Here is a 110,396-nt window from a genome sequence, read left to right on the forward strand (position 1 = left end):
TCGGCCTCGACGTTGAGTTCGCGTGCCAGGCCGAACAATTCGACCAGCGTCTTACCGGCCGACGCCAGCGCGTCGCGCGGGGTGATCGAGCTCTTGGTCTCGACGTCCAGGATCAGCTTGTCGAAGTCGGTGCGCTGCTCGACACGGGTCGCGTCCACCTTGTAGGTGACCTTGAGCACCGGCGAGTAGATGGAATCGACCGGTATGCGGCCGATTTCGGCGCCGGAGGCCCGGTTCTGCACCGCCGGGACGTAGCCGCGGCCGCGCTCGACGACGAGCTCGACCTCGAGCTTGCCCTTGTCGTTCAGCGTCGCGATGTGCATGTCGGGGTTGTGCACGGTCACGCCGGCGGGCGGCACGATGTCACCCGCGGTGACCTCGCCCGGGCCCTGCTTGCGCAGGTACATGGTGACGGGCTCGTCCTCCTCCGAGGACACGACCAGGCCCTTGAGGTTCAGGATGATGTCGGTGACGTCTTCCTTCACGCCGGGCACGGTGGTGAACTCGTGCAGCACGCCGTCGATGCGAATGCTGGTGACGGCCGCGCCGGGGATCGACGACAGCAGCGTGCGCCGCAGCGAATTGCCCAGGGTGTAACCGAATCCCGGCTCCAACGGCTCGATGACGAACTGGGACCGGGTGTCGGTGAGGACATCCTCCGACAGTGTGGGTCGCTGTGAGATCAGCATGGTGTTTCTTCTTCTCCTTCTCGGCACCCGCTATTTGATGCCGCTGTGTTGTCCCGCGGCGACCCGCTGCGCCCGGCTTCGCCGCGCTTGCGATCCCCGCAGACCTGCGCTGGGTCCAGCGCAGGGGGTCTTTACTTCGAGTAGTACTCGACGATCAGCTGCTCGGTGAGCGGCACGTCGATCTGCGTGCGCTCGGGCAGTTGGTGGATGAGGATGCGCTGGCGCTCCCCCACGACCTGCAGCCAGCTCGGGATCGGGCGGTCGCCCGCGGTCTCCCGCGCGATCTGGAACGGCACCGTGTTCAGCGAGCCGTCCCGCACGTCGATGATGTCGTACTGCGACACCCGGTAGCTGGGGACGTCCACCTTCACGCCGTTGACGCTGAAGTGGCCGTGGCTCACCAGCTGGCGGGCCATCCGCCGGGTACGCGCCAGGCCGGCGCGGTAGACGACGTTGTCCAGCCGGCTCTCAAGGATGCGCAGCAGTTCCTCACCGGTCTTGCCGGGCTGGCGCACGGCCTCTTCGTAGTAGCGGCGGAACTGCTTTTCCATCACGCCGTAGGTGAAGCGGGCCTTCTGCTTCTCCTGCAGCTGCAGCAGGTACTCGCTCTCCTTGATCCGCGCGCGGCCGTGCTGGCCGGGCGGGTAGGGGCGCTTCTCGAACGCCTGGTCGCCGCCGACGAGGTCGGTGCGCAGCCGGCGCGATTTGCGGGTGATGGGTCCGGTGTAACGAGCCATGATCTTTCTCCCTAGACCCTTCTGCGCTTCGGCGGACGGCATCCGTTGTGCGGCTGCGGGGTGACGTCGGAGATCGCGCCGACCTCCAGGCCCGCCGCCTGCAGCGACCGGATCGCGGTCTCGCGGCCCGAGCCCGGGCCCTTCACGAACACGTCGACCTTGCGCACGCCGTGCTCCTGGGCCTTGCGCGCGGCGTTCTCCGCGGCCAGCTGGGCGGCGAACGGGGTCGACTTGCGCGAGCCCTTGAAGCCGACGTGGCCCGACGACGCCCAGGCGATGACGTTGCCCTGCGGGTCGGTGATCGTCACGATCGTGTTGTTGAACGTGCTCTTGATGTGCGCGGCGCCGTGCGGAATATTCTTCTTTTCCCGCTTCCGGGTCTTGTGCTGCCCCTTCTTAGCGGAGCTTGCCTGCGCTTTCTTTGCTGGTGGCATCCGGTTTTACCTGGCCTTCTTCTTGCCCGCGATGGTGCGCTTCGGGCCCTTGCGGGTGCGCGCATTGGTCTTGGTCCGCTGGCCGCGCACCGGCAGGCCGCGGCGGTGCCGCAGGCCCTGGTAGCAGCCGATCTCGATCTTGCGGCGGATGTCGGCCTGCACCTCCCGGCGCAGGTCACCCTCCACCTTGAGGTTCGCCTCGATGTAGTCACGCAGGTGGGTCACCTGGTCATCGGTGAGGTCCCGGGTGCGCAGGTCCTTGTCGATGCCGGTGGCGGCCAGGATTTCGTTGGCGCGGGTTCGCCCGACGCCGAAGATGTACGTCAACGCGATCTCCATCCGCTTGTCGCGCGGGAGATCGACGCCTACTAGTCGAGCCATAGGTGGCGTTTCCTCTTTTTCTAGGCGGAGGTCTTATCCCAGTCCGTTCCCGCCCCAGGTTTGAGGTGGGGCCCGGCCTCCGTCCGGGCGTGGATGAACGGCGTATCCGTTCAGTGGTGCTGGGAGGTCAGCATTCAGTTGTGTTGGGGCGGCGCCTTGCTCACTACACCGCGGCGACCCGCTTCGCCCGGCTACGCCGCGCTTGCGATCGCCGCTAGCCCTGCCGCTGCTTGTGGCGCGGATCGGAGCAGATCACCATGACCCGCCCATGCCGACGGATCACCCTGCACTTGTCACAGATTGGCTTGACGCTGGGGTTCACCTTCACGGCTGGTCGATCCTGTTCTGTCTTCTCGTCGGTGGTGGTTCGGGCTTGTCACTTGTACCGGTACACGATGCGGCCCCGGGACAGGTCGTAGGGAGACAACTCCACCACCACCCGGTCCTCGGGAAGGATGCGGATGTAGTGCTGCCGCATCTTGCCGCTGATGTGGGCGAGCACCTTGTGACCGTTCTCCAGCTCAATGCGGAACATCGCATTGGGCAGGGGCTCGACCACGCGGCCCTCGACCTCGATGGCACCGTCCTTCTTGGCCATACTTGTCAGCAATCCTCGTCATTCGTTTCGTTCGCGTAAGCGCCCGGATCGGCGCGACGTATGCACCGACTTCGAACGTGAGCCGGTGACAGGAAATTCCTAGGGACTGGGCACGCAAAAAGTCGGCGCGAAACCGCACCGTTCCCTAACGATACCTGGTCATCGGCCCCGGCCAAAATCGCTGCGAGAGGAATCCGGCCGGCCTTCTCGACCCACCGCACGGCGCCTGACAAGCGCATACTTAACGCCGATGACAAATCCTCGAGACCCTGCGCAGCCGTCGGCCGCCACCGGGCAACCGCGCAAGCCCGTCCTGCTGACCGTCGACGACGATCCCTCGGTCTCGCGCGCGGTGGCCCGGGACCTGCGCCGCCAGTACGGCGACCGGCACCGCATCGTGCGCGCCGAGTCGGGCTCCGACGCCCTGGAGACGCTCAAGGAGCTCAAACTGCGGGGCGAGACCGTCGCGGTGCTCATCGCCGACTACCGAATGCCGCAGATGAGCGGGATCGAGTTCCTCGAGCAGGCGATGGACCTCTACCCGGCGGCGCGGCGCGTCCTGCTGACCGCCTACGCCGACACCCATGCGGCCATCGACGCGATCAACGTCGTCGACCTCGACCACTACCTGCTCAAGCCGTGGGACCCGCCGCAGGAAAAGTTCTACCCCGTCGTCGACGGGCTGCTGGACGCCTGGCGGGCGGCGCCGGAGCATCCCATCCCGCACACCAAGGTGATCGGGCACCGCTGGTCGGAGCGGTCCTGGCAGGTGCGCGACTTCCTGGCCCGCAACGGCCTGCACTACTCGTGGTTCATGGCCGACGACCCCGACGGCGAGCGGTTGCTGAAGGCCGCCGGCGCGGATTGCCTGCGGCTGCCCGTCGTCGTCACCGAACGCGGCGACACCCTCGTCGAACCCACCGACGCGCAGCTGGCCGACACGCTGGGCCTCACCACCACGCCGTCGCAGGCGTTCTATGACCTGATCGTCATCGGCGGCGGGCCCGCGGGCCTGGCCGCCGCCGTCTACGGTGCGTCGGAGGGGCTGCGCACGGTCCTGATCGAGCGCACCGCGACGGGCGGTCAGGCCGGCCAGAGCTCGCGGATCGAGAACTACCTCGGCTTTCCCGACGGGGTGTCGGGCGGCCAGCTGGCCGAACGCGCGCGCAGGCAGGCCGAGAAGTTCGGCGCGGAGCTGATCACCGCCCGCGCCGCCACCGCGCTGGAGGTCAACGGTTCCAAGCGCACGGTGCGGTTCGCCGACGGTGGCTCGATCGATGCGCACTCCGTCATCCTGGCCACCGGCGTCGCGTACCGGCAGCTGTCGGCCCAGGGATGCACCGAGCTGACCGGCCGGGGCGTCTACTACGGGGCGGCCGTTTCCATCGCGACGGAGTGCGCCGGCGAGGAGGTGTACGTGATCGGCGGGGCCAACTCCGCCGGGCAGGCCGCGATGTATCTGTCCCGCGAGGCGAAATCCGTGACGATCGCCGTGCGCGCCGCGTCCCTGGAGTCGTCGATGTCCTACTACCTGATCGAGCAGATCAGGCAGCGGCCCAACATCACCGTGCGCACCTGCACCGAGGTGCAGCGCGCCGTCGGCAACGACCATCTGGAAAGGCTGACCCTGGTCGACAACCGGACCGGCGACACCGAGGACGTCACCTGCGCCCGGATGTTCATCTTCATCGGCGCCGCCCCGCGCACCGAGTGGCTGGACGGGGTGGTCGCCCGCGACGACCGCGGCTTCATCCTCACCGGACCGGACCTGCGCAACGTGTGCGGCTGGACGTTGGACCGCCCGCCGCACCACCTGGAGACCAGCGTGCCGGGCGTGTTCGCCACCGGCGACGTGCGCGCCGAGTCCGCCAAACGCGTCGCGGCAGCCGTCGGCGAGGGGTCGATGGCCGTGATGCTGGTGCACCGCTACCTCGCCGAAGCATGACCGCCAAGACGCCCTGCCGGCCCGACGAACTGCGCAGCCTGTTCCTGTTCGAGGCCCTGACCGACGAACAGCTGGCGACGCTGTGCGCCGACGGGCAAATCCAGGAGTACGAACCCGGCCCGATCTGCGTCGAGGGCGAACCCGCGACGTGCTTCTACGTCCTCATCGAGGGCGAGCTGGTGATGTCGAAGCTCTCCGGCGGGCAGGACATCGAGACCAACCGCACGTCGCAGCGCGGGGTGTACTGCGGCGCCTGGCAGGCGTTCACCGGCGAGCAGCAGCAGGCCTACAGCACCTCGGTGCGGGTGACCAAGCCGTCGCGGTTCTTCGTGCTGGACGCGCCCGCGTTCGCCCGCTTCATGCAGGACCAGTTCCCGATGGCGGTCCACCTGCTCGACGGGATCGCCGTGGGCACCGAGCGGACCCGGCGGATCATCGACAACCGGGAGAAGCTGCTGGCCCTGGGCCAGTTGTCGGCCGGGTTGACCCACCAACTGAACAACCCCGCCGCGGCCACCGTCCGGGCCGCCGCCGAGCTGCGCGAGCGGGTCGCCGGAATGCGCCAGAAACTGGCGATGCTCGCCGACGGGACCGTCACGCCCGAGGCGCTGCGCGCCCTGGTGCGGCTGCAGGAGGAGGTGGCGGCCCAGGTCGCCAAGTCGGCGTCGGCGAACCTGTCGGCGATCGAGACCGCCGACCTCGAGGACGCCGTCGGCGAATGGCTCGACGAGCACGGCGTCGAGGGCGGTTGGGACATCGCCCCGACCTTCGTCGAGGGCGGCATCGACACCGCGTGGCTGGAGAGGATCGCCGCGACGACCGACGAACTCGACGCGTCGACCTCGCTGGAAAAGGCGATCCGCTGGCTCACCTACACCGTCGAGGGCGAGCTGCTGCTGAACCAGCTCCTGGAGGCGAGCAAGCGAATCTCGGCGCTGGTCGCCGACGCCAAGCAGTACTCGCAGATGGACCGGGCGCCGTTCCAGGTGGCCGACGTCCACGAACTGCTGCGCAGCACGCTGACGATGTTCGCCGACCGGCTGGGCAAGGACGCCACGAAGGACGCGCCCGCGATCACGGTGGTCAAGGACTTCGACAAGTCCCTTCCCGAACTCCCTTGCTACCCAGGCGATCTCAACCAGGTGTGGACCAACATCATCGACAACGCCCTCGCCGCGATGCGCGACGGGGGCGGCACGCTGACCATCCGCACCTGCCGGGAAGGCGAGAAGATGGCGCGGGTCGAGATCCGCGACACCGGACCGGGGATCCCCGACGACGTGCGCGAGCGGATATTCGAGCCGTTCTTCACCACCAAGCCGGTCGGCGAGGGGACGGGGCTGGGGCTGGACCTGGCGTGGAACATCGTCGTCAAGAAGCATCGCGGGGACCTGCGGGTCGAATCCGTACCCGGCGACACCCGGTTCATCGTCCTGCTGCCGCTCGAGCTCCCGCCCGCCGTCGACGTGAGTTTTCCGGAATAGCCGCCCCGCGCGGCCGGTTGGGAACAACCATGACCGCCTCTGACGCAAGCAAACCCAACCTCGGCCGGTTCGGATCGTTCGGACGCGGCGTGACGCCCCAGCAAGCCAAAGAGATCGAATCCGTGGGTTACGGGGCCGTCTGGGTGGGCGGTTCCCCGCCCGCCGAGCTGGCCTGGGTGGAGCCCCTGCTCGAGGCCACCACCACGTTGCAGGTGGCCACCGGCATCGTGAACATCTGGACCGCGGCCGCCGGGCCGGTGGCCGAGTCGTTCCACCGCATCGACAAGGCCTACCCCGGCCGCTTCCTGTTGGGCATCGGCGTCGGCCATCCGGAGGCGCACACCGAGTACCGCAAGCCCTACGACGCGCTCGTGGGATATCTGAACCAGCTCGACGAGTACGGCGTGCCGGCGAACCGGCGCGTCGTGGCGGCCCTGGGCCCCCGGGTGCTGAAGCTGTCGGCCGAACGCGCCGCCGGCGCGCACCCCTACCTGACCACTCCCGAGCACACCGCGCAGGCCCGCGAGCTGATCGGCCCGTCGGCGTTCCTGGCGCCCGAACACAAGGTGGTGCTGACCACCGACGCGGAACAGGCCCGGGCGGTGGGCCGCAAGGCGCTCGACATCTACTTCAACCTGGCCAATTACCGCAACAACTGGAAGCGGCTGGGCTACTCCGAGGAGGAGGTCGTGCGCCCGGGCAGCGACCGCCTGGTCGACTCGGTGGTGGCCTACGGCACGCCCGAGCAGATCGCCGCGCGGCTCAACGAGCACCTCGACGCGGGCGCCGACCACGTGCCCGTGCAGGTCCTCACCAAGGATGAAAACCTGGTGTCGGCGCTGGCCGAATTGGCGGGGCCGCTCGGACTGAACTGACCGACTTCGAGGGGGACACCAATGACCGAGGCAGTGGCATTGAAACCCGACCTGGGACGATTCGGGGTCTGGCTGCCCAGCCGCTCCATCACGCCCGACTTGGCCGCCCAGATCGAGGCGCTCGGCTACGGCGCGGTCTGGATCGGCTGATCGCCGGACGCGGATCTGGCCTGGGTCGACCCGGCCCTGGAGCGGACCGCGTCGCTGCAGCTGGCGACGGGGATCGTCAACATCTGGTCCGCGCCGGCGCCGGCGGTCGCCGAGTCCTACGCGCGCATCGAAAGCGCCCACCCGGGTCGGTTCCTGCTCGGCGTCGGGGTGGGCCACCGGGAGCACACCGAGGAGTACGTCAAGCCTTACGACGCCCTGGTCAGCTACCTCGACGCGCTCGACGCCGCGATGGTGCCGACCAGCCGGCGGGTGCTCGCGGCGCTCGGCCCGCGTGTGCTGGCGCTGGCCGCGCAGCGCAGCGCCGGCGCCCACCCGTACCTGACCACGCCGGAACACACGGCCAAGGCGCGCGAACAGCTGGGCAACTCGGTGTTCCTGGCGCCGGAGCACAAGGTGGTGCTGACCACCGACGCCAACGAGGCACGGGCGGTCGGCCGCCAAACAGCCGACCGCTACCTGGGCCTGAGCAATTACGTCAACAACTGGCTGCGGCTCGGGTTCACCCAGGACGACGTGCGCAAGCCCGGCAGCGACAAGCTGATCGACGCGGTGGTGGCCTACGGCACCCCGGAGGCCATCGCGCGGCGCCTCGGGGAACACCGCGACGCCGGGGCGGATCACGTGGCCGTCCAGGTGCTGGGCGCCCCGAACGACGAGGCGCTGCTGTCGGCGTTGCGCGGGCTGGCGGGGCCATTAGGACTAACCGCCCCAAACTGATCATCCGGCTCGGTTAGGGTGTGTGACCATGCGATTGCTGGTCACCGGTGGAGCCGGCTTCATCGGCGCGAATTTCGTGCACAGCACGGTGCGGGAGCACCCCGAGGATTCCGTGACGGTGCTCGACGCCTTCACCTACGCCGGGCGGCGCGAGTCGCTGGCCGACGTCGAGGACGCCATCACGGTGGTGAAGGGCGACATCTCCGATGCCGCGCTGGTCGCCGCGCTGGTCGCCGAGTCCGACGCGGTCGTGCACTTCGCCGCCGAGACCCACGTCGACAACTCCCTGGAAGACCCGTGGACGACCCTGCAGACCAACGTGGTCGGGACCTTCGCGATCCTGCAGGCGGTGCGGCGGCACGACGTCCGGCTGCACCACGTCTCCACCGACGAGGTCTACGGCGATCTCGAGCTCGACGAGCCCAGCCGGTTCACGGAATCCACTCCCTACAACCCGTCGAGCCCCTACTCCGCGACCAAGGCCGCCAGCGACCTGCTGGTCCGGGCCTGGGTGCGCTCCTACGGCGTGCGCGCGACGATCTCCAACTGCTCGAACAACTACGGGCCGTACCAGCACGTCGAAAAGTTCATCCCGCGCCAGATCACCAACGTGCTCACCGGGCGGCGCCCCAAGCTGTACGGCTCGGGCGCCAACGTTCGGGACTGGATCCACGTCGACGACCACAACAGCGCGGTCCGGCGAATCCTGGAAAAGGGCGAGAACGGCCGGACCTACCTCATCGCCGCCGAGGGCGAGCGCGACAACCTGACGGTCATGCGCGCGATCCTGCAGGCGCTCGGACACGACCCCGACGACTTCGACCACGTCACCGACCGCGCCGGCCACGACCTGCGGTACGCGATCGACCCGACGTCGTTGTACAACGAATTGGGTTGGGCGCCAAAGCATGCCAACTTCGAAGAGGGCCTGCGGGCCACCATCGACTGGTATCGCGCCAACGAGTCGTGGTGGCGGCCCCTCAAGGACGCCACCGAGGGCCGCTACGAAGAGCGGGGTCAGTGACATGGCGGCGCGCGAGCTCAAAGTCAAAGGCGCCTGGGAGATCACCCCCACCATCCACGGCGATTCCCGTGGCATGTTCTTCGAATGGCTGACCGACCGCGCGTTCACCGAGTTCGCCGGCCATCGGCTACACGTCCGGCAGGCCAACTGTTCGGTGTCCGCGGCCGGCGTGCTGCGTGGCGTGCACTTCGCACAGGTGCCCCCGAGCCAGGCGAAATACGTGACCTGCGTGTCCGGTTCGGTCTTTGACGTCGTCGTCGACACCCGGGTCGGCTCCCCGACTTTCGGCCAGTGGGACTCCGTCCTGCTCGACGACAAGGACCGCCGGACGATCTACATCTCCGAGGGCCTGGGGCACGGGTTCCTTGCGCTGCAAGATAATTCGACGATCATGTACCTGTGTTCGTCGGAATACAACCCGCAGCGCGAGCACACCATCTGCGCCACGGACCCGGAGCTGGCGATCGACTGGCCGCTGGTCGGCGGCGCCACCCCCACGCTGTCCGACCGCGACGCCGCGGCGCCCAGCTTCGAGGAGGTGCGCGCCTCCGGCCTCCTGCCCACCTGGGAGGAGACGCAGCGCTTCGTCGCCGGGCTGCGCGATACGTGAGCGATCGATGAGACGCGGGGTGCTGATCGCCATCGCGACCGCGGCCGTCGCCACGGGCCTGGGCGGCTGCGCCAAGGGCGACAACGCTTCGAGCGCAACATCTTCCAGCGCGACCCCATCCGGCACTGCCGCCGCGGCCGGGCCGGTGCGGGTCACCATCGGCGGCCAGCCCCACAACGTCAGCGGCCCGGTGGTGTGCGGCACGAACAACGGCAAGTTCTCTATCGCGGTCGGAGACATGGCCACCGGCATCATCGTCGGGCTCGAGCCCGACGCGTCGGTGGTGCACGGCGCGGGGCTCGGCACCGTCGACGGGGTGGTCATGAGCTTTACCGAGGGGGTGCCCGGCGAAAACGCCACCGCCACCAAGACGGGCAGCACCTACAAGATCACCGGCACGGCCAGCGGCACCGACAACGCCGGGGCCCAGGTGCACAAGCCTTTCGAAGTCAACGTCACCTGCCCGTAGCCGAGTATCCTTCGCCCATGGCGTCGAGCTTCTCGGGCAAGGTCGCATTCGTCACCGGCGGCGCGTCGGGCATCGGCGCCGCGCTGGCCACCAACTTGGCCGACGCGGGCGCCGAGGTGTGGATCGCCGATCGCCAGCTCGAGGCGGCGCAGGAGCTGGCGCAACGCCTGAGCAACCGCGGCGCGCAGGCGCACGCGATCGAACTCGATGTGCGCAGCTACCCCGCTTTCGAAAGCGCCGTCGCCCAGGCGGTACAGCAATCCGGGCGCATCGACTACCTGTTCAACAACGCCGGCATCGGCGTGGGCGGCGAGGTCGACTCGTACACGCTCGACGACTGGAACGACGTCTTGGACGTGAACCTGCACGGCGTGGTGCACGGCATCCAAGCGGTGTATCCGGTGATGATCCGCCAGGGTTCGGGCCACATCGTGAACACGGCCTCGATGGCCGGGCTGCTCGCCTCGCCCGGCGCCGTGAGCTACACCGCCGCCAAACACGCCGTCGTCGCGATCTCGCGGGCGCTGCGGTTGGAGGCCGGGCGCCACGGCGTGTCGGTGTCGGTGCTGTGCCCCGGCGCCATCCGCACCCCGATCCTCACCGGCGGCAGGTACGGACGGATGGCAAAGACCGGGGCGGGGGACGCGGCGCTGCTCAAGTTCTGGGAGCCGATGCGGCCGTTGGCGCCCGAAAAGTTCGCCGCGCGTGTCCTTCGTGCGGTATCACGCCGTGACGCGATCATCATCGTGCCGGGCTGGTGGAAGGCGTTTTGGTACCTCGAACGCCTCTCGCCGGCCGCTTCGGCGTGGAGCGCCAGACTCTCGCTCAAGCGCCTGCGGGCGATGGATTCCGCTACCTCCTGAGGCGCAACCGAATCACGCTTGAAAACAAGCACTTTCGCCAACCGGTGGCGCTACCATCACGCTTGTCGCTGTAGTCGGGCGGCGACCGCTTCACGTGAGCCATTGCTTGGGGGGGTCGGATGTCGTTTGTGCTTGCGGTTCCCGATGTGATGGCCGATGCGGCAACGCGTTTGGCGGGCATCGGTTCGGCGGTCAACACCGCCCAGTCGGCGGCGGCCGTACCCACAACGGGGGTGCTGGCGGCGGCCGGCGATGAGGTGTCGACGGCCGTCGCCGCGGTGTTTTCGCGGTGCGCCACGGCGTATCAGGCGCTGGGTTCTCAGGCGGCGGCTTTTCACACCCAGTTGGTGCAGACCCTCAACGCGAGCGCGGGCACCTATCTCGCCGCCGACGCCGCCAACGCGTCGCCGCTGCAGACCCTCCAGGAAGACGTGCTGGGGTTGATCAACGCGCCGACCAACGCGCTTTTCGGGCGCCCGCTGATCGGCAACGGCGCCAACGGGACGACGAACGCCCAAGGGATAGGAACGCCCGGCGGCAACGGCGGATTCCTGTCCGGCAACGGCGGCAACGGCGGCAACAGCACCGCCACCGGCGCGCCCGGTGGCGGTGCTGTTGCCGCCGGGCGGCCGGGGCGGCTTGTTGGGAGGTGTGGCCGGTGCCACCGGCGCCCCCGGCGTGGCCACGGTCCCAATCACGGTGCAAAACAACGACATCATCGCGAACCTCTCGGTGGGCGGGGGACCGACGGCGTCCGTGGTGGTCGATACCGGGTCGCGGGGTCTCATTCTCCCGCCCCAGGACGTGAACACGGCGACCCTCGGGCCGCCCACCGGGAGCGGTAGCGTCGTATACGGCGAACCCGGCGATACCTTGACCGTGAACTACACCACCTACGCGACGACGGTGAATTTCGGGAACGGAATCGTCACCCAGCCGACCACCGTCGCCGTGGCCACCTCCGCGACCCAAACCATCGACTTCTTCTTTTCAAGTCCGGTTCCAACTTCGCAAGTGCCGGCCATCCTGGGCGTGGGGGTCAATCCCGCCGGACCACTCGGCAGCAGCCCCGTGACGGCATTGCCCGGCAGTTTCGGTCAGGGTGTGCTGATCGATGAACCCAAGGGCGTAATGGAGTTCGGTACAAACCCGTTGCCCGCCATTGGCTCCGTTACCGGCGCCCCCTCCACCACCCTGGACATCCGAATCAATAGCGGGGCCCTCCAATCGACTTCCGGCGCATTCATCGATTCGGGCGGTCTGTACGGATCCGTCCCGGACAATCTCAACCCTCCCAATGCCGGCGGATACCTGCCGGCGGGAACGACCATTTCCGTCTACACCCCCGACGGGACGACGTTGCTGTACACGACGACGGTCGGTTCACAACAGACCTCCATCGTGTCGAGTTTGCTTGGCGGCAACTTCAACACCGGGATCGCTCCCTTCCTGCAAGATCCCATCTACCTCTCGTACAGCCCCAGCGGCACCGGGACCACGATTTTCGACACGTGAATTCGCTTTGAAAACACGCAATTTCGCGACACGTTGTCGCTAACATCCGCTTGTCGCTCATCGGGCCGCGACCGCACACTGACACGCATTGCTCCTGGAGGGTCGGATGTCGTTTGTGTTCGCGGTGCCCGAAACGGTGACCGATGCAGCAGCGAATCTGCAGAACCTTGGCTCGACGATCAACGCGGCCCACGCGGCGGCGGCCGCCCCCACGACGGGAGTGCTGGCGGCCGCCGAGGATGAGGTGTCGGCGGCCATTGCGACCCTGTTTTCGCGGCACGGCTCGGCATATCAGGCGCTGAGCGCGCAGGCCGCGGCGTTTCACACCCAGTTGGTGCAGACCCTCGATGCGGGTGCCGGCGCCTACGCGGGGGCCGAGGCCGCCAACGCGGCGCCGCTGCAGAGCCTGGAACAAGACGCGCTGTCCCTCATCAACGCGCCGACCAACGCGCTGCTGGGGCGCCCGCTGATCGGCAACGGCGCCAACGGCACCACCACCGCACAAGGGGTAGGCACACCCGGTGGGCCCGGTGGACTGTTGTGGGGCAACGGCGGCACGGGCGGGGACAGCATCGCCGTCGGCGCGCCCGGCGGCGCCGGCGGCCCGGCCGGTTTGATCGGCACGGGCGGCACCGGCGGCATGGGCGGCTGGGCGGCGCCCGGAGGCACCGGCGGCACCGGTGGGTGGTTGTGGGGCAACGGCGGCACGGGCGGCATCGGCGGGCCCACCGCGCCGGGAGGCATCGGCGGCGCCGCCCAGCCGCCCATGCCGCCGGTGCCGCCCGGCCAGGGCGGGGTTCTTTCCGGTACCGGCGGCCAGGGCGGCCCCGGCGGCGCGCTGTGGGGCCACGCCGGCGCCACCGGCGCCGTGGGCGGCCCGGCCACCGCCGAGCTACAGATGTTCGGCACCAAACCGCGCCTCGAAATCATGGTCGAAGGCGGAACGCCCGTCTGGGCGACCGCTGACACCGGGGCCAGCTATACCTTGGTCCCGGAGCAGTACGTCAATGTGGCGGCCCTCGGGGCTCCGATAGCGACCGATAAAACCGTCTACTTCGGCGCCGGCGGCTACACGAAAGCCGACACCTACGACTTGTATTACGGCCAGCTGAATTTCGGCAATGGCATCGTCACCAAGCCCACCGAGATCGGCGTGATCACACACGAGGCGTACTCCACGCCGACGAAGACGTACGTCATCCCGCAGAACCAATGGCGCGCCCTCATCGGCATGGGGGAAAATACAGTGGCCAAGGGGGATTTCCCGAACACCTCCTTGCAGGCGCTGCCGGATCCGCTGAATGAGGGCGTGCTGATCAACCAGCCCAGGGACTACTTCCAGTTCGGAGCCAACCCGCTCCCTGCCATCGCCGCCGTCAACGGGGCGCCGAATGCCACCGGGCTGGTGCTGTCGGTCGACGGGGGAACCAACTACATTCCGGTAACGGGCATTATCGATTCCGGCGGGTCCTACGGATTTGTACCGCAGTCCCTACTCCCCAACGTTCCGATCGACAGCCCCGTGCCGGTGGGAACGACGATTACCGTCGCCGTCGACACCGGGGCCCCCCAGCCCACTGTCCTGTACACACAGACGATCACCGACGCGACCACCACCGCATACACCCCGAAGGTTTTTTCCAGCACGCTTCCGACGAATTTCAACAGCGGAAACTTTCCCTACACCGAGATGCCGATCTATACCGACTTCAGCCCAACGGGCGTCGGCACAACGGTTTTCGATCAGCAGGTCCCGTAACGCATCTGCAAAAACGTTCAGGGCGCGGCGGCGCTCGCCTTCGTCCGGAGGCCCGCCGCGCTCGGCCGGGGCCACCGGACGAACGCGGCCGCCCACAGCGCCACGCACAGCGCTTCGGCGATCACGGAGAGCGCCGCGTGGGGCGCCGGCTCCCACCCGCGCTCGGTGAAGCCGAAGAGCCCAACGGTTCGGGACAGGACGAAGGCGACAAGCGAGCCACCGGCGAGCGCGGCGGCGGACCATTCCACCCACCAGGGACCGCCCGCGGCGACCAGCAGGGCCAGCGAGAACGAGACGCTGGCCTGGATCAGGAAGCTGGTGCCGATCATCGGAATGTGCTGGTAACCGTGGACATACAGGTACGCGTGGCTGAAGGCGCTGACGGCCAGGGCGGCAGCCAGGCCGAGCCGGAGCAAGAGTTTCATTGCAGCGTCGTCTCTTTCAGTGCCAGGGCGGTCTGCCCCTTGGTGTAGTTGACCTCGCGAACCCCCAGGGCGTCGCGCAGCTTGCCGGCCGGCAGCGTGACGGGCTTGGGCGCCGGCCCGTCGCCGGGATGCGGCAGCGGGTAGGCCGTGGTCGTGCCGCTGTAGAACGTCACGTTGCCCTCGGTCTTGGAAAATAGTTGGTGCACATGCCCGTTGAGGCAGGTGACCGACGAGAAGCGGCTCAGGTAGCTCAGCGCCTGGCCGGCGTCGTCGGTGCCCCAGCCCCAATCCGGGTACATCGCGAACAGCGGAATGTGGCTGAACACGATGATCGGCGTATCGTTCGGCAGCCCCGCGACGTCCTTTTCGACGAACGCCAGCTGGTCGGTGCCCAGATGGCCCAGCTTCTTCAGGTTCAACGTGTTCACCAGCGCGATCACGTGGACTCCGGCGATGTCGAAGCTATACCAACCGTCGCCGCGGGTTCCGGCGCCGAATGCGTTCCGGTACTTCTGTCCCGCGTCGTCGACCGAATCGTGTTCGCCGGGCACCGTGAAGATGTGCGGCGTTTTGAACTTGGTCATCATCTGCTTCACCTGGTCGAACTGCTCGGGGCTGGCCAGGTGCGTGAGGTCGCCGGTGTGGATGACGAAATCCGGTGTGTAGCCGAGGTTGTTGATCTCGTCGATCGCGTGGCCGAAGGTGCTCGTGACGTCCGGGTTCGGCGGGCCGGAGAAGCCGATGTGGCTGTCGCTTACCTGGGCGAAGCGCAGCGTGGGCCGGGCGCCGGCGTGCGAGGCCGAAGCCGCGCCGGCGACGTGCGAGATCACCTCGCCGCCGACGACGGCGAACCCGACCGCCGCGCCGAACCACGCCGAGTGCCGGATGAGCTGGCGGCGGGTCATCGTGTTCGGGTCGTTCATCCCGTCACCACCACCGTGCCGTGCATCATCGGGTGAATCGAGCAGACGTAGTCGAACTTCCCCGCCGCGCCGAAGGTGTGCGAATACGTGGCTCCCGTTCCCATTCCGGGCGAATGAAACGACCCGTCGCTCGCGGCCACGGTGTGCGGTTCCTCGTCGCGGTTGGTCCACGTGACGGTCGCGCCCGCCTTGACGGTCAAGGTGGCCGGCGCGAAGGCGAAGTTGTCGATGCTGACCTGGTCGCCCGTGGCGGCGGCCGGCGACCCGGTGGCCGACGCCGGGGCCGACGTCGGGCCCGGTGCGCTGGGCATCCCGCTCATGCCCGGCATTCCGGGCATGCCGCTGGCGCCCGAGCCGAAGCTCGCCGACGGCTGGGCGGCGGGCGGCGAGGACGAGCAGCCGGCCAGCAACAGCGCGCCGGCGGCCAGCACCGCGACCGGATGTTTTCGAAGCTTGGCGATATCCATGCCAAGAGATAGGGCGGCGGGTTACACCTCGCGGCGCGGCGGGGCGAACACCTCGATCACGCCGTTGACCTCGCGAACCATCAGCGCGGGCAAGGGCTTTGGCGAGATGGGCAGCTGGTGGGTGAGCACCTTGCCACTGGGCGAGAACGACGTCGTGTGGCACGGGCAGCGCAGCGCGCCCTCCGGCGCGTCGAACCACAGCCGGCACCCCTGGTGCGTGCAGACGCCGGATACCGCTTCGGGTTTGCCGTCGACGCGGCGGACGAATCCGGTGACCGAGCCCAGGTCGAACGGGTGCATGACGCCGTCGGGCACCTCCGAGCTGGCCGCGACGCGCTGCCAGCTTCCGTCGTAGGGCGTGAGTTCCCCGGCGACAGCCGGACCTTCGGCGGGGCTTTTCATCAGCGCCCGATCGATGGAGACCGCCGCCGCGGCGGCGGCCGCGGCCGCCGACGTGCCCACGATGACCTGGCGGCGCGTCGTGGGATGCCTGGTCGGCGCCGGCGCCGGCGCGCCGTTCATCTGCTCGGCGAGCCGGGCGTGCAGGTCGCTGAGGAACTCCTGCCGCGGCTCATCATCGCCCTGCCCGGCCGCGCGCAGCTCGATCGCGGTCCGGATCTGCGCGGCCTCGAAGTCGTCGGGCGCAAACGGCTTGGGCCGGCGGCCCCGCAACAGGTCGTCGACATAGCGGCGCAACCCTCGCGCGTTCATCGCTGACCTCCATCGTTGACCTGTGCCGCCAGCCGCAGGGCCCGGTGCTGGAGCACTTTGGCGTTGGCGACGCTGATTCCAAGTTCGGCGGCGGACTCCTTGATCGAATTGCCTTGCAAGAAACGCATTTCCAAAATCTGGCGATACCGGTCCGGCAGGCTGTCGAGAACCCGGGCGACCCGCTGGGGCGCGGTGCTGATCGCCTCCTCGCTCTCGGGTGGTTGTTCTATGTCGTCGATCGAGGTTATCTCCCGGCCCATCGTCTCCCGCCAGTGCGCGGCCAGGACCGTCCTGGCCGTGGCCCGCAGGTAGGCGCGGACCTCGCCGACGCTCGCGGTCAGGCGCAGCGGCCGCAGCGCGGCCAGGAAGACCTCGGCGGTGAGGTCCTCCGCGTCGGCGCGGTTGCCCACCCGGGCGAACAGCGTGCGGTACACCCAGGACGCGTTGTCGGAGTACACGGCCTCCCAGTCGGGATAGCCGTCATCGGGGACCGCGCGCAGCGGACGCGGGCCGGGTTCGTTGTGAGCCGCCACGTGCCTCCTTCACCGATAAGTATCAGCTCGGGTTACAGGAGAGTTCGGCGGCCATCAGCTGGTCGAGCTTGCCGGCCGTGGTCGATAGCGCCGAGCGGGCGATGCGCAGGATCCGATCCCGCACCCGGGGCTTCGCCGACGCCGGCGCCAGCAGATGGCCCATCAGATGACCGAACAGGTCCAGGCGCGCCGTGGCAAGCCAGGCGGTCAGGTCCGGGTCGTCGAGCCAGCGCAGCTGATTGCCGTAGTCGGCCCGCGCGACGCGCAACCAGTCCAGGTCGCTGTCGGGATGCGGCAGCGGCGGGCATAGCGCGTTTTTCGCGGCGTCGTCGGGGCAGGCGGTCTCGAGGTGAGCGATCAGCGCCGCGCTGAATATCTGCTGGCACCCACGCACACTCTGCAACGTGATGTGGCCCGGACCGAAGATCGGTGTGGCGGGCCGCTTCTCGGCCCCGTCGGCGGTGCAGTCGACGTACAGCGCCGGGACCTCCGTGCGGACGGCGCCGCCCTCGAGGACCATTCCGTCGCCGTCGACGCGCAGCAGGTGGCCCATGCGCACGACGTCGGTGATGCGCCGCAGCTGCTCCAGCTCGGCGTGGGTGACGGTGGCGCAGCGGTACATGGTGGGGCGGATCGCCGGGTCGATCCGCAGCAGCGTGCCGGCGTCCTCGAGGCGGGAGAACAGATCCTCGACCGAGGTCGCATCCCGGACGGCCCGCAGCTGGGCGGTGAAGGCGGCCTTGATCCGGTCGGCGAACAACGATCCCGGCTGGATCGTCGCGCGATCCAGCAGCCATGAGTCCCGCGGCATGATCCAGGTCAGCCGGTCCGCCGCGATGCCCTGCCCCAGCAGCCACAGGCAGGTGTCGATGCCGGTCTTGCCCGCCCCGACGATGACGTAGCGCTCACGGGCCGCGAGCCGCGGCAGGTCGTTGGGCGGCACGCACGTGACGCCGGGCGCGACCTCGTACGGGGGCGGGCGCATCGAGGGAACCTCGACGCGCATGTAGGTGGCGTCGACGACGCGGCGCGTGACGTCGACGGCGTAGTCGGCCCCGCCGAGCGTCGTGAAGCGGCCCCGTAATCCGTCGCTGCCGCGGTACTCGCTCATCGGGAAGTAGGAGACGCGGCCGGTGGGCAGGAAGCGCCGGCGCAGGACGTGGTCGTAGTACGCGCAGACCTCACCGGCGGTCGCCAGCTCGTAAAGCCCCTCGTTCCAGCCGACCTGGTCGATGGCGTCGCTACCCAGGGGCAGCGAGTTGACGCCGTAGAACGCCGACGGCTGGTGCAGCCGTACGAACGGGTACGCCGTGGTCCAGTGCCCACCCGGCTGGTGGTGGCGATCCACCAGCACCACGCGGGCCCGCGTCTCGGTGAGCAGCGTGTCGAGGAACGCCATGCCCATGGCGCCCGCCCCGACCACCAGGTAGTCGGCATCGATGGTGTGCATACGGGGTCAAGGCTAACCCGGCCGCCATCGTGGCGGTCGCGGTCACGCCGCCCGGGCCTCGACCACGCTGAGCGGAGCAGCGGTGTGCACCACCCGGGTGACTCGGAATCCGGCCTGGCCGAGTAGATCTCGGTACTCGGAGGCGGTGCGTTCGCGGGCCCCCAGGTTCAGCAGCATTTCCAAATCCACCCACTTTCCCGGGAAGTCACGGTCGTGCCCGGGAATGACCAGTTCGACCAGCAGCACCGTGGCGTGCGGGCCGGCCGCGGCGCGCACGTTACGCAGGATCTGCACCGCTTTGTCGTCGGGCCAGTCGTGGACGATGTTCTTGAGGATGTAGGCATCGCCGCCGCACGGAACGCTGTCGAAAAAAGAACCCGCTGCGAGGCGGACGCGGTCGGCGACGTTGCTCTCGCGCAACAGCTTTGGGGCCTCGGCGATCACGTGGGGCAGGTCGTAAAGTACGCCCCGCGACGCAGGCGCTCCCGCCAGGATGGCGGCCAGCAGCGGTCCGTGCCCGCCGCCCACGTCGACGATCGTGGGGTAGGCACCGAAGTCGTAGCCGGCGACCACCGGCCCGTCGGTCAGCGCCGAAACGCTCGTCATCGTGCGGTTGAAGAGGTTGGCGAGCTCGGGGTACCGGTCGAAGTAGTCGAAGCTCGCCTCCCCGCGCAACGCCGGGACGACCGTCCTTCCGGTGCGGATCGAGTCGACCAGCAGGGTCCAGCGTTCGCGCTGTTCGGCCGAGCCGTAGAACTGCGCCGCCCACGTCATCGAGATCGGCGCATCCGAACGCAGCGTTGCGGCAAGGGAATTCAGCTCGTAGCGCCCGTCGCGGCGATGACGGAAGATGCCCTTGCCGATCAACGCCCGCAGCAGCCGGCCCAGCGCGTCCGCGTCGGCGCCCACCCGGGCGGCCAGCTGCTCGATCGGCAGCGGGCCGTCCGCCAGGGCGTCGGCGACGCCGAGTTGGGCCGCCGCGGTGATGGCCTGCGATGTCCAGTTCGCAATGATCAGCTCCATCATCGCGGCCGGCGCGGGTGTCAGCCGTTGATGCAGCCGGTACAGGTGGTGGCGAATCCACTCCACGGCGCGGGCCAGCGTGGCGGGCGGCACCCTGGTGGTCCTGTCGGCGGCCGTGTTGGTCGAAGACGTCATGTGGCATCGACAAGACGGGGGGTCGCCGCGAGGTCACTGCTGACCTTGGCGGAGATCCGGCGGTGACTCACCGCGCACAGAAACGTCGTGAGCGCCCAGGTCATGACGCGGTCCGAGATCATCCCCGCCGGCCTCAGCGCGGACTCGCTGCGGGAGACCTGCTGCGTGGTCACCCAGGACACCGCGCCGACCTTGCGTCGCCTGGTGTTCTCGTACCAGCGCAGCGCGGCCGAGAGATCCCGGACGTTGCCGCGTGCCCCCCCGCGGCCCGTGCGGGGATGCGAAAGCGCCTGGCACAACACCATCGTGTCGAGCAGCGCCTGATTGGTTCCCTGCGCCAGGGTCGGCGGCATCGTGTGTGCGGCGTCGCCCAGCAACGTGACCGGCCCGTGCCCCGGGCCGGGAATCGGATGCCGGAAATGGGGGAACGGCGAAGGGGCCAGATCCCCGTCGGTCAACGCCGCGAGTACGCGGTCAGCCGCCTCCGACCATCCCCCGAAATGGGACCGGATCATCTCGATCGGGCGTTGTGGTCTGACGAAGTCGTGCGACCACGGCAGGTCGAACCACCACTGCAGCTGCGAACCTCCGGCCGGCCACAGTCCGAGGTTTCCGTGCTCGCCGATGATCATCTGAGCGGCGTGCCTGTCGCCGATGTCGGGCAGGCTGACCAGCCCCTGCCAGCTGCACCAGCCGGTCGATTTCGCCGGTGGCGCACCGACGACGCCGCGAACCATCGAGTGCAGGCCGTCCGCACCGATCAGCAGGTCTCCGTCGGCCGAGCAGCCGTCTTCGAACTCGATCCGAATTCCGTTGTCCGTGTTGACCACCCCGGCCGCACGGCTGTTGCAGCGGATGCGATCGAGCGGAAAGCCTTCCAACAGCCGTTCCAGCAGGACTCGACGCGGGACCATCCGAACCGGCGCTCCCAGCCGGTCGATGATCGCGGTCAGGTCGACGGTGGCGACCGAGCGGCCGCTCGGTGTGTTCACCCGCACCGTGGACAGTGGCTGACCGGCCCCATCCATCTCGACCCCCAGCTGCCGCAGAACGGTCGAGCCATTGGACCAGATGGTCACGGCGCCGCCGCCCGCAGTCACCTCCGGTCGCCGTTCGAAGACGGTGACGTCGTGTCCGTCACGCAATAATCCCCGGGCGGCGGAGATGCCGCCCACGCCGGCGCCGACGATGAGGATCCTGAGCTTGTTGGAATGGCTCACTTCGGTCCCCGGCATCCCGATCAGCCCCGCGCCCTGTCCACCGCGGCCAGCACCGCTCTCGTAGACGCGCGGCTTGCGACGGTGATCCGGGCGGCGCCGTCGGGGTAGTAGCGGGCCGTCAGCCCGGTGTCGCCGAACACCTCTCGCCATGCTCGCGCGACGGCGGGGAGGTAAACGAAGTTGGCGTGCCCGCCGGTGGTGTACACGCCCTTCGCGCGAAGGCGCCGGGACAGGAAGTCGCGCTCACCGGTGATCCGCAGGACGCGTTGCCGCAACTGGTCTTCGGCGTCGTAGCACGCCGCGACCGCGACCAGGCTGGTGATGCCCATGCCGAACGGCAGCTGCATCTCCCACAGGGTCGCGGCCAGCGCCGGTGAAGAGAACCCGTACCCGACGCGAAGCCCGGCCAGGCCATAGGCCTTCGAGAAGGTCCGCACCACAACGACGTTCGGGAATTGCCGGATCAGGTCGGGTCCGTCGATGCGGAGCCGGGGGGAGACGAACTCGATATAGGCCTCGTCGAGCAGGACGATCGTGTCGTCCGGCACCTGCCGCAGGAATCGCTGCACGTCCGCGACGGGCTCCAGGGTGCCCGTCGGGTTGTGGGGCCGGCACAACACCACCACGCGGGCGTCCGCCGCCGCTTCGGCCATGGCGCCCAGGTTGTGGTGGCCGCGAGCGTCGAGCGCAACGGTGACCGGTGTGAGGCGGGCCATCCGGGCGAAGATCGGGTACCCGTCGAAAGTCGGCTCGCTCAGCACAATCCGATCGCCGGGCCGCGTCATCGCGTGCAGGATCTGCATCACGACTCCGCTGGCGCCGGCTCCGAGCACCACTTGCTCGTCGCACACCCCGATGTGACCGGCGACCAGGCGGCGCAGCCGTTCGGGCAGGAACTCCGGGTACCGGTTGGCGACGTCGATGGAGCGGATCAGCGCCGAGCGCACCGCCGGCAGCGGCGGAAACGGGTTCTCGTTGAGCGACAAGGCGAATGGATCGCTCGCGATCGGCAGCGCATCGAGGATCTCGGCGGTGACGGGGCTCGCCGCCAGCAAGGGCAACATCAGCTTCGTCCTCCCCAGCGCAGGGCCGCCGCGCCCGCGAAGTCGCCGGCGTGGGCGAAGGCGGCCATCATCACGACGTCACCGGCGTTCAGCCGACCGTCCGATATCGCGCGATCCAGGTTGATCGGGATGCCGGCGCCAAACAGGTTGCCGCACTCGTCAAAAGTGTCGACGTGTCTCGATTCGGGAACCTCCAGCGCCTCGCGCCAATTGCGCAGGAACACCCGGTTGGGTTGGTTGGTCACCAGCAGGTCGATGTCCTTGGACGCCAAGCCGATTCGATCACAGACGGCCAGCGCCACCTCGGGGACCTGCCGATTGCCCCGCGCAAGCACCTTGGTGATCTTGGATTCGGTGAACCCGATGGAGGCTTCACCCGGCCCGGGCTGCCACCACTTGCGGGGCGGGTCGATGGCGAGCGTCATGTCACCGGCGTATTCGCCGTAGGTGCGGCACTCGACATCCAGGATCGGGGATTCATCCGAGAGCGTCACCAATCCGACGGCGGCGCCGTCACCGGGGACCGCGGCCTGCGCCTTGCGCCGCACCCCCGGCTGGTCGAAGGCCTGGCCGGCGGCGTTCTGGGCGATCGCGACCAGCGCGGTGCTCCCCTGTCCGGACGCGAGCAGTTGACGGGCCACGTTGAGCGCCAGCACGAACGCCGCGCAGCCACCGTTGTGCAGATCCAGCACCGAGCTCGGGCGCATGCCCAACCGGTGCGCGATGCTGCCCCCCCCGCCATAGAACGGCATGTCGGGCATTTGCGCGTGGGTGATCAGCACGTCGACGTTGGCAATGACGTCGTGGCCGTGCCGTTCGATCAGCCCCTGGGCCGCGCGCTCGATCATGTCGGTCGCGGTTTCGTCCGGGCCGACGTGATGGCGGAACTTGGGCGCGCGGAACATCAGGTTGGCCGCCAGGTCGTCCGAGCCAGCGAACTGCGCGTAATAATCGGCGCCGATCGGTTCGCCGGGCAGGTAGGTGGACACGTCGGCCAGGCTGACGGTGGGTCGGTTCATGAGGTGCTCATCCATTCCGGCGTGACGGGCAAGCCGTTGCGGTGCCGGTACTCGGCGATTGACTTGAGGTTGTTCAGTTCCAGCCCGTGGCCGGCTCCGAAGATGTCCCAGAAGTCGCCTACCCAGCCGGTGCGCTCCGGCGGGGCGGCCTCGGGATACGGGTTGTGGTCGTAGAAGGGGTGGCGGCAATTGGTCCACAGCACAACGGAACCGGGCTTGCCGAGCACGACCTGTGCGTCGAGCACCCGCATCAGGTAGATCATCCACAGGTGCTCGCCCTGGTCCCAGGCGCAGTGGTAGTCGACGGTGCGGGCCTGCGCGTTGGACACCGTGCGCGTGTAGATCTTGGTGTCCGGAAGCAACCGGTCGTAGGCCAACCAGAGCCCGGGCTCCCCGGTGGGGGTGAAGTCGCGAAGGGTGTAGGTCCACTCCTCGAGGCTGCGGGTGTCGGCCAGGTATTCGAACAGCTCGTCGGGTGGGCAGTCGACGTAGTCGTTGACCGTGCAGTACTGCCCGAAGACCTCGTCGTGCGGGTAGACCGATCGCATCTTCGCCATGAACATCGGGGCGGTTTCCTCGAGCGGCGAGGTCTCGATGCGGACCACTCCCTCGATCGGCCGGGTGGTGCCGCTGTGCACGGCGATATCGTCAAGCGCTGCTATGGACATGTAATCGGTTCTCCTTTTTGCGGTGTGATCTGTTGTTCGGCCACGTGATTGGCGGGCTTGCGGTTGAGGAACGCCGCGAACGGGGGGATTTCGTCGGCGGCGCACTCGACGCTGACCACGGCCGGGCCGTCGACCGCCAGTGCCCGTCGCAGTGCGGCGGCAAGCGCGTCGGGGTCGGCCACGTCGACCGCGCACAGCCCGGGGAACATCGCCGCCAGGCCGGCCGCCAGCCGGCTGGGAGCAAACCGGTTGTAGCTGTAGAGGTCGTCGTAGAACAGCTGCTCGCGGGTCACGCACATGGCGTGGGCGTTGTTGTTGAACAGCACGAAGGTCACGGGCAGCCGGTACTGCACGGCGGTGTGCACCTCCATGCCGTGCATGAAGAACGCGCCGTCCCCGGCGATCACGACGGTGCGCCCGCCGGGGCGCCCGCTGCCGGCCCGCCCGAAGGCCATCCCGATGCCGGCACCGAAGCTGTAACCCATACCCCCCATGCCGAGTGCGACCGCGAAGCGGCCGTCCCGCCGCGCCGGCAGGTAATGGATCGCGGCCGCGCCGGTGTTGCCCGCGTCGACGACGATGTCGGTCCCGCCGGGCAACGCGCTGTCCAGCGCCACCATGGCGTCCCGGTAACGCACGCCCGTGCCGGCAAAGGATGGTGGGCTGAGCTCTGTGCCCGCAACGAAATCGGGCACGCGCAGCCCCCGTGCCCGCCCCGGCCCGGACAACGCCCTGGTCAGCATCGTCAACGAACCCCGCAGATTCTCGGTGTGCACATGCGTGCACGGCAGGTAGGGCGCGGCGGAGCCGAGCGAGACCGTCCGCACCGCGGCGAGCGCGTCGTCGAGGCCGGCGCGGGCCGTCACCGACAGCCGGGTGCCGACCACCAGGCACACGGCGCTCGCGGCGACCGCGTCGGCCACACCGGGATGACCCATCACACCCGTCACGCCGAGCGCGGAAGAGGAACCGAAACCCGGCGTGCCGGCGACATCTTTGGCGTCGGGCACGCATGCCACCTGGGCACGCAGCAGGGCGCGCAACTCCTCGAGTTCGGCCCGGGCGTCGTCACGCGCGACCTGTTCGCCGGCGATGATGGTGACAGGCCCCTTCGCTCGCCGCAGGGCGCGCACGATCGGGTGCGGATCGCCGATGCTCGCCCCCGGGTGCTCCGCGCCGCGCCGATCACCACCTCCGTAGCCATCGATGTCCACCTTCGCCTGCTGAATATCCTTGGGCAGCAACAACACCGCCGGGCCGCCGGCGCGCGCCGCCGCGATGGCGCTGGGCAACGCCGAAACGATGTCGGCGGGCGTCAGGACCCGCCGGCAAAAGACCGAGACCGCAGAGAACAGCGCCTCGGCGTCCAGGGAACCGTTGCGGCCGCTGGTGTCCTGGAAACTGCCCCGACCATCCATCGTGGTAGCGGGCTGACCCACCAATGCCAACACCGGCACCCGGCTGGCCAATGACTCCCCAAGGCCCGGAATGAGATTCAGCGCGCCTCCGCCGGATGTCGCCGCCACCACGCCCAAACCGGCGCCGCTGCGGCTATACCCGTCGGCCATCGTGGCCGCGGAGAACTCGTGCTTCGCCAATACCGCGGTGATGTCCGAATTGAAATGTGCGGCGTCGTAAAGATCTTCGATATTGGCGCCGTCGACGCCGAAGATGTAATCGCTGTCGATTCTCGCGAGGTATTCGACGATGTGGTCGACCACCCTGTGTTGCCTGGGCATCTGCTCACCTAACTTGGGTATCTGCTTCTAACACGACCCCCGGGTGACTTCAGTTCACCCGGGGTCGAAAGATTCACAGCGACCGCTCCAAAAGGACCTCGCCGTCATCGACGGAAATCACTTGGACAGAAGCGATTTGATCTACACGTGTTGAAGTACTGCCGGCGGGCACCGCGGTGCGGCCCGGGTTCGCCACCCAGGTTGCCAACCGGGTGCGGCTGCCGTCGCGACCGACCACCACCATCGCCAGCGTGTCGTGATGGGCGTTCAGCGGGGCCAGGCAAACGCAGTTCATCGAGATGGACGTTCCCCACCGCTGGCCGCTCAGGGATACCGTCGAGGCCAGCTTGTCCGTTCCGACCTGGGCCATCGGCTGAACCGACTCGTTCGCCCGCGGCGCCGGTCCGGTGGTCGAGGATTGGCCGGCAAGGCCGAGGAACACGCCGATCGCCAGGACCGCGGCTGCGGCGGTCCCGGCCGCCCACGTCGCGATGCGCGACCGCCGCCGCCGCCATGCGACCTTGGCCAGCAACGACGCCAACAACTCAGCGGTCGGCAGCGATGCCGCGTCGCCGCCGTCGTCCTCGTCGATCGCGGTCAACTCGCCGCGACGCAGCTGCGACAGGAGCGCCGGAATGCCGTTGAGCTCGCCAACGCCGCCGCGGCACAACGGGCAGTAGCCCAGGTGCGCTTCGAACTCGCGCCGTTCGGCCGACGACAGCGATCCCAGCACGTATGCGGCATCCCACATCGCGTATTCGTCATGCCCGGGCAGGTGACCGACTGGCGGCGCCCCGGGCCGCCAAAGCGGCATCATCCTATTACTCCCCATTTCCTGGGATATCGTGGTATTCAAGCTATTTCAGGGATTTCAGATATTGGTCGGCCGCCGATAGGGGGCTCTGACCCTCTTTGCGGCCCTTAGCGCGCGTCCATGCTGATGAAACGAGCTAAGCGCCCGCAAGGTTCATCAGCGGGTCGTCGTCAGACGCCGCCCAGCCAGCTGTGGAATCGATTCTCCGGGTCGTAGGCCGAGCGCACCCGGTCGAGCCGCGCCATGTTCGACTCGGCGATGAATCGCGACGGACGCCGGCACAGGTTTTCGTCGGCGAGCGAGCTGCCGGTCGCCAGGTGCGACATCGCCGCCATGTTGGACGCGGCCCAGTCGCGGTACCGGTCGTCGTCGGCCGGATCCTGCCAGATGGTGTAAAGCGCCATGTAGACCTCGTCTTCGACGCCGTACACCATGTCCGCGCGCGCCGGGTCGGTCCTCCAGCCGGTGAAGATGAAGTGCGAGGGGTGCGGCGGCATGGTCTCGATGATCTTGCGGATGCCCGGCAGGAGCGCCTCGGCGGAGGCCGACGTGAACATGTTGTCGGCGATGTACCGGTGCCCCCTCGGGTAGCTGGTCATCACGGCGGTGTACCAATTGGCCAGCGTCGCCGGCGCATACGGGAGGCTGACGATCGCCTTATCGATGACCGGGCAAGTCCCGAGCGGGGCAAGGGCTTTGGCCGCCTCCTCCTCCGAGTCGGCGAACACCGGCGAGGCGATCGTGATGCCGGGCTGGTCCAGCCCGGCCCCCGGAAAGCTGCGCCCGGTGTGGATCTGCAGTTCGACGCGGTCGTCGATCTCGGGAATGAGGGAGCGTCCCCAGGCGAACACCTCGTCGGCGACCTCGATCGGATACATGTACAGGCAGGTGCCCCAGACCGCGGGACGTGGGTGAACCCGCAGTTTGAACGAGGTGACCACGCCGAAGAAGCCCGGTCCGGACCCGCGCGCCGCCCAGTACAGGTCCGGATGGTTTTCGGGGTCGCAGTGGATCAGTTCGCCGTCGGCGGTGACGACCTCCAGCCCGAGCACGCTCTCGCAGGCCGGCCCGAGCACCGGGCTGTTCCAGCCGTATCCGCCCTGCAGCAGATAGCCACCGAGGCAGATGCCCTCGCAGTGGCCGGCGGGAAAGAACAGCCCTTGCGCGTCGAGTTCGGTCGCAAACTCGCTGGCGACCTTGCCCGGGCCGACGTCAGCGGTCATCCGGTCCGGTTCGACGGCGCACTGATCGAGGCGGCTGACGTCGAGCAGCAGGCCGCCGTCGCGCAGGTGGCTGGCCGTCCAGCTGTGACCGCCCGAACGTATGCCGACCTGATATCCGTAGGCCCGCGCATAACGGATCGCCGCGACCACGTCGTCGGTCTCGTGCGCCTGCACGATGATGTCGGGAAAGCGTTCCGGCACAAGCCCGTTCCACACCGTGGCCCGACGTGCGCTTTCGTAACCGTCCGCGCCACGGGGGAAGGCCTTTGCGGTGGGAAGTGAAATCATCGTGTCCCTCTGGTTTTCTGGCCCGATGCCGCGAGATCCACCGGCACATCGGCACGCGGCTCGCGGGTGGATGAAGCGATTCGCTTCAGGTAGGCCGCGACTTCGGCGGCCAGTGGCGTCGAGTTCATGCGGATCGCCCGCAGCGGACCGTTGGGCGGAATGCCGTACCCGATCGCGAACATCCCGTCGCCGACGTGTGAGGCGAAGCCGCCGACGGGGTGACCGTGCCCGTCGAGGACGCCGAGATGCCCGACCAAGCCCTCGAGATCCGTGCCGAACCCGGTGGCGGCGATGATCACCTGCGGAGCCACGGACGTGCCGTCGGCGAGGACCACGCCGTCGGCCGAGAGCGCCGCGACGGCGCCGACGACCTCGATGCGCCCGATCCGCACCTGGCCGACCAGCTCGTCGGCCAGCGTAGGGATGCGGCCCCGCATCTGGACCGTCGCCTTCAGGCCGAGCGTCGGCCGGTCGAAGCCGTAGGCCGACAGGTCGCCGAACATCAGCCGGTTCATCCGCGCGATCACCGGATCGACCACGCGCGCGGGAACCCTCGAGAACAGCTCGAGGAAGATATCCGAGGGAAACGGCCCGATGGCCCGGCGCACCAGGTGCGGCGGCGTGCGCACCGCGAGCCAGATCCGTCGCGCACCGTCGCTGGCGAGCTGAACGGCGATGTCGGCGGCCGAATTGCCCGCGCCGACGACCAGCACGTCACGGCCGCGGTAGGGCCAGGCGTTGGTGAAGTCCCCGGAATGCACGATCTCGCCGTTGAAGCGGCCGAACCCGGGCCAGGCGGGGAGGGCGGGCGCGCCGTAGTTGCCCGTCGCGAGGACGATTGCCGCGGTTCGGATCTCACCGGACGAGGTGTCGAGTCGCCAGGCGTTCCCGACCCGGTCGACGCGGTGGACCTCGCATCCGAGCCTGACCGCGATGTTTTGCCGTTCGACGTAGCGGTCGAAATAGCGGACCATGTCCTCCTTGGTCGGCCAGCGGCCGGCGTTCAAGGGGATGCGTTGCCCGGGCAAATGCGACAGGAAGCCGGTGGTGTTGAGCCGGAAGTTGTCGTAGCGCGTGCGCCACGACATCGCCGGAGCCGCGGCGCGGTCGACGACGAGCGCTTTGATGCCGTGCTGATGGTCCAGCTGGCGCGCGACGGCCAGGCCGGCGGGCCCCGCGCCGATGACAACGGTGTCCGGGCGCTGCCGGGTCTCTGTCGTCATCCGCGATCTCCCGTCGTGCGTTTTTTGGGTGCCGGGGACCTCGGGCCCCCAGAACTAACACGTTCCGGAACCGCCGGAAGTTCAGGTGGGGGGATCGGGACGGCCGCCGCGCGGCAAGGTGGGCGGTCCGTCACCTTGCGGACGGCGGGCCACACTTACTAGGATATGCAAGTATCCGCTCAGGCGCGTCAACGACACTCGAGGGCCCCATGACCACACAGATTCCGCACTACATCGACGGGAAGCGCACCCCCGGTGAGTCCACCCGCACCGCCGATGTCTTCAACCCCAGCACCGGCGAGGTGCAGGCGAAGGTGCCGATGGCCGGCAAGGCCGACGTGGATGCGGCGGTGGCCTCGGCCGTCGAGGCCCAAAAGGATTGGGCCGCATGGAATCCGCAGCGCCGCGCGCGGGTGATGATGCGCTTCATCGAGTTGGTCAACAAGAACACCGACGAGCTGGCCGAGCTGTTGTCCCTCGAGCACGGTAAGACGGTGGCCGACTCGCGCGGCGACATCCAGCGCGGTATCGAGGTCATCGAGTTCGCCATCGGGATCCCGCACCTGCTCAAGGGCGAATACAGCGAGGGCGCCGGCCCCGGCATCGACGTCTACTCGCTGCGCCAGCCGCTGGGCGTGGTCGCCGGCATCACGCCGTTCAACTTCCCGGCGATGATCCCGCTGTGGAAGGCCGGGCCGGCGCTGGCGTGCGGAAATGCCTTCGTGCTCAAGCCCAGCGAGCGCGACCCCTCGGTCCCGGTGCGGCTGGCCGAGCTGTTCGTCGAGGCGGGCCTGCCGCCGGGGGTCTTCCAGGTGGTGCACGGCGACAAGGAGGCCGTCGACGCCATCCTGCACCACCCCGACATCAAGGCCGTGGGTTTCGTCGGCAGCGCCGACATCGCGCACTACATCTACTCCACGGCCGCGGCCACCGACAAGCGGTCACAGTGCTTCGGCGGCGCCAAGAACCACATGATCGTGATGCCCGACGCCGACCTCGACCAGGCCGTCGACGCGCTGATCGGCGCCGGGTACGGCAGCGCCGGCGAGCGCTGCATGGCGATCAGCGTCGCGGTGCCCGTCGGCGAGCAGACCGCCGACCGGTTGCGCGCCAGGCTGATCGAGCGGATCAACAACCTGCGCGTCGGCCACAGCCTCGACCCCAAGGCCGACTACGGTCCGCTGGTCACCGAGGCCGCGCTGGCGCGGGTGCGCGACTACATCGGCCAGGGCGTCGAGGCGGGCGCCGAATTGGTCATCGACGGGCGCGAGCGCACCAGCGACGACCTGACCTTCGGTGACGCCAACCTGCAGGGCGGCTTCTTCATCGGCCCCACCCTGTTCGACCACGTCACCCCCGAGATGTCGATCTACACCGACGAGATCTTCGGGCCGGTGCTGTGCATCGTGCGCGCCCACGACTACGAACAGGCCCTGCGGCTGCCCTCGGAGCACGAGTACGGCAACGGCGTGGCGGTCTTCACCCGCGACGGCGACACCGCCCGCGACTTCGTGTCCCGGGTGCAGGTGGGCATGGTGGGTGTCAACGTGCCGATCCCGGTGCCGGTGGCCTACCACACCTTCGGCGGCTGGAAGCGCTCCGGCTTCGGCGACCTCAATCAGCACGGCCCGGCGTCGATCCAGTTCTACACCAAGGTCAAGACCGTCACCTCGCGGTGGCCGTCCGGCATCAAGGACGGCGCCGAATTCGTCATCCCGACAATGAATTAGGGCCATGTTCACCCTGAACGACGACGAGCGGGTCATCACCGAGACGGCGGCCGCGTTCGCCGCCAAGCGAATCGCCCCGCACGCGCTGGATTGGGATGCCGCCAAGCACTTCCCGACCGACGTGCTGCGCGAGTCCGCCGAGCTCGGCATGGCGGCGATCTACTGCCGCGAGGACGTCGGCGGCAGCGGGCTGCGCCGGCTCGACGGCGTCCGCATCTTCGAGCAGCTGGCCATCGCCGACCCGGTCACCGCCGCGTTCCTGTCCATCCACAACATGTGCGCGTGGATGATCGACAGCTTCGGCACCGACGAGCAACGCAAGTTCTGGGTTCCGCGGCTGGCCTCGATGGACGTCATCGCCAGCTACTGCCTCACCGAGCCGGGCGCCGGGTCGGACGCCGGCGCGTTGAGCACCCGCGCCGTCAAGCAGGGTGGCGACTACGTGCTCGACGGCGTCAAGCAGTTCATCTCCGGCGCCGGTGCCTCCGACGTCTACGTGGTGATGGCCAGGACCGGCGGGGAGGGGCCGCGCGGCATCTCCGCGTTCGTCGTCGAAAAGGGCACGGACGGACTGAGTTTCGGGGCGCTCGAGGAGAAGATGGGCTGGCACGCCCAGCCCACCGCGCAGGTCATCCTGGAGGGCGTGCGGGTGCCCGCCGACGCCATGCTGGGCGGCGCGGACGGCGAGGGCGCCGGCTTCGGCATCGCGATGAACGGCCTCAACGGCGGTCGGCTCAACATCGCGGCGTGCTCGCTCGGCGGCGCGCAGTCCGCGTTCGACAAGGCGGGCGCCTACGTGCGCGAGCGGCAGGCCTTCGGCTCCCCCCTGCTCGACGAGCCGACCATCCGGTTCGCCCTGGCCGACATGGCCACCGGGCTCGAGACATCGCGGATGATGTTGTGGCGCGCCGCGAATGCGCTGGACGACGACGACCCCGACAAGGTCGAGCTGTGCGCGATGGCCAAGCGCTACGTCACCGACACCTGCTTCGAGGTCGCGGACAAGGCGCTGCAATTGCACGGCGGCTACGGCTATCTGCGCGAGTACGGTCTGGAAAAGATCGTCCGCGACCTGCGGGTGCATCGAATCCTGGAAGGCACCAACGAAATCATGCGGGTGGTCATCGGCCGGGCCGAGGCCGGCCGCCTGCGGGCGAGCGCGTAGGAGGATCCGTTGGCATCGATCGCGTTCCTGGGGTTGGGCAACATGGGCGGGCCCATGTCGGCCAATCTGGTTGCCGCCGGCCACGCGGTGCGCGGGTATGACCCGGTACCCGCGGCGGCGGCCGCCGCGACCGCCGGCGGCGTCACCGTTCTCGACAGCGCCGCCGACGCGGTGGCCGAGGCCGACGTCGTCATCACCATGCTGCCCAACGGCGACATCGTCAAACGCTGCTACGCCGAGGTACTGCCCGCCGCCCGGGACGGCGCGCTGTTCATCGACAGCTCGACGATCTCGGTCAACGACGCCCGCGAGGTGCACGCGCTGGCACAGCAGCACGGGGTCGCACAGCTGGACGCTCCGGTTTCGGGCGGGGTGAAGGGCGCCGTCGCCGGGACGCTCGCGTTCATGGTGGGCGGCGACGAGTCGGCGCTGCAGCGCGCCCGGCCGGTGCTGGAACCCATGGCGGGCAAGGTCATTCACTGCGGCGCGGCCGGGGCGGGCCAGGCGGCCAAGGTGTGCAACAACATGGTGCTGGCGGTGCAGCAGATCGTGGTCGGCGAGGCGTTCGTGCTCGCCGAGAAGCTGGGGCTGTCGGCGCAGTCGCTGTTCGACGTCATCACCGGCGCGACCGGGAATTGCTGGGCGGTGCACACCAACTGCCCGGTGCCCGGCCCGGTTCCGACGTCACCGGCCAACAACGACTTCCGGCCGGGCTTCGCGACGGCGCTGATGAACAAGGACCTCGGTCTGGCGATGGACGCGGTGACCTCCACCGGTTCGGCGGCGCCGCTGGGCACCCACGCCGCGGAGATCTACGCCAAATTCGCCGCCTCCCACGCGGACAAGGACTTCAGCGCGGTGATCGAGGCCCTGCGCGGCGGCACCGCCTGAAGGGCTTGCCTCACTGCACCTTTCGCCCCAGGAAAGCCGCCAGCTGATCGGCGGGCGCCCGCTCGGGCGAGCAGGACTGCTCGTGGCCGAAGGGCCGGCCCGGCCCGCGGAATTCGTTCCTGACGAACGCACGCGCGACGGTGAGCTGCTGGGCCGCCAGCTCCGGGTCGAGGTCGGTGGACTGGTTGGTGGCAAACGCCAGATCCCACGCGTGGGTCAGCACGTCGGAGGTGCGCATCCCGACGAAGACCTGTCCGGGGACATCCCCGAACGGCAGCTTGTACATCGCGGTCATCCCGTCCGGTCCGGCGAAGACGTCTTGGGCGGCCTGCGCGGAGGCCCGGTGGGCGGCCACCGCGTCATCGGGCCGGGCCGCCGGCTGGGTGGGGTTGGCCGCCCACAGCCCGACGCGCTCGTTGCCGCCGATGACGTGGTCGATCAGATCCCCGATCGTCCACAGGGTGCACGGCGTCGGGGCGCCGAGCTGGTCGGGGCCGACGCGGGCAAGGACGGCGGCGAACGCCTCCTGGGCGCGCTGGTGCGCAACTAATGGGTCCACTGTCTTGTCCTGCCTTTCTCTCGTTTCAGTCCGAGAAGTCACCCGCGTTGCGCCGCAAGGTTTCGATGGACGACACCAGCGCCTCCGATTCGGCGGCCTCGATTCCGATGTCGGCGAACACCCGCTCGTTGAGCGTGACGGTAGCGTCCTCGACGATAGAACGCCCGAGATCGGTGATTTGCACCAGCGTAGTGCGCCCATCGGTGGGGTGCGGCACCCGCTGCACCAGCCCGTCGGCCTCCAGCCGGCGGATGGCGTGGGTCACGCTGGTGACGTGCACCTGCAGGCGATCGGACGCCTTGGTGATCGGCAGCGCCCCGCTCCGGCTGAACGCCAGTAGCCGCAGCAACTCGAAGCGCGAGAAGCTCAAGTCGTAGGGCCGCAGCGCGTTCTCCACCCGCGCCAACAGTATCTGGTGCGCGCGCATCACCGAGGTGACCGCGACCATGCCCTGCGACACGTTTCCCCACCCGGCGCGCTCCCAGTTGGCCCGCGCCGCGGCGATCGGATCCCGCTTGGAGCTCGATGCGGCCACGCCCCTTCTTACCGCATCTGCGGCCCCACCGTCGCCTTTCCTATCGCCGAGACCACGGCCAGCGTCGACGCGCGGTTGCCCACGGTAATCCGCGCGCCGCCGTCCGCGTAGTGACGGACATGCAGGCCGCTGCCCGCGAAAACCTCATGCCACGGCCCACCCCTCGAGGGCAGGTACATGAAGTTCGCGTGGGCGTCGGTGGTGTAGACGCCCAACGCGCTCAGCCGCATCCGCAGATAGCGGCGTTCCGCGTTGATCGCCTGAACCCGTTGCAGCAGTTGGTCTTCGGCCTCATAGGAGGCGGCGACCGCCAGCAGGCTGGTGAGCGCGATCCCGAACGGCAGCTGCTGGGACCACAGGGCGGCGGCGAGCTCCGGGGACGCCAGGCCGTAGCCGATCCGCAATCCCGCCAGCCCGTACGCCTTGGAGAACGTCCGCACCACCACCACGTTGGGGAAGCGCCCGAGCAACGCGGGGACGTCGACGCGGTGCTCGGGCGCGGCGAATTCGATGTACGCCTCGTCGAGCAGCACGGCGGTGTCGCGCGGCACCCGGCACAAAAACCGCACGAGGCCGGCCGCGGGCTCCAGCGTGCCGGTCGGGTTGTGCGGGCGGCACACCACCACCACCCGGGCGTCGGCGGCGGCGTCGGCCAGCCCGTCCAGGTCGTTGTGGCCGTCCTCGTCGAGCGGAACGGTGAGCGAGTTCAGCCGGGCCATCGCAGCGATGATCGGGTAGCCGTCGAAGGTCGGCGACGCCATCGCCACCACGTCACCCGGTGCGGTCAGCGCCTGCAGGGCCTGCAGCGCCACCCCGGTCGCGCCGGCGCCCAGCACCACCTGGTCGGCGGGCAAGCCGACGTGGGCGGCGATCAGGCCGCGCAGCCGTTCGGGCAGGAACTCGGGGTAGCGGTTGACCGCATAGATGGAGCGGATCAGTGCCGACCGCACCGCCGGCAGCGGCGGGAACGGATTCTCGTTGAGCGACAAGGCAAGCGGATCGATCGCGGTGGGGAACGCGTCGTCGAGCTCGGCGGCGAACGGGCCGCGGACGGGTTGCATCAGCCTCGCCCGCCCCAGCGCACCGCCGCCGCGCCGGCGAAGTCGCCGGCGTGGGCGAAGGCCGCCATCAAGACCACATCGCCCGCCTTCGCCTGACCGTCGGAGATCGCACGGTCGAGGTTGATCGGGATCCCGGCGCCGAACAGATTGCCGCACTCCTCGAAGGTGTCCCGATGGCGCTCGGGGGGCAATTCCAGCGCGTCGCGCCAATTGCGCAGAAACACCCGATTGGGCTGGTTGGTGACGAGCAGATCGATGTCCTTGGGGGCCATCCCGATTCGGTCGCAGACCGCGAACGCCACCTCGGGCACCTGCCGGTTGCCCCGGGCCAGCACTTTGGTGATCTTGCTCTCGGTGAACCCGATGCTGCCCTCGCCCGGCCCGGCCTGCCACCACTTGCGGGGCGGGTCGTAGGACAGCGTCATCTCACCGGCGTATTCGCCGTAGGTGCGGCACTCGACGTCGAGGATGGGCGACTGGTCGGACAGCGTCACCAGCGCCACCGCCGCCCCGTCGCCGGGCACCGCCGATTGCGCCTTGCGCCGAATCGTCGGCTGGTCGAAGAACTGCCCCGCGGCGTTTTGCGCGATGGCGATCAGCGCGGTGCGCCCCTCCCCCGCCGCCAGCAGCTTGCGGGCCACGTTGAGCGCCAGCACGAACGCCGCGCACCCGCCGTTGTTCAGGTCGAGCACCCAAGAGGGCCGCATGCCCAACCGGTGCGCGATGCCGCCGCCTTGGCCGTAGAACGCCATGTCCGGCACCTGGGTGTGGGTGATCAGCACGTCGGCGCCCTCGATGGCGTCGTGGCCGTGCCGCTCGATGAGCCCGTGGGCCGCGCGTTCGATCATGTCGATCGAACCTTCCTCCGGTGCGACGTGATGGCGGAACTTGGGCGCGCGGAACATGAGATGGTCACGCAGGTCGTCACTTTCGACGAATTGCTCGTAGTACTCCGCGCCGATCGGCTCACCGGGCAGATAGGTGGAGACGTCGATCAGGCTGACGCTCGGCTTGCTCATGTCATGCCATCCAATCCGGCGTCACCGGCAGGCCGTTGCGATGGCGATACTCGGCGATGGCCTTGAGGTTCTTCAGTTCCAGCAGGTGGCCGGCGCCGAACATCTCCCAGAAGTCGCCCACCCACACCGGGCGCTGCGGCGGTGCGGTCTCCGGGTAGGGGTTGTGGTCGTAGAACGGGTGATGGCAATTGGTCCACAGCACAACCGAACCGGGCTTGTCGAGAACGACCTGCGCATCGACGACGCGCATCAGATAGACCATCCACAGGTGCTTACCCTGATCCCACGCGCAGTGGTAGTCGACGGTGCGGGCCTGCGCGTTGGCGATGGTGCGCGTATAGATCTCGGTCTCCGAGCCGAGCCGGTCGTAGGCCAGCCACAGCCCGGGCTCCTCGGTGGGGGTGAAACCCCGCAGGCTATAGGTCCACTCCTCGAGGCTGCGCGTGTCGGCCATGTAGTCGTACAGCTCGTCGGGCGGGCATTCGACATAGGCGTTGACGGTGCAGTATTCCCCGAAGACCTGATCGTGCGGATACACCGACCGCATCATGTCCATGATGATCGGGGTGGCCTTCTCCCGGGGGCTGGTCTCGATGCGGGTCACGCCGTCGATGGGCGTGGGAATGTCCTCAAGCGCTGGCAGCGGCATCGGTCCTGGCCTCCTTGGCGGTCGGAATCAAAAACGGCGCGAACGGCGGGATTTCGTCGGCGGCGCACTCGACGCTGACCACGGCCGGGCCGTCGACCGCCAGTGCCCGTCGCAGTGCGGCGGCAAGCGCGTCGGGGTCGGCCACGTCGACCGCGCACAGCCCGGGGAACATCGCCGCCAGGCCGGCCGCCAGCCGGCTGGGAGCAAACCGGTTGTAGCTGTAGAGGTCGTCGTAGAACAGCTGCTCGCGGGTCACGCACATGGCGTGGGCGTTGTTGTTGAACAGCACGAAGGTCACGGGCAGCCGGTACTGCACGGCGGTGTGCACCTCCATGCCGTGCATGAAGAACGCGCCGTCCCCGGCGATCACGACGGTGCGCCCGCCGGGGCGCCCGCTGCCGGCCCGCCCGAAGGCCATCCCGATGCCGGCACCGAAGCTGTAACCCATACCCCCCATGCCGAGTGCGACCGCGAAGCGGCCGTCCCGCCGCGCCGGCAGGTGATGGATCGCGGCCGCGCCGGTGTTGCCCGCGTCGACCGCGATGTCCGCGCCGTCGGGCACGCACCCGTTCAGCACCGCCATCGCATCGCGGTAGCGCACCCCCGGGCCCGCGAACGGCGGCGGCGACAACTCGGTGCGGCGGACCCTGTCGGGCACCCGCGCCCGCGTCGGCCGTCCCGGCCCGGACAGCGCGTGGGTCAGCATGCGCAGCGAGGCGCGCAGGTCGTCGGTGTGCACGTGCGTGCACGGGACGTAGGGCTGCGCCGACCCGATCGAGACCGTCCGCACCGTCGCCAGGGCGTCGTCCAGGCCGGTGCGTGCGGTGACTGACAGGCGCGTGCCGACCACCAAGCACACGGCGCTGTCGGCCACCGCCTCAACCACACCCGGGTGGCCCATGACGCCGGTCACCCCGAGCGCGGATGACGAGCCCAGACCCGGGGTGCCGGCGACGTCCTTGGCGTCGGGCACGGTCGCCACCCGTGCCCGCAACACCGCCCGCAGCGCCTCGAGCTCGCCGCGGGCGTCGTCGCGGGCCACCTGCTCCCCGACGATGATGGTGACCGGGCCGTCCGCGTCGCGCAGGATGCCGGCGAGCGGGTCCGGGTTCCCGATCGGCCGCAAATACTGCACGCCGTACCCGTTGCGCTCGCAGTCCAGGCAGCCTTGCTGAACGTCCTTGGGCAGCAACAACACTGCGGGACCGCCGGTGCGCGCCGCGGCGATCGCCCTCGACAGCGCCGGCCCGGCGTCGGCCGGGGTGAGCACCCGCTCGCACGACACCGACACCGCGGAGAACACCGCGCGCGCGTTCAGCGATCCGTTGTCGCCGCTGGTGTCCTGAAAGCTGCCCCGGCCATCCATGGCGGTGGGCGTCTGGCCGACAAGCGCCAGCACCGGAACGCGGCTCGTCAGCGACTCCCCAAGGGCAGCAACGAGATTGAGTGCCCCGCCACCCGAGGTTGCCGCCACGACTCCCAGCCCGGAGCCGGGGCCGGCCCCGCTGCGGCTGTAGCCGTCGGCCATGGCCGCGGCGGAAAATTCGTGCTTTGCCAGCACCGCGGTGACCTCGGAGCGGAAGTGCGCGGCGTCGTACAAGTCTTCGATGTTGGCACCGTCGACGCCGAAGATGTGGCCGACCCCGACCGAGGCGAGTCGCTCGACGATGTGGTCGACTACCCGCTGCTTCCTGGGCATGCCTGTAACACGACGCGCGGGTAACTTCAGTTCACCGCGCGCCGTGTTTTACAGCGAGCGCTGCAGCAGCACCTGACCGCTATCGGCCGAGACGACTTGCACGGCGGCGATCTGGTCGACCGGCGTGGAGATGCTGCCCGCGGGCGTCGCGGTGTGACCGGGCTCGGCCACCCATGTCGCCAGCCGGGTTTGGCTGCCGTCGCGACCGACCACCACCATCGCCAGCGTGTCGTGGTGGGCGTTCAGCGGGGCCAGGCAGACGCACTTCAGGTTGATCGACGTCCCCCAGTGCTGGCTGGCCAGCTGCACCGTGGACGCCAGCAGGGTGGTGCCGACCTGCGCCATCGGTTGCGAGGACGCGGCCACCTGCTGCGCGGGCGACGAGGTATACCCGTGCACACCGACCAGCACGCCGACCCCCAGCACCGCGGCCGCGGCGGACGAGGCAACCCAGGTCGCCACCCTGCTGCGGCGCCGGCGCCAGCGCACCGTCGCCAGCAACGACGGCAGCAACTCCGAAGACATCTCGGGTGTCGCCGCGGCGCGACCAGGTTCGTCGATCGCGGCCACCTCCGCGCGGTCCAGCTGCGACAGCAGGGCCGGCACGCCACTCAGATCGGCGACGGCCTCCCGGCATGCGGGGCAGCCGGCCATGTGAGACTCGAATTCGCGGCGATCCGAGGCGGACAGCGACCCGAGCACGTATGCGGCATCCCACATCGCGTATCGGTCGTTATCGACGGCTTTCACACCAAACACCTCGTTGTCACCGGGCGGGCCAATGCCCCGTAGCGGCGTCCTCATCGTGTCCATCTCCTGTCACCCATCAAGCATTCGGAGCCGATGACCATGCGGATGGTCATCGCGTGACTCCAAGTTCCTGCAGAGTGAGCCGCAACGCCCGTACGGCATAGTGTAGTCGCGACTTCACTGTTCCTTCGGCGATCTCGAGGTCCGCAGCAATCTGTGCGGTCGTCCATCCGCGGTAGTAGGAACGTTCGATCACGGCCCGGTGCTCGATGGACAATTGCGTCATGGCCTCGGCTATCAGCAGCCGGTCCAGCGCCGCGTTGACCTCGTCGGGCGTCGACTGCTCGGGCGCCCCCTCTTCGTCCAGCGAACCGACGACGTTGCGGTACCTCGCGCTGCGCCGGTCGTCGATGATCATGTTGCGGGCGACGGTGAACAGCCACGCCCGCGCCGAGCGCTCGGTGTCGCCGATGACCTCCGGATGTTGCCACGCCCGCAACAGCGTCTCCTGCACGACGTCCTCGGCCTGGCTCGCGTCCCCGGTCAACCGGAGCGCGTAGCGCCACAAAACCGCGGCGTGCTCGTCGTAGAGCGCCTTCATCAGGGCGGCCTCGGCAGCCCCGGAAGCCCTCCACGTGCCTGCCACACGGGCCACTCGATCACCTCCGACTACTGAAACGAGTCGAGCGGGCTTTTAGTTCAGGCGGCTAAGCGTTCAGGCGGCTAAGCAAGGGTCAGGATGCGCGGCCCGGCGTCGGTGACCGCGACGGTGTGCTCCCAGTGCGCGGCGCGCGACCCGTCGGCGGTGGTGACGGTCCAGGCGTCGTCGAGGACCAGCGTTTTGCCGGTTCCCAGCGTCAGCATCGGCTCGATGGCCAGCACCGAGCCAGGCGCCAGCAGCGGGCCCCGCCCCGGGGAGCCCTCGTTGGGCAGGAACGGGTCCATGTGCATGTGCCGGCCGATGCCGTGGCCGCCGTAGCCCTCCACGATCCCGAACGCGATCCCGTAGCGGGACTCCGCGGCGCGCGTGCCCGTTTCGATGGCGTGCGCGACGTCGGTCAGCCGGTTGCCGGGGATCATCGCCGCGATGCCGGCCTCCAGCGATTCCCTGGTCGCGGCGGAAAGCGCCTCGTCGGCCGGATCCAGCGCGCCGATCCCGAAGGTGATCGCGGCGTCGCCGTGCCAGCCGTCCAGCACCGCGCCGCAATCGATCGACACCAGATCGCCGGGGGCCAGTATTTCCGCGGCGGACGGGATGCCGTGCACCACCCGGTCGTTGACCGACGCGCAGATGGACGCCGGGTATCCGTGATAGCCCAGGAACGACGGAACGGCCCCGGCCTCGCGGATCACCGACTCGGCGATCTCGTCGAGGCTCAGGGTCGACGCGCCGGTGACGGCGGCTCCGTGGACCGCCTGCAGCGCGGAGGCCACCACCGCGCCGGCCGCGGCCATCGCGTCGAGTTCCCCGGGGCTGCGCTGCGGCACGACCCTGCGACTGCGCAGCCGTGCCAGCGCGCTCATGATTACTTGCCCAGCGCTTGCAGCGCGCGGGCGAACACCTCGTCCATGGAGCCGACCGCGTCGACCGTCTTCAATTTGTCGCCGTAGTACTCCAGCAGCGGCGCCGTCTCGTCGCGGTAGACCTTCATCCGGTTGATGATCACGTCGTCGGTGTCGTCCGCGCGGCCGCGCGCCTTGAGCCGCTGCAGCAATTCGTCCTGCGAGACGCGGAACTCGATCACCGCGTCGATGTCGCAGCCCCGGCGCTCGAGCATCTCGTGCAGCGCCTTGGCCTGCTCGAGCGAGCGCGGGTAGCCGTCCAGGATGAAGCCGTTGATGCAGTCCCGGTCGTCGAGCCGGTCGTCGACGAGCTGGTTGGTCAGGTCGGAGGGCACCAGGTCACCGGCGTCGAGGTAGCGCTTGGCCTCCAGGCCGAGTTTGGTCCCGTTCTCGATGTTGTCCCGGAACAACTCCCCGGTGGAGATTTGCGGGATCCCCAGCTTCTCGGCGAGCTTTTGGGCTTGCGTACCCTTGCCCGCCCCGGGCGGTCCCAGCAAAACCACTCTCACTTGAGGAACCCTTCGTAGTTGCGCTGCATGAGCTGGCTCTCGATTTGTTTGACCGTATCCAAACCGACACCAATCATGATCAAAACCGCAGTACCGCCGAAGGGCAAATTCTGGACCGCGCCGCCGTTGCCGATCTGCAGGAACAGGTTCGGCAGTACCGAGATCGCGCCCAGGTAGATCGAGCCCGGCAGGGTGATTCTGCTCAGCACATAACGCAGGTAATCGGCGGTGGGCTTGCCCGGCCGGATGCCGGGGATGAACCCGCCGAATTTCTTCATCTCGTCGGCACGCTCGTCGGGGTTGAACGTGATCGACACGTAGAAGTACGTGAAGAAGATGATCAGGCCGAAGTAGATGCCGATGTAGACCGGGTCGCTCGGGTCGGACAAGTAGCTGCCGACGAACTTGTCCCACCAGCTGTTGCCCACACCGCCGCTGCCGCTCCGGATCAGCTGGGTGATCAGGTGCGGGATGTAGATCAGCGACGACGCGAAGATGACCGGGATGACGCCGGCCTGGTTGACCTTCAGCGGCAGATAGGTCGAGGTGCCGCCGTACATGCGCCGGCCCACCATGCGCTTGGCGTATTGCACCGGGATGCGGCGCTGACCCTGCTCGACGAACACCACGCCGACGATGATGATCAGCGCGGCGAGGCAGACCGCGGCGAAGATGACGCCGCCGCGGCTGTCCAGGATGCTCTTGCCCTCCGCGGGAATGCGCGCCGCGATCCCGACGAAGATCAGCAGGGACATGCCGTTGCCGATGCCGCGCTCGGTGATCAGCTCACCCATCCACATCACCAACGCCGCACCGCCCGTCATCACCAGCACGATGACGACCAGGGTGAAGATGCTCTGGTCGGCGATGATGTCCAGCGAGCACCCCTGCAGCAGCCCGCCGTTGGCGGCCAGCGCCACGATGCTGGTGGCCTGCAGGATGGCCAGCGCGATGGCCAGATAACGGGTGTACTGGGTCATCTTGGCCTGACCCGACTGGCCCTCCTTGCGCAGCTCCTCGAAGCGCGGGATGACCACGGTCAGCAGCTGCACGATGATGCTGGCGGTGATGTAGGGCATCACCCCCACGGCAAACACCGTGAGCTTGAGCAGCGCGCCGCCGGAGAACAGGTTGATCAGCGAATAGATCTGTCCCGCCTCGCCGCCGCTGGCCTCCTTGATGCATTGCTGCACGTTCGGGTAGTTGACCCCCGGAGACGGCAAAGCGGCACCGACCCGATAGAGGACGACGATGCTAAGCGTGAAGAGGATCTTCCGTCTCAGATCGACTGTCCGCAGCGATGAGATGAAAGCCGAAAGCACTCTTCCTCCTGCGTCCTGCGTCACGCGCCTAACACCCGCAGGCCAGGACGTACGGCGTCGCGCGTCAAACCGTGTACGAGACTAACAGCTGGCCGGCACTGGTCCTGTCGACACCCTTTGCCGACAGCCGCGAGGCGTAGAGTTTTGGTGACTCATTGCATTGGCTAAGTAAGTGGGAGCACCAATGACGCGAAGCGATCAAGACACCTGGGATCTGGCCTCCAGCGTCGGCGCAACGGCCACGATGGTCGCCGCCGCCCGCGCGATAGCCAGCGCCGAACCGGATGCGATCATCAACGACCCGTTCGCGGCGCCACTCGTGCGCGCGGTCGGCCTCGACTTCTTCATCCGCCTGGTCGACGGCGACTTACCGAAATCGAAAGCTCCGGCGGAGGCGCTGGAGGGCGAACGCGACCTGCGGCTCGAAACGGATTCGATGGCAGTGCGCACCCGCTTCTTCGACGACTTCTTCCTCAACGCCGCCCGCGACGGCGTCACCCAGTCGGTGATCCTGGCCGCCGGCCTGGACGCGCGCGCCTACCGGCTGGCCTGGCCGCCCGGCGCCGTGGTCTACGAGGTCGATCAGCCCAAGGTCGTCGAGTTCAAGAGCGCCGCCATGGCCAACCTGGGGGCGGAGGAGACCGCCGACCGGCGCACGGTTGCCATCGACCTGCGGGAAGACTGGCCGGCGGCGTTGCGCCGCAGCGGATTCGACCCGTCGCAACCGACTTCCTGGAGCGCCGAGGGGCTGCTGATGTACCTGCCGCCCGAAGCGCAGGACCGGCTCTTCGACAACATCACCGACCTGAGCGCGCCCGGCAGCAAGCTGGCCACCGAGTACCACGGCGATTCCGGGCGCACCATGACCCAACGCGCGCAACAATTCAACGAGCGGTGGGCGAATCTGGGGTGCGACATCGACCTGTCCGGACTGTTCTTCGACGGCGAACGCAGCAATGTCGTGGAGTACCTGGGCGAGCGGGGCTGGGAAGTGACCACCCGACCGAGGCGGGAGTTCTTCGCCGATTACGGCCGCGTGTTCCCGGACGACGAGGAATCCCAGCTCCGCAACATCATCGCCGTCACGGCCGCCCTGCGCTAGGGGCACACAGGTGGCGAACGATACTCGGCGATTTGATGGCGACAGCTGGGATCTGGCGTCCAGCGTGGGCGCGACGGCCACCGCGGTGGCCGCGCGCCGGGCGATGGCCTCCAAGGGCCCGAACCCGCTGATCGACGACCCCTTCGCCGAGCCGCTGGTGAACGCCGTCGGCGTCGACGCCTTCATCCGGATGATGAACGGCGAAATCGACCTGGCGGAAGACGATCCGGCCTTCACGCCCCGCCGCCTCAGCGTAGGCATGGCGGTGCGCACCCGGTTCTTCGACTCGTTCTTCCTCGACGCCGCGGGGGCCGGGATACGCCAGGCCGTCATCCTCGCCTCGGGGCTCGACACGCGCGCCTACCGGCTGCCGTGGCCGGGGGGGACGGCCGTCTACGAGATCGACCAGCCCAAGGTGATCGAGTTCAAGACCCGCACCCTGGCCGGGCTCGGCGCGACCCCGACCGCCGACCGCAAGGCGGTGGGCGTCGACCTGCGCGACGACTGGCCGACGGCATTGCGCGACAACGGATTTGACGTCGCTTCGCGCACGGCCTGGATCGCCGAGGGGCTACTGGGGTACCTGCCGCCGGACGCGCAGGACCGCCTGTTCGACCACATCACCGCGCTGAGCGCCCCCGGCAGCAGGCTGGGCACCGGCTACGTGCCCAACATCCGCGACCGGATTGAAAAGCGGGGCCGCGAGATGAGCGAGCGGTGGCGGCGGCTGGGCCTGAACCTCAACTGGGCCGACCTGGTCTACCCGGGTGAGCGCAACGATGTGGTGGCCTACCTGGCCGGCCTCGGCTGGCAGTCGACGGTGCACAGCACGCCGGAGCTCTACGCCCAGAACGGTTTTGAGTTCCCCGACCAGCCGTCCATGGCCGCCTTCGGCGACATCAAGTACGTATCGGCGGCGCTGACCAGCCGGACCTAGGCGGGCTTGGCCGGCGGCGTCCGCACGACCAACGGCACGGCGGGGAAGCACCACGCCATCTCGGTGCGCGACTTGCGCAGCGCGGCCGTCCCGTAGCCCTTCTTGCGGTGTTCGGGGTGAATCCAGATCCGCACGTTCACCTCGCCGCGGACCAGCTCGCCGAACACCATGCCGACCTTCTCCCCCGAGTCGACGGCCACGAACCAGGCGGCCTCCTCGTCGTCGAGGCGCGCCAGCGCCGCACGGATCTCGTCGTCGAGGCTGCCGGGCGCGGCGCCCGACCCATCGCCGGCGGCGCCCATGTCCTCGGTCCGGGCACCGAAGATGTCCCGGTCCTCCTCGGCGGAGAAGGGCCGCAGCTCGAGGGTCTCCCCCGAACTGGCCGGGCGCTCGCCGAGTGTGAAGCTGAGCTGCTTGTTCAGGTCCTCCAGCTCGGCCAGGATCTTGCGGCGCGAGTCGATGGTGAGTTGAGCGAAGGACATGCTCATCACCGCTTCGGCGGCCAGGTGCGACGTGTCGAGCAGCCGGGCGATCGCTTCGACCGCGGCCACGTTGTTCTCGGACTCGACCACGACATCGGCTATCTCGTGCCGGCGTTCGAGGGCTTTCAACAGGGCGTCGGCGATCTCGCGGCGGGCGGCTTTGCGGTCCTGGTCAGTCATTGCACCAGCCTAGACGCCGCCGGGGGTAGTGCGTCAGATCGTCGGTTTCCCAGCTCGAGGAAGCGTTGGTAGCGATCCGCGGTGGCCGCCGCCCACGCGGGCTGCGGCTCGACGACGCGCTCCACCCGGGCCCACCGGGCCGCGTCGCCGATCGAGGTTTCCAGCCCGGCCGCCATGCGGCCCAGGAAGGCCGCCCCCAGCGCGGCCCCCTCGGCCACCGCGGACACCTCCACCGGACGCCCGGTGGCGTCGGCGATGGCCTGCATCCACGGCGCGACCCGGGTGCCGCCGCCCGCGGCCACGATGCGCGCCACCGGCGCCCCGCTCAGCTCGATGAGCTGACGGACGACGAAGGCCGACGCCTCGTAGGCGGCGCGCCGCAGCGCGGCGGCGTCGTGGGTCAGGTCCAGGGCGTCGAGCACGGCCCGGCGGTCGGGGTCGTGGAACGGCGTGCGCTCCCCGCGGATGTACGGCGACCAGACGGGCACCCGGCGCGGATCCGCGGCCGTCGGATCGCCCTCCGCGACAACGCGATCCACCCAGGAGAGGAACAAGCCGCCGGCGTTGCTGGCCCCGCCGATCTGGCTCTTGCCGGGTGCGGTGTGCGGGATCGTCCACAGGCCGGGCACCTGCCGGGACTCGGGGACGGTGTTCCACACGATCAGGGTGGTTCCGCACAGCACCAGCACGTCGCCCTCGCGGTCGGCGCCGGCCACGATCTGTTCGCAGAGCGCGTCGATGGCGCCGATCCCCAGCACGGCCCCGGTCCCGGGAAGCTGCCCGGCGGCCGTCCCGATCGTGGCCACCCGGGGCATCTGCTCGACGGTCGCGCCGCGCTCGGCGCATGCCGCCTCGTTCCAGCCCGTCCCGTCGAACAACGGGAAGGCGGTGGCCGCGGTGGCGAGATCCAACACCGCCTCGCCCGCCAGCGCGTGGTTGGCCACCGCCGGCGCCGGCCAGTACCCGGCGGCGCCCGGCGCCTGAGCGGCGGTCCAGCGCAGGAACTCGGCGGCCTCACCCAGCGCCGGCAGCGGCTGCACCCGGTTTTCCGCACCGCCCGAACCCCGGCCCCTGCCGTCCCCGTACAGCAGCCCCGGGGTGAGCGGCGTGCCCGCGGCGTCGACGGCGGTCAGCGAGGGCACCATCGCCGCGACGGCCACCGCCCTCGCGTCCGGGCGGTCCAGCCGCGCGAGGGCGGCCAACGGCCCCCGACGCCACGCCTCGTCGGCGTCGTGCTCGAGCCGATCGGGCGCCGGCACCCGCAGCTGGTGCGGGACGCGCGCCCGCGCCGTCACCCGGCCGTCGGCGTCGGCGGCCACCGCCTTGACGGCGGTGCTGCCGATGTCGATGCCGATTGTGACGTCATCACGTGACACGGGCGTCACCGTACGCCAGCATTGACCCTCGTGACGTCAAGACCGCGCGCCTTGGTGACCGCCCCGCTGCGGGGGCCGGGCTTCGACAAGCTCCGGCAGCTGGCCGACGTGGTCTACGACCCCTGGATCGAACAGACGCCGCTGCGGATCTACGGCCCCGAGCAACTGGCCGAGCGGATCGCCGCCGAGGCCGCCGATGTCGTTGTGGTGGAAAGCGACTCGGTGCGCGGCCCGGTGTTCGAGCTGAACCTCCGCGCGATCGCGTCCACCCGGGGGGACCCGAACAACGTCGACGTCGACGGGGCCACCGCAGCCGGCATCCCGGTCCTGAACACCCCGGGCCGCAACGCCGACGCGGTCGCCGAGATGGCCGTGGCGCTGCTGCTGGGGGCCACCCGCCACCTGCTGGCCGCCGACGCGGATGTCCGCAGCGGCAACACGTTTCGCGACGGCAGCATCCCCTATCAGCGGTTCCGCGGCTGGGAGATCGCCGGGCGCACCGCCGGGTTGGTGGGCCTGGGCGCCGTCGGCCGCGCCACCCGGTGGCGGCTGGCCGGGCTGGGCATGCGGGTGATCGCCCACGACCCCTACAACGACGAGGCGCGCCATTCCCTCGACGAACTCTTGGCCGAGGCCGACGTGGTGTCCCTGCACGCGCCGGTCACCGACGGCACCGCCGGCATGATCGGCGCGCGGGAGTTCGCGGCCATGCGCGACGGCGTGGTGTTCCTCAACACCGCCCGGGCCCAGCTGCACGACACCGACGCGCTCGTCGAGGCGCTGCGCGGCGGCAAGGTCGCCGCCGCCGGGCTGGACCATTTCGTCGGCGAGTGGCTGCCGACCGATCACCCGCTCGTGGGCATGCCCAATGTCGTCCTGACGCCGCACATCGGGGGCGCCACGTGGAACACTGAGGCTCGGCAGGCGCAGATGGTGGCCGACGACCTGGAAGCGCTGCTGGACGGCGGGACGCCGGCCCATATCGTCAACCCGGAGGTGCTGGCCTCATGAAGTTTGTCGACCACCCCGAAACCGCGGTGCTGGACGCGGCCAAGGACATGCTGCGCCGCGGACTGGTCGAGGGAACCGCGGGCAACATCTCGGCGCGGCGCTCCGACGGCAACATCGTCATCACGCCGTCGTCGGTCGACTATCGCGACATGGCGCTCGACGACCTCGTGCTCATCGACCCCGACGGCGCCGTGCTGCACGCCGCCGACGGCCGCTCGCCGTCGTCCGAGATGTACCTGCACCTGGCGTGCTACCTGGCGTTCGACGACGTCGGCAGCGTGATCCACAGCCACCCGGTGTGGGCGACCATGTTCGCCATTGCGCACCAGCCGATTCCGGCCTGCATCGACGAGTTCGCCGTCTACTGCGGCGGGGAGGTCCGCTGCACCGACTACGCCGCCTCCGGCACGCCCGAGGTCGGCGCCAACGCGGTCAAGGCGCTCGAGGGCCGGGGGGCCGCCCTGATCGCCAATCACGGCCTTGTCGCGGTGGGACCGCGACCCGACAAGGTGCTGCACCTCACCGCCCTGGTCGAACGGACAGCCCAAATCGTCTGGGGCGCAAGGGCACTCGGCGGCACAGTACCCATTCCCGAGGACGTGAACCGCAACTTCGCCGGCGTCTACACCTATCTGCGCGCCAACACCTGATGCGCCGGGTCCGGTTCGGCCACGCGAGCGTCGCGCGGGTGCTGGAACTTCGGTTCGACCTGCCGACCCGCTCCTTTCCGGGGACGGCGCCGTCGGGGTGGCGGGACAATGCCGACCTGTTGGTGCCGGACTTCTTCGACCCTGACACCGATCGGTGGCATATCGCGATCCAAAGCTGGGTCATCGAGGTCGACGGGCTGACCGTCGTCGTGGACACCGGCGTCGGCAACGACCGCGACCGCCCGCACATGCCACCGCTGGACCACCTCAACACCGGGTTCCTGGCGGCGCTGGGGTCGGCGGGCATCGACCGCAACGCGGTGGACGTGGTGGTCAACACCCATATCCACTCCGACCACGTCGGGTGGAACACCATGGGAGACAAGGACTCCCGGGGCACCTGGGTGCCGACCTTTCCCAACGCCCGGTATCTGGTACCGAACGCCGACTACCGCCACTTCGCCCCGGACGGGCCCGCGGGCCGGGAGCCCGGTGACCGGATCGTGTTCGCCGACAGCGTGCTGCCCATCGAGGAGGCCGGGCAGCTCGTCGGATGGTCCGACGACTTCCAGATCAGCCCGTCGCTGCGACTGCGGCCCGCCCCGGGGCACACGCCGGGCTCGTCGGTGCTGTGGCTGGACGCGGGCCGGCCGGCGGTCTTCGTCGGCGATCTCACCCACAGCCCCCTGCAACTGCGCCGGCCCGCCGACGCCTGCGCGTTCGACGTGGACGCCGGTGCCGCCGCCGCGACCCGCAGCCGGATCTTCACCGAGGCCGCCCGGGCCAAGGCCGCCGTGATACCCGCCCACTACCCCGGCCGTGGTGGCGCGACGATCCGCGCCGTCGACGACCAATTCGAGGTCGACGACTGGCTGGACTTCGAATCCCTATGACGGCTAGCGCATCTCGGGTTCGGTGGCCCGGAGTCCGCGAAACAGCCGCATGCGATGGATATTGATCCGGTAGAACGGGCCGGGGAAACGGCGGTACAAGTGCCAGATCAGCCGAACCACAGCCGGAAACACGATCAACGGCCGATTCCGGTCCACGCCGCGCAGGATCGCGCTCGCCGCGGCCCGGGCGCTCATCTGGGGCATCAGATAGTGAGTGCGCCGACTCAGCGCCGCCACCCGTTCGCGCGGCATGTTCACCACGACCATGTTCTCGTAGATCTTCGTTTTCATGTCGCCAGGACAAGCCGCGCTTACTTTCACGCCGAGGTCCGCCCCCTCGGCCCGCAGCGAGAGCGAAAGCCCAACGATCCCATGCTTGCTCGTGCAGTACGCGGCGTTGCCCGGTTGCGGCACCAGCCCACTGAGTGACGAAATATTGACGATGTGCCCATGACCCTGGCGCGCCATCAGCTGATAGGCGTGCACCGTCCCATGCACCACGCCCAGCAGGTCGACCTCGAGGACGCGACGCCACTGCTGCACCGAAAGGTCGCGAGAATCCCCGCCGATCGCGATGCCGGCGTTGTTGATCATGTAGTCGAGGCGTCCATGGTCGGCGAAGGTATCCGCAATCAGCCGCGCCACCGCCGTTTCGTCGGCCACGTCGACCGTCACGGCAACTGCCGCTTTGCCGGCCTGCGTCAGGCGCCCGGCGACCTGACGTGCCGCGTCGCCATCGATGTCGGCGATGACGACCGTCGCGCCCCGGCGCCCGAGCTCCTCGCACAGCGCCTCCCCCAGACCCATTCCGCCGCCGGTGACGATCGCGACTGCGTCCTCGAACCGCCGCATGGCCCATTCCTCTCCGGCGAGCTACCGCTGACTTTGCTACATTTGCTGTAATATTACATCAGATGTAATATTCGGGAAAGGAGCGATCACGCCAAACGAGATGAGCCTGCGCGAACGTAAGCGAACGCAGACCAGGCGGGAGCTCATCGGCGCGGCCATGAGCCTGTTCGAGGAAAAGGGCTACGAGGAGACCACCGTCGCTGAGATTGCCGCCGCCGCAGGAGTTTCCACCAAGACCTTCTTCAATTACTTCGCGAGCAAGGATGAGGTCCTCTTTCCCCACCTATCGCGCCGGATCGACGCCGCAGTGGCTCTCATCGAGCGGCGCGCACCGGATGATCGGATGGCCGACGTCCTCGTGGCGGCGATGCAGCACATGCTGGCCGATGCCCTCGCCGAGGAAGTCGAGGGCGGCCTGGCGGCGGTGCGGCTGCCGATGATCGTGTCGGTGCCCGCCGTTCAGGCGGCGACCCTGCACCGCTATTTCCTGGCCGAAACTCACTTGGCCCGGGCCCTGCATCGCGCGTATTCCGACGCGCTCGACCAGCCGGCCGCCGCCGCCGTCATCGGCTCGGTCATGGGGGCGGCGATCGCCGCCGCGCTGGTTTGCCTGCAAGACGAAGGCACCGCCGAGCAACTACGCGCCGCGGTCGAAGCCGCCATCGACATCGCGATCAACGGCGTGCGTGACCTGCCCACCCGGTCGCGCCGCGCCACGCGCGGGGCGAGGCGCCGTGCGCGCGGCTGAACAGCCGGCTGAAGTAGCCGGGATCGGACACCCCGACGCGGCTGGCCACCTCCGCGACCGGTAGGTCCGTTTCGGCCAGCAGCGCGCGGGCCGCGGCCATTCGGCGTTCGGTGATCCATTCGCCGACGGTGCGCCCGGTGCGGCGCCGCACGACGGTGGTCAGGTGGCCCGGCGTAATGCCGAGGTCGGCGGCCACGTCGCGTAGCGACAACGGCTCGCGGTGACGCCGGTCGATCACCTCGAACACCTCGGCCAGCAGCGGTTCCCCGCTGCGTCGCAGCTCGGCCACCACCGGGCCCGCCAGCCGCGCGAGGTCGATGAGGAGCAGCGTGAGATGCGCCAGGGCCGCCTGCCGATATCCGTCCTGCCGCTGGCGCAGCTCCGCTTCGATCGAAGTGATCGCGGCGTCCCACGCCGGCCGTCGTGGCGCGGGCACCTGTAGGCGCAGGATCCCGCCGGCGTGCCCGTGCAGGAACGGGAACAGCAGCGGGTGGGCCCGCCACGCCGGCCACGGCGATCGCCCGTCCTCGCCCAGGGCCGCGGGGTCGAAGAACACCGCGATACCGCCGTCGCGGTCGGCCAGCTGCTCAGGATCGAGCACCTCGCCCGCGGCCGCCACGTGGACCAGACCGGCCACCGGCAGGTACCACAGCGCCGGAAAGTCGTGGATGTGGCGACCGCGTCGGACGAAATCCTCGGGCCCCGACCGCGCCACCGACACCGGCGGCGTGGCGGGGTCGGTCCGGTATGCATAGACCGGCACGCCCGCGCGTTGGCGAACCATCCGGGCCGGCTGCGTCATGTCACCAAAGATAGTCCTGGTTTCACCGAGGATCGGCCAATTCCAGTTCCGGTCAGCGGTTCACCATGGATTGCGTGACGAAACATCATCCACATGACTACCTGCCCGCCGCCGGCCACGACGCGCTGCTCCCCGCTTACGACCTGATATCTCGCCTGCTGGGCATGAACAGGGTGCAGGAGGCCCTCATCGCGCAGGCGGAGCTGGACGACTGCCGCCGCATCCTGGAAATCGGCTGCGGCACGGGGAATCTCACAATCATGGCCAAGCGTGCCCATCCTCACCTCGAAGTGATCGGATGTGATCCCGACCGGCGGACACTGGACCGGGCGCGGCGAAAGACGGACGAGATCCGCTTCGACCAGGGCTACGCCGAACGGCTCCCCTACGCCGACGGCGAGTTCGACCGGGTGCTGTCATCGATGATGCTGCACCACATCGCTGACGACGCGAAACCCGCTGCGGCGGCTGAAATCTTCCGGGTCCTTCGCCCCGGCGGCAGGCTGCACCTGGCCGACATCGCCGGTGATGAGACCGACGAGCGCGGCCTGGCGGCCCGGCTCATCAGGCGCAGCCACCATGCGGCCGGCAACCTCGGCGACGCGATTCCCCGATTGCTGACCGCGGCCGGGTTCGACTGCACCGAGGTCGCATCGCAGCGACACCGCATTCTCGGGCGATTGAACTACTTCCGCGCCACCCGCCCGGCCTAGCTGTGGCTGAGGCGGACCGGTAGTGATTCGTACACGGTCATGTTGTTGCACAGGTCGGGCAGCGTCATCCTCGGCTCGCCGACTTCGATGACGCCGGATTTCAGCAAGACCTCGTCCAGGGCGGCCCGGACTTCCGCCCGGGCAAGCATGGCGCCCAAACAGTGGTGGGCGCCACCACCTCCGAAGGACTGGTGGGGGTTGGGATCGCGGCGAATGTCGAACCGGTGTGGACCCTCGAAGACGTCTTCGTCGCGATTGGCCGAGCGCAACATCGTCACCACGCGCGCACCCTCGGGGATCGTCACCCCGCCGAGGACCACGTCTCTGGTTGCTCCACGCACCCAGAACATGATCGGCGTGGAATAGCGGATCACCTCCTCGACCGCCGTGCGCCGTGCATCCGGATCGGACCGGTAGACCGCGATTTGATCCGGGTTGGCGACGAAGGCGCGAAGCCCGTCGCACAGTGCGTTTCGAGTCGTGTCCGCGCCGGCCAACCCGAGGATGAAGAAGAAGATCTCCAGCTCGTTGGCGGGCAACAGGAAACTCTGCCCCGACTCCGCCGTGATCTCCGCGGTGCACAGCGCACTCCAGATGTCGTCCACGGGATGTTCGCGTTTGTACGCGGTCAGCGCGCTGGCGTACTGGAACAACTCCATGAAGGGCAACAGGTCATCACCGTCGGGAACGGACATCTGCGCGCCGGCGGTCTTCAGCACCCGCTCGATCAAGCCGAACACATGCGGGCGGTCGGCGTCGGGAATCCCAACGATGTCGCCGATCACCGAGATCGGTAACCCCGCGGCCAGATCGACGAATTCGCCGCCGCCGGATTCACGCAGAGCGGCGGCCATCGCCCTGGCCCGATCGCGAATGCCGTCTTCCAGCTTGGCCACCGCGCGGGGCGTGAAAGCGCGAGCGATTACCTTGCGGCGAATCGTGTGATCCGGCGGATCCATGCTCACGATCGCCGGATAGGCGTCGAACAACGGCACATCCTGGATCAGCGGTCCCCGGGTCGCGGTAAACGACTCGTAATCGCGATGCACCCGGGCGACGTCGGCATGTTTGGTGCACACCCAAAACTCGCGACCGACGGTCGATTTCACGTCGTCGGTGAGTCGTTGATGAAACACCGGCGTACGGGCGCGCAACTCGGCGAACAGATCGTCCGGAAACCGCGACGCCCAGATCGCCGGCTCGGCGAGGTCGATCGTCGTGCCCGTCACTCAACGTCCTCCAGCTCTTTGCGCAGACCGGTCAGGATCAGGCGCAACCCGTATGCGAACGCCTCGTGGCTCGGCCCGTTCGCCCTGGCACCGGCGCGGCGGATGTGTTCGAGCTGAACCGAACCCAGCAGGTGGACGTACAGCGCGGCGTGCGCCGCATCGAAACGCTGTGCGCTCAAGCCAGATTCGCGCAGAATTCCGCGAGAGGCGCGGTCCATGTCGGCGGCCGCCGCGGTGTGCGCATGCTCCTGCAGCAGGACCGCGATCCCGGGCACCTCCACTAGCACCTTCCAGGCATTCATGTAGAGCGCGACCAATCGTGATTCCCAGTCGCCCTGCTGTGGCACCTCGATCTGCGCCAGCACCGACTCGATCAATAGGTCGAACAGTTCGCGCTTGTCGCGCACGTGGTAGTAGACCGATGACGCCGCCGTGCCGGCCTCGGCCGCGAGCTCCCGCATCGTTACCCGGCCGACGCCGACGCGCTTCGCCAGCCGCAACAGGTGCTTCGTCAGGTGGGCGCGGTCGAGCGCCCCGTAGCGCAGCACCGGCGCATTGGCCACACCCGTCACGAGCCATCCCCCTTTCGAACAACATTCGAATTCGAACAGGGTTCAGATTAGCGCAGTGGCCGCTTACGATGTCAAGGGTCCAGCGTCCGATGCACGACGGAGGAACACCGATGGCGCCCTACCGTGTGGTCCAGTGGTCAACCGGCAACATCGGCAAGCGAGCGCTCGGCATCCTGCTCGACCGCGACGACTTCGAGGTGGTGGGCGTGCACGCGCTGGGCGCCGATAAGGTGGGGCGCGACGCGGGCGCGCTCGCGGACCGGTCGCCGACGGGCGTCACCGCGACGAGCGACGTCGAGGCGTTGCTCGACCTGGCACCCGACTGTGTGAACTACATGCCGCGCGCGATCGACTACGAGCTGGTGGACACGATGCTGCGCCGCGGGATCAACGTGGTCACCACCGGAGACTTTCTGACCGGCACCCATCACCCGGTTGAACTCCCGGCGCTCGAGGAGGCTGCGCGGCGGGGCCAGGCCACGTTCCTGGGAACGGGATTCGAGCCGGGCTTCATCAATGTCGTCGCCGGCTTCCTCACCGGCGCCTGCCGCACCGTCCGCAGCGTCAAGCTGGTCGAAACGCTGGACTGCACAACGTATCCCATACCGGACGTGTGGAAGGTGCTCGGATTCGGCAAGATACCCCGTGAGCCGGTGACCCACCTCGACCCGGCGGCGCAACGATACGGCCTCGGCTACTTCGAGACGCTGGACATGATCGCCGCCATGCTGGGTACCGAGCTGGACTCCAAGGAGGCATTCGTCGAGCCCGCGGTGCTGACCCGGGATCTGGATCTGGGCTGGGTGGACTACGCCGCCGGCACCGCCGGGGGGCAGCGCCGCACCTATCGCGGTTATCGCGGCGGCCGCCCGGTGATCGAGCTGGCCATCTGCTGGACCATGAGCGACGACGCGCTCGACCCGAAGTGGACCGACCCCAAGGGTTTCAGCGTGGTGATCGACGGCGAGCCACGCGTCGACGCGACGATCCGGTTCGGCAACCCCGGCGAGGACGTGATGACCGTGTTGATGGACAGCACCGCCGTCGCGGCGGTCAACGCCATACCCTTCCTGTGCGACGCCGCACCGGGCGTCATCACCCCGATCGACCTGCCCGTCATCGGATCCCCGGGCGCCCTGCTCTAGCGCTGGTCGATGGCCACCTTGACCGCGCCGCTGTCGGCCTGATTGGCAATCGCCAGGAACGCGTCGCGCCACCGCTCCAGCGCGAAGGTGTGGGTCAGCATGGGGCGCAGATCCACCCGGCCGGACGCGGCCAGGTCCAGGTAATGGGCGATCGCGTGCCGCCGCCGGCCCTCGACCTCCTCGACGCCGAACGCGTTCGACCCCACGAGGGCGATCTCCTTGAAATACAACGGACTGTCCTCCCAGCGGCCCGGCGCGTGCACACCGGCCTTCACCAGCGTTCCGCGGGCGCGCAGGACCCGGACCCCGACCTCGAAGGTCTCCGGCTTGCCGATCGTGTCGTACACCACGTCGACCGCGCCGGGGTAGGCCATCGGCAGGCCGAGCAGCGGCCGGCGCAGCCGACCACCGCCCCACGCCGCCAGTTCCTCGATGACGGCCAGGCGGGGTTCGTGCTGCAGCACCAATTCGGCCCCGAACGCGCGGGCCAGCTCGCGCTGGGCGGCAAACCGCGCGACCACCGCGACGGCCACCTCGGGGTAGAGCGCCCGCAGGATCGCGACCGCGCACAACCCCAGCGAGCCGGCCCCGTACACCAGCACCCGGCCCGAGCGCGGCGGCCGGTGGCGGGTGATGGCGTGCAGGGACACCGAAAACGGGTCGGCGAACACCGCCAGCTCGTCGGGCACGGAATCCGGAACCGCGAAGAGCATGCTGTCGTGGGCCGGCATCAGTTCGGCGTAGCCACCGGTCACGTCAGCCGACACCCCGGTGTGGATGCCGGGCTTGATGTCGCCGTCGGTGAAGCTCCAGCACAGGCTGTAGTCGCCGGTTTCGCAAGCGGGACAGGGCGGCTCGATGCCGCGCGGCCCGCAGGACAGCCACGGGTTGAGCACCACCCGCTGGCCGATCTGCAGCCCCCGGGCCTTCGGCCCCAGCGCGACCACGTCGGCGACCACCTCGTGCCCCATGACTTGGGGAAAAGAGCAGAAGGCGGACATGGCGTTGTCGGCGTCGGCCTCGCCGAAATCCATCAGGATCTGCTTGGAGTCCGACCCACAGATCCCGGTCAGCCGCGGCCGGGTGATCACCCAATCCTCATGCGGCAGTACCGGATCCGGCACCTCCCGCATCGCGGTCGGGGTGCGGGCCAGGTTCTGGGTCAGCGTGTTGGCCGCATCGGGTACCGCGAAGGGCTCGGGCCGCACGCCATAGACGAGCGCCCTCATCGTGGCGACGCCTTGGTTTTGAGGCCGGCCGAGCCCGCGATGAACGCATCGATGTCGGCGTTCTTGGCGTCGACGACGGCTTTCATGTCGGGGACGTAGTGCTCGAAGGTGCCGGTGCCCAGCGCCTCGATGATCCCTTCGGCCACCTGGTCGGCGGGCACCTTGGGGCCCTGGTAGAGCGGTTCCTCGCTGCCCGGATGGTCCCAGATCTCGGTGTCGACGGGCCCCGGTTCGATGAGCTTCACCGCGACCCCGCTGCCGTGCAGGTCCACGGCCATCGCCTCGCTCCAGCCGCACAGCGCGAACTTGCTTGCACAGTAGGCGGTTTCGTGGACGATCCCGAGCCGGCCGCCGACGCTCGACACGTTGACGATCAGGCCCGACCCGCGCGCCAGCATCCGCGGCAGCAGCGCCAGCGTCAGCCGCATGGGCGCGAAGAAGTTGACCCGCATGACGTCCTCGACCTCGTCGGGCGCCAGGGCGGTGACGGGACGCCGCTTCGGGACCGCGGCGTTGTTGATCAGCACGTCGACGCCGCCGAGCGCTTCGGCTGCCCGCGCCGCGAGCCCGGGCAGCCCCGCGGTGTCGGCCAGGTCGGCCACCCACATCGCCGATCCCGGCGAGGCGCGACGGCAGTCGGCCAGCACCTCGGCCAAGCGGTCCCGCCGCCGGGCGATCAGCCCCACCACCGCCCCTCGCGCCGCCAGCTGCCGGGCCAGGGCCGCCCCCAAGCCCGACGAGGCGCCGGTGATCAACACCCGCTTGCCCGCCGCCGCGTACGTCATCCGTCAAGGTTGCCGCTAAACGCCGGAAGCGTACAGTGGGGAAGGCTTGTTATATCGGCTAAATATTAGATTAACTAGATCCGAACAGGGGCAACCATGACTTCCACCAGGTATGAGGGCGACACCTGGGACCTGGCCTCCAGCGTCGGGGTGACGGCGACCATGGTGGCCGCCGCCCGCGCCGTGGCCAGCCGCGCCGACCGTCCGCTGATCGACGACCCGTTCGCCGAGCCGCTGGTCCGGGCCGTCGGCGTGGACCTGCTCACCCGGCTGGCGACGGGCGAGGTCAATCCGGACGACCTGAACGACGTGCACGACGGGGCTGGGACTTCTGACGGCTCCACCGGGGCGATGTCCCGCATGGCCGACAACATGGCGGTGCGCACCAAGTTCTTCGACGAGTTCTTCCTGGGCGCCACGCAGGCGGGCATCAAGCAGGTCGTGATCCTGGCGTCGGGCCTGGACTCCCGCGCGTACCGGCTGGGCTGGCCCGCCGGAACCGTGGTCTACGAGGTCGACCAGCCGCAGGTCATCGAGTTCAAGACCCGCACGCTGGCCGAGCTGGGCGCGCGCCCCACCGCCGAGCGGCGGGTGGTGGCCATCGACCTGCGCGAGGACTGGCCCGCCGCGCTGCGCGCCGCCGGGTTCGACCCGGCGCAGCCCACCGCGTGGAGCGCCGAGGGCCTGCTCGGCTACCTGCCCCCGGAGGCGCAGGACCGCCTGCTGGACACCATCACCGAGCTCAGCGCGCCGGGCAGCCGGTTGGCCACCGAAAGCGCGCCCAACCCCGAGCCCGGGGACGAGGACAAGATGAAACAGCGCATGCAAGCCATCTCCGACCGCTGGCGTGCGCACGGCTTCGACCTGGACATGGCGGGGCTGGTCTACTTCGGCGACCGCAACGAGGCGGCCCCCTACCTGCGCGACCGCGGTTGGGCGATGAACGGCATCAGCATCCGAGACCTGTTCTCGGCCAACGACCTTCCGCCGCTGGCCGACGACGACACGCGCATGGGGGACGTTCTCTACGTGAGCGGCACGCATGAGTAAGGGACGCACCGACGGCGACAGCTGGGGCCCCGCGGCCAGCGTCGGGGCGACGGCCACCATGGTCGCGGCGTCCCGCGCCGTGGCGTCGCAGGGGCCCGACCCGCTGCTCGACGATCCGTTTGCCGATCCGCTGGTCCGCGCCGTCGGGCTGGAGCCCTTCATCCGCATCATCGACGGCGAGCTGGATTTCGAAGACGACGCGCTGTTCAACCGGAAAGCCCGGGCCCAGCAGATCACGGTGCGCACCCGGTTCTTCGACGACTTCTTCACCGGCGCCGCCGCGGACGGCATCCGGCAGGCGGTGATCCTGGCTTCCGGCCTGGACACCCGCGCGTACCGGTTGCGGTGGCCGGCCGGCACCGTGGTCTACGAGATCGACCAGCCGCAGGTCCTCGCGTTCAAAACCGACACACTGGCCAACCTCGGCGCCGAACCGACCGCGCGGCGCCGCGCGATCGCCATCGACCTGCGCGACGACTGGCCGGCGGCGTTGGCCGAGGGCGGTTTTGACGTCGCCCGGCCGACCGCGTGGAGCGCCGAGGGGCTGCTGCCGTACCTGCCGCCCGAGGCGCAGGACCGGCTGTTCGACAACATCACCGCGCTCAGCGCGCCGGGCAGCCGGCTGGCCACCGAGCATGTGCCGGACCCGAACGCGTTCTCCGACGAGCGCCTGGCCCGCATCTCGGAGCGGTGGCAGCGCTTCGGTTTCGACCTCGACGCGGCCGACCTGTTCTACCGCGGCGAGCGCAAGGTCGTCGTCGACTACCTGAGCAGCCACGGCTGGGAGGTGACGGCGAACCCCGCCAGGGACTTGTACGCGCGCAACGGGTTTGACTTCCCCGAGGACGAGATGGCGGCCACCTTCGGCGAGCTGAGTTATGTCGCCGCGACCCTCAAGTAGGGTTGACCCATGGCACGCGCGCATGACGACAACTGGGATCTGGCCTCCAGCGTCGGCGTGACCGCGACCATGGTCGCGGCCGGCCGTGCCATGGCCACCAAGGACCCCCGCGGCCTGATCAACGACCCGTTCGCCGAGCCGTTGGTGCGCGCCGTCGGGGTGGACCTGTTCACCAAGCTGATGGACGGCGAGATCGACTTCGACGCGATCGAGAACGCGTCGCCGGTGCGCATGCAGGCGATGAGCGACGGAATGGCCGTGCGCACCAAGTACTTCGACGACTACTTCGTCGACGCCACCGGCGCCGGCGTGCGCCAGGCGGTGATCCTGGCCTCCGGCCTGGACTCGCGCGCCTTCCGGTTGCCGTGGCCGGACGGCACGGTGGTCTATGAGCTCGACCAGCCGCAAGTGATCGAGTTCAAGACGACCACGCTGGCCGGCATCGGCGCCGAACCGACCGCCACCCGGCGCACCATCGCCATCGACCTGCGCGGCGACTGGCCCGCCGCGCTGAAGGCGGCGGGATTGGACACGACCGCGCCGACCGCGTGGTTGGCCGAGGGCCTGCTGATCTACCTGCCGCCGGAGGCCCAGGACCGGCTGTTTGACAACATCACCGCGCTGAGCGCCCCCGGCAGCGCCATCGCCACCGAATTCGTCCCCGGCATCATCGATTTCGACGCCAGCCGCGTGCAGGACATGGCCGGCGTATTCCGCGAGCACGGCGTCGACATCGACATGGCGTCGCTGGTCTACACCGGAGAGCGCAACCACGTCGTCGACTATCTGCGGTCCAAGGGATGGGACGTCGACGGCGTCACGCGGACCGAACTGTTCCAGCGCAACGACATCGAGGTACCCGCCCCCGAGCACGACGACCCGCTGGGCGAGATCATCTTCATCAGCGGCAGGCTCGCCGGCCACCCGGGCTAGGTCAAAGGCGCGAATTCCCCAGCCACAAAGCGCTGGCGCCGCTCAGCGTTTGCTCGGCGCTGTCCAGAATTCCGGCGATCGAGCGACCGAGCAGCGCGCCGAGCGCGTCCGGGAGCGACGCGGCGGCCGGTTGTGACGAGGCCCGGGGTCGCACCAGGTCCAGCAGCGACGAACTCGGATAGCCGACGAGGCGGACCTCGGTGTCCTCGTCCAGGCCCGCGAGGGCCTTGGCGCGCCGCACCGCGGCCCGGAAGCCACCGAGTTCGTCGACCAGGCCGCGCTCGGCGGCGTCGGCACCGGTCCACACCCGCCCCCGGGCGACGACATCCACCGCCCCGGTGCTCAGCTTGCGGCCCTCGGCGACCCGCTCCACGAAGTCGGTGTACATCAGGTCCGCCTCGGCCTCCCGATGCGCCCGCTGCTCCGGCGTGAACGGCGCATCGGCCGACCAGGCGTCGGCATTTGCGTTGGTGCGCACCGTATCCGACGCGACCCCCAGGCGACCCTTGAGGTCACGAACCACCAGCTTCCCGGTGATCACGCCGATCGAGCCGGTGATCGTGCCCGGATTGGCCACGATCGCGTCGGCGGCCATCGCGACGTAGTAGCCGCCGGACGCGGCGACCGCACCCATCGACGCCACCAGCGGCTTGCCGCGCTCGCGGGCCATTTTCACCTCGCGCCAGATGGTTTCGGACGCGGTGACCGAGCCTCCCGGGCTGTTTATCCTCAGCACGATCGCGGACACCGAATCGTCGGCGGCGGCCTCCCGCAGCGCCGCCGCGATGGTGTCGGCGCCGGCGGTGGGCGTGCCCAGCGGCAAAAATTGCGGGCCGCCGCGCCCGCCGACGATGTTGCCGTCGACGGTGACCACCGCGAACGTCGGCTTGGGCCGGCGCCCGGGCACCGGCGGCACGGGTGGGGTCAGTCGGGACCTGGCCGCCCCGGCGTAGCGTGCCAGGTACAGCCGGGGCGGCTCTTGGTCGCCCGAAGCGTCCTTCCCCCCAGCGAGTTCCGCCATCCGGGCATAGGCTTCGTCGCGGAATCCGATCCGGTCGACCAAGCCGGCGGCCACCGCGTCGTCGCGCAGCAGCGGGCCCCGGTCGGCCAGCGCGTCGAGCGCATCCGGCTCGACGTGGCGCGATTCGGCGACCGCCCGCCACACCTGGTCCTGCAGGCTCTGCAGCATCCGGGTGACGGCCTCCCGGTGGGCCTCGGTGAAGCCATGTTCGGTGAAAAGGTTTGCCGCCGACTTATATTCGCCCTTCGAGATGATCTGGGCTTCGATGCCCGCCTTGTCGAGCGCGTCGCGCAGGAACATCGCGTTGCTCGCGAAGCCGATCAGCCCGACGCTTCCCGCCGGCTGCATCCAGACCTCACCGAACGCGGAGGCCAGGTAGTAGGACAGCGTGCCGGGATAGGTCTCGGCCCACGCCAGGGACGGCTTGGCGGCGCTGAAGGCCTCGATCGCCGCCCGCAGCTCCTGCACCGCCGCCGGGGGGGACGCGCCCAGCTGCACGCGGGCGATCAGCCCGGCCACCCGGGGGTCCTCGGCGGCGCGGTGGATCGCGGCGACGGTGTCGCGCAGCGTCATCTGCCGGCCGGCCCCGGTGACGATCGCCAGCGGATCGAAGCCCGTCGCCTCCGGCGGCACCGAGCGCAGGTCCAACTCGAGCACGCAGCCGTTGGGCACGCCGTGATGGCGGGCGGTGTCGACCCGGCCGGCCAGCGCACGGACCTCGTCGATCCCGGGAATGGAGGGCAGAAAACCGAACATACTCTGCAGGGTACCGATCGGCGGTCGTACGGTGGTCGGGTGAGGTTTTCCATCGCCATCCCCCAATTCGACTACGACGGCTTCGACGCGCCGGGCATGCGGTCCTACCTGGCCCGCGCCGAGGAGCTCGGGTTCGAGGGCGGCTGGGTGCTCGAGCAGATCATCGGAACCGCACCCCTGCTGGCACCGTTGGAGCTGCTGGCGTATTGCGCCGCCTGCACGGAGCGGCTGCGCCTGGGGGTCGCCGTCCTGGTGACCTCGCTGCACGATCCGCTCCAGCTCGCCTCGGCCGCGACGGCCGTCGACCGGCTCAGCCACGGACGGTTGGACCTCGGCGTGGGAACCGGCGGCGGCTTCCGCCGATTCGACGCATTCGGCGTCGAGAAGTCAACGTACATTTCGTATTTCACCGAGGGCCTGGAGCTGATGAAGGCGGCCTGGTCCGACGAGCCCAGGGTGAGGTTCCACGGCCGGTTCCGCGATGTCGACGACCTACCGATTGCGCCCAAGCCGGTGCAGCGTCCCCACCCGCCGATCTGGTTCGGTGGGCTGGCACCCAAGGCCCTGGCCAGGGCGGTGCGCCTGGGAGACTCGTTTCTGGGCGCGGGCTCGTCGACCACCGAGGCCTTCGCCGGCGCCGTCGCGGTGGTGCGCCGCGAACTCGCCGAACAGCGAAAAGACCCGGCGCGCTTCACGATTGGCAAACGCGTCTATCTGATGGTCGACGACGACGCTTCCCGGGCCCGCGAGCGGGTGCTTGCCGGGCTACACCGCATCTACGGCGACATGCCCGGCGTCGACGACGTCCCGGTGTCGGGCACACCCGACGACGTGGCGCGCGGGCTGCGCGAAGTGATCGACGCGGGCGCCGAGTATGTGTTGCTCAATCCCGTCGGCGTCGACGTGCCAGAGAATCGCGAGCAGATGGAACGCCTTGCCGCGGAGGTGATTCCGCAGCTGGGCTGACTACAGCTCGGTCGCCGAGCCGCCCGCGGCGGTGATCTTCTCGCGCGCGCTGCTGCTGAACTTGTGCGCCGTGAGGTCGACCTTGACGGTCAGCTTGCCGTCCCCGAGGACCTTGACCAACGAGTTCTTGCGAACCGCGCCCTTGGCCACCAGTTCGTCCACGCCGATCGAACCGCCCTGCGGGAACAGCCGGTTGATGTCGCCGACGTTGACGATCTCGTATTCGGTGCGGAACCGGTTCCGGAACCCTTTGAGCTTGGGCAGCCGCATGTGGATCGGCATCTGGCCGCCCTCGAAGGTGGCCGGCACGTTCTTGCGGGCCTTGGTGCCCTTGGTACCCCGGCCGGCCGACTTGCCCTTGGAGCCCTCACCGCGACCGACGCGGGTGCGGGCTTTCTTCGACCCGGGCGCGGGTTTGAGGTCGTGCAGTTTGATGGTCACTTGGCCTCCTCCACCTGCACCAGGTGACGCACCACCGCGATCAGGCCGCGGGTCTGCGGGCTGTCCTCGCGGATCACCGAGTGGCGAATCCGCCGCAGCCCCAGGGTGCGCAGGCTCTCACGCTGCTTCCAGCGCGCACCGATGGTGCTGCGCACCTGGGTGATCTTGAGCTGACTCATGGTGTCGCCGCCTCTCGTGCCGCCGCACTGGCGAGCGCTTCGCTCTCCCGCCGCGCCTTCAACATCCCGGCCGGGGCGACGTCCTCGATCGGCAGCCCGCGACGAGCGGCCACCTCCTCGGGACGCTGCAGCAGCTTGAGCGCGGCCACGGTGGCGTGCACCACGTTGATCGCATTGTCGCTGCCCAACGACTTGGCCAGGATGTCGTGCACCCCAGCGCATTCCAGCACCGCGCGAGCCGCACCGCCGGCGATGACACCGGTACCCGGGCTGGCCGGGCGCAGCAGCACGACGCCGGCGGCGGCCTCACCCTGCACCGGGTGCGTGATGGTCCCGCCGATCAGTGGAACGCGGAAAAAGCCCTTGCGGGCCTCCTCGACGCCCTTGGCGATCGCGGCCGGGACCTCCTTGGCCTTGCCGTATCCGACGCCGACCATGCCGGCACCGTCACCGACGATGACCAGGGCGGTGAAGCTGAATCGCCGTCCACCCTTGACCACCTTGGAGACGCGGTTGATGGCGACGACCCGCTCCAGGTAGTTGCTCTTGTCGCCGTCGCGGTCACGACCGCCGCGGCCGCCACCATCGCGCCGGCCGCGGCTGTCACGGCTGTCACCGCGCGAGTCGCGGTTGTCGCCGCGGGCCTCGGGTCCGCCGGCTGACTGTTCCGCCATTATGCGGTCCTTCCAGTTGTCATCAGAAACTCAATCCGTTCTCGCGCGCGGCATCGGCCAGCGCCGCGATCCGTCCGCCGTAGGTGTAACCGCCACGGTCGAAAACCACGGAGTCGATGCCGGCGGCCTTGGCACGCTCGGCGATCAGCTGGCCCACCCGCACGCTGTGGGCTTTCTTGTCACCGTCCAGGCCCCGCACGTCGGCCTCGATCGACGAGGCGGCGGCCAGCGTGGTGCCGTCTTCGTCGTTGACCAGTTGCACGTGAATGTGCCGCGCCGAGCGGTGCACCACCAGCCTGGGACGCTGCGGGGTGCCCGCGATCTTCTTGCGCAGCCGCGCGTGCCTGCGCAGCCGCGAGACGCGTCGGGTCGCGGATACGCTCTGCCCCACCGGCTTCCGCGCGGCGGTCTCAGCCTTCTTTTGCGCCATGACTACTTACCTGTCTTTCCGACCTTGCGGCGGATCTGCTCGCCCTCGTAGCGCACGCCCTTGCCCTTGTACGGGTCGGGACGGCGCAGGCGGCGGATGTTCGCCGAAATCTGGCCGACCTTCTGCTTGTCGATCCCCGACACCGTGAACTTCGTCGGCGACTGGACCGCGAACGTGATGCCCTCGGGCGCCTCGATCACCACGGGGTGGCTGTAGCCCAGCGCGAACTCGAGGTTGGAGCCCTTGAGCTGCACGCGGTAGCCGACCCCGAAGATCTCCATCTTCACGGTGTAGCCCTCCGTCACGCCGGTGACGAGGTTGGACACCAGCGTGCGCGACAGCCCGTGCAGCGAACGGTTGCGCCGCTCGTCGTTGGGGCGGGTGACCACGATCGCGCCGTCGTCGTTGCGCGCCACCGTGATCGGCTCGGCGACCGTCAGGTTCAGGGAACCCTTGGGACCCTTGACCGAGACGTGCTGGCCTTCGATCGTTACGTCGACTCCGGTCGGTACCGGAACCGGCTGCTTACCAATGCGCGACATCTGTACTACCCCTCACCACACGTACGCGAGGACTTCGCCGCCCACGCCCTGTCTGGCCGCCTGACGGTCGGTGAGCAGACCCGAGGACGTGGAGATGATCGCCACGCCCAGTCCGCCGAGCACCCGCGGCAGGTTGGTGGATTTCGCGTACACACGCAAACCCGGCTTGGACACCCGGCGCAGGCCGGCGATACTGCGCTCCCGGCTCGGCCCGTACTTGAGCTGGATCACCAGCGACTTGCCGACGCGAGCGTCCTCGGTGCGGAAGTCGTTGATGTAGCCCTCGGCCTTGAGGATCTGGGCGATGTTGGCCTTGAGCTTGGAGTGCGGCAGGCTCACCTCGTCGTGGTAAGCCGAATTGGCATTGCGCAGACGCGTCAAGAAGTCCGCGATCGGGTCCGTCATCGTCATATCGTCAGTCCCCTGTCACCAGCTGCTCTTCTGCACACCGGGCAGCTCGCCCGCATGCGCCATCTCGCGCAGGCAGATTCGGCACAGCCCGAACTTGCGGAACACCGCGCGCGGACGGCCGCACTTGCTGCAGCGGGTGTAGCCGCGCACCGCGAACTTCGGCTTGCGCGCCGCCTTGTTAACCAGTGCCTTCTTCGCCATCTAGTCAGTTCTCCTTGAACGGAAAGCCGAGGGCCCGCAACAGGGCTCGTCCTTCGTCGTCGGTCGTCGCCGAGGTGACGACGTTGATGTCCATGCCCCGAACCCGGTCGATCTTGTCCACGTCGATCTCGTGGAACACCGACTGCTCGGCCAGTCCGAACGTGTAGTTGCCGACGCCGTCGAACTGCTTGGGCGACAGGCCGCGGAAGTCGCGGATACGCGGCAGCGCGATCGACGTGAGCCGGTCGAGGAACTCCCACATCCGGTCCCCGCGCAGGGTCACCCGGGCGCCGATCGGCATGCCCTCGCGCAACTTGAACTGCGCGATTGACTTGCGCGCCTTGCGGATCTCGGGCTTCTGCCCGGTGATCAGCGCCAGGTCGTTGACCGCGCCGTTGATCAGCTTGGCGTCGCGGGCGGCGTCGCCGACCCCCATGTTGACGACGACCTTGGTCACGGTCGGGATCTGCATGACGTTGGCGTAGCCGAACTGCTTGTGCAACGCGTCCCGAATCTCGTTGCGGTAGCGCTCTTTCAAGCGCGGCTGAGTCTTCTCTGCGGTGCTCATCAGATGTCCTTGCCGTTGCGCTTGGAGATGCGGACGCGCTTGCCGGTCTCCTCGTCCACCCGGTAGCCGATCCGGGTGGGCTTGCCGTCCGAGTCGACCACCATCACGTTGGAAACGTGGATCGGCGCCTCCTGCGTGACGATGCCGCCCGACCGCGCGCCGCGCTGGTTGGTCGAAATCGCGGTGTGCTTCTTGATCCGGTTGACGCCCTCGACCAGCACGCGGTTACGTTCCGGGTACGCCTGCAAGACCTTGCCCTTGGCGCCCTTGTCCTTGCCGGCGATGACGAGGACGGTGTCGCCCTTGTGGACCTTCATCTACAACACCTCCGGGGCCAGCGAGATGATCTTCATGAACCGCTTCTCGCGCAGTTCACGGCCGACCGGCCCGAAGATGCGCGTCCCGCGCGGGTCGTTGTCGGGCTTGATGATCACCGCGGCGTTCTCATCGAACTTGATGTAGCTGCCGTCGGGACGGCGGCGCTCCTTGACCGTGCGCACCACGACGGCCTTGACGACGTCGCCGCGCTTGACGTTGCCGCCGGGGATGGCGTCCTTGACGGTGGCGACGATGACGTCACCGATGCCGGCGTAGCGTCGCGCCGAACCGCCGAGCACCCGGATGCACAAGATCTCCTTGGCGCCGGTGTTGTCGGCGACCTTCAGCCGCGATTCCTGCTGAATCACTCGATCTCCTGACCTGGTTCATGTGTGCACGGCAGGGGGAACCCAAAAGCCTGACGTGCGCGGTCTTTGTCACCGAAGGGCACGCGGGGCCGATTCGCACCGGCCGAGGTCTGCCCAAGGCAACCCCTAGAGTCTAGGGGACGACCAGCTCAGAGCCAAATCTCTGGATGTCCGCGAGGTGATGGACGCCTTCGTGCATCGCCTGGCGGACCAGCCAGCGCGCGGTGCGCCGTTCGCCCGGCAATCGGGTCCCCGCGCGACCCCAGTCCTCCGTGCGCCTAACCTCCTCGCGGAATCCGGCGGTGCCGGCCGCCAGCTCGTTGAGCGTGGCCTCGATGTCGCAGTCGTTGTACCGGAACCAGCGGGCCCGCAGGTCGTTGAACATCGGCTCCCACGCGGGTTCGTGCTCCGTGCGGACGCGGTGCAGCCGGATGGTGAAGCTGACGTAGACGTCGCGCAGGTGGCAGAGGTACTCGGCGACCGACCACACATCGGGGGCGGGGCGCACGCGCCGGGCCTCGGGCGCGACCGCGCCGATCGCCTCCCGGACCGCGCCCGGCATGCCGGCGATGACGGCGACCGCGTCGTCGATCGGCGTTTCCAGATAAGCGACCGAGCAGGGGTCGCAGACGTGATCCTCGGCGGCAAGCGGCGGTAACGAGGCGGGCATGGGGAGATCCTGCACCTCCCGCGCCCGTCACCTCGTCGCGGGCGGCTGCGGGCAGGGGACCCTGATCGTGTTGTAGCGGCAGACCTCGTTCGGCACGTTCGGCGGCGGCGACTGCAACATCTCCATCCCCTGCTGCAGCATCTGCGACACCTCCGGCGGCAGTACGACTCCCGGCGGCAAGGGTGGCATCGGCAGCCCCGTTCCCGGCAGCTCCACCGCCCCCGGCGGCCAAACCGCCCCCGGTGGCATGAGCGACACGGCGGGAGCCGGCGACGGCGGCGGACAGGCGACCCTGACCGTGTTGAACCGGCAGACCTCGTTCGGGTCGTTCGGGTCGTTCGGCGCCGGCACGTCGGTGGCCCGGTCCACCAGGCGCACCGGCCCCGGTGGAGACGTGTTTTCACCCCCCGCAGCCAGCAGCGATCCGGCCGCGACGAGAACGCCGGTGACGGCGGCCAGCGCAACATTCTTCATGGTGGCTTTCAGGGTTGCAGCCGCAGCTCGCAGTGGCGTGGGAGACGACTGTGATCACCGTTAGAAGGGCCGGGGCTAGGAGCCGCCGTTGCCGCCGTTGCCGCCGTCGGTGAAGCCGGACACGGCAACGGTGCCGCCGCCACCCCCGCCCCCGCCGCTGCCGGCGCCGCCGCCGAAGCCGGGATTGGCGCTGCCGCCGTTGATCTGGACGGGACCCCCCGCCCTGGCCGCCATTGCCCCAAAGCCCGGCGTTACCGCCCCTACCGCCCGGCTGCCCGAGCGCCCCAGACCCGCCATTGCCGCCATTACCCCATAAAATGCCGCCCGCGCCACCGGGCTGCCCGGTCCCCGGCGACCCGTTGGTGCCGTTGCCGATCAGCGGACGCGCCAACACCAGCTCGGTGGGCGCATTGATCACGCCCAACACGTCTTGCTCGATGGTCTGCAACGGCGATGCGTTGGCCGCCTCGGCCAGCGAATACGCGCCCCCCGCACCGCCTAAGGCGCGCACAAATTCCGCATGAAACGCGGCCGCCTGCGCACCCAACGACTGATACGCCTGACCGTGGCTGGAAAACAGCGACGCCACCGCCGCCGACACTTCATCACCAGCGGCGGTCACCACCGCCGTCGTCGGGGCCGCCGCCGCCGTATTCGCGGCGGTCAGGCCCGAGCCGATTCTGGACAGATCCGACGCCGCCGAGGCCATAAATTCTGGGGCCGCCAACACATACGACATCGCAACCTCCCGCGAGGTCGCCGACACATCAACGCATCGGGTGAAGATGAAGAGCGTTTAAAGCGTACGCCGATGCCACCCCGATATTCCAGCGTCGGGTCGATCGTTCGGGCGCACCGCTTCCGGCCCTGACCTCCCCAAAGGGTTGCGCCAAGACGAGTCAAACGTTGACGTGGATGAAGCCGACTCGGTCCGGGGTTCGCTCTTTGTGAAACATCTACGGGGAAGCCGGTAGCGCACCGCAAATGGCCCATTCAGAACGGCGGTGGTTCCTCGTCGTCGGTGCGTGGTGGTAGGGCGAAGTAGTCGCGCCGGATGGGTTTTCGGGCGAGTCTGGCCTGGCGGTTGTGGCGGCGTTCGGTGGCGATGCGGGTGGCCCGTTGTTGGGCGCGGGTGCGGCGGCGTCGGGGCATCTTGGCGGTGCGTTCCCCGCAGCGCGGGGTGTCGGGGGTGTCGGGGATCGACAGGTGGGCGGTGGGCGCGCACAGGCTGGGGAAGAGCAGGGCGCTGCCGGGGGTGGTGATGTAGGTGTGCCCGTCGGGGAGCCGCCAGATCACCGTGCCGTCGGCGAGTTGTTGGTCGCGCCAGCCGCAGAAGGTTTTGAGTAGATGGTGCAGCCGGCACAGGCATTTGAGGTTTGAGGCGTGGGTGGGGCCGCCGCGGGCGTGCGGGATGGTGTGGTCGAGGTCGCACGCGATCGCGGGGCGGTCACAGCCGGGGGCGCGGCAAGTCAGGTCGCGGCAGCGCACGAAGTCGGCCAGCGCGGTGGAGGGCAAATAGCCGTTTTCCGGTGGGGCGTCGGCGGGGTTGATCAGGGGTCGCAGTGTGGCCGAGGCGGCCAACTGCTGGACGAGTTCGGCGGTGATGAGCCCGTCGGCGCCCACCGCCGAGGCCGCGGTGGTGGCGGCGCCGTCGAGGGTGGCCTGCTCGGCGATCACATGAATCACCACCGGGGCGGCGGCGGGGCGTGTGCCGGCCGCGCAGTCCGGGCGCGCGCAGCGGCACCCGAGCCGGTCGGCCCCGGCGGCCAACGCGCCCAGGGCATCAGCGCGGCGCTGTTCGCGGGTGCGCGGGTCATGGGCACACACCGTGGCCGCCAGCGCGTCCAACCGCTGGTCCAGCGCGCGGGCATCGGTGCTAAACAGCTGGCCCTGGACCTCGGCCAGGCCGTCACCGACATCGGCGATCCAGACCTCCCGGTCCACCTGGCGCTCTTTGCGCCGGCGCACCGCATCGGCGTCCGCGCGGGCCACGATCTTGTCCACCTGGGCGGCCAGCCGGCCGCGCGTCATCGACGGCCAGCGCGCCACGCCGGCGGCCAATTGGGCATCCACACTGGCCAGCACCGTCTCATCGACGATCAAATCGGTGCGATAGGCGATCGTGGTGAACAGCCGGTAGTCGATGTCGCCGGCCGCAAACACCGCGCCCACCCGCGGGAGGCGCTCACACAGCGCCCGGGCATCGCGCAACCGGCAAGCGGCCAGCCCTGGTCCGATCCGCAACGCCGCGGCGATCTCGGCGCCCACCTCCGCCATGGTGTCGATGGCCCAGTCGTCGATATCAGCACAGCGCGACAACCGATACCGAAACAACTCGTGGATGGCCACCAGCTGCGCGGCCGCCGCCCGATTCTCCGCGCGCGTAGCCGCACAAATCCGCTCCACCAGGACCGCGGGCTCCGGCGCTTGCGATGAGGCTCTATCGAACATAAGTTCGAGTATGCCATTGGGGTCCGACAGTTCAGGTCGAATGCCGGTACCAGGCGGCGATGTACAAGACCAGCGCCGTGGCCAGCGCGATCAACACCCAGATCACGACGGCCTGATCGATCCAGGCGCCCGCGGGCGGGGTGCCGGGGAGGATGTTGCGAAGCGGCACGACGGCGAACAGCATCGCGGCATACCAGGTGGAAAACGGCGGCAGGAATTGCCGTCGACCGGTGAGCATCTGAATGGCCACGAACAGCGCCAGCGTCGGCAGCGTGATGAGGACCAGGCAGATCCCGAGATCGAAGACGAGCGGCCCCTTGGCCCGCTGCAGGGTGACGACGACGTTGTCCGGGCGATCGGAATCGCGGCTGTCCCGACCGACCCGCCGCACCGAGATGTCCCACCCCTCCAGCGATCCCGTCACCTCGACGCGCGCGGGTTTGTATTGACGGCCATCGCCGGTTCCGACGAGCACGTCCGCCTGGATGGCGTCGGTTCGGTATGAGTCGAACGGCCAGTCGCCGGGCTCGCCGTGGGCCTCGATGGTGGTGGCCACCTGCGCAGGCAACTTCCCCACCGGGTACTGCAGATCGCCCAGGTCGTTCTGCGGGAAGAAGCGCACGGAGGTGTCGGTGTTCAACACGTTCAGCCGCTTGTTGATCATCGAATCGTCCGGCATCACAAGAACTTTCACGTCGAGGCGATTCTGCACGGCGTGCAGCTGCTCGAAGCGCACCAAAACCACGGTGCCCTCGGCGGTGTTCACGTCCGGCTCGGCAAGCGGGCCCGGCGCGGAGGCCAGCCAGTGGTAGCCGAACAGCGAGAACGCGTAGACCACGACGACGCCCACGATGATGGAGACATCGAGGACGAGGTGTCGCCGCCGCGGCTTACGCGGACGGCCCTGGCCGTTGGCCGGCGCGGCCAGCGATTCGGCCAGACGGGTTATCGCCTCGTCCTCTCGAATAGTCACGAAGGCTGATGCTAGCAACGCACGTGTTTGCTGGCAGCTTTTGACCATCGCCGCCACGAGCTTGTAACGCGGGCCGCTACCAGCGTTAACACATCGCGGCTAGCCAACCCCTTCGGGCGTCAGTCCCCTTGCCGGACCCAGGCGAAGATGTACAGGCTCATTGCCGTCACGAGCGCGATCAGCACCCACTGCACGATGGCCTGGTCTATCCAGGAGCCGGGCGGCGGGGCGCCGGGCAGGATGTTGCGCAACGGGACGATCGCAAAGAGGTTCGCGGCGTACCACGTCGCGAAGGGCGGCAGGAACTTCCTTCTGCCCAGCGCCATCGGGATGGCGACCAACAGGGCCAGGGTGGGCAGGCTGATGAGCACCAGGCAGATGCCCAGGTCGAAGATCAGCGGACCCTTGGCCCGCTTGAAGGTGATGACCACATTTCCGTTGTCGGTGCCCCGCTGGGTGGGGAGCGCACCAGGGTCGTGCAGCCGCTGCACGCTGACATCCCACCCGTCGAGCTCACCGGTGACCTCGACGCGGGCGGGCACCTTCTTGACGTTGTCGCCGGACCCGACGAACGCGTCGGCCGAGATCGGTTCGGTCCGGTAGGAGTCGAAGGGCCAGTTGCCCGGATCGCCGTGCGCCTCCACGGTGGTGCTGAGTTGCGCCGGCGCCTTTCCCTTCGGGTAGTGCAGGTCGCCCAGGTCGCTGGTCGGATACAGGCGCACGCCAACATCGGTGCCCAGCACGTCGAAGCGATTGTCGTAGGCCGAGATACCTGGGTAGACAAGGACATTCACGGTAAGTCGGTTCGCGACGGGCTTGAGCTCCTCAAGGCGCAGCTGCACGATGGTCGCATCACCCCCGCCCTGGCTGAGATCCAGCGGAGGAAGTGGGGCCTCCGCTTCCTGCAGCTGGTGGACGCCGAACAGGGATAGGGCGTAGGCGGAGATGACGACGAGCAGAATGCTCACGCCGATTGCGATGCGCGGCTTGCGGAACTGTTTGCCGGTCGGCGGCGGTGGCGCCGGCGGTTCGTCGGACGGCGGTGGCGGAGCCGGTGTCGTCTCAGCCTCAGCGGTCATTGCTGACCCGCGCGCGCAGTGGGGGCAACACCGATCAGATGCTAGTTAACTCGAGCCGGTCCCGCGCGGTGACGAAAGCCCCGTCATGCACCGTCCATCCGACGGTAACCCCGCGGTCGCTTTGCTGTCGGGCGGCCTAGCGCGAGGGCGAATCCGCCACGCACCGAAACCCGATGTGGGTGGTCGCGGTGTCCTGTGATTGCGGTGACCGCGCCGCCGGGCGGTAGCGGTGGCAATACTCCGGCGCGCACAGGTGCGAACCGCCCTTGAGCGTCTGGCTGACGGACGGATCCGCCGGCCCGGAGGGCGCGCAGCAGGCCTTCGGAGGTTGATCGAGCCGGTGGTGTGCGGAGAACTCGGTGGTGGTCCACTCCCAGACGTTCCCGATCATGTCGAGCAGCCCGAACCCGTTGGGCGGAAAGGTTCCCACGGGCGAGGTGCCCACCCACCCGAGCGCGCCGTCGTTGCGATACGGGAACCGCCCCTGCCACGTGTTGGCCATCAGCCGACCGTCCGGGTTCGCGTCGTCCCCCCAGGAGTAGGTCGCCGTGGTTCCGCCGCGGGCGGCATACTCCCACTCGGCCTCGGCCGGGAGGCGCCGACCAGCCCAGCGCGCGTACGCCGCCGCGTCCGGGTACGCCACCTGCAATACCGGGTGATCGGCCCTGCCCTCCAGGTCGCTACCCGGCCCGAACGGATTTCGCCAGCTGGCGCCCGGCACCCAGTCCCACCATTGCCGCCAGTCACGCAGGTCCACCGGGCCTTGTGTCGGGCGGAAGACCATGGCGCCCGGACACAGGTCCGCAGGATCCGCGCCCGGGTACTGCGCCGGATCTATCGGCTGCTCGGCGACGGTCAGATAGCCTGTGGCGGAAACGAATTCGGCGAACTGCGCGTTGGTCACCGGGTGGCGCTCCACCGCGAAGCCCGCCACGGTCACGGTGTGGATCGGCGCCTCTTCGGGGTAGAAGCTCGTCGAACCCATGCGGAATGATCCGCCCGGCAGGTCGACCAACTCCGTGAGCACCCCTTCAGGGTAGGACGGCCGTTCCCCGGGGCGTCAGTCCGATTGTCGATACCAGGTGAACATGTACAGCGCCATCGCCGCGACGAGCGCCATCAACACCCAGATCACCAGAACCTGGTCGATCCACGCACCCGGCGGTGGAGAGCCGGGCAGGAAATTGCGGATGGGGATGACAGCGAACAGCATGGCTGCGAACCACGTCACGAAGGGCGGCACGAATTTCCGCCTGCCCAGAGCGATTTGTATGGCCACGGCGAAAGCCAGGGTGGGCAAGGCGAACAGCACCAGGCAGATGCCCAGGTCGAAGATCAGCGGCCCCTTGGCCCGGTGCAACGTGATGATCACGTTGTCCGGGCGATCCGCGTCCTGGCTCGCTTCACCTACCCGCTTGACGGTGACGTCCCAACCGTCCAACGCGCCGGTCACTTCCACCCGAGCAGGTATGTACTGGCGGGCATCGCCCTGCCCGACGAGCACCTCGGCCGACAGGGTGTCGGTGCTGTAGGAGTCGAACGGCCAGTTGTTGGGGTCGCCGTGAGCCTCGATCGTCGTGGCGACCTGCGCCGGCGACTTGCCCGCCGGGTACTGCAGGTCACCCAGGTCGTTGGGGGGGTCCATCCGCACGGCGGTGTCGGTCTTCAGCACATCGAGGCGTTTGTCGAACATCGAATCCTCGGGAATCACAAGCACCTTCACCGTCAGGCGATTCGCGACGGTCTCCAGCTTTTCCAGACGCACCAAGACGATGGTGTCGTTGGTCGCGTTCAGGTCCGGAGGCTTGAGCGGTCCCGACGATTTGGACAGCATGTGGACCCCGAACAGCGACAGACCGTAGACGACGAGGAACGCCACCAGGATGCCGACCACCAACAGGGTGCGCCGTCCCCCGCGCTGGGTGGACGCCTCGGGCGGCCCCGCGGGCGACGGCTCCGGCGGCGTGGGGGGTGTCGCGGGGGACGGCGCACCATCGGTCAACACCTCCGTGCGGTGTGCGGAGCGAGGGGGCAAGCACACGAAGATTAGATCGTAGCGAACCGGTGCTGTCCATGCGCCGGCCAAATTTTTCCGGCCATCAGTAGGCAATTTCCGTCAACCGGCCGCACACCGTCTCGCCACCCAGCGAAACCCGGGCAGTGGCCCGGATGACCACTCGTTCATTCGCCGTTGGTTTGCCTGTTAATTCGGCCGCTGTAAATGTGTCGATCAGCGTCAGGGCCAGGAGGCAAGCAAGGTGAAGCACAACCGATCGACTGTTCCCCTCAGCCTGCTGGCCGCGGCCGCCTTGGTGCTCTCGGGATGCAGCAACGCCCACGCGACCCTGGCCTACGCCGCCGGGGCCAAGGTGGACTGCGGCGGCAAGCAGACCCTGATCGCCAGCGGCTCGACCGCGCAGGCGAACGCGGTGACGAAGTTCGTCGACGCGTACCAGCGCGCATGCCCGGGGCAGAACCTCGACTACACGGCGAACGGCTCGGGGGCGGGAATCAGCGAATTCCTCTCGGGTAAAACCGATTTCGGCGGGTCCGACATACCGTTAGCCGGGGACCAATACGCCGCCGCCAAGCAGCGTTGCGGCGGGGCCGACGCGTGGAACCTGCCCGTCGTCTTCGGCCCGCTGGCCATCACCTACAACCTCGGCTCCGTCGACTCCCTGGTGCTCGACGCGCCCACGCTGGCCAAGATCTTCAACGGGACCATCACGCGCTGGGACGACCCGGCCCTCACCGCGTTCAACACCTCCATGCCGGCCGAGGACATCCGCGTCGTCTACCGCAGCGACGCCTCGGGCACCACCGACAACTTCCAGTCCTACCTGCAGGCCGCGTCCGGCGGAGTCTGGAAGCAGGGCACCGGCAAGTCGTTCAAAGGCGGCGTCGGCGTCGGGGCCGCCGGCAACAAGGGCACCTCGGAGGTCGTGAAGGCCACGGAGGGGGCGATCAGCTACAACGAGTTGTCGTTCGCGCTCCAGCAGGGTCTTTTCGCCGCGGAAATCAAAACCCCGGCGAGCCGCAGGTCGCTGCGCCCGGTCCGCATCGGCACCGACACCGTCGGTAAGACGATCACCGGCGCCAAAATCATCGGCACGGGCAACAACCTGGTGCTCGACATCTCGTCGTTCTACAACCCCGCCCAGCCCGACGTGTACCCGATCGTCCTGGCCACCTACGAGATCGTCTGCTCCAAGTACCCCGTCGCGGAGGAAGCCAAGGCCGTCAAGGCGTTCCTGCAGGCGGCGATCGGCCCGGGCCAGGTCGAGCTGGCAAGGAACGGCTACATACCGCTCTCGCCCGACTTCCAGTCGAGGGTGTCCAGCGCCGTCGACGCGATCAGCTCCGCGGGAGCAGCCGTCGCGGAGTAGTCAGCCCTTGTTCGGCTGTCTTCGTTCGCGTTGCCTCCACCAGCCGACGAGGAACAGGGCCATCGCGACCACCAGGCCGATCAGCACCCACAGCACGACGGCCTGGTCGATCCACGAACCGTAGGGCGGGCTGCCCGGCAGGATGTTGCGCAGGGGGACGATGGCGAACAGCATCGCGCCGTACCACGTGGTCATCGGGGGCAGGAACGACGTCCTGCCCAGCGCAACCGGAATGGCCACCCACAGCGCCAGGACGGGCAGGGCGATGAGGACCAGGCAGATGCCGAGGTCGAAAATCAGCGGCCCTCTGGCCCGGTGCAGCGTGATGGTCACGTTGTCCTTCACGTCCGGGTTGGAATCGTCGGGGTCGTGGACCCGGGTGACAGTGGCGTCCCAGCCGTCCAGCTTTCCGGTGACCTCGACGCGGGCGGGCGCCTTCTCACGGCTTTGACCGCTACCGGTGAACACGTCGGCCGCGATCACCTGCGTCGTGTAGGAGTCGAACGGCCAGTTACCCGGATCGCCCTGCGCCTGGATGGTGGTGCTGAGCTGCGCGGGCGCCTTTCCTACCGGGTATTGCAGGTCTCCCAGGTCGTTCTCGGGGTACAGGCGCACGGCGGCGTCGGTGGTGAGGACGCCGAAGTTCTTGTCGTACAGCGAATCCTTTGGGTAGACAAGCACATTCACCGTCAGTCGATTGGCGACGGTGTCGAGCTTTTCCAGGCGCACCTGCACCACGCTGTCTTCGGCCTCGACCTTGCTCAGGTCCACCGAGGGCAGCGGGGGTGCCGATTGTGCCAGCAGGTGCACGGCAATCAGGGAGAGGACGTAGATGACGATGACGGCGACGACGATCCCGAACGCGATGGCGATGCGCGGTCCTCGCGCGGCGGGCGGGGGCGGGGGCGAAGGCTCAGTGCTCATGAGGCATCACGGGGCGTGATGCTACCGCCCACTTGCAGTGAAAACGGGTCTTTACGGGATGACGACGGCAAACTGCTGCATCGTCGTCGACTTCGCCGCGTCGAAGCCGGGGGCACCGATCGGACCCTCCAAATGGACTACCACCAGAAATGACCTCACGTTCGTCCACACGTGGGTGATGCGGTCGGCGAACTGCACCCCGCCGGGCCCCGCGACGGTGCCACTCAGCAACTGGCTGCTGTAGCCGCAGAACTGCGCCGCCGCGACGGTGACCGCGACGCCCGGCCACCGGGTGCGCAGGTCGGCGGCGTAGCGCAGGAAAGCAACTCCAGGTTCGAGGTCCGTCGGCGTGATCGTCACCCGCACCGACATGCCGGCGGGCCCGGGCGCCGTCAATGCCACGTCACCGGAGCCGCGGGAGGAGCTCCAGCCGTCCGGCAGCGGAAGCGTGATCACGGGCGCGACGGGATCCGGCACCGAGGCGACGGCCATGGTGCCGCTGGCGGGCGGACGCGGAAAGCACACCACGGCGTTGGGCGGAATGTGGTCGGGCAGCGTGGTTTCGACGCCGGGCACCGGCTCGGCGGGATCGGACGGTGTCGGCGCGGCGGACGTCGTCGACGGAGCAGCACCGCTCGTCCGGACCGCGGTTCCCCCGGTGCTCCGGTCGCAACCCACGCCCGCCCCCAGGCAGAGCAGGACGGCCACGCCGACGGCCAGATCAGTCGCGCGAAAACGCAAGCGCAAGTTCCCTTTCGACGTCCTGGTACGGCCGATCCGACAGGTCGATGGTGACCTGGGCGATGGTGCCGCCGGTGAAGGCGAACGGCGCCTTATAGCGGCTCGACACCCCCGATCCACCGTTGTGCCCGACGGTGATCCCGGCCCCCGCCAGGCCGAACGTCCCGGGATGGGTCGTCACCTCCCCCAGCGTGCCGACCACCTCGTCGTCGATGAACAGCGCGAGGTCGCCGAGCGGGGTATGGCTGTTCTCAACGGTCCCCGTCCGCGCATAGCGAACCCCGAACATGTGTCGCCCCAACGGCACCGGGCGCGACGACGAAACCAGCTGCTGGCGTTCGCCGAGGAAGTTGTAGACGTAGTGCAGCCGACCGTCCTGAATGAACAGGACGTGGCCGCCGTGGGCTCCGCCCTGCTTGAACAGCACGCCCTCGGCACCGGTGGTGTCCACGGTCACGTCGGCGAGCACAGCGAACGAGCGGCCGCGAATCTCGGCGGCGGCGCCGATGCCGACGTCCGCGCAGTGCGGATAGTACGTGTAGCTGGGCCGTTCGCCGACCAGATAGGGACGTGAGCGCATCATCGTTTCGATGATGTTCAGATCCGACAGCGGCAGCCCGTTGTATTTGGCCGCCTCGGAAAACCACAGCGCCTTAAGCTCTTCCAGCTTGTCGGGCTGCTCGGCGGCCAGGTCGTGGCACTGGCTGCGGTCGGCCTCGATGTGGAAGAGCTCCCAGCGGTCGGCGTCGAAGTGCGACCAGCCGGCCGGTGTGGCGGCGTGGACGGTGTTGGCGAACCAGCCCTCGTGCCAAATCCCGCGGGTGCCCAGCATGGTGTAGAACTGGGTCTTCTTCCCGGTGTCGGCGCTCGGATCATCAAGGGCCGCCTTGAAACTCACGCCGTCCAGTGGTTTCTGCGCGATGCCCTTGACCGTCTCCGGCGGCGTCATGCCGAGCAGGTCGAAGACGGTCGGCGTGATGTCGCAGACGTTGACGTAGGTGTCGCGGACCTCGCCGTGCGCCGCAATGCCGTTGGGCCACGAGACGATTGCCGTGTCGGCGATGCCTCCCTCATGCGAGGCGTAGCGCTTGTACAGCTTGTAGGGCGTGTTGAAGGCCATCGCCCAGCCGATCGGGTAATGGTTGTAGGTCTCCGGCCCGCCTAGGTGGTCGAAGAGCTTCATGCTCTCCTCGACGGTGTCGATGTAGCCGTTGAAGAACTTGCCCTCGTTCACCGACCCGTTGGGCCCGCCCTCACCGCTGGCGCCGTTGTCGGAGATCACCACGATGATCGTGTTGTCGAGCTGGCCGGACTCCTCGAGATAGTCCAGGATGCGGCCGATCTGGGCGTCGGTGTAGCTGAGGAACCCGGCGAACACCTCGGCCATCCGGCAGAACAGCTTCTTCTCTTCGTCGCCCAGCGAGTCCCAGGGTCGCACCGTGTCCTGCATCGGCCACGGCTCGCCCTGTGGCCCCGTCACGTCCGAATACGGGTTGACCGGCGACAGTTCGGTATCCGGCGGCACGATGCCCATCGACTTCTGCTTTTCCAGCACGATCTCGCGGTAGCGCTCGTAGCCCATGTCGAACCGGCCGGCGTAGCGGTCCGCCCACTCCTTGAAGACGTGGTGCGGGGCATGCCCGGCGCCCGGGCACACGTAGCTGAACCACGGCTTGTCCGGCGCGATCACCTTGGCGTCGCGGATGAATTCGATGGTCCTGTCGGCGATGTCCTTGGACAGGTGATAGCCGTCCTCCGGTGTGCCCGGCGGGGTGACGGGGTGGTTGTCGTAGACCAGGTCGGGATACCACTGGTCGGTCTCGCCCCCCATGAACCCGTAGAACCGCTCGAAGCCGCGCGAGGTGGGCCAGTGTCGTTTCGTCGACGCCAGATTGGACTCTTCCAGCGGCGTCAGGTGCCACTTGCCGATGCAATACGTGTTGTAACCGCGCTCGGCGAGCACCTCGGAGATCAGTGCGGTGTCGGCGGGGATCCGCCCGTTGCAGTTGGGGAACCCATCGGTGAATTCCTCGATGGTGGCCATGCCGACGGTGGTCGCGTTGCGTCCGGTTAGCAGCGACGCCCGCGTCGGCGAGCACAGCGCGGTGGTGTGAAATTGCGACAACCGCACGCCGCGCTCGGCGATCCGCGTCATGGCGGGCATCTCGACCAGGCCGCCGAAGCAGTCCCACGTCGCGATGCCGGTGTCGTCCCACACCAGATACAGGATGTTCGGCGAGTTCTCCGGCGCCGTCGGCGCCGCGTACGGCCCCCAGTCCGGCTCCGAATCGCGGATATCCAGCTCGATCTTGCCGTTGAATTCCGTTGACCCAGTCATTGACAGCCTCACTCCCGTTGATCAACGCCGCTACACGCGTGGCGTGGAGACTACACCGGGCAGGTGAGAACGGGGTGTGAATTTGCCTGGCAAACGCAAACGCCCGAGACCGCGAGGTCTCGGGCGTTTTTGCGTTGCCTGCGGGCTACTTGGCCTTCTCCAGAATTTCGACCAGCCGCCAGCGCTTGGTCGCCGACATCGGGCGCGTCTCCATCAGCGAGACGCGGTCGCCGATCCCGGCGGTGCTGTCCTCGTCGTGCGCCTTGACCTTCTTGGTGGTGCGGATGATCTTGCCGTACAGCGGGTGGCGCATGCGGTCTTCCAGCTCGACCACGATGGTCTTCTGCATCTTGTCGCTCACCACGTAGCCGATGCGCACCTTGCGCCGGCCCCGCGACTTGGGGTTGGCCGGAGTGTGCTTGGGGCCCTTGTCTTTCGACTCGGCGTCCTTCGCGGCTGCCTTCTTGGGAGCGGCCTTTGCGGCGGCCTTCTTAGCTTCTGCCATCACGAATCCTTGTCTCCGTCGGTCCCGTCGGGTCCGCTAGCGAGGCCCAGTTCTCGTTCGCGCAGCACCGTGTAGACGCGGGCGATTTCCTGACGCACCGTGCGGAGCCGCCGGTTGTTGGTGAGCTGTCCGGTCGCCATCTGGAAGCGCAGGTTGAACAGCTCTTCCTTGGATTCGCGCACGCGCTCGGCGAGTTCGGAGTCGGTGAGCTCGCGCAGTTCGCCGGGCGAAATTCCCAGTGCCATCAGAACTGATCCTCTCGGGTCACGATGCGGGCCTTGATCGGCAGCTTGTGGATTGCGCGGGTGAGCGCGGCCCGGGCGACCTGCTCGTTGGGGTAGCTGAGCTCGAACAGCACGCGACCCGGCTTGACGTTGACGACCCACCACTCCGGAGAGCCCTTACCCGAACCCATCCGGGTCTCGGCGGGCTTCTTGGTCAGCGGGCGGTCCGGGAACACGTTGATCCACACCTTGCCGCCACGCTTGATGTGCCGGTTGATCGCGATACGGGCCGACTCGATCTGCCGGTTGGTCACGTAGGCGTGCTCGAGGGCCTGGATGCCGTAGTCACCGAAGTTCACCGCCGTACCGCCGCTGGCGATGCCACGCTGGCGGGGGTGGTGCTGCTTGCGATGCTTAACCTTGCGGGGAATCAACATGATTCAGCTCTCCGTGCTCTGTGCTTCGACGGGAGGCGCAGCTTCGGCCGGGGCCGGCGGAGCGCTTTCCTCGGCACCCGCCGCGCGGCCGGCCTCTGTGCTGGTCGCCGTGGTGCCCGACGCGCCACTGCGCCGCGGGCGCGTGCCCGACGGTCGCTCGCGGCGCGGCCGCTCCGCGCCGGCCGGGGCGGCGGCGGACAACTCGCGCTTGCCGCCGACGATGTCGCCCTTGTAGATCCACACCTTCACGCCGATCCGGCCGAAGGTGGTCTTGGCCTCGTACAGGCCGTAGTCGATGTCGGCGCGCAGGGTGTGCAGGGGCACCCGGCCCTCGCGGTAGAACTCCGAGCGGCTCATCTCCGCGCCGCCGAGGCGGCCGGAGCACTGCACCCGGATGCCCTTGACGTTGGGCTGACGCATCGCCGACTGAATGGCCTTGCGCATCGCCCGGCGGAACGCCACGCGGTTGCTCAGCTGCTCGGCGACGCCCTGCGCCACCAACTGCGCTTGCGACTCTGGGTTTTTGACCTCGAGGATGTTGAGCTGGACCTGCTTGCCGGTCAGCTTCTCCAGGTCCGCGCGGATCCGGTCGGCCTCGGTGCCGCGGCGGCCGATGACGATGCCGGGACGCGCGGTGTGGATGTCGACCCGAACCCGGTCGCGGGTGCGCTCGATCTCGACGTCGGCGATGCCGGCGCGCTCCAGGCCCGTGGACAGCAGCCGGCGGATCGCGACGTCTTCCTTGACGTAGTCGGCGTACTGCTTGTCGGCGTACCAGCGCGACTTCCAGTCCGTCGTGATGCCCAGCCGGAAGCCGTGCGGATTGATCTTCTGGCCCACTAGTCTGAGCCTCCCTTCGCTTCAGAAGCCTCAGAAGCCTTGGCCGGGGCCTTCTTTGCCGGTGCCTTCTTCGCGGCCGGCGCTTTCTTGGCAGGTGCCTTCTTGGCGGGCGCCTTCTTGGCGGGCGCCTTCGCCGCGGCCTTGCTGGCCTCGGCGCGACGGGCCCGCGTCGACTTCGCCGGACCCGCGCCCTTCGCCGGCCGGCTTTCCACCACGACCGTGATGTGACTGGTGCGCCTGCGGATCCGGAAGGCGCGGCCCTGGGCGCGCGGACGGATGCGCTTGGCGGTCGGTCCTTCGTCGGCGTAGACGGTGGCGACCACCAGGGTCGCCGGGTCCAGGCCGTTGTTGTTCTGCGCGTTGGCCGCCGCGCTGGCGATCACCTTGGCGACCGGCTCGCTGGCGGCCTGGGGCGCCCAGCGCAGGATGTTCAGCGCGTCCTCCACGGACCTGCCGCGCACCAGGTCGATCACGCGGCGCGCCTTTCGCGGCGACACGCGCACGAACCGCGCCTTCGCGACCGCCGACGGAAACTCAGTTGTGGTCATCGCCGTTTGGCCTTCCGATCATCCTTGATGTGCCCCTTGAAGGTGCGCGTCGGGGCGAACTCGCCGAGCTTGTGGCCCACCATCGCCTCGGTGACGAACACGGGGACGTGCTTGCGCCCGTCGTGCACCGCAAAGGTGTGGCCGATGAAGTCCGGAATGATCGTCGACCGGCGCGACCAGGTCTTGATGACCTGCTTGGTGTTCTTCTCGTTCTGTACGTCGACCTTCTTGAGCAGATGGCCGTCGACGAACGGACCCTTCTTCAGGCTGCGTGGCATGTGCTGGCTTCTCCTGGTCCTGAGACTTCTTTACCGCGAATGCTTCTTGCCGGTGCGGCGTCGCCGGACGATGAGCTTGTTACTGGCCTTGTTCGGGTGGCGGGTGCGGCCTTCCGGCTTGCCCCACGGGCTGACCGGGTGCCGACCGCCGGAGGTCTTACCCTCACCACCGCCGTGCGGGTGGTCCACCGGGTTCATGACCACACCACGGACCGACGGGCGCTTGCCCTTCCACCGCATGCGACCGGCCTTGCCCCAGTTGATGTTCGCCTGCTCGGCGTTGCCGACCTCGCCGACGGTGGCGCGGCAGCGCACGTCGACGCGCCGGATTTCACCGCTGGGCATCCGCAGCGAGGCGTAGCTGCCCTCCTTGCCGAGCAACTGGATGCTCGACCCTGCCGACCGCGCGAGCTTCGCGCCGCCGCCCGGTCGCAACTCCACGGCGTGCACCAGGGTGCCGGCCGGGATGTTGCGCAGCGGCAGGTTGTTGCCCGGCTTGATGTCGGCGTTGGCGCCGGACTCCACCACGTCGCCCTGCGACAGGCCAAGCGGCGCAATGATGTAGCGCTTCTCGCCGTCCAGGTAGTGCAGCAACGCGATGTTGGCGGTGCGGTTGGGGTCGTACTCGATGTGCGCGACCTTGGCGTTGACGCCGTCCTTGTCATTGCGACGGAAGTCGATCACCCGGTAGGCCCGCTTGTGCCCGCCGCCCTTGTGGCGGGTGGTGATCCGGCCGTGCGCGTTGCGCCCACCGTGACCGTGCAACGGGCGCACCAGCGACTTCTCCGGCTCCGACCGGGTGATCTCCGCGAAGTCGGAGACGCTGGCGCCGCGGCGACCCGGGGTCGTCGGCTTGTACTTACGAATTGCCATGTCTGATCAAGTCTTTCTCTCGCGCTCGGCTAGCTCGGTGCGCCGAAGAGGTCGATCGGCTTGCTGCCCGGAGCCAGGGTGACGATGGCGCGCTTGGTGCTCTTGCGCTTGCCATATCCGGTGCGGGTGCGCTTGCGCTTGCCCTGTCGATTCGCGGTGTTCACCGACGCGACCTTGACGGAAAAGATCTTCTCGACAGCGATCTTGATCTGCGTCTTGTTCGAGTCGGGGTGCACCACGAAGGTGTAGACGTTGTCATCGAGGAGTCCATAGGACTTCTCGGAGATGACCGGCGCCAGGATGATGTCGCGGGGGTCAGCGATGGTCGCCATCAGGCCGAAACCTCCTCGGCAGAACTGGTGTTGGCCGCGATGTACGCGTTGAGGGCTTCGACGCTGAACACCACGTCGTCGGAGCGCAGCACGTCATAGGTGTTGAGCTGATCCGGCGCCAGCACATGCACGCCCGGCAGGTTGCGCACACTCTTCGCGCCGGTCTCGTCGGTGCGGCCGATGACGAGCAGCACCTGCTTGCGATCGGTCAGCGTGCCCAGAAATGCCTTGGCGCTCTTGGTGGACGGGGTCTGGCCCGCGACCAACTCGGTGATGGCGTGGATGCGCCCGTTGCGCGCGCGGTCGGACAGCGCCCCACGCAGCGCCGCGGCGATCATCTTCTTGGGCGTGCGCTGGCTGTAGTCACGCGGCTTGGGACCGTGCACGACGCCACCACCGGTGAACTGCGGCGCCCGCGTCGAACCCTGCCGCGCACGGCCGGTGCCCTTCTGCCGGTACGGCTTGCGCCCGCCGCCGCTGACCTCACCGCGGGTCTTGGTCGAGTGCGTGCCCTGGCGGGCGGCCGCCCGCTGGGCGGTGACCACCTGGTGCATCAGCGCGATGTTGGCTTCGGCGTCGAACAACTCGGCCGGCAGCTCGATGGAGCCGTCGACCTTGCCGTCCGGTGTCTTGACGTCAATCTTCTGCGCTGCCATTACTTCTCACCTCGTTTGATCGCGCTGCGCACCATCACGAGTCCACCGGTGCGGCCGGGGACCGCACCTTTGATGAGCAGCACGCCGTTCTCGGTATCAACCTTGTGCACCACCAGGTTCTGCACGGTCACCCGGTCGTTGCCCATCCGGCCCGCCATTCGGGTGCCCTTGAACACCCGCGCCGGCGTGGCGCAGCCGCCGATGGAGCCCGGCCGGCGGTGCACCGCCTGGGCACCGTGGCTGGCGCCCTGGCCGCGGAAGCCGTGCCGCTTCATGGTTCCGGCGAAGCCCTTGCCCTTGGAGGTGCCGGTCACGTCGACATAGGCGCCGTCGGCGAAGATCTCGGCCGTCAGCTCCTGGCCGACCTCGTATTCGGCCGCGGCGTCCGGGTTGTCCAGACGCAGCTCGGCCAGGTACCGGCGCGGGTTGACCCCCGCCGCGGTGTACTGGCCGGTCACCGGCTTGTTGACCTTGCGCGGGCTGATCTCGCCGTACGCCAGCTGCACGGCGCTGTAGCCGTCGCGCTCCGGCGTGCGGATGCGGGTCACCACGTTGGGGCCGGCCTTGACCACCGTCACCGGCACAACCCTGTTGTTCTCGTCGAACACCTGCGTCATGCCCAGCTTGGTACCCAGGATGCCTTTTCTTGCCATCGTTTCTGGATCTCCTACTGGATGTTGACGTCGACGCTGGCCGGAAGGTCGATGCGCATCAGCGCGTCGACGGTCTTCGGCGTCGGATCGAGGATGTCAATCAACCGCTTGTGCGTACGCATCTCGAAGTGCTCCCGCGAGTCCTTGTACTTGTGCGGAGAGCGGATGACGCAATACACGTTCTTCTCGGTCGGCAGCGGCACCGGACCTACGACGCTGGCACCCGTGCGGACGACGGTCTCGACGATCTTGCGCGCCGATGCGTCAATAGCCTCATGGTCGTAGGCCTTAAGCCTGATGCGGATCTTCTGTCCCGCCACGCTCTCTCCTACCCTCATTCCTCTTGAAGCCCGGTACCGGGCTCACGTCCATGTCTCAGTGCCCCCAGCGCGCCAATCGCCCGCCCAAGCTTGGGCCGGTCGAGCGTCGCGCCGGATACTGCGCCGCTGTTTACCTGTCGTGGTCCACCGGCCCCCGCGGTCGGGTGTGTCACCTGACGCAGCCTCGGCCCGGCCCAATTTCAAAGCCGAAATTGGTCGCGTTCCGAGGATGGGACCGGACGCGCCCGGTTGGGCGCTGGTCGTATGCCCAGCCAGGCAGAACCCGGCGAAAGGCAACCTGAACAGTATGCCCTAGATCGCGGCTCGGACAAAATTCCGGGGCCGGCGTCGGCGCCTCAGGCACCTGCCGATTCGGTGCTCGCCGCGTCGGCCCTGCGCTGCGCCCGCTGAACATGCAGGAAACCGTCGACGGCCGCGCGCGCACACTCGCGATAGTCGAAGTCGGGCAGGGTGGACAGGCGGCCCAGCACCAGCGGGCCGATCAGCAGCGCGATGGCCCGCGATCGGTCGACTTCACCCAGTTCGGAGGCCGCCTCGGGGCTGTCGAACACCGCGTCGAACGGCGCGGCGTACTGCTGGGCGATGCGCTCGCGCAACGAGCTGATCGAACAGCCGCTGGCCACGCGGGCATCGCCCGGTTCCGGCAACCCTTCCAGGTCCGGCCCCAGGGCCAGCCAGGACATGGCCGTCAGAAGGGCCGGCGCCTGCGCCACGGCTTCGGCTTGAGCCAACACCAACGCCACCAACCGATCGCGCAGCGAGCCCTCCGCCGGCGGCGTCGGCGACGGCGGTATCAGGCTGTTGAACGCCGCCGCCAGCAAATCATTTCCGCTCGGGAAGTGGCGGTACAGGGTCGCCCTCGCTACATTGGCGCTACGGGTGACCGCATCGACGGTCACCGCGCTAGGACCTCCGGAACGCAGAAGCGCGGCAGCGGCTTCGAGCAAGCGGGCCCGGGACCGCGCCGGCCGGGGATCGGAACTTGCGCCGCTGATTGTGAGCCACCTCTCCGTTTGCGGCCGGGATTATCGGCTATTTCACAAGACTATCGGTCTTAAAACTTCTACGCCCCCGTTAGGAGGCGCTTCCCATGGTCGAAACCCTGGTACGGCCTGATCAGCGTAATGATAGGGCGGGAGTCGGCGGAAGCCCACGCGCCCGAACCTGGACCCTGGCCGTCGCCTGCATGGGAGTGGGGCTGGTCGTCGCGTCGATGACGGCGCTCAACACGGCGCTGGGCGACCTCGCGGTGGCCACCTCCGCGACGCAGTCGCAGCTGAACTGGATCGTCGACGGGTACACGGTGGCCCTGGCGTGTCTGTTGCTGCCCGCCGGCGCGCTCGGCGACCGCTACGGCCGGCGGGGCGCCCTGCTGGCCGGTCTGGTGATCTTCGCGCTCGGCTCGGCCGCCCCGGCGATGTTGCACACCCCGCTGCAGATCATCGCGGGCCGGGCCGCGGCCGGTGTGGGCGCCGCCTTCGTGATGCCCGCGACGCTGTCGCTACTCACCGTGGCCTATCCGAAAGAAGACCGCGTCAAGGCCGTCGGCATCTGGGCGGGCACGGCCGGTTCCGGGGCGGTCCTCGGCATGCTCGGATCCGGTGTGCTGCTTGAGTTTTGGGCCTGGCATGCCATCTTCTGGTCGCTGGGCGTCGCCGGTTTGGTGATCTTCGCGCTGGCGTGCACGGTGGCCTCCTCGCGCGACAGCACCGCCCCGCCCATCGACAAGCCCGGCGCGGTCCTGATCGGGGCGGCGCTGGCGATCGGCGTCGCGGCGATCCTGGAGGCGCCCAATCGCGGGTGGAGCGATCCCCTGGTCTGGGGCGGGCTCGTCGCGGGGGCCGTGATCGCCGCGGTGTTCGGCGTCGTCGAAGTCCGGCGGCGCCAACCGCTCCTGGACATGCGGCTGTTCGCCGACCCCGGCTTCGCTACCGGGGTCGCGTCGATCGTCGTGCTGTTCGGGGCGACGTTCGGCTTCTTCTACCTGGGCATGCAGTACGTGCAGCAGATCCTGGGCTATTCGCCGCTGATGACGGCGGTCGCGTTCACGCCGTTCATGGTTCCGCTGGCCATCTGCTCGGCGTTGTCGTTCTGGTACCTGCCCAAGCTCGGCCTGCGGCTGGTGATCTTCATGGGCACGGCGTTGATGTCGGTGGGGTTCATCAGCATGCACGTACTCGACCTGCACACGTCATACCTGGAATTGGCCTGGCCCACCCTGATCCTCAGTACCGGTATCGGATTCTGCACCGCGCCGACGACGTCGGCGATCATGGGCGCGGTCCCGGACGAAAAGCAGGGCGTCGCCTCCGCGGTCAACGACGCCTCGCGGGAGATGGGCGGGGCGTTGGGGATCGCCGTCGCCGGTTCGATCCTGGCCGGGCGCTATTCGCGGGAGCTGGCGCCGCACCTGACGCAGTTCCCCGCGCCGGTCCGCGGACCGGCGACCGATTCACTCGCCAAAGCCGTCGAAGTGGCGGACAAGCTCGGGCCGCAGGGGCGGCCCCTGGCCGAGCTGAGCAAAACCGCCTTCATGACGTCGATGCACTCCTCGACGACGGTGCTGGCCGTCATCGTCGCCGTCGCCGCGGTCCTCATCGGGTTGTGGGCCCCCGGGCCTGACGGGAGGCAGCTGACCCCGGTGCGCGGGGCCGTCGCCAGGGCCAGGCGTGCCGCCGGCCGGCATCGGGCGGCGGCGCGCTGACGGCCAATGTCGCTGCCGGAGAACAGGACCGATCGACCGACGGCGTGGTGACGGGGGCCCGTTCGGCCTGATTTTTCTTCCGGCGCCCACCAAGTCGGTCTGGACGCTTGCCAAGATCCGCCCGTCGTGGTATCAGAAAATATATATCGACAGGTGCAGGTCATCTCGTAGGTTGAGGTGGGTGTGATGTTGATGGGTCTCGACCCGCTGAGCAAACAACAGGGGACGGTTGGTGCGCCGGTGTGCCCGGCGTTGATCGAGGCGGCGGCGATCGTGGAGGCCGAGTGGCTGCGCCTCAGGCCGCCGAGCGGCCCGGCTCGCCACGTCACCTGTGAGTTGCCCGCTCCTCGGCGAGGTCGGTGCCGACTCCACACCTCGGTAACCACGAAACCCACGCCGCGCGCAGGGCCGACGTGCCGCGGTGAGTTGGCGTCCCGATGGCCGGTTCCCCGGGTCTGGGCGCGGGAACGATCGCCTCCGGCCGCGGGATGATGCGCAATCGCCGGTCGAGTCCTACCGAAGGGAGGTGGTGCAGACGGGGACCTCGTACCGTCCACGAATATTGCGACGCAGAGTTCGCGCCTGACGCAAAATCAGCCGCGCGCCCGCCACTTGTCGTGGCCATCTACGTGGACAGCACGAACGTCGCCGCATTTTTCCGGGCGGGTCGCGCCCGGCTCGATCCCCCGCGGATCGCGGCCGTGGCGCGGCCCGCCCCTTTTTTCGGCAACTGCGTGAAGATCAGCTGAAAACGCCTCGGCGACCCCGTCCAGGGCGCTAGCATCCGGTGGAGCGGGGTCCGTTGTGGGGAGGCGGGCGCCGTCGAGGCTAGCCGGGGGAGCGGAATGTCCTATGTGATCGCAGCGCCGGAGTACGTGGCAGCCGCCGCAATGGATTTGGCGAATATCGGATCCATGGTCAGCGACGCCAACTCGGCCGCGCTGGGTCCGGTTTCGAGCGTGCTGCCCGCGGGCGCCGACGAGGTATCGGCCGGCATCGCGAGCCTGTTCGACGCGCACGCCCAGATCTACCAGGCGCTCAGCGCCGCCGCGCAGGCGTTCCACGCCCAGTTCGTGCAGCTGATGAGCGCCGGCGGGGAGCAGTACGCGCTTGCCGAGGCCGCGAACGCCACTCCCCTGCAAACCGCCGGCCAGAGCGTGCTGAGCGGGGGCAATGCGCCCAGCCAGGCGCTGTCGACCGCGCAACCGCTGATGGGCCCCGCCGCATCGGCGGGCTCGGCGGCGGCGAGTGTGCCGGCGGCAACGGCGGGTCTGGCGGGCGGTGCGGCCCCGGCCGCGCCCGCGGCGTCCGTTGCGCCGGCGGTCGCGCCGGCGCCGGTCGCACCCGTTGCACTGGCACCGACCGCAACGCCGTTCGCGGCGGCTCCGGCCGTGGCTCCGGCGGCCGCGCCGGTTGCCGCGATGCAGGCCGCGACGCCGGCTTACGCTCCGGCGGCCGCAGCGGTGGCCGCGCCGGCGCCGGCAAGCATGCCGGTCGAGGCGGCGCCGGTGGAAGCACCGGCATTCTCTCCCGTGTCCGCGGCGCAGGCGATGCCCATCACCACGCCGCTCAACGCGGCGCCCGCGGCGACACCTAACTATTCTCCGGCGACGCCGGCCTACTCTCCGGCGACGGCGGCAGCGACCGGATCTCACGAGGAGCAACCGATGGCGGCGGGCATGCCGATCGAGATGGAGCCCTACTCGTCCTGATTCACCGCGCGCCGTTCTTCCGTGGCCTCACTCACGCAACGAATTCGGCGGCCCGGTGCCCGAGCATCACGATCGTCGCGTGCGGTCCGCGGCTGGTGATGGCGGGCAGGATGGAACCGTCCATCACCCAAAGGTTTTCGACTCCCAGCACCCGGCAACGCGGGTCAACGACGGCGCCCATCGGCGCGGTGCCGCAGAGGTGTTGGGACGTCGACCACACCGGTGAGCCGACAGAGGCTGTGGCGCCGGCCAATTCGCGCGCGAGTTCGCTCCCCTCGCGCAGCGCCGCGACGTCGTCGGGCTCGCTGTCGTAGCGGTGCTCGATCCGCGGCGGCACGGCCGGATCCGGCGAGACCAACGTGATGCGCCCGCGCGCCCGCGGCCGCATCAGCGCCACCCCGATGTGCGGCCAGTCGGGGTGCCCCGCGGTCCCGTCACCGGTCATCGCCACGAATCCCCCCGTGTACGGTCTGATCTCGAGACCGTCGGCGGTCCCGAGCACCACCTCCACCACGGGCCGACCCGGCGCCACGGCCCAGTTCGTCGGCAACACCCACTCGGGGTGGTCGCTGCACGACGTGCCCACCGGCAGCGGCGTCACCACCGGGACACCGGCGGCCCGCAGCATCGCTTCGTCGCCGATGCCGGAGAGCATCAGCAGCTGAGCCGACCGTATCGCCCCGGCGCACAACACTATTCGGTCGGCGGCCAGCTCCATCGGGCCGTGCGGGCCGATGGCGTCGACGCCGACCACGGTAGCGCCGGAGAAACGCAGCCGCACCGCCCGGGTGCGCTCCAGCAGGGTAAGGTTGGGCCGCCCCAGCGCCGGGAGGAGATATGCCGCACCAGAGCCGGTGCGTACGCCATCGACGATGTTCAGCGGGACCGCGCCCAGTCCCGAAATCGGTTCCGGCCCACAGTCGTTGAGATCGCCGATCCACCGAAATCCGGCGCTCTCCGCCGCCGCGATGAAAGTTTCTGTGGTTCCCGTCATTTCGCGCGTCCGACGCACGGCGATCGGGCCGCTTTTGCCGTGGGCGGGGCCGTCGAAATCGAGGTCGGTCTCGATGGCGCGGTAGTGCTCGAGCACCTCCGGCCATGTCCAACCGGGTAGCGGGGCGCGGTCGAAGTCACTGGGCAGGGCGCGGCAGAAGTAGCCTCCGTTGATGGCGCCCGAGCCGCCGACCGTCTTACCGCGCACGATCGGAAGCTTGAGGTCGTGCCGATCGGTGAGGTGGGTCAGGTAGCGCTCGGCCACCGGGCTGCCGACCCCGATCGGCAGTTGCAGCCCATTGCTCGTCAACGCCAGCAAGTCCGGATCGGACAGCCCTGGGCCGGCCTCGAGGACGGTCACGGTGCGGTCGGGATCGCGACAAAGGCGTTCGGCAACAACCGATCCGGCGCTGCCGGCGCCGACTATCAGCACGTCGCTGCGCGGGACGGCCCCGGTCAAGGCGGCTTCAGGACCACTACGTGCGGATCTGCGGCTTGAGCGCGCGCACGTTGCGTTCGCGCGCCACACCCCACCACAGGCCGAGGCCGTAGGCCAGGTCGTCGATGCGCTTGAGCAACAGGTAGGTCAGCAGCCCGATCGGTTCGGCCTCGTCGCCGGTGGCGTCGCGGCGGCGGAGCCAGTCCACCACGCCGTCCATCACGGCCGCGACCAGCACCACGCGTCTGCAGTGGCGCGACAGGACGGCGGCGAGCAACGCCACCGGCCAGTAGTGCCGGCAGACGGCCGACGCCAGTTGCAGCGCCGCCGACCACAGGCCGCGGGTGGCGATCGTCACGACATCCCACAGCGAGGTCTCGGCGCTGCGCATGGCCTTGGCGATCCGACGGCCCGTCACCAACGCGACCACGATCGAGGCGAGCTGGCTGAGGCTGGTCCCCAGCGCCATGAGCGTCCAGGCCATCAACGCCCAGCCGGAGATCACCACCGGCGCCGTCTTGTCCGGGTGGCGCACGGACAACGGGGCGGCCGAGCCGCCATAGAATGCCTTGCGCGCAAGCCAGTCCCGCAATTCGGTGCGGTGATCGTGCGCGACCTGCGCGATCGGCTCGTAGCGCAGGCGGGCCCCCGCTTCGATGAGCCGCCAGCACAGGTCGACGTCCTCGCCGGACTGCATGGTCTCGTCGAACCCGCCCACGTCGCGCAGGGCCGAGCGGCGGCAGATGATGGCCGCGCTGGGGACGTAGGACACCGTGCTGTGGGGCAGCACCGGGGCCTCGCGCTCCCCGAGGTCCAGCGACGAGTGCACCGCCTCGTACCGCGCCACCACGTTCTCGCTGTGGGACAAACCGACGATGCGCGGCGCGACCAGGGCGACGGTGGGATCGCAGAAGTGGCCGAGCAGGGCCTCCAGCCAACCCCGGCGCGGTGTCACGTCGGAGTCCAGGAAGGCGACGAAGTCCGTCGTGCAGGCGGCCAGGCCCGTGTTGCGTGCCGCCGCCGGACCCTTGCTGTAGGAGTGGCGCAACACCTCGACGTCGCAGTGGGCGCCGATGAAGTCTTCGGCCTCGATGGGCGGGAAGGAGCCGTCGTCGACCACGACGACGCGCAGCCCGCGCAGCGAACTCACCAGGCGCCGCACGCCGGAAACGTTGTCGCGCACCGGAATTACGACGGTCACGTCGCGGTGTGAGGGGCCACCCGCGGGCCGGGGGTGGGCCACCGTGGCGTCCAGCAGGGTGCGGGCCAGCTGCGCGCTGACGTCGTCGCGGACCTTCAGCCGGCCGTCGGACAGCATGCTCTGGGCGGCCGGAGCCAACTTCAGCAGGCGCGTCGGTGAGCCGCCCAGCAGAGCCGAGCCGTCGCCGAGCACCCGCACCCGGCGATCGACCTGGACGGCGAATCCGTCCGGCAACCGCGTGGCCGTCATGTGAGCATCCCGTCGGGCCCGGGCGACCACCGGGCGACTCGACGGACGCAGTCGTCGACCATCTCGCCGAAGATGCGCTTGCCCTCGGCGGCGGTCGCGGTCGTCGGGTCCCCCAGCACCCCGACCGGGCTGACCGCCGCGACTCCCCCGCGACGCATCGCGGGAAGCAGGTCGGGCAGCGGCGCCCGGTTGCCGGCGAGCCACCGGTCGCTTCGCACCTCCGTCGGTGAGATATGGAGCAACACGGAAGTTTCGGTATGGCCGGCGTGGGCGTCCCCGCCGGGGGCCACGCAGGGGCACCAGCCGGCGTCTCGTCCTTCGGCGCGCAGCCGTCCGACGGCCGCCCGCAACGCGCCGACGTTGCCGCCGTGGCCGTTGATGAAGACCAGGCTCGGGGCCCAGCAGGCGGCTGACCTGCCGTACTCCACCAAGAGCAGCGTCAGGGCCTCGGTGCCGATGGAGATGGTGCCGGCGAAGTCCTGGTGTTCGCCGCTGGCGCCGTACGCGATGGCCGGCGCGACCAGCCACGGTTGTTCGAGGCGGGCCCGAGCCCCGCGGGCGACCGCGGCCGCGATGCGGTTGTCAGTGTCCAACGGCAGGTGCGGACCGTGTTGTTCGGTCGACCCCAGCGGGACCATTATTGACGGCGAGGTACTGAATAGCTGGCTCGACGTCGCCGCTCCTAATTCGCCGAGTACGGGCACTGGCTGATGGTAGGACGAATTCACCTGGCGTGCACCAATTGTTGACCCTCGAAAATATTTTTTTCTGGCTTGTTCACCGAGCGGTCGAATATGGTGACTCGTCCGTCACGGTTACCACGCGAACACCACAATTTTCGCGACGGCGGATTGAGATTAGATCAATTCCAGATCAAAACCTAGGAATCCCGCCCAACATTCTTAACTATGCGGGCGGCACCCCGAGCGAGCGGGTGAAGCCGTCCGGCACCAGGATGTCGTCCGGGCCGAGGTCGTGGACCGACGAGTGCCCCAGCCCCATCAGCGCCGAGTCGATGCCCCCGCGCAGGATGTCGAGGACGTTTTCCACCCCCGCCTGCCCGGCCGCGGCGAGGCCCCACAGATAGGCGCGGCCGATCATCACCGCCCGCGCCCCCAGGGCCACCGCCTTGACGACGTCGCTTCCCCGGCGGATGCCGCCGTCGAGCAGGACCTCGACCTGGTCACCGACCGCGCCGGCGACCGCGGGCAGGGCTCGAATCGACGCCGGCGTGCCGTCTAAGTTGTTGCCGCCGTGATTGGACACCGAGATCGCCGAAACACCGGCATCCACGGCCCTTTTGGCGTCATCGACGCGCATCACGCCCTTGAGCATGAAGGGCCCGCCCCACAGCTCGCGCAGCCAGGCGATGTCCTCCCACGTCGGCGGCGAGGTGCCCATCCACTCCCCGTAGGCGGCGAAGAACGCCGGGCCGGGCTCACCGCGTCGGCCCTGGTTCGGCACCCGCAGGTCCGGCGGGCGCAGCGTCTTGCCGTACTTGAACAGCCAGCGCGGCTTGAAGACGGCCTCCGGAGACTGCCGCAGGACGGTCCGCAGGTTCATGGCTTCGGGGATCTTCGGGCTACCCCAGTCGCGGCCGTGCGAGAACGACCAGTCGGTGGTGACGATCAACCCGACCGCGCCGGCCTGGCGCGCGCGTTCCACCCGCTGCGCGATCGCGTCGCGCCCGCCCAGCCAGTACACCTGGAAGAACACCTTGGGATTCGCGGCGATGACTTCCTCGATCGGCTTGCTCGCGAAAGAGGACAGGCCCATCGCCGTCCCCCGCGCCGCCGCCGCCCGCGCGACGGCGACCTCGCCGTCCGGGTCGACCGCCTGGACACCGGTGGGCGAAATCAACACGGGCATCGAAATATCTTGTCCCATAACGGTGGTCGACAGGTCGCGCTTTTCCTGGGCGCCGACGACGTGGGGAGCGAATCCGAGTTCACCAAATGCCGCGACGTTGTCGGAGACGGTGATGCCCTTTTCACTGCCCGCGAGCAGCGCCGAGTAAACGGATTTCGGTAGCCGCCGCTTCGCGCGTTGCTGGGCGATCGCCACCGTTTCGAACCATTGGTCGGCCATTGGTTACAGCGGGCTCTCGTCGCAGAGGCGGGCCGGGGGCCGCGAGAGTGTCAGCAGCACCGGCCCGGCGGCCTTGCGGGAGTGGTCGGCGCGCGGCCGCGGGGTCTGCCGCTCGCGGGCCAGCGCGGGGGCGCTGTGTCCCTGGACGCATTCGGGGTCCGGGCCGTCCAGCGGCAGGCCGGTGAAGAATTTTGCCGCCATGCAGCCGCCCCGGCAGCTGTCGTAGTGCCCGCAGCTGCCGCAGGCGCCCGCCGACTGCGGTTCGCGCAGCTCGCGAAACAGCGGCGCGTTCTTCCAGACGTTGTCAAATCCGCCGTCGGACAAGACGTTTCCCGCCAGGAATCGGTCATGGATGGCGAACGGGCAGGCGTACACGTCACCCACGGGGTCGATCAGGCACACCACCCGGCCCGCCCCGCACATGTTCAGGCCGGCCAGGGCCCCCGACGAGCCGAGCGGTGCCAGGTGAAAGAAGGAGTCACCGGTGAGCACCCGCTCCCCCTTGGCGACCAGCCAGTCGTACAGCTGGACCTGCTGGGCGGCGGTGGGATGCAGCTCCTCCCACACGTCGGCTCCGCGGCCCGAGGGACGCAGCCGGGTGATGCGCAGGGTGGCACCGTAACGGCTTGCCAGCGCGGCGAATTCGTCGAGCTGGTCGACGTTGTGCCGGGTCACGACGACGGAGATCTTCGCATCCGAGAAGCCGGCCGCCGCGAGGTTCTCCAGCGCGCGCACCGCCATCGCGAACGAGCCTTCGCCGCGCACGGCGTCGTTGACCTCGGCGGTGGCGCCATCGAGCGAGATCTGAACGTCGACGTAGTCACTGGCGGCCAACCGCTCGGCGACCTCCGGGGTGATCCGGACGCCGTTCGTGGAGAACTTCACGCCGACGTGGTGCGCCGTCGCATAGTCGACCAGCTCCCAAAAGTCCGGGCGCACCGTGGGTTCCCCGCCGCCGATGTTCACGTAGAACACCTGCATGCGTTCCAGCTCGTCGATGATGTCCATGCACTGGCGGGTGGACAACTCGCGTGGGTCGCGTTTGCCCGACGACGAAAGGCAATGCACGCAAGCCAGGTTGCATGCGTACGTCAGCTCCCAAGTCAGGCAGATGGGCGCGTCCAGCCCGCGCTCGAACTGCTCGATCAGACGCGGTACGGGGGACGTTGCAGCCGTCATTGGGCCTCCTGAAGTACCAACATCTTTGAATCGGCCAGCACGCCCAGCGCGTGCAGATAGGGACCGTGCCCGGGGTCGTCCACGCCCGCGGCGCGGCAGGCGGACCTCACGTCGGGATGGTCTGCCAGCGACCGCACCACCGTGAGGATGGTGCGGTTCTTGAGAAAGGACAGCTTGCGGGTGCCGAAATGGTAGAGCAGCGCGCCGAACGGCTCCGGCCGTACCGCCACCTGCGGGTGCAACCGCCAGCCGAGATCGGGGTCGAACACGCGGATCAGTAGACCCCGCACATCCCGTCGATCGACACCTCTTCCACCAGGGTCTCGGTGACGAGCTCGGTCGCGGTCTCGGTTTCGTGGTCCATCTGGATTTCCTCCCTTGAGGGCTCGACAACGACGGATCGTTCTGGACACAATATGGCATCGAGTGCCGCAATGGAAGGGCGGGTCCGATGATGCCGCAGCCGCGGGTGGGCCGGCGCCGCTCCACGACCCCGGGCCACATCACCGATGTCGCCCTCGAGTTGTTCGCCGCCCGAGGTTTCGCCGAGGTGAGTGTCGACGACGTCGCGCACGCGGCCGGGATCGCCCGCCGCACGGTGTTTCGCTATTACGCCTCCAAGAACGCGATCCTCTGGGGCGACTTCGACGCCCACCTCGCGCACCTGCAGCAGCTGCTCGACAAGGTCGATTCGCGGGTCCCGCTGGGCGACGCGCTGCGTGCGGCGCTGCTGGCGTTCAACACCTTTGACGAATGCGAGACCGCCCGGCACCGTCAACGCATGCGCGTCATCCTGGAAACCGCGGAGCTGCAGGCCTATTCGATGACGATGTATGCGGGATGGCGCGAGGTGATGGCGAGCTTCGTGGCCCACCGGTTGGGACTCAAGACGACCGATCCGGTGCCACAGACCGTCGCCTGGACGATGCTCGGGGTGGCACTGAGCGCTTATGAGCACTGGCTCTCCGACGAGTCCGTCCCGTTGCCCGTCGCGCTCGGCAACGCATTCGACGTCGTCGGCGCCGGGCTGGAAAGCCTGGACCGATGAACGCGGGCCCCGAGCACCTGCTGCACATGTTGCGCTCGCAGGGCCGGTTCTGCGCGGGCTCCGGCTCCCCGATGTACGGGGAGCTCTTCGAGTTGGTGGCCGCCGACGTCGAGGCGGGCGGCGTGTTCGCGGCGATTCTGTCCGGCCACGAGGACGATCCGTCGCGCCTCGCGGTGCCCCTGCGGCTGCTCGGCGGGCTGCACCGGTTGGTGCTCGACGGCCGGGCCCCGGCGTTGCGGCTCTGGTATCCCAGCGCCGGTGGCGCGTGGGACGCTCGCGACGCCTGGCCCGAAATCCTGGGCACCGCCGCCCGTCACAGCGGCTTTCTGCGCGCGGCGCTACGACAACCGCCGCAGACCAACGAGGTGGGCCGCTCCGCCGCGCTGATCGGTGGGCTGTTGCGGCTGGATCACGGATTGGGTTTGCCGGTAAGGCTTTTCGAGATCGGATCGAGCGCCGGGCTGAACATGCGGGCGGACCACTACCACTACCGGTACGACCGCGGCCGATGGGGGCCCCTCGATTCGCCGGTGACTATCGACGACGCGTGGCGCGGCGCCCTGCCGCCCGACGGCACCGTCTGGATCGTCGAGCGAAACGGTTACGACATCGCACCCATCGACGTCACCGGCGCCGACGGGGAGATGACCGTGTTGAGCTACGTCTGGCCCGACCAGGACGCCCGGCTGGACCGGCTGCGCGGTGCCATCGCGGTAGCCCGGAGCGTTCCGGCGGGGCTCGAGCGCCGGAGCGCGGCCGACGCGGTGGCCGGCCTTAGCCTCGCCGACGGCGCGCTGACCGTGCTGTGGCACTCGATCACCTGGCAGTACCTGTCCGAGGACGAGCGCGCCGGCGTCCGCGACGGCGTCGAGGCGCTGGGCGCGCAAGCCGGCGCCCGGTCACCGTTCGCCCATCTCACCCTCGAACCCGCGCGGGACGGGCCGGGCGCGCCGATCAGGTTCTTGGTGCGGGCCCGCCGCTGGCCGGGCGGCGAGCTCGCGATTCTCGGCGAATGCCATCCGCACGGCCCCCCGGTGAATTGGCAATAATTTTTTCGCCCGCCCGCGTCGGAGTTCGGCCCGCAGCGGCGACGATAGGGGTGTGAGCGCCGAAGCGGAGCACCAATGCGACGCTCGACGCGCCCTGCTCGCGCTGTACGACGAGGCGTTGCCCGTGGTGTACGGGTATTTCGTCCGCCGCTGCCGGGATCGCGCCACGGCGGAGGACCTGACGTCGGAGTCCTTTCTCGCGGCGATGGACGCCGCGCGCAAGGACGACCCGCCGCCGATCTCGATCCCGTGGCTGCTCGGCGTGGCGCGCCACAAGCTGGCCGACCACTATCGGCGCGGTCAGCACCGGCTCGCCGTGCCGGTCGCCGATCCGCCGGAACCGGTGGACGGGGCCGACGACTGGGACGCCGAGCTGGATCGCCTGGTCGCCGAGGCGGTGCTGGCGCGGCTGGCCGAGCCGCACCGCGCCGTGCTGGTGCTGCGCTACATGGACGACTGCACGGTCGGCGAATGCGCGGAGCTGCTCGGACGCTCCGTGCACGCCACGGAGGCGCTCTTGGTCCGGGCCCGCCGGGCCTTCAAACGGCAGTATCCGGAAGGGGGCACGTCATGAGTCGACAGGACCACATCGATCCGCTGGACGTGCTGCGCGCCAACGACCTTCCGGCGCAACCCGATCCGGACTTCGCCGCGCGCCTGCGCCGGCGCCTGGAATCCGCATTGTCCCTACCGAAAGGAGTCGTCATGGGCGGCACCGCCAGCGCCCTGTCCGAACTGACCGAGCCATCGGCCGCCGAGGCCGCCCCGCGCCCGGCGGCGCTGCCCTACCTCAGCGTCGGGGACGCGCGGGCGGCGATCGCCTGGTACGCCGACGCCTTCGGCGCCGAAGTGATCGGCGAACCGATTGTGATGGACGACGGCCGCATCGGGCACGCGGAGATTGCGATCGCCGGCGGCGTGCTCTATCTCGCCGACGAATACCCGGAGTTCGGCCTGAAAGCCCCTGCGCCCGGACGGGTTTCGGTGAGCCTCATGCTACGCGTCGCCGACACCGACGCCGCGCTGCGGCGGGCGAGCGAAGGCGGCGCCGCCGTCGAGCGCGAGCCCTACGAAAACTACGGAAACCGCACCGCGACCATCATCGACCCCTTCGGCCACCGGTGGATGCTGTCCGGCCCCACCGCGGCACCGCCCATCCGGCACGGCGACCTCGGGTACGTCTCGGTGTGGACGCCCGACCCTGATCGAGCGGCCGCCTTCTACGGCCACGTCCTGGGCTGGACCTACGACCCCGCATCGCACCGGGTCACCAACACCGAGCTGCCGACCGGCATTGTGGCCAGTCCCGGGCAGCCCACCCTGTTCTGCTGCTACGCGGTGGCCGATGCCGAGGCCGCCCGCGCGGCGATCGCGGAGGCCGGCGGTGTCCCGGGCGAAACCCGGGACACCGAGTACGGCGTCCTGCTCGAAGCCACCGACCCGCACGGGGTGGCGTTCGCGGTGTTCGAGCCGCCGCCCGGACGAAAGCGTCCGGAACTCAACGGTTCCGGGCCCGGCGAGCTGTCCTACGTCACCTACCTGGTGCCGGATTCCGCGGGCTTCCGCGACTTCTACGGCCGGGTGCTGGGATGGGCCTTCGAACCCGGCCAGGTGGCCGACGGCTGGCAGGTGGTGGGCACCCATCCGATGGCCGGCGCCGCCGGCGGCGGCCCCGATCCCGCCACGGTGCCGATGTGGACGGTGCCGGACCTCGAGGCGGCCGTCGCGCGCGTCCGCGAGGCCGGCGGCACCGTGCTCGCCGAGCCGGCCCGCCAGCCATACGGCGTGACCGCCGAGTGCGTCGACGACCAGGGCGGCCGCTTCTATCTCGGCGAGTTCTAGGCGTTGGCGATCCGGATGGGCGCCCCGTCCAGCCACGCGACGACGGCCTCGACGGTGTCCTCGTAGAAGGCGCCGAGCATCTCCCGGGTGACGTAGCCCAGGTGGGGAGACAGCGTGACGTTCGCCAACGCCCGCAACGGGTGGTCCGGCGGGGGCGGCTCGGTGTCATAGACGTCGAGCCCGGCCCCGGCGATGCGCCCGGTGCGCAGCGCGTCGATCAGGGCGGCCTCGTCCACGATCGGGCCGCGGGAGGTGTTGATCAGGTAGGCGTGCGGCTTCATCAGGGCCAGCTCGGGACGGCCGACCAGGCCCCGGGTGCGCTCGGAGAGCACCAGGTGAATGGACACCACGTCGGATTCGGAGAACAGCACCTCCTTCTCGACCCGGCGGGCGCCGACCGCCGCCGCGGCCTGTTCGGTGAGGTTCTGGCTCCACGCGATGACCTGCATGCCAAACACTTTCGCGTATTCGGCCATGCGGCTGCCGGTCCTGCCCAGGCCGAGCAGCCCGATCGTCTTGCCGGACAGCGCCATCCCGGTGGTCCTCTGCCAGCCCCCCGCGCGCATGCTCCGATGCTCTTCGGCCAGATTGCGCACGGTCGCGATCATCAACCCCCAGGCCAGTTCCGGGGTGGCGTCGCGGACCGAGGTGAATCGGGGATGGGCGAAGTCCGAGTGGGCGACCAGCACGCCGCGCTCGCTGGCCGCCGCCATGTCCAGGTTGGGCAGGCTCCGGCCGACGATGGTGATCAGCTTCAGGTTCGGCAGCCGCTCGATCAGCGTGCGCGGCAGGGCCATCCGCTCGCGCATGGTGCAGATCACGTCGAAGGGCCGCAGCGCCTCCACCGCTTCCGCCTCGGACAGATGCCGATCGAAAACGGTGATCTCGCAACGGTTTTGCACCTGCGACCAGTCGGCGAGGTCGAGGGCCAGGCCGGCGTAGTCGTCGAGTATCGCCACCTTGGGATTCGTCAGCCCAGCACCTCGGCGATGGGCGCGGCGGAGGCGATCTTGGCGCGGACCTTCATGACCTTGCCCGGCATCCCGCCGCCCACCACGCCGACCAGCACCCCGTCGCGCTCGTAATAGGCCAGGAACTTGCGCCCGTCGTCCTCCACGAGATGGACGGTGTCGGTGGCCTCCGGCTCCCCCAGGCACTGGATCTTGACGTCGTATTGGTCGCTCCAGAAGTAGGGGACGACGGGGTTGGTGGGAACGTCCCGCCCCAGCATCGCCGGCACCACCACCCGGGCCTGGTCGGCGACGTTGCTCCAATGTTCCACGCGCGCTTGGTGTCCCGTCGCGTCGCGCCAGGATGCGACATCCCCCAGCGCCCACACCTTCGGCGCGCTGGTGCGGCCGGCCTCGTCGCAGACGACACCGTTATCGACGTCGATGCCGCTGCCCTCGAGCCATTCGGTGGCCGGGCGCGACCCGATCCCGATGACGACCAGGTCGGCGGGCAGTTCCGTCCCGTCGGTGAGCACCACGGTGTCGACGTGGCCCTCGCCGCGCACCTCGGTCACGCCGACACCGAGGCGGACGTCGACGCCTTCGTCGCGGTGCAACCGCGCCACCAGTGCGCCGATCTGCTCGCCCAGCACGGCGGCCAGCGGCGTCGGCTGCGGCTCGACCAGCACCACGTGCACCCCGAGGGTGCGCATGCTGGCCGCCACCTCGCAGCCGATGAAACCCGCGCCGATCACGACGGCGCGCTGCGCGGCGGACGCGTGCTCGCGCAACGCCATGCTCTCGTCGAACGAGCGCAGCACCCGAATGCCGTCGAGATCCGGTAGCGCGGGAATGCGCCGCGGCACCAACCCGGTGGCGATGACGAGTTCGTCGTAGCCGAGCACCGACCCGTCGGCCAGCGTGACCGTCTGCGCGGCGGTGTCGAGACCGGTTGCCGCCGAACCGAGTCGCAGGGTGATGTCGTTGTCGTCATACCACTCGCGCGGCTTGAGGGCCACGTCGTCGACCTCTTTGCGCAGCACCTCCTTGGACAGCGGCGGGCGGTCGTACGGCAGGTGCACCTCGTCGCTGACGATCGTGATGGGACCGGTGTATTCCGACCGGCGCAATTGTTCGGCGGTCCGGGCCCCGGCGAGCCCGCCACCCACGATCACGATGCCATTTTCGGTCACGTGGTGTTCATACACGATCGCGAATCAGTACTTCAAGGCGCCCTTGTCCACCGGGATTTGGCTACCCGAGAGCGTGCCTGAGCCGTCCCCAGCCAACCAGACGACGACGTCGGAAACCTCGTCGGCCGTCATGAAGCCCTTGTACTGCATTGGCATTGGCGGGAAGCTGTGCACGTAACGCGGGTGCTTGGCAAAGATCTCCATCATCGCCTCCGGCTCGATCATCGGGGTTTCGACCGAGTAGGGGTGGATGGAGTTGACCCGGATGCCGTATTCGCCGAGTTCGATGGCCAGCGTGTTGGTCAGCGCGGTGAGCCCGAACTTGCTCGCGGCGTAGTGGCCGTTGCCCGGCGTCGCCTTCAGGCCCGCCGACGAGCTGACGACGACGATCGACCCGCCGTTGCCGGCCTCGATCATCGCCGGAATCGCGGCCCGCAGGGTGCGCCAGGTGCCGGTCAGGTTGATCCCGATCACCGTGTCCCATTGCTCGTCGGTGAGCTCCCAGACCCGGCCCCACCCCAGCACCCCGGCGTTGGCCACCAGGATGTCGAGCCGGCCGAATTGTTCGACGCCGTCGGCCACCAGCTGCCGCAGCGCGGCGTCGTCGCGGATGTCGACCTCGCGGGCCAGCACCTTGCGGCCCTCGGCCTCGACCAGTCGGACGGTCTCGTTGAGATCCTCGGGCGTGGCCGGTGTGTAGGTCAGGGTGTCGGACGCCCGCGCGCAGATGTCGAGCGCGATGATGTCGGCACCCTCCCGCGCGAGCCGCACCGCATGCGAGCGCCCCTGCGCCCGGGCCGCGCCGGTGATGAATGCCACCCGTCCCTGCAGTGATTCAGCCACGGTGCAAGGCTAGCAGCGAAACTGAAACGTGTTCTAACTAATCCTGGGTTCAGATTTCGGAGATGATCTGGGCCCGGCGGCTGTTGTACTCCTGGTCGCTCAGCGCGCCGCTGGCCTTCAGCGTCTCGAGCTCTTGGAGCCGCTGCGCGATCGACGGCTGCGGCGTGGCGACCGGCGCCGGACCGCCGGCCGCCGCCGGCTGGGGGGCCGGTGCCTGCTGTTCGGCCGCCCGCCGCACCACGGCCTGGACCTGCTGGCGCAGCGCGGGATTGGACCGGATGTCGACCATCCGATTGAGCGGGACGTTGTTCGCCTTGAGGATCTGCAGGATCTCCATCAGCGGTCCGGCCTGCCCGCTGAGGTCGTAGGTCCTGTTGTCCTCGGCCAGCGTGAACTGCGCCGGCACCAGCCCGTTGACCAAAGCGCTGCGTTCCCAGTCGATCCGGTACTCACCGGTGGTGGGGTTGACCAGGACCACGACCTTGCGGGCGTTGAGGTTGCCGAGCCGGGTCACGCTGGCGATCACCCGGTCCTCGCTGTCGAACGGCAGAAACCCGGGCCCCGCGATGTGCAGGTAGACCTTGACCACCTGTTGGTTGTTGATCCAGGTCCCGGTCTCGCTGAGCCCGGTGATCTGGGCCAGCGCCAGCACGCCGTGCTGCTCGAGCTCGGCGTTCTTGGCGGATGACTTCGCCCCGTAGTTGGCCAGCGCGAGCGCGATCACCACGTCGGCCACGGTGATCAGGAGGCCCACGTACAGCATCCACTGCAGCAGGTCGCCGAACCCGAGGGTGAAGTAGACGACCAAAAAGATCGGACCCACCAGGCCGCCGCACAGCAAAACGATCAACTGTGCCTTCAGGTAGCGCGCCAACACGTGTCTCTCCTCGTCTCGCTGGGAAGTCCGTGTCAGATTAGCGCTCGACCGGCGGTCGCGATAGCCGAGCGCGCAAACCGTTTCCGAGCCCGGGTCTACTCCTCGGAGGACTCGGCCGGGGCGGCCGCCGCCGGAGAGTAGGCCGGCGTCGCGGGACGCACCGCCGCCGAAGAGCCGGCGGGCGCCGCGGCCGGCATCGTCGCGGGCAGCGGCGTTCCGGCGTATCCGTCGAGGCCGACCTCCTCGGCGGCTGCCACACCTTCTGAGGCCCCGATGACGCCGGAGGACGCGGCCGGGCCGCCGGTGGCGGCGGCCGCGGGGACGGCGCCGAGGTTCTGACCCGCGACCAGGCTGCCGGTGAAACCGGCCCCGCCCATGCCGAACGACTCGCCGCTGCCGGCGGCCGCGGAGGCGGGACCGACGGCGCTAATCAGCTGGCCGGCCACGCCGCTGCCCCCGGCACCCAACACGCCCGGCCCGCTGGGCGCGACCGCCAGTGAGGGGCTCACGCCGTTACCGGCCGGGACGGCAGCGGCCGCCGCCTGGCTCGGCGTGCCGACCGCGCCCAGCGCCGCTTGCTCCACGGTCTGCAGCGGCGAGGCATTGGTCGCCTCGGCGAGGGCATACTGGGCCGCGCCGCCGCTCATGAGCTCGACGAACTGCTGGTGGAACATCGCCGCCTGGGCGCTGAGCGCCTGGTAGACCTCGGCGTGCGCGCCGAACAGCGCGGCGATCGTCGCCGACACCTCGTCGGCACCCGCGGCCAGCACCCCCGAGGTCGGGGTCAGCGCCGCGGCGTTGGCCGAGCTGATTGCCGACGCAATATTCGCGAGGTCGGAGGCCGCCCCGGATAGGTACTCAGGCGTCGCGAAAACGAACGACATCCGTACCTCCCGTGCGGGTCATCACGATCAAACAATCGGCCGGTCATTAGACACGGACGCAATAAGGCTAAACCTATATTAACCGCGCCGCCGACGCCCGGTTTCGCCGATTGCCGCGGCCCCGGAAACGCACGAAGCCCGGGCTGCCATGGCGGCCCGGGCTTCGCGTCGAACAGAGCTACTTGATGATCTTGACGACCCGGCCGGCGCCGACGGTGCGGCCACCTTCGCGGATCGCGAACCGCAGGCCCTCGTCCATGGCCACCGGCTGGATCAGCTTCACCGAGATGTTGGTGTTGTCACCGGGCATCACCATCTCGGTGCCCTCCGGCAGCGTCACCACACCCGTCACGTCGGTGGTGCGGAAGTAGAACTGCGGGCGGTAGTTGTTGAAGAACGGCGTGTGCCGGCCGCCCTCGTCCTTGGACAGGATGTAGACCTGGCCCTCGAACTCGGTGTGCGGCGTGGTGGTGCCGGGCTTCGTGACGACCTGGCCGCGCTCGACGTCCTCGCGCTTGATGCCGCGCAGCAGCAGCCCGACGTTGTCGCCGGCCTGGCCCTGGTCGAGCAGCTTGCGGAACATCTCCACACCGGTGACGGTCGTCTTGGTGCTGGTCGGGCGGATGCCGACGATCTCGACTTCCTCGTTCACGTTGATGACGCCGCGCTCCACACGCCCGGTGACCACCGTGCCGCGGCCGGTGATGGTGAAGACGTCCTCGACGGGCATCAGGAACGGCTTGTCGGTCTCGCGGACCGGGTCCGGGATGGACTCGTCAACCGCGTCCATCAGCTCCTCGACCGACGAGACCCACTTGGCGTCGCCCTCGAGCGCCTTGAGCGCGGATACCCGCACCACCGGGGCGTCCTCGTCGAACTCCTGGGCGGCCAGCAGCTCGCGGACCTCCAGCTCGACGAGCTCGAGCAGCTCCTCGTCGTCGACGGCGTCGGCCTTGTTCAGGGCGACCAGGATGTAGGGCACGCCGACCTGGCGGGCCAGCAGCACGTGCTCGCGGGTCTGCGGCATCGGGCCGTCGGTCGCGGCGACCACCAGGATCGCGCCGTCCATCTGCGCGGCGCCGGTGATCATGTTCTTGATGTAGTCCGCGTGACCAGGCGCGTCGACGTGGGCGTAGTGCCGCTTGTCGGTCTGGTACTCGACGTGCGCGATGTTGATGGTGATACCGCGCTGACGCTCCTCGGGGGCGTTGTCGATCTGGTCGAACGCCTTGGACTCGTTCAGGTCCGGAAACTTGTCATGCAGGACCTTGGTGATAGCCGCGGTCAGGGTGGTCTTGCCGTGGTCAACGTGACCGATGGTCCCGATGTTGACGTGGGGCTTGGTCCGCTGGAACTTCGCCTTCGCCACTGTTGTGTCCTCCGACTTGTTGGTGCTTTGTTAAGCAGTGTTGATTTCTTGTTGTGCCGCGGTGTTAACCGGGTCAGCTTACTCGTACGCCTGAACTCACTGACCCGTCGCCTTAGCGATGATCTCCTTCGACACGTTCGCCGGTACTTCGGCGTAGGAGTCGAACACCATGGAGTAGTTCGCCCGGCCTTGTGTCTTCGACCGCAGGTCGCCGACGTAGCCGAACATCTCCGACAGCGGCACGTGCGCCTTGACCACGCGTGCACCGCTCCGCTCCTCCATGGCCTGGATCTGGCCACGGCGGGAGTTCAGGTCGCCGATCACATCGCCCATGTAGTCCTCGGGCGTGGTGACCTCGACGGCCATGATCGGTTCCAGGATCACCGGTTGCGCTTGCGCGGCAGCCTTTTTCAGCACCTGGGAACCGGCGATCTTGAAGGCCATCTCGGACGAGTCGACCTCGTGGAAGGCGCCGTCGAGCAGGGTGACCTTGAGGTTCACCAGCGGGTAGCCGGCCAGCACGCCGTACTGCATGGCGTCCTGGGCGCCGGCGTCCACCGACGGGATGTACTCGCGCGGGATGCGTCCGCCGGTGACCTTGTTCTCGAATTCGTAGGTCGCGCCGTCCTCGCCGTGGAACGGCTCGAGGTTGATCAGCACCTTGGCGAACTGGCCCGAGCCACCGGTCTGCTTCTTGTGGGTGAACTCGACCTTTTCCACCACGCGGCGGATGGTCTCCTTGTAGGCCACCTGGGGCTTACCCACGTTGGCCTCGACCTTGAACTCGCGGCGCATGCGGTCGACCAGGATGTCCAGGTGCAGCTCGCCCATGCCGCCGATCACGGTCTGGCCGGTCTCGGCGTCCTGGTGGACCTTGAACGTCGGGTCCTCCTCGGCGAGCTTCTGGATCGACAGGCTCAGCTTCTCCTGGTCGCTCTTGGTCTTGGGCTCGATGGCCACCTCGATGACCGGGTCGGGGAAGGTCATCGACTCGAGCACGACCTGGTCGTTCGGGTCGCTCAGGGTGTCGCCGGTGGTGGTGTCCTTCAGACCGATCACCGCGTAGATGTGACCGGCCGACGCGGTCTCCACCGGGTTCTCCTTGTTGGAGTGCATCTGGAACAGCTTGCCCAGCCGCTCCTTCTTGCCCTTGGTGGAGTTGATGACCTGGCTGCCGGAATCGACCTTGCCCGAGTACACCCGGACGTAGGTCAGCTTGCCAAAGAACGGGTGCGTGGCGACCTTGAAGGCCAGCGCCGAGAACGGCTCGTCGGTCGACGGCTTGCGCACGACCTCGACGTCCTCCTTGCCGGGGGCGTGGCCGACGGCCGGCGGCACGTCCAGCGGCGAGGGCAGGTAGTCGATGACCGCGTCCAGCATCGGCTGCACGCCCTTGTTCTTGAACGCGCTGCCGCACAGCACCGGGTAGGCCTCCGAGCTGATCGTCAGCTTGCGGATCGCGCCCTTGATCTCCTCGACGGTGAGCTCCTCGCCGCCCAGGTACTTCTCCAGCAGCGTCTCGTCTGTCTCGGCGACGGACTCGAGCAGCTTGGTGCGGTACTCGTCGGCCTTCTCCTGCAGCTCGGCGGGGATGTCGACGACGTCGTACTTCTCGCCGAGCTTGGCCTCGGCGCTCCACACCTTGGCCTTCATCTCGACCAGATCGACGACGCCCTCGAAGTCACCCTCGGAGCCGACGGGCAGCTGGATCGGGATGACGTTGGCGCCCAGCCGCTCTTCCATGGTCTTCACCGAGAAGTAGAAGTCGGCGCCGATCTTGTCCATCTTGTTGACGAAGCAGATCCGCGGGACGTCGTATTTGTCGGCCTGGCGCCACACCTGCTCGGACTGCGGTTCGACGCCCTCCTTGCCGTCGAAGACGGCGACGGCACCGTCGAGCACGCGCAGGCTGCGCTCCACCTCGACGGTGAAATCAACATGGCCAGGCGTGTCGATGATGTTGATCTGGTTGTCGTTCCAGAAGCAGGTGGTGGCCGCGGAGGTGATGGTGATCCCCCGCTCCTGTTCCTGCTCCATCCAGTCCATGGTGGCGGCGCCGTCGTGCACCTCACCGATCTTGTAGCTGATGCCGGTGTAGTAGAGGATGCGCTCGGTCGTCGTCGTCTTGCCGGCGTCGATGTGCGCCATGATGCCGATGTTGCGGACCTTGGTCAGGTCGGTCAGCACGTCCTTCTGTGCCACAGAAGTCTTCCCACTCTTTCGATTGCTTGGTTAGCTGTCGTTACGCCTCCGGCATCATCGCCGGCGGGTCTCACCAGCGATAATGCGCGAAGGCGCGGTTTGCCTCGGCCATCTTGTGGGTGTCCTCACGCCGCTTGACGGAGGCCCCGAGGCCGTTGCTGGCGTCGAGGATCTCGTTGGCCAGCCGCTCGATCATGGTCTTCTCCCGGCGCTGCCGCGAGAAGCTGACAAGCCAACGCAGCGCCAGCGTGGTGGACCGGTCAGGACGCACCTCGACGGGCACCTGGTAGGTCGCACCACCGACGCGGCGGCTGCGCACCTCCAGGGCGGGCTTGACGTTGTCGAGAGCACGCTTGAGGGTGATCACGGGATCCGTACCAGTCTTTTCCCGCGCATTCTCGAGCGCACCATAAACAATGCGCTCGGCGAGCGATTTCTTCCCCTTGAGCAGAACCTTGTTCACCAGCTGAGTGACCAGCTGCGACCCGTACACGGGGTCGTTCACCAGCGGACGCTTGGGCGCGGGCCCCTTGCGCGGCATTAGCTCTTCTCCTTCTTGGCGCCGTAACGGCTGCGAGCCTGCTTGCGGTTCTTGACGCCCTGGGTGTCGAGCGAACCGCGGATGATCTTGTACCGGACACCGGGCAGGTCCTTGACCCGGCCACCACGCACCAGCACCATCGAGTGCTCCTGCAGGTTGTGGCCCTCGCCGGGGATGTAGGCGGTGACCTCCACCTGGCTCGTCAGCTTGACGCGCGCGACCTTCCGAAGCGCCGAGTTCGGCTTCTTCGGGGTGGTGGTGTACACGCGGGTGCATACGCCACGGCGCTGCGGGCTGCCCTTCAGAGCCGCGGTCTTGACCTTGCCGATCTTGTCCCGACGACCCTTGCGGACCAGCTGCTGAATGGTTGGCATCTACCGGCTTTCTGTGTTGTCGTTCGTGTTCTGGCTCAAGCTGTTAAGTCTGTGTACTGCAGTTTCGCCCGCCCCGGGTAAGCTCGCCTACCCCGCGGCCGGGTGTGTCGCAAGCGCTCAGCACGGCAGTCGATCCGGTGCGTCGGGGACATGCGAATTAGCCCGGCATCCGCTCCCTTACGTCAGGCGCCGTAAGCCGCCAGGCACGAGCTACCACAATACCCGCCGCCGGTCTCGCTGGTCAAAGCGGCGGCGAGGGGCCGCGGATCGCCACCATCGGACTAGTTCGGGGCTGCTTGGCGCGCGGTGCGCCTGCTCAGCGCCTCCATACCCCGAGCCAGCCGCAACACCATGTCGGAGAACAGCACGTCCGTGTCGATGTCATCCATGACCCCGGTCATCTCCAGCAACACGAAGCCGTGCAGCGCGGACCAGAATTCCAGGGCGGCGTGGAAGGCTTCCTCACCGCCGAGGCCGTAGGAGGCCAGCACGGAGATGACGGGCGCGGCCGCGCCCCTGGTGGCGGCCGCGTACTCGGGGTCGTCGCCGCCCAGCGGCATCCGGGTGAACGCGGAGTACCGCCCGGGGTGGTGATGGGCGTAGCTGCGGTAGGCGCCGGCCATGACCAGCACCGCGTCGTCGCGCGCGCGACCCTCGCCGACCCGGTTCAGCATCGTGATGATGTCGTCGATGACGCGGATCCGCACAGCGCGGCGCAGGTCCTCCAGGCTGTCCACGTGGTTGTACAGCGACGGCCCCTTGGTGCCCAGCTGGGTGGCCAGCGCGTTGATCGTCAGCGAGTCCCAGCCCTCGCGGTCCAGGA

Annotated in this window: 121 protein-coding genes and 3 pseudogenes (2 of these 124 cut by a window edge); 33 read left to right on the forward strand and 91 right to left on the reverse strand. The window is 68.8% G+C overall.

Annotation, left to right across the window (positions count from 1 at the left end; translation table 11 throughout):
- From MTAB308_RS11270 to infA, 6 genes are all read right to left on the reverse strand, one after another.
- Positions 1-689, reverse strand: the 5' portion of a protein-coding gene (locus tag MTAB308_RS11270) for a DNA-directed RNA polymerase subunit alpha (RefSeq protein ID WP_068227101.1). It extends 355 nt beyond the left edge of the window; only the first 689 of its 1,044 coding nucleotides appear in the window; its start codon is at positions 687-689; its stop codon lies beyond the left edge, outside the window.
- 131 nt (positions 690-820) lie between these two features.
- Positions 821-1,426 (reverse strand): 30S ribosomal protein S4, encoded by a 606-nt coding sequence (gene rpsD / locus MTAB308_RS11275; RefSeq protein ID WP_077099513.1) that lies wholly within the window; start codon positions 1,424-1,426, stop codon positions 821-823.
- Between the two features lie 11 nt (positions 1,427-1,437).
- On the reverse strand, positions 1,438-1,860 hold the full coding sequence (gene rpsK, locus MTAB308_RS11280; RefSeq protein WP_066907570.1) for a 30S ribosomal protein S11: 423 nt from the start codon (positions 1,858-1,860) through the stop codon (positions 1,438-1,440).
- A gap of 6 nt (positions 1,861-1,866) precedes the next feature.
- Complete coding sequence (gene rpsM / locus MTAB308_RS11285; RefSeq protein WP_066907568.1) at positions 1,867-2,241, reverse strand: 30S ribosomal protein S13; 375 nt, start codon at positions 2,239-2,241, stop codon at positions 1,867-1,869.
- A gap of 214 nt (positions 2,242-2,455) precedes the next feature.
- Positions 2,456-2,569 carry a 50S ribosomal protein L36 gene (gene rpmJ, locus MTAB308_RS11290; protein ID WP_003879483.1) on the reverse strand — a complete coding sequence of 38 codons (114 nt, stop codon included), beginning with the start codon at positions 2,567-2,569 and terminating at the stop codon, positions 2,456-2,458.
- Between the two features lie 48 nt (positions 2,570-2,617).
- A complete protein-coding gene (gene infA, locus MTAB308_RS11295; RefSeq protein ID WP_003418601.1) occupies positions 2,618-2,839 on the reverse strand; it encodes a translation initiation factor IF-1 in 222 nt (73 codons plus the stop codon).
- 250 nt (positions 2,840-3,089) lie between these two features.
- On the opposite strand from infA, the gene MTAB308_RS11300 reads away from it, so the two are divergent.
- From MTAB308_RS11300 to MTAB308_RS30460, 11 genes and pseudogenes are all read left to right on the forward strand, one after another.
- On the forward strand, positions 3,090-4,784 hold the full coding sequence (locus MTAB308_RS11300) for an NAD(P)/FAD-dependent oxidoreductase (protein WP_077099514.1): 1,695 nt from the start codon (positions 3,090-3,092) through the stop codon (positions 4,782-4,784).
- On the forward strand, positions 4,781-6,268 hold the full coding sequence (locus tag MTAB308_RS11305; RefSeq protein ID WP_077099515.1) for an ATP-binding protein: 1,488 nt from the start codon (positions 4,781-4,783) through the stop codon (positions 6,266-6,268). The genes MTAB308_RS11300 and MTAB308_RS11305 overlap by 4 nt, the downstream gene beginning before the upstream one ends.
- Positions 6,269-6,297: 29 nt before the next feature.
- Entirely contained in the window at positions 6,298-7,143 is an 846-nt protein-coding gene (locus MTAB308_RS11310; protein WP_077099516.1) for an LLM class F420-dependent oxidoreductase, read from the forward strand.
- 21 nt (positions 7,144-7,164) lie between these two features.
- A pseudogene (locus MTAB308_RS11315) lies at positions 7,165-8,031 on the forward strand (LLM class F420-dependent oxidoreductase).
- Between the two features lie 28 nt (positions 8,032-8,059).
- On the forward strand, positions 8,060-9,055 hold the full coding sequence (rfbB, locus tag MTAB308_RS11320) for a dTDP-glucose 4,6-dehydratase (RefSeq protein ID WP_077100138.1): 996 nt from the start codon (positions 8,060-8,062) through the stop codon (positions 9,053-9,055).
- 1 nt (position 9,056) lies between these two features.
- Entirely contained in the window at positions 9,057-9,665 is a 609-nt protein-coding gene (gene rfbC, locus MTAB308_RS11325) for a dTDP-4-dehydrorhamnose 3,5-epimerase (RefSeq protein WP_077099517.1), read from the forward strand.
- 7 nt (positions 9,666-9,672) lie between these two features.
- Positions 9,673-10,134: a lipoprotein LpqH gene (locus MTAB308_RS11330; RefSeq protein WP_077099518.1), complete on the forward strand. Its 462-nt coding sequence runs from the start codon at positions 9,673-9,675 to the stop codon at positions 10,132-10,134.
- A gap of 17 nt (positions 10,135-10,151) precedes the next feature.
- Positions 10,152-10,997, forward strand: coding sequence for an SDR family oxidoreductase (locus MTAB308_RS11335; protein ID WP_077099519.1), 846 nt, complete (start codon positions 10,152-10,154; stop codon positions 10,995-10,997).
- A gap of 119 nt (positions 10,998-11,116) precedes the next feature.
- A pseudogene (locus tag MTAB308_RS30280) lies at positions 11,117-11,675 on the forward strand (PE family protein); the annotation flags it as partial.
- Between the two features lie 54 nt (positions 11,676-11,729).
- The gene (locus tag MTAB308_RS11345) at positions 11,730-12,512 is read left to right on the forward strand and encodes a PecA family PE domain-processing aspartic protease (RefSeq protein WP_245831372.1); all 783 of its coding nucleotides are present in this window, start codon (positions 11,730-11,732) and stop codon (positions 12,510-12,512) included.
- A 106-nt stretch (positions 12,513-12,618) separates the two neighbouring features.
- A complete protein-coding gene (locus MTAB308_RS30460; RefSeq protein ID WP_077099520.1) occupies positions 12,619-14,271 on the forward strand; it encodes a PecA family PE domain-processing aspartic protease in 1,653 nt (550 codons plus the stop codon).
- 17 nt (positions 14,272-14,288) lie between these two features.
- On the opposite strand, the gene MTAB308_RS11355 is transcribed toward MTAB308_RS30460, so the two are convergent.
- The 15 genes from MTAB308_RS11355 to MTAB308_RS11425 all read right to left on the reverse strand — a co-directional run bounded on the left by MTAB308_RS11355 (position 14,289) and on the right by MTAB308_RS11425 (position 29,196).
- A complete protein-coding gene (locus tag MTAB308_RS11355; RefSeq protein ID WP_077099521.1) occupies positions 14,289-14,696 on the reverse strand; it encodes a hypothetical protein in 408 nt (135 codons plus the stop codon).
- Complete coding sequence (locus tag MTAB308_RS11360; RefSeq protein ID WP_077099522.1) at positions 14,693-15,619, reverse strand: metallophosphoesterase family protein; 927 nt, start codon at positions 15,617-15,619, stop codon at positions 14,693-14,695. Before MTAB308_RS11360 ends, MTAB308_RS11355 begins: the two co-directional genes overlap by 4 nt.
- The gene (locus MTAB308_RS11365; protein ID WP_425436244.1) at positions 15,616-16,086 is read right to left on the reverse strand and encodes a cupredoxin domain-containing protein; all 471 of its coding nucleotides are present in this window, start codon (positions 16,084-16,086) and stop codon (positions 15,616-15,618) included. The genes MTAB308_RS11360 and MTAB308_RS11365 overlap by 4 nt, the downstream gene beginning before the upstream one ends.
- A gap of 21 nt (positions 16,087-16,107) precedes the next feature.
- A complete protein-coding gene (locus tag MTAB308_RS11370; protein ID WP_077099523.1) occupies positions 16,108-16,797 on the reverse strand; it encodes a Rieske (2Fe-2S) protein in 690 nt (229 codons plus the stop codon).
- Complete coding sequence (locus MTAB308_RS11375) at positions 16,794-17,330, reverse strand: RNA polymerase sigma factor (RefSeq protein ID WP_077099524.1); 537 nt, start codon at positions 17,328-17,330, stop codon at positions 16,794-16,796. Before MTAB308_RS11375 ends, MTAB308_RS11370 begins: the two co-directional genes overlap by 4 nt.
- A gap of 22 nt (positions 17,331-17,352) precedes the next feature.
- A complete protein-coding gene (locus tag MTAB308_RS11380; RefSeq protein WP_077099525.1) occupies positions 17,353-18,780 on the reverse strand; it encodes an NAD(P)-binding protein in 1,428 nt (475 codons plus the stop codon).
- Between the two features lie 42 nt (positions 18,781-18,822).
- Positions 18,823-19,938 (reverse strand): methyltransferase, encoded by a 1,116-nt coding sequence (locus MTAB308_RS11385; RefSeq protein ID WP_077099526.1) that lies wholly within the window; start codon positions 19,936-19,938, stop codon positions 18,823-18,825.
- Positions 19,935-21,158, reverse strand: a complete 1,224-nt coding sequence (locus MTAB308_RS11390; RefSeq protein ID WP_245831373.1) for an FAD-dependent oxidoreductase — start codon at positions 21,156-21,158, stop codon at positions 19,935-19,937. The genes MTAB308_RS11385 and MTAB308_RS11390 overlap by 4 nt, the downstream gene beginning before the upstream one ends.
- A 20-nt stretch (positions 21,159-21,178) precedes the next feature.
- On the reverse strand, positions 21,179-22,222 hold the full coding sequence (locus MTAB308_RS11395) for a pyridoxal phosphate-dependent aminotransferase (RefSeq protein WP_077099528.1): 1,044 nt from the start codon (positions 22,220-22,222) through the stop codon (positions 21,179-21,181).
- The gene (locus MTAB308_RS11400; protein ID WP_077099529.1) at positions 22,222-23,241 is read right to left on the reverse strand and encodes a 3-oxoacyl-ACP synthase III family protein; all 1,020 of its coding nucleotides are present in this window, start codon (positions 23,239-23,241) and stop codon (positions 22,222-22,224) included. Before MTAB308_RS11400 ends, MTAB308_RS11395 begins: the two co-directional genes overlap by 1 nt.
- Positions 23,238-23,909 (reverse strand): SRPBCC family protein, encoded by a 672-nt coding sequence (locus MTAB308_RS11405; RefSeq protein ID WP_077099530.1) that lies wholly within the window; start codon positions 23,907-23,909, stop codon positions 23,238-23,240. The genes MTAB308_RS11400 and MTAB308_RS11405 overlap by 4 nt, the downstream gene beginning before the upstream one ends.
- On the reverse strand, positions 23,900-25,648 hold the full coding sequence (locus MTAB308_RS11410) for a thiamine pyrophosphate-binding protein (RefSeq protein ID WP_077099531.1): 1,749 nt from the start codon (positions 25,646-25,648) through the stop codon (positions 23,900-23,902). The genes MTAB308_RS11405 and MTAB308_RS11410 overlap by 10 nt, the downstream gene beginning before the upstream one ends.
- A 73-nt stretch (positions 25,649-25,721) precedes the next feature.
- Positions 25,722-26,465: an anti-sigma factor family protein gene (locus MTAB308_RS11415; RefSeq protein WP_108637275.1), complete on the reverse strand. Its 744-nt coding sequence runs from the start codon at positions 26,463-26,465 to the stop codon at positions 25,722-25,724.
- Positions 26,466-26,632: 167 nt separating this feature from the next.
- The gene (locus tag MTAB308_RS11420; protein WP_077099532.1) at positions 26,633-27,973 is read right to left on the reverse strand and encodes an FAD-binding oxidoreductase; all 1,341 of its coding nucleotides are present in this window, start codon (positions 27,971-27,973) and stop codon (positions 26,633-26,635) included.
- The gene (locus MTAB308_RS11425) at positions 27,970-29,196 is read right to left on the reverse strand and encodes a flavin-containing monooxygenase (protein WP_083746507.1); all 1,227 of its coding nucleotides are present in this window, start codon (positions 29,194-29,196) and stop codon (positions 27,970-27,972) included. The genes MTAB308_RS11420 and MTAB308_RS11425 overlap by 4 nt, the downstream gene beginning before the upstream one ends.
- 209 nt (positions 29,197-29,405) lie before the next feature.
- On the opposite strand from MTAB308_RS11425, the gene MTAB308_RS11430 reads away from it, so the two are divergent.
- The 3 genes from MTAB308_RS11430 to mmsB are packed head-to-tail and all read left to right on the forward strand — an operon-like array spanning position 29,406 to position 32,982.
- Entirely contained in the window at positions 29,406-30,926 is a 1,521-nt protein-coding gene (locus MTAB308_RS11430) for a CoA-acylating methylmalonate-semialdehyde dehydrogenase (protein ID WP_077099533.1), read from the forward strand.
- Between the two features lie 4 nt (positions 30,927-30,930).
- Entirely contained in the window at positions 30,931-32,091 is a 1,161-nt protein-coding gene (locus MTAB308_RS11435; RefSeq protein ID WP_077099534.1) for an isobutyryl-CoA dehydrogenase, read from the forward strand.
- Between the two features lie 9 nt (positions 32,092-32,100).
- Positions 32,101-32,982 carry a 3-hydroxyisobutyrate dehydrogenase gene (gene mmsB, locus MTAB308_RS11440; protein ID WP_077099535.1) on the forward strand — a complete coding sequence of 294 codons (882 nt, stop codon included), beginning with the start codon at positions 32,101-32,103 and terminating at the stop codon, positions 32,980-32,982.
- A 10-nt stretch (positions 32,983-32,992) separates the two neighbouring features.
- Here mmsB and MTAB308_RS11445 read toward each other — a convergent pair whose 3' ends face one another.
- The 11 genes from MTAB308_RS11445 to secY all read right to left on the reverse strand — a co-directional run bounded on the left by MTAB308_RS11445 (position 32,993) and on the right by secY (position 42,648).
- A complete protein-coding gene (locus MTAB308_RS11445; protein WP_077099536.1) occupies positions 32,993-33,541 on the reverse strand; it encodes a TIGR03086 family metal-binding protein in 549 nt (182 codons plus the stop codon).
- A 25-nt stretch (positions 33,542-33,566) separates the two neighbouring features.
- Positions 33,567-34,076, reverse strand: coding sequence for a MarR family transcriptional regulator (locus tag MTAB308_RS11450; protein ID WP_077099537.1), 510 nt, complete (start codon positions 34,074-34,076; stop codon positions 33,567-33,569).
- Positions 34,077-34,084: 8 nt separating this feature from the next.
- Positions 34,085-35,137, reverse strand: coding sequence for a pyridoxal phosphate-dependent aminotransferase (locus MTAB308_RS11455; RefSeq protein ID WP_077099538.1), 1,053 nt, complete (start codon positions 35,135-35,137; stop codon positions 34,085-34,087).
- Entirely contained in the window at positions 35,137-36,156 is a 1,020-nt protein-coding gene (locus MTAB308_RS11460) for a 3-oxoacyl-ACP synthase III family protein (protein WP_077099539.1), read from the reverse strand. The genes MTAB308_RS11455 and MTAB308_RS11460 overlap by 1 nt, the downstream gene beginning before the upstream one ends.
- A gap of 1 nt (position 36,157) precedes the next feature.
- Positions 36,158-36,805: an SRPBCC family protein gene (locus MTAB308_RS11465; RefSeq protein WP_077099540.1), complete on the reverse strand. Its 648-nt coding sequence runs from the start codon at positions 36,803-36,805 to the stop codon at positions 36,158-36,160.
- Positions 36,786-38,504 (reverse strand): thiamine pyrophosphate-binding protein, encoded by a 1,719-nt coding sequence (locus MTAB308_RS11470; RefSeq protein ID WP_077099541.1) that lies wholly within the window; start codon positions 38,502-38,504, stop codon positions 36,786-36,788. The genes MTAB308_RS11465 and MTAB308_RS11470 overlap by 20 nt, the downstream gene beginning before the upstream one ends.
- 48 nt (positions 38,505-38,552) lie before the next feature.
- Positions 38,553-39,317, reverse strand: a complete 765-nt coding sequence (locus tag MTAB308_RS11475; RefSeq protein ID WP_077099542.1) for an anti-sigma factor family protein — start codon at positions 39,315-39,317, stop codon at positions 38,553-38,555.
- Between the two features lie 46 nt (positions 39,318-39,363).
- The gene (locus MTAB308_RS11480) at positions 39,364-39,909 is read right to left on the reverse strand and encodes a sigma-70 family RNA polymerase sigma factor (RefSeq protein ID WP_077099543.1); all 546 of its coding nucleotides are present in this window, start codon (positions 39,907-39,909) and stop codon (positions 39,364-39,366) included.
- Positions 39,910-39,977: 68 nt separating this feature from the next.
- Positions 39,978-40,778 carry a type I methionyl aminopeptidase gene (gene map / locus MTAB308_RS11485; RefSeq protein ID WP_077099544.1) on the reverse strand — a complete coding sequence of 267 codons (801 nt, stop codon included), beginning with the start codon at positions 40,776-40,778 and terminating at the stop codon, positions 39,978-39,980.
- 2 nt (positions 40,779-40,780) lie between these two features.
- The gene (locus MTAB308_RS11490) at positions 40,781-41,326 is read right to left on the reverse strand and encodes an adenylate kinase (protein WP_077099545.1); all 546 of its coding nucleotides are present in this window, start codon (positions 41,324-41,326) and stop codon (positions 40,781-40,783) included.
- Positions 41,323-42,648 carry a preprotein translocase subunit SecY gene (gene secY / locus MTAB308_RS11495; RefSeq protein ID WP_077099546.1) on the reverse strand — a complete coding sequence of 442 codons (1,326 nt, stop codon included), beginning with the start codon at positions 42,646-42,648 and terminating at the stop codon, positions 41,323-41,325. The genes MTAB308_RS11490 and secY overlap by 4 nt, the downstream gene beginning before the upstream one ends.
- 184 nt (positions 42,649-42,832) lie before the next feature.
- Here secY and MTAB308_RS11500 point away from each other — a divergent pair, with 184 nt between their 5' ends.
- Entirely contained in the window at positions 42,833-43,750 is a 918-nt protein-coding gene (locus MTAB308_RS11500) for a class I SAM-dependent methyltransferase (protein ID WP_077099547.1), read from the forward strand.
- A 10-nt stretch (positions 43,751-43,760) separates the two neighbouring features.
- Complete coding sequence (locus tag MTAB308_RS11505; RefSeq protein ID WP_157900942.1) at positions 43,761-44,687, forward strand: class I SAM-dependent methyltransferase; 927 nt, start codon at positions 43,761-43,763, stop codon at positions 44,685-44,687.
- Here the strand turns inward: MTAB308_RS11505 and MTAB308_RS11510 are convergent.
- On the reverse strand, positions 44,684-45,349 hold the full coding sequence (locus MTAB308_RS11510; RefSeq protein ID WP_077099548.1) for a GNAT family N-acetyltransferase: 666 nt from the start codon (positions 45,347-45,349) through the stop codon (positions 44,684-44,686). The two genes, MTAB308_RS11505 and MTAB308_RS11510, sit on opposite strands and share 4 nt — an antisense overlap.
- On the reverse strand, positions 45,346-46,725 hold the full coding sequence (locus MTAB308_RS11515; protein WP_077100142.1) for a xylulokinase: 1,380 nt from the start codon (positions 46,723-46,725) through the stop codon (positions 45,346-45,348). The genes MTAB308_RS11510 and MTAB308_RS11515 overlap by 4 nt, the downstream gene beginning before the upstream one ends.
- A 30-nt stretch (positions 46,726-46,755) precedes the next feature.
- On the opposite strand from MTAB308_RS11515, the gene MTAB308_RS11520 reads away from it, so the two are divergent.
- The 3 genes from MTAB308_RS11520 to MTAB308_RS11530 are packed head-to-tail and all read left to right on the forward strand — an operon-like array spanning position 46,756 to position 49,279.
- Positions 46,756-47,736, forward strand: coding sequence for an NAD(P)-dependent oxidoreductase (locus tag MTAB308_RS11520; RefSeq protein WP_077099549.1), 981 nt, complete (start codon positions 46,756-46,758; stop codon positions 47,734-47,736).
- Positions 47,733-48,386: an L-fuculose-phosphate aldolase gene (locus MTAB308_RS11525; protein WP_077099550.1), complete on the forward strand. Its 654-nt coding sequence runs from the start codon at positions 47,733-47,735 to the stop codon at positions 48,384-48,386. Before MTAB308_RS11520 ends, MTAB308_RS11525 begins: the two co-directional genes overlap by 4 nt.
- Positions 48,386-49,279, forward strand: a complete 894-nt coding sequence (locus tag MTAB308_RS11530; protein ID WP_077099551.1) for an MBL fold metallo-hydrolase — start codon at positions 48,386-48,388, stop codon at positions 49,277-49,279. Before MTAB308_RS11525 ends, MTAB308_RS11530 begins: the two co-directional genes overlap by 1 nt.
- 3 nt (positions 49,280-49,282) lie before the next feature.
- Here MTAB308_RS11530 and MTAB308_RS11535 read toward each other — a convergent pair whose 3' ends face one another.
- A complete protein-coding gene (locus MTAB308_RS11535) occupies positions 49,283-50,131 on the reverse strand; it encodes an SDR family NAD(P)-dependent oxidoreductase (protein ID WP_077099552.1) in 849 nt (282 codons plus the stop codon).
- 100 nt (positions 50,132-50,231) lie between these two features.
- Between MTAB308_RS11535 and MTAB308_RS11540 the strand changes: the two genes are divergently transcribed.
- Entirely contained in the window at positions 50,232-50,879 is a 648-nt protein-coding gene (locus tag MTAB308_RS11540; protein WP_077099553.1) for a TetR/AcrR family transcriptional regulator, read from the forward strand.
- On the opposite strand, the gene MTAB308_RS11545 is transcribed toward MTAB308_RS11540, so the two are convergent.
- Positions 50,806-51,681: a helix-turn-helix transcriptional regulator gene (locus tag MTAB308_RS11545; protein ID WP_077099554.1), complete on the reverse strand. Its 876-nt coding sequence runs from the start codon at positions 51,679-51,681 to the stop codon at positions 50,806-50,808. The two genes, MTAB308_RS11540 and MTAB308_RS11545, sit on opposite strands and share 74 nt — an antisense overlap.
- A 74-nt stretch (positions 51,682-51,755) precedes the next feature.
- On the opposite strand from MTAB308_RS11545, the gene MTAB308_RS11550 reads away from it, so the two are divergent.
- Positions 51,756-52,394 carry a class I SAM-dependent methyltransferase gene (locus MTAB308_RS11550; protein WP_425436246.1) on the forward strand — a complete coding sequence of 213 codons (639 nt, stop codon included), beginning with the start codon at positions 51,756-51,758 and terminating at the stop codon, positions 52,392-52,394.
- Here the strand turns inward: MTAB308_RS11550 and MTAB308_RS11555 are convergent.
- Positions 52,391-53,623 (reverse strand): cytochrome P450, encoded by a 1,233-nt coding sequence (locus MTAB308_RS11555; RefSeq protein ID WP_077099556.1) that lies wholly within the window; start codon positions 53,621-53,623, stop codon positions 52,391-52,393. The two genes, MTAB308_RS11550 and MTAB308_RS11555, sit on opposite strands and share 4 nt — an antisense overlap.
- Positions 53,620-54,195, reverse strand: a complete 576-nt coding sequence (locus tag MTAB308_RS11560) for a TetR/AcrR family transcriptional regulator (protein ID WP_083746508.1) — start codon at positions 54,193-54,195, stop codon at positions 53,620-53,622. The genes MTAB308_RS11555 and MTAB308_RS11560 overlap by 4 nt, the downstream gene beginning before the upstream one ends.
- Positions 54,196-54,305: 110 nt before the next feature.
- On the opposite strand from MTAB308_RS11560, the gene MTAB308_RS11565 reads away from it, so the two are divergent.
- The gene (locus tag MTAB308_RS11565; protein WP_077099558.1) at positions 54,306-55,340 is read left to right on the forward strand and encodes an NAD(P)H-dependent amine dehydrogenase family protein; all 1,035 of its coding nucleotides are present in this window, start codon (positions 54,306-54,308) and stop codon (positions 55,338-55,340) included.
- Here MTAB308_RS11565 and MTAB308_RS11570 read toward each other — a convergent pair.
- Entirely contained in the window at positions 55,337-56,569 is a 1,233-nt protein-coding gene (locus tag MTAB308_RS11570) for a zinc-dependent alcohol dehydrogenase (protein WP_077099559.1), read from the reverse strand. The two genes, MTAB308_RS11565 and MTAB308_RS11570, sit on opposite strands and share 4 nt — an antisense overlap.
- Positions 56,566-57,354: an SDR family NAD(P)-dependent oxidoreductase gene (locus MTAB308_RS11575; RefSeq protein WP_077099560.1), complete on the reverse strand. Its 789-nt coding sequence runs from the start codon at positions 57,352-57,354 to the stop codon at positions 56,566-56,568. The genes MTAB308_RS11570 and MTAB308_RS11575 overlap by 4 nt, the downstream gene beginning before the upstream one ends.
- Positions 57,355-57,450: 96 nt before the next feature.
- On the opposite strand from MTAB308_RS11575, the gene MTAB308_RS11580 reads away from it, so the two are divergent.
- Genes MTAB308_RS11580 through MTAB308_RS11590 form a run of 3 tightly spaced genes read left to right on the forward strand, consistent with a single transcriptional unit; the run spans position 57,451 to position 60,238 of the window.
- Entirely contained in the window at positions 57,451-58,404 is a 954-nt protein-coding gene (locus MTAB308_RS11580) for a class I SAM-dependent methyltransferase (protein WP_077099561.1), read from the forward strand.
- A complete protein-coding gene (locus MTAB308_RS11585; RefSeq protein ID WP_077099562.1) occupies positions 58,397-59,305 on the forward strand; it encodes a class I SAM-dependent methyltransferase in 909 nt (302 codons plus the stop codon). Before MTAB308_RS11580 ends, MTAB308_RS11585 begins: the two co-directional genes overlap by 8 nt.
- Positions 59,306-59,314: 9 nt before the next feature.
- Complete coding sequence (locus tag MTAB308_RS11590) at positions 59,315-60,238, forward strand: class I SAM-dependent methyltransferase (RefSeq protein ID WP_077099563.1); 924 nt, start codon at positions 59,315-59,317, stop codon at positions 60,236-60,238.
- Between the two features lies 1 nt (position 60,239).
- Here MTAB308_RS11590 and sppA read toward each other — a convergent pair whose 3' ends face one another.
- A complete protein-coding gene (sppA, locus tag MTAB308_RS11595; protein WP_077099564.1) occupies positions 60,240-62,015 on the reverse strand; it encodes a signal peptide peptidase SppA in 1,776 nt (591 codons plus the stop codon).
- Between the two features lie 39 nt (positions 62,016-62,054).
- Between sppA and MTAB308_RS11600 the strand changes: the two genes are divergently transcribed.
- A complete protein-coding gene (locus MTAB308_RS11600; protein WP_077099565.1) occupies positions 62,055-62,981 on the forward strand; it encodes an LLM class flavin-dependent oxidoreductase in 927 nt (308 codons plus the stop codon).
- On the opposite strand, the gene rplO is transcribed toward MTAB308_RS11600, so the two are convergent.
- The 18 genes and pseudogenes from rplO to MTAB308_RS11690 form a co-directional block, all read right to left on the reverse strand.
- On the reverse strand, positions 62,982-63,422 hold the full coding sequence (rplO, locus tag MTAB308_RS11605) for a 50S ribosomal protein L15 (RefSeq protein WP_077099566.1): 441 nt from the start codon (positions 63,420-63,422) through the stop codon (positions 62,982-62,984).
- Complete coding sequence (gene rpmD / locus MTAB308_RS11610; protein ID WP_077099567.1) at positions 63,419-63,601, reverse strand: 50S ribosomal protein L30; 183 nt, start codon at positions 63,599-63,601, stop codon at positions 63,419-63,421. The genes rplO and rpmD overlap by 4 nt, the downstream gene beginning before the upstream one ends.
- Complete coding sequence (gene rpsE / locus MTAB308_RS11615; RefSeq protein ID WP_077099568.1) at positions 63,598-64,275, reverse strand: 30S ribosomal protein S5; 678 nt, start codon at positions 64,273-64,275, stop codon at positions 63,598-63,600. The genes rpmD and rpsE overlap by 4 nt, the downstream gene beginning before the upstream one ends.
- A 22-nt stretch (positions 64,276-64,297) precedes the next feature.
- Positions 64,298-64,666 carry a 50S ribosomal protein L18 gene (gene rplR, locus MTAB308_RS11620; RefSeq protein WP_077100143.1) on the reverse strand — a complete coding sequence of 123 codons (369 nt, stop codon included), beginning with the start codon at positions 64,664-64,666 and terminating at the stop codon, positions 64,298-64,300.
- 41 nt (positions 64,667-64,707) lie between these two features.
- Positions 64,708-65,247 carry a 50S ribosomal protein L6 gene (gene rplF / locus MTAB308_RS11625; RefSeq protein ID WP_077099569.1) on the reverse strand — a complete coding sequence of 180 codons (540 nt, stop codon included), beginning with the start codon at positions 65,245-65,247 and terminating at the stop codon, positions 64,708-64,710.
- Positions 65,248-65,259: 12 nt separating this feature from the next.
- The gene (gene rpsH / locus MTAB308_RS11630; RefSeq protein WP_066907410.1) at positions 65,260-65,658 is read right to left on the reverse strand and encodes a 30S ribosomal protein S8; all 399 of its coding nucleotides are present in this window, start codon (positions 65,656-65,658) and stop codon (positions 65,260-65,262) included.
- Positions 65,659-65,673: 15 nt separating this feature from the next.
- On the reverse strand, positions 65,674-65,859 hold the full coding sequence (locus MTAB308_RS11635) for a type Z 30S ribosomal protein S14 (RefSeq protein WP_011739072.1): 186 nt from the start codon (positions 65,857-65,859) through the stop codon (positions 65,674-65,676).
- A gap of 4 nt (positions 65,860-65,863) precedes the next feature.
- Positions 65,864-66,427, reverse strand: coding sequence for a 50S ribosomal protein L5 (gene rplE, locus MTAB308_RS11640; protein WP_077099570.1), 564 nt, complete (start codon positions 66,425-66,427; stop codon positions 65,864-65,866).
- Positions 66,427-66,744: a 50S ribosomal protein L24 gene (gene rplX, locus MTAB308_RS11645; protein ID WP_066931540.1), complete on the reverse strand. Its 318-nt coding sequence runs from the start codon at positions 66,742-66,744 to the stop codon at positions 66,427-66,429. The genes rplE and rplX overlap by 1 nt, the downstream gene beginning before the upstream one ends.
- Positions 66,745-67,113: a 50S ribosomal protein L14 gene (gene rplN, locus MTAB308_RS11650; protein ID WP_077099571.1), complete on the reverse strand. Its 369-nt coding sequence runs from the start codon at positions 67,111-67,113 to the stop codon at positions 66,745-66,747. It abuts the gene before it with no gap.
- Positions 67,114-67,246: 133 nt separating this feature from the next.
- Positions 67,247-67,783 carry a DinB family protein gene (locus MTAB308_RS11655; protein ID WP_077099572.1) on the reverse strand — a complete coding sequence of 179 codons (537 nt, stop codon included), beginning with the start codon at positions 67,781-67,783 and terminating at the stop codon, positions 67,247-67,249.
- Positions 67,784-67,810: 27 nt separating this feature from the next.
- Positions 67,811-68,257: a hypothetical protein gene (locus tag MTAB308_RS11660; RefSeq protein ID WP_077099573.1), complete on the reverse strand. Its 447-nt coding sequence runs from the start codon at positions 68,255-68,257 to the stop codon at positions 67,811-67,813.
- Between the two features lie 81 nt (positions 68,258-68,338).
- Positions 68,339-68,996 (reverse strand): annotated as a pseudogene (locus tag MTAB308_RS11665) (PE family protein); the annotation flags it as partial.
- A 254-nt stretch (positions 68,997-69,250) separates the two neighbouring features.
- Entirely contained in the window at positions 69,251-70,708 is a 1,458-nt protein-coding gene (locus MTAB308_RS11670) for an HNH endonuclease signature motif containing protein (protein WP_083746510.1), read from the reverse strand.
- Positions 70,709-70,739: 31 nt separating this feature from the next.
- Complete coding sequence (locus tag MTAB308_RS11675; RefSeq protein WP_245831408.1) at positions 70,740-71,648, reverse strand: DUF4436 domain-containing protein; 909 nt, start codon at positions 71,646-71,648, stop codon at positions 70,740-70,742.
- A gap of 152 nt (positions 71,649-71,800) precedes the next feature.
- Positions 71,801-72,760: a DUF4436 domain-containing protein gene (locus tag MTAB308_RS11680; protein WP_077099575.1), complete on the reverse strand. Its 960-nt coding sequence runs from the start codon at positions 72,758-72,760 to the stop codon at positions 71,801-71,803.
- Between the two features lie 136 nt (positions 72,761-72,896).
- Positions 72,897-73,787, reverse strand: a complete 891-nt coding sequence (locus MTAB308_RS11685; RefSeq protein ID WP_077099576.1) for a formylglycine-generating enzyme family protein — start codon at positions 73,785-73,787, stop codon at positions 72,897-72,899.
- A 33-nt stretch (positions 73,788-73,820) separates the two neighbouring features.
- Positions 73,821-74,762, reverse strand: a complete 942-nt coding sequence (locus tag MTAB308_RS11690) for a DUF4436 domain-containing protein (RefSeq protein ID WP_077100145.1) — start codon at positions 74,760-74,762, stop codon at positions 73,821-73,823.
- 256 nt (positions 74,763-75,018) lie between these two features.
- Here MTAB308_RS11690 and pstS point away from each other — a divergent pair, with 256 nt between their 5' ends.
- A complete protein-coding gene (gene pstS, locus MTAB308_RS11695; RefSeq protein WP_077099577.1) occupies positions 75,019-76,146 on the forward strand; it encodes a phosphate ABC transporter substrate-binding protein PstS in 1,128 nt (375 codons plus the stop codon).
- Here pstS and MTAB308_RS11700 read toward each other — a convergent pair whose 3' ends face one another.
- The 15 genes from MTAB308_RS11700 to MTAB308_RS11770 form a co-directional block, all read right to left on the reverse strand.
- On the reverse strand, positions 76,147-77,070 hold the full coding sequence (locus MTAB308_RS11700) for a DUF4436 domain-containing protein (protein WP_077099578.1): 924 nt from the start codon (positions 77,068-77,070) through the stop codon (positions 76,147-76,149).
- Between the two features lie 51 nt (positions 77,071-77,121).
- Positions 77,122-77,811 (reverse strand): hypothetical protein, encoded by a 690-nt coding sequence (locus MTAB308_RS29775; RefSeq protein WP_245831375.1) that lies wholly within the window; start codon positions 77,809-77,811, stop codon positions 77,122-77,124.
- Positions 77,792-80,149 carry an arylsulfatase gene (locus tag MTAB308_RS11710; RefSeq protein ID WP_077099579.1) on the reverse strand — a complete coding sequence of 786 codons (2,358 nt, stop codon included), beginning with the start codon at positions 80,147-80,149 and terminating at the stop codon, positions 77,792-77,794. Before MTAB308_RS11710 ends, MTAB308_RS29775 begins: the two co-directional genes overlap by 20 nt.
- 145 nt (positions 80,150-80,294) lie before the next feature.
- Complete coding sequence (gene rpsQ / locus MTAB308_RS11715; protein WP_369829073.1) at positions 80,295-80,657, reverse strand: 30S ribosomal protein S17; 363 nt, start codon at positions 80,655-80,657, stop codon at positions 80,295-80,297.
- Positions 80,654-80,899 (reverse strand): 50S ribosomal protein L29, encoded by a 246-nt coding sequence (gene rpmC, locus MTAB308_RS11720; RefSeq protein WP_077099580.1) that lies wholly within the window; start codon positions 80,897-80,899, stop codon positions 80,654-80,656. The genes rpsQ and rpmC overlap by 4 nt, the downstream gene beginning before the upstream one ends.
- Positions 80,899-81,315, reverse strand: a complete 417-nt coding sequence (rplP, locus tag MTAB308_RS11725; RefSeq protein WP_066907369.1) for a 50S ribosomal protein L16 — start codon at positions 81,313-81,315, stop codon at positions 80,899-80,901. Before rplP ends, rpmC begins: the two co-directional genes overlap by 1 nt.
- A 3-nt stretch (positions 81,316-81,318) precedes the next feature.
- Positions 81,319-82,155 (reverse strand): 30S ribosomal protein S3, encoded by an 837-nt coding sequence (gene rpsC / locus MTAB308_RS11730; protein ID WP_077099581.1) that lies wholly within the window; start codon positions 82,153-82,155, stop codon positions 81,319-81,321.
- A complete protein-coding gene (rplV, locus tag MTAB308_RS11735; RefSeq protein ID WP_077099582.1) occupies positions 82,155-82,703 on the reverse strand; it encodes a 50S ribosomal protein L22 in 549 nt (182 codons plus the stop codon). The genes rpsC and rplV overlap by 1 nt, the downstream gene beginning before the upstream one ends.
- Positions 82,700-82,981, reverse strand: coding sequence for a 30S ribosomal protein S19 (gene rpsS / locus MTAB308_RS11740; RefSeq protein WP_066907363.1), 282 nt, complete (start codon positions 82,979-82,981; stop codon positions 82,700-82,702). Before rpsS ends, rplV begins: the two co-directional genes overlap by 4 nt.
- Positions 82,982-83,011: 30 nt before the next feature.
- Complete coding sequence (gene rplB, locus MTAB308_RS11745; protein WP_066907356.1) at positions 83,012-83,854, reverse strand: 50S ribosomal protein L2; 843 nt, start codon at positions 83,852-83,854, stop codon at positions 83,012-83,014.
- 29 nt (positions 83,855-83,883) lie between these two features.
- A complete protein-coding gene (rplW, locus tag MTAB308_RS11750) occupies positions 83,884-84,186 on the reverse strand; it encodes a 50S ribosomal protein L23 (protein ID WP_077099583.1) in 303 nt (100 codons plus the stop codon).
- The gene (gene rplD, locus MTAB308_RS11755; protein ID WP_066907350.1) at positions 84,186-84,842 is read right to left on the reverse strand and encodes a 50S ribosomal protein L4; all 657 of its coding nucleotides are present in this window, start codon (positions 84,840-84,842) and stop codon (positions 84,186-84,188) included. Before rplD ends, rplW begins: the two co-directional genes overlap by 1 nt.
- Entirely contained in the window at positions 84,842-85,495 is a 654-nt protein-coding gene (gene rplC, locus MTAB308_RS11760; RefSeq protein ID WP_066907347.1) for a 50S ribosomal protein L3, read from the reverse strand. Before rplC ends, rplD begins: the two co-directional genes overlap by 1 nt.
- A gap of 14 nt (positions 85,496-85,509) precedes the next feature.
- Entirely contained in the window at positions 85,510-85,815 is a 306-nt protein-coding gene (rpsJ, locus tag MTAB308_RS11765; RefSeq protein WP_003873519.1) for a 30S ribosomal protein S10, read from the reverse strand.
- A 356-nt stretch (positions 85,816-86,171) separates the two neighbouring features.
- Positions 86,172-86,783 (reverse strand): TetR/AcrR family transcriptional regulator, encoded by a 612-nt coding sequence (locus MTAB308_RS11770; RefSeq protein WP_281253095.1) that lies wholly within the window; start codon positions 86,781-86,783, stop codon positions 86,172-86,174.
- A gap of 143 nt (positions 86,784-86,926) precedes the next feature.
- On the opposite strand from MTAB308_RS11770, the gene MTAB308_RS11775 reads away from it, so the two are divergent.
- Together MTAB308_RS11775 and MTAB308_RS11780 are read left to right on the forward strand one after the other, a co-directional pair.
- Positions 86,927-88,540, forward strand: coding sequence for an MFS transporter (locus MTAB308_RS11775; RefSeq protein WP_077099585.1), 1,614 nt, complete (start codon positions 86,927-86,929; stop codon positions 88,538-88,540).
- Positions 88,541-89,385: 845 nt separating this feature from the next.
- Positions 89,386-90,252: a PE family protein gene (locus MTAB308_RS11780; RefSeq protein WP_077099586.1), complete on the forward strand. Its 867-nt coding sequence runs from the start codon at positions 89,386-89,388 to the stop codon at positions 90,250-90,252.
- Positions 90,253-90,283: 31 nt separating this feature from the next.
- On the opposite strand, the gene mftG is transcribed toward MTAB308_RS11780, so the two are convergent.
- The 7 genes from mftG to mftA form a co-directional block, all read right to left on the reverse strand.
- Positions 90,284-91,705: a mycofactocin dehydrogenase MftG gene (gene mftG / locus MTAB308_RS11785; protein WP_077099587.1), complete on the reverse strand. Its 1,422-nt coding sequence runs from the start codon at positions 91,703-91,705 to the stop codon at positions 90,284-90,286.
- Between the two features lie 16 nt (positions 91,706-91,721).
- Positions 91,722-93,134 (reverse strand): mycofactocin biosynthesis glycosyltransferase MftF, encoded by a 1,413-nt coding sequence (gene mftF / locus MTAB308_RS11790; RefSeq protein ID WP_077099588.1) that lies wholly within the window; start codon positions 93,132-93,134, stop codon positions 91,722-91,724.
- Positions 93,131-93,862 (reverse strand): mycofactocin biosynthesis peptidyl-dipeptidase MftE, encoded by a 732-nt coding sequence (gene mftE, locus MTAB308_RS11795; protein ID WP_077099589.1) that lies wholly within the window; start codon positions 93,860-93,862, stop codon positions 93,131-93,133. Before mftE ends, mftF begins: the two co-directional genes overlap by 4 nt.
- A 178-nt stretch (positions 93,863-94,040) precedes the next feature.
- On the reverse strand, positions 94,041-95,222 hold the full coding sequence (gene mftD / locus MTAB308_RS11800) for a pre-mycofactocin synthase MftD (protein WP_077099590.1): 1,182 nt from the start codon (positions 95,220-95,222) through the stop codon (positions 94,041-94,043).
- Positions 95,223-95,225: 3 nt separating this feature from the next.
- Positions 95,226-96,401 carry a mycofactocin radical SAM maturase gene (mftC, locus tag MTAB308_RS11805; RefSeq protein ID WP_077099591.1) on the reverse strand — a complete coding sequence of 392 codons (1,176 nt, stop codon included), beginning with the start codon at positions 96,399-96,401 and terminating at the stop codon, positions 95,226-95,228.
- A complete protein-coding gene (mftB, locus tag MTAB308_RS11810; protein WP_077099592.1) occupies positions 96,398-96,670 on the reverse strand; it encodes a mycofactocin biosynthesis chaperone MftB in 273 nt (90 codons plus the stop codon). Before mftB ends, mftC begins: the two co-directional genes overlap by 4 nt.
- Positions 96,671-96,675: 5 nt before the next feature.
- Entirely contained in the window at positions 96,676-96,765 is a 90-nt protein-coding gene (mftA, locus tag MTAB308_RS11815) for a mycofactocin precursor MftA (protein ID WP_066907308.1), read from the reverse strand.
- Between the two features lie 87 nt (positions 96,766-96,852).
- Here mftA and mftR point away from each other — a divergent pair, with 87 nt between their 5' ends.
- Genes mftR through MTAB308_RS11835 form a run of 4 tightly spaced genes read left to right on the forward strand, consistent with a single transcriptional unit; the run spans position 96,853 to position 100,340 of the window.
- The gene (gene mftR / locus MTAB308_RS11820) at positions 96,853-97,449 is read left to right on the forward strand and encodes a mycofactocin system transcriptional regulator (protein WP_173842153.1); all 597 of its coding nucleotides are present in this window, start codon (positions 96,853-96,855) and stop codon (positions 97,447-97,449) included.
- Positions 97,446-98,498 (forward strand): DUF2332 domain-containing protein, encoded by a 1,053-nt coding sequence (locus tag MTAB308_RS11825; RefSeq protein WP_077099593.1) that lies wholly within the window; start codon positions 97,446-97,448, stop codon positions 98,496-98,498. The genes mftR and MTAB308_RS11825 overlap by 4 nt, the downstream gene beginning before the upstream one ends.
- 52 nt (positions 98,499-98,550) lie before the next feature.
- Complete coding sequence (locus tag MTAB308_RS11830; protein WP_077099594.1) at positions 98,551-99,072, forward strand: RNA polymerase sigma factor; 522 nt, start codon at positions 98,551-98,553, stop codon at positions 99,070-99,072.
- Positions 99,069-100,340: a VOC family protein gene (locus MTAB308_RS11835; RefSeq protein ID WP_077099595.1), complete on the forward strand. Its 1,272-nt coding sequence runs from the start codon at positions 99,069-99,071 to the stop codon at positions 100,338-100,340. The genes MTAB308_RS11830 and MTAB308_RS11835 overlap by 4 nt, the downstream gene beginning before the upstream one ends.
- Here the strand turns inward: MTAB308_RS11835 and MTAB308_RS11840 are convergent.
- The 10 genes from MTAB308_RS11840 to MTAB308_RS11885 all read right to left on the reverse strand — a co-directional run.
- A complete protein-coding gene (locus tag MTAB308_RS11840; protein WP_342744154.1) occupies positions 100,337-101,314 on the reverse strand; it encodes a D-2-hydroxyacid dehydrogenase family protein in 978 nt (325 codons plus the stop codon). The genes MTAB308_RS11835 and MTAB308_RS11840 overlap by 4 nt on opposite strands.
- A complete protein-coding gene (locus MTAB308_RS11845) occupies positions 101,311-102,483 on the reverse strand; it encodes an NAD(P)/FAD-dependent oxidoreductase (protein WP_425436249.1) in 1,173 nt (390 codons plus the stop codon). The genes MTAB308_RS11840 and MTAB308_RS11845 overlap by 4 nt, the downstream gene beginning before the upstream one ends.
- A gap of 24 nt (positions 102,484-102,507) precedes the next feature.
- Complete coding sequence (locus MTAB308_RS11850; protein ID WP_077099598.1) at positions 102,508-103,326, reverse strand: mycofactocin-coupled SDR family oxidoreductase; 819 nt, start codon at positions 103,324-103,326, stop codon at positions 102,508-102,510.
- A gap of 49 nt (positions 103,327-103,375) precedes the next feature.
- A complete protein-coding gene (locus MTAB308_RS11855) occupies positions 103,376-104,203 on the reverse strand; it encodes an SHOCT domain-containing protein (RefSeq protein ID WP_077099599.1) in 828 nt (275 codons plus the stop codon).
- A 95-nt stretch (positions 104,204-104,298) separates the two neighbouring features.
- On the reverse strand, positions 104,299-105,087 hold the full coding sequence (locus tag MTAB308_RS11860; protein WP_077099600.1) for a PE family protein: 789 nt from the start codon (positions 105,085-105,087) through the stop codon (positions 104,299-104,301).
- A 178-nt stretch (positions 105,088-105,265) separates the two neighbouring features.
- Complete coding sequence (tuf, locus tag MTAB308_RS11865; RefSeq protein WP_066907286.1) at positions 105,266-106,456, reverse strand: elongation factor Tu; 1,191 nt, start codon at positions 106,454-106,456, stop codon at positions 105,266-105,268.
- Between the two features lie 96 nt (positions 106,457-106,552).
- Complete coding sequence (fusA, locus tag MTAB308_RS11870) at positions 106,553-108,658, reverse strand: elongation factor G (protein WP_077099601.1); 2,106 nt, start codon at positions 108,656-108,658, stop codon at positions 106,553-106,555.
- A 70-nt stretch (positions 108,659-108,728) separates the two neighbouring features.
- Positions 108,729-109,199 (reverse strand): 30S ribosomal protein S7, encoded by a 471-nt coding sequence (gene rpsG, locus MTAB308_RS11875; protein WP_066907284.1) that lies wholly within the window; start codon positions 109,197-109,199, stop codon positions 108,729-108,731.
- On the reverse strand, positions 109,199-109,573 hold the full coding sequence (gene rpsL / locus MTAB308_RS11880; RefSeq protein WP_003879423.1) for a 30S ribosomal protein S12: 375 nt from the start codon (positions 109,571-109,573) through the stop codon (positions 109,199-109,201). Before rpsL ends, rpsG begins: the two co-directional genes overlap by 1 nt.
- A gap of 281 nt (positions 109,574-109,854) precedes the next feature.
- On the reverse strand, positions 109,855-110,396 hold the 3' portion of the coding sequence (locus MTAB308_RS11885) for a TetR/AcrR family transcriptional regulator (protein WP_077099602.1). It continues 109 nt past the right edge of the window; 542 of the gene's 651 nt are visible here — the last part of the coding sequence; its start codon lies off the right edge, out of view; it ends in the stop codon at positions 109,855-109,857.

The organism is Mycobacterium terramassiliense, assembly GCF_900157385.1.
Taxonomy (GTDB): Bacteria; Actinomycetota; Actinomycetes; order Mycobacteriales; family Mycobacteriaceae; genus Mycobacterium; species Mycobacterium terramassiliense.

What these genes read in the sequence shown, in the direction of transcription:
- rpsD (WP_077099513.1), bottom strand. Translation starts at nt 1,426, where the DNA reads ATGGCTCGTTACACCGGACCCATCACCCGCAAATCGCGCCGGCTGCGC.
- rpsK (WP_066907570.1), bottom strand. Translation starts at nt 1,860, where the DNA reads ATGCCACCAGCAAAGAAAGCGCAGGCAAGCTCCGCTAAGAAGGGGCAG.
- rpsM (WP_066907568.1), bottom strand. Translation starts at nt 2,241, where the DNA reads ATGGCTCGACTAGTAGGCGTCGATCTCCCGCGCGACAAGCGGATGGAG.
- infA (WP_003418601.1), bottom strand. Translation starts at nt 2,839, where the DNA reads ATGGCCAAGAAGGACGGTGCCATCGAGGTCGAGGGCCGCGTGGTCGAG.
- MTAB308_RS11300 (WP_077099514.1), top strand. Translation starts at nt 3,090, where the DNA reads ATGACAAATCCTCGAGACCCTGCGCAGCCGTCGGCCGCCACCGGGCAA.
- MTAB308_RS11305 (WP_077099515.1), top strand. Translation starts at nt 4,781, where the DNA reads ATGACCGCCAAGACGCCCTGCCGGCCCGACGAACTGCGCAGCCTGTTC.
- MTAB308_RS11310 (WP_077099516.1), top strand. Translation starts at nt 6,298, where the DNA reads ATGACCGCCTCTGACGCAAGCAAACCCAACCTCGGCCGGTTCGGATCG.
- rfbB (WP_077100138.1), top strand. Translation starts at nt 8,060, where the DNA reads ATGCGATTGCTGGTCACCGGTGGAGCCGGCTTCATCGGCGCGAATTTC.
- rfbC (WP_077099517.1), top strand. Translation starts at nt 9,057, where the DNA reads ATGGCGGCGCGCGAGCTCAAAGTCAAAGGCGCCTGGGAGATCACCCCC.
- MTAB308_RS11330 (WP_077099518.1), top strand. Translation starts at nt 9,673, where the DNA reads ATGAGACGCGGGGTGCTGATCGCCATCGCGACCGCGGCCGTCGCCACG.
- MTAB308_RS11335 (WP_077099519.1), top strand. Translation starts at nt 10,152, where the DNA reads ATGGCGTCGAGCTTCTCGGGCAAGGTCGCATTCGTCACCGGCGGCGCG.
- MTAB308_RS30460 (WP_077099520.1), top strand. Translation starts at nt 12,619, where the DNA reads ATGTCGTTTGTGTTCGCGGTGCCCGAAACGGTGACCGATGCAGCAGCG.
- MTAB308_RS11355 (WP_077099521.1), bottom strand. Translation starts at nt 14,696, where the DNA reads ATGAAACTCTTGCTCCGGCTCGGCCTGGCTGCCGCCCTGGCCGTCAGC.
- MTAB308_RS11360 (WP_077099522.1), bottom strand. Translation starts at nt 15,619, where the DNA reads ATGAACGACCCGAACACGATGACCCGCCGCCAGCTCATCCGGCACTCG.
- MTAB308_RS11365 (WP_425436244.1), bottom strand. Translation starts at nt 16,086, where the DNA reads ATGGATATCGCCAAGCTTCGAAAACATCCGGTCGCGGTGCTGGCCGCC.
- MTAB308_RS11370 (WP_077099523.1), bottom strand. Translation starts at nt 16,797, where the DNA reads ATGAACGCGCGAGGGTTGCGCCGCTATGTCGACGACCTGTTGCGGGGC.
- MTAB308_RS11380 (WP_077099525.1), bottom strand. Translation starts at nt 18,780, where the DNA reads ATGCACACCATCGATGCCGACTACCTGGTGGTCGGGGCGGGCGCCATG.
- MTAB308_RS11385 (WP_077099526.1), bottom strand. Translation starts at nt 19,938, where the DNA reads ATGACGTCTTCGACCAACACGGCCGCCGACAGGACCACCAGGGTGCCG.
- MTAB308_RS11395 (WP_077099528.1), bottom strand. Translation starts at nt 22,222, where the DNA reads ATGTTGCCCTTGCTGGCGGCGAGCCCCGTCACCGCCGAGATCCTCGAT.
- MTAB308_RS11400 (WP_077099529.1), bottom strand. Translation starts at nt 23,241, where the DNA reads ATGAACCGACCCACCGTCAGCCTGGCCGACGTGTCCACCTACCTGCCC.
- MTAB308_RS11405 (WP_077099530.1), bottom strand. Translation starts at nt 23,909, where the DNA reads ATGTCCATAGCAGCGCTTGACGATATCGCCGTGCACAGCGGCACCACC.
- MTAB308_RS11410 (WP_077099531.1), bottom strand. Translation starts at nt 25,648, where the DNA reads ATGCCCAGGCAACACAGGGTGGTCGACCACATCGTCGAATACCTCGCG.
- MTAB308_RS11415 (WP_108637275.1), bottom strand. Translation starts at nt 26,465, where the DNA reads ATGATGCCGCTTTGGCGGCCCGGGGCGCCGCCAGTCGGTCACCTGCCC.
- MTAB308_RS11420 (WP_077099532.1), bottom strand. Translation starts at nt 27,973, where the DNA reads ATGATTTCACTTCCCACCGCAAAGGCCTTCCCCCGTGGCGCGGACGGT.
- MTAB308_RS11425 (WP_083746507.1), bottom strand. Translation starts at nt 29,196, where the DNA reads ATGACGACAGAGACCCGGCAGCGCCCGGACACCGTTGTCATCGGCGCG.
- MTAB308_RS11430 (WP_077099533.1), top strand. Translation starts at nt 29,406, where the DNA reads ATGACCACACAGATTCCGCACTACATCGACGGGAAGCGCACCCCCGGT.
- MTAB308_RS11435 (WP_077099534.1), top strand. Translation starts at nt 30,931, where the DNA reads ATGTTCACCCTGAACGACGACGAGCGGGTCATCACCGAGACGGCGGCC.
- MTAB308_RS11455 (WP_077099538.1), bottom strand. Translation starts at nt 35,137, where the DNA reads ATGCAACCCGTCCGCGGCCCGTTCGCCGCCGAGCTCGACGACGCGTTC.
- MTAB308_RS11460 (WP_077099539.1), bottom strand. Translation starts at nt 36,156, where the DNA reads ATGAGCAAGCCGAGCGTCAGCCTGATCGACGTCTCCACCTATCTGCCC.
- MTAB308_RS11465 (WP_077099540.1), bottom strand. Translation starts at nt 36,805, where the DNA reads ATGCCGCTGCCAGCGCTTGAGGACATTCCCACGCCCATCGACGGCGTG.
- MTAB308_RS11470 (WP_077099541.1), bottom strand. Translation starts at nt 38,504, where the DNA reads ATGCCCAGGAAGCAGCGGGTAGTCGACCACATCGTCGAGCGACTCGCC.
- MTAB308_RS11475 (WP_077099542.1), bottom strand. Translation starts at nt 39,317, where the DNA reads ATGGACACGATGAGGACGCCGCTACGGGGCATTGGCCCGCCCGGTGAC.
- map (WP_077099544.1), bottom strand. Translation starts at nt 40,778, where the DNA reads ATGAGCGCGCTGGCACGGCTGCGCAGTCGCAGGGTCGTGCCGCAGCGC.
- MTAB308_RS11500 (WP_077099547.1), top strand. Translation starts at nt 42,833, where the DNA reads ATGACGCGAAGCGATCAAGACACCTGGGATCTGGCCTCCAGCGTCGGC.
- MTAB308_RS11510 (WP_077099548.1), bottom strand. Translation starts at nt 45,349, where the DNA reads ATGACTGACCAGGACCGCAAAGCCGCCCGCCGCGAGATCGCCGACGCC.
- MTAB308_RS11525 (WP_077099550.1), top strand. Translation starts at nt 47,733, where the DNA reads ATGAAGTTTGTCGACCACCCCGAAACCGCGGTGCTGGACGCGGCCAAG.
- MTAB308_RS11530 (WP_077099551.1), top strand. Translation starts at nt 48,386, where the DNA reads ATGCGCCGGGTCCGGTTCGGCCACGCGAGCGTCGCGCGGGTGCTGGAA.
- MTAB308_RS11535 (WP_077099552.1), bottom strand. Translation starts at nt 50,131, where the DNA reads ATGCGGCGGTTCGAGGACGCAGTCGCGATCGTCACCGGCGGCGGAATG.
- MTAB308_RS11540 (WP_077099553.1), top strand. Translation starts at nt 50,232, where the DNA reads ATGAGCCTGCGCGAACGTAAGCGAACGCAGACCAGGCGGGAGCTCATC.
- MTAB308_RS11545 (WP_077099554.1), bottom strand. Translation starts at nt 51,681, where the DNA reads ATGACGCAGCCGGCCCGGATGGTTCGCCAACGCGCGGGCGTGCCGGTC.
- MTAB308_RS11565 (WP_077099558.1), top strand. Translation starts at nt 54,306, where the DNA reads ATGGCGCCCTACCGTGTGGTCCAGTGGTCAACCGGCAACATCGGCAAG.
- MTAB308_RS11570 (WP_077099559.1), bottom strand. Translation starts at nt 56,569, where the DNA reads ATGAGGGCGCTCGTCTATGGCGTGCGGCCCGAGCCCTTCGCGGTACCC.
- MTAB308_RS11575 (WP_077099560.1), bottom strand. Translation starts at nt 57,354, where the DNA reads ATGACGTACGCGGCGGCGGGCAAGCGGGTGTTGATCACCGGCGCCTCG.
- MTAB308_RS11580 (WP_077099561.1), top strand. Translation starts at nt 57,451, where the DNA reads ATGACTTCCACCAGGTATGAGGGCGACACCTGGGACCTGGCCTCCAGC.
- MTAB308_RS11585 (WP_077099562.1), top strand. Translation starts at nt 58,397, where the DNA reads ATGAGTAAGGGACGCACCGACGGCGACAGCTGGGGCCCCGCGGCCAGC.
- MTAB308_RS11590 (WP_077099563.1), top strand. Translation starts at nt 59,315, where the DNA reads ATGGCACGCGCGCATGACGACAACTGGGATCTGGCCTCCAGCGTCGGC.
- sppA (WP_077099564.1), bottom strand. Translation starts at nt 62,015, where the DNA reads ATGTTCGGTTTTCTGCCCTCCATTCCCGGGATCGACGAGGTCCGTGCG.
- rpmD (WP_077099567.1), bottom strand. Translation starts at nt 63,601, where the DNA reads ATGAGTCAGCTCAAGATCACCCAGGTGCGCAGCACCATCGGTGCGCGC.
- rpsE (WP_077099568.1), bottom strand. Translation starts at nt 64,275, where the DNA reads ATGGCGGAACAGTCAGCCGGCGGACCCGAGGCCCGCGGCGACAACCGC.
- rplF (WP_077099569.1), bottom strand. Translation starts at nt 65,247, where the DNA reads ATGTCGCGCATTGGTAAGCAGCCGGTTCCGGTACCGACCGGAGTCGAC.
- rpsH (WP_066907410.1), bottom strand. Translation starts at nt 65,658, where the DNA reads ATGACGATGACGGACCCGATCGCGGACTTCTTGACGCGTCTGCGCAAT.
- MTAB308_RS11635 (WP_011739072.1), bottom strand. Translation starts at nt 65,859, where the DNA reads ATGGCGAAGAAGGCACTGGTTAACAAGGCGGCGCGCAAGCCGAAGTTC.
- rplE (WP_077099570.1), bottom strand. Translation starts at nt 66,427, where the DNA reads ATGAGCACCGCAGAGAAGACTCAGCCGCGCTTGAAAGAGCGCTACCGC.
- rplX (WP_066931540.1), bottom strand. Translation starts at nt 66,744, where the DNA reads ATGAAGGTCCACAAGGGCGACACCGTCCTCGTCATCGCCGGCAAGGAC.
- MTAB308_RS11655 (WP_077099572.1), bottom strand. Translation starts at nt 67,783, where the DNA reads ATGCCCGCCTCGTTACCGCCGCTTGCCGCCGAGGATCACGTCTGCGAC.
- MTAB308_RS11660 (WP_077099573.1), bottom strand. Translation starts at nt 68,257, where the DNA reads ATGAAGAATGTTGCGCTGGCCGCCGTCACCGGCGTTCTCGTCGCGGCC.
- MTAB308_RS11670 (WP_083746510.1), bottom strand. Translation starts at nt 70,708, where the DNA reads ATGTTCGATAGAGCCTCATCGCAAGCGCCGGAGCCCGCGGTCCTGGTG.
- MTAB308_RS11680 (WP_077099575.1), bottom strand. Translation starts at nt 72,760, where the DNA reads ATGACCGCTGAGGCTGAGACGACACCGGCTCCGCCACCGCCGTCCGAC.
- MTAB308_RS11700 (WP_077099578.1), bottom strand. Translation starts at nt 77,070, where the DNA reads ATGAGCACTGAGCCTTCGCCCCCGCCCCCGCCCGCCGCGCGAGGACCG.
- MTAB308_RS11710 (WP_077099579.1), bottom strand. Translation starts at nt 80,149, where the DNA reads ATGACTGGGTCAACGGAATTCAACGGCAAGATCGAGCTGGATATCCGC.
- rpmC (WP_077099580.1), bottom strand. Translation starts at nt 80,899, where the DNA reads ATGGCACTGGGAATTTCGCCCGGCGAACTGCGCGAGCTCACCGACTCC.
- rplP (WP_066907369.1), bottom strand. Translation starts at nt 81,315, where the DNA reads ATGTTGATTCCCCGCAAGGTTAAGCATCGCAAGCAGCACCACCCCCGC.
- rplV (WP_077099582.1), bottom strand. Translation starts at nt 82,703, where the DNA reads ATGACCACAACTGAGTTTCCGTCGGCGGTCGCGAAGGCGCGGTTCGTG.
- rpsS (WP_066907363.1), bottom strand. Translation starts at nt 82,981, where the DNA reads ATGCCACGCAGCCTGAAGAAGGGTCCGTTCGTCGACGGCCATCTGCTC.
- rplB (WP_066907356.1), bottom strand. Translation starts at nt 83,854, where the DNA reads ATGGCAATTCGTAAGTACAAGCCGACGACCCCGGGTCGCCGCGGCGCC.
- rplW (WP_077099583.1), bottom strand. Translation starts at nt 84,186, where the DNA reads ATGGCGACCATCGCTGACCCCCGCGACATCATCCTGGCGCCGGTCATC.
- rplD (WP_066907350.1), bottom strand. Translation starts at nt 84,842, where the DNA reads ATGGCAGCGCAGAAGATTGACGTCAAGACACCGGACGGCAAGGTCGAC.
- rplC (WP_066907347.1), bottom strand. Translation starts at nt 85,495, where the DNA reads ATGGCAAGAAAAGGCATCCTGGGTACCAAGCTGGGCATGACGCAGGTG.
- MTAB308_RS11775 (WP_077099585.1), top strand. Translation starts at nt 86,927, where the DNA reads ATGGTCGAAACCCTGGTACGGCCTGATCAGCGTAATGATAGGGCGGGA.
- MTAB308_RS11780 (WP_077099586.1), top strand. Translation starts at nt 89,386, where the DNA reads ATGTCCTATGTGATCGCAGCGCCGGAGTACGTGGCAGCCGCCGCAATG.
- mftF (WP_077099588.1), bottom strand. Translation starts at nt 93,134, where the DNA reads ATGACGGCCACGCGGTTGCCGGACGGATTCGCCGTCCAGGTCGATCGC.
- mftD (WP_077099590.1), bottom strand. Translation starts at nt 95,222, where the DNA reads ATGGCCGACCAATGGTTCGAAACGGTGGCGATCGCCCAGCAACGCGCG.
- mftC (WP_077099591.1), bottom strand. Translation starts at nt 96,401, where the DNA reads ATGACGGCTGCAACGTCCCCCGTACCGCGTCTGATCGAGCAGTTCGAG.
- mftA (WP_066907308.1), bottom strand. Translation starts at nt 96,765, where the DNA reads ATGGACCACGAAACCGAGACCGCGACCGAGCTCGTCACCGAGACCCTG.
- mftR (WP_173842153.1), top strand. Translation starts at nt 96,853, where the DNA reads ATGATGCCGCAGCCGCGGGTGGGCCGGCGCCGCTCCACGACCCCGGGC.
- MTAB308_RS11825 (WP_077099593.1), top strand. Translation starts at nt 97,446, where the DNA reads ATGAACGCGGGCCCCGAGCACCTGCTGCACATGTTGCGCTCGCAGGGC.
- MTAB308_RS11835 (WP_077099595.1), top strand. Translation starts at nt 99,069, where the DNA reads ATGAGTCGACAGGACCACATCGATCCGCTGGACGTGCTGCGCGCCAAC.
- MTAB308_RS11860 (WP_077099600.1), bottom strand. Translation starts at nt 105,087, where the DNA reads ATGTCGTTCGTTTTCGCGACGCCTGAGTACCTATCCGGGGCGGCCTCC.
- rpsG (WP_066907284.1), bottom strand. Translation starts at nt 109,199, where the DNA reads ATGCCGCGCAAGGGGCCCGCGCCCAAGCGTCCGCTGGTGAACGACCCC.
- rpsL (WP_003879423.1), bottom strand. Translation starts at nt 109,573, where the DNA reads ATGCCAACCATTCAGCAGCTGGTCCGCAAGGGTCGTCGGGACAAGATC.